Genomic DNA, 115,343 nt, shown 5'->3' with positions numbered 1-115,343 from the left:
TCTTTCTTTTGCAAGGGAAGGAATACCTTTTATTGAATGGATTGATAGGTGGAAACCTTATTAATTTCGTATATATAACTGTCCCTGTATGAAATTTGGTCTTTTTGTATCCCTTTTTTGACATAAAATTGGACGTTATTCTTGTGAGTATAAAGTATCTTTGTAAACGAAAAACCTATAATAATATCATGAACTTGAATAGACATTACGTACTACTATTGCTTATGGCAATCTTGATGATACCGTCACAAGATCTATTGGCAAAAAAGAAAAAACAAGTGAAAGAACCGACCGACCGTGAGTTATGGGCGGAAGTGTTGTATCGTATGGCTGAACCGGTACTTAGTAATATGAGTGAAGGTAAGCTGCAACAGAATATGTTGGTAGAGTTAAGTCCGACATGGGACGGAAGAAATAAAAAGGTTACTTATATGGAATGTTTCGGACGTTTGATGGCAGGACTGGCTCCCTGGATTTCATTGCCGGATGATGATACGACCGAAGGTATCCGGCGAAAACAACTGCGTGAATGGGCGCTCAAGAGTTATGCGCAGGCTGTCGACCCGGAAAGTCCCGATTATTTGTTGTGGAGAAAGGAAGGGCAAACCTTGGTGGATGCCGCTTATATCGCGGAAAGTTTCATAAGAGGATATGACGCTTTATGGGTTCCGTTGGACAGCGTGACGAAACAACGTTATATTACCGAGTTTACACAGCTTCGTCGGGTAGACCCGCCTTATACGAATTGGTTATTGTTCTCTGCTACCGTAGAAGCCTTTCTACGGAAAGCGGGTGCGCCAAGTGATACTTACCGCATAGCTTCGGCGCTGCGCAAAGTGGAAGAATGGTACGTCGGTGATGGCTGGTATTCGGATGGAAAGGACTTTGCTTTCGACTATTACAATAGCTTTGTATTGCATCCCATGTATATAGAACCATTGGAAATAATGACTAACGGCGGAAAGAATAAAGTCTGGAATATGCCGGACTGTGATTACAACCGTGCGGTAAAACGGATGCAACGTTTCGGAATGATTTTGGAACGGTTCATCTCTCCCGAAGGGACGCTTCCTGTTTTCGGTCGTTCTATTACCTATCGTACAGGAACTTTGCAGCCTTTGGCATTGCTGGCATGGAGAGAATGGTTACCCAAGGAATTGCCGAACGGACAAGTGCGTGCAGCCATGACAACTGTTATTAAGCGGATGTTTGGCGATGACCGTAATTTCAATGAGAAAGGATTCCTCACTTTAGGTTTCAATGGCAAGCAACCAAAGATATCCGACTGGTATACAAATAATGGTAGCTTATATATGGCATCACTTGCCTTCCTGCCACTCGGACTTCCGGCTGACCATCCCTTCTGGACATCTCCTGCCCAAGACTGGACAAGTAAAAAAGCCTGGGAAGGGAATGACTTCCCGAAAGACCATGCTTTTCATTAATAATGAATTAACCAACAAATATTGATATATGACTAAACTATTATTACTGTTTGTAGCTTGCATAGGCTTGCTTCCAATATCCGTACAGGCTCAGAAGAATATGGACTTTATCCCCGGAGAAGTGTGGAAAGATACCGATGGAAATCCGATTAACGCTCATGGTGGCGGACTTCTTTATCATGATGACACCTACTATTGGTATGGTGAATACAAAAAAGGAAAAACCATCTTGCCCGAATGGGCTACCTGGGAATGTTACCGTACGGATGTGACCGGAGTAGGTTGCTACTCTTCCAAAGACTTGCTAAACTGGAAATTTGAAGGCATTGTACTTCCGGCAGTAAAAGATGACCCGAATCACGACTTGCATCCGTCCAAAGTATTGGAACGTCCGAAAGTGGTTTATAATAAGAAAACGGGCAAGTTCGTAATGTGGGCGCATGTGGAAAGTGCCGATTACAGTAAGGCTTGTGCCGGAGTTGCCGTTGCCGATTCTCCTGTCGGGCCGTTCATCTATCAGGGAAGTTTCCGTCCTAACAATGCGATGAGCCGTGACCAGACTGTTTTTGTGGACGATGACGGTCGTGCTTATCAATTCTATTCTTCCGAGAACAATGAAACCATGTATATCAGCCTGCTGACTGATGACTATCTGAAACCAAGCGGACGTTTTACACGTAATTTCGTGAAAGAATCCCGTGAAGCGCCGGCTGTATTCAAATATAATGGTAAATATTATATGTTAAGTTCCGGTTGTACAGGTTGGGATCCGAATGTGGCTGAGATGGCAGTGGCTGATTCTATTATGGGGACGTGGAAAACTATCGGAGACCCATGTACCGGCCCGGATGCGGATAAGACATTTTATGCACAGAGTACGTATGTGCAACCGGTTGTCGGAAAGAAGGACGCATATATTGCCTTGTTCGACCGTTGGAAAAAGAAAGATTTGGAAGACTCCCGCTATGTATGGTTGCCTATATTGATAAAAGACGGAAAAATTACTATCCCCTGGCAGGAGAAATGGAATCTTTCCTTTTTCGATAAATAATAAAGAATACAAGCATGAAACGGATATTGCTACTACTTTGCGGGATTATGCTGGTTCCTGTGTTATGCTACTCCCAACATTTGGTTGAAGTGGGGAAGGGGTATAGCTGTACTTCGGTCAACACTGCGGTATTCCGTAATAATTCCCTGGTTACCCATGGAGATGAGCAGTACATCAGCTATTATGATGCTGACGGTTATCTGACACTGGGAAAACGTAAACTGGACTCCGGACAATGGACGCTGCATCGTACCCAATACCAGGGAAATGTGAAAGACGGCCATAATATCATCAGCATGATGGTGGACGGAGAAGGGTATGTGCACGTTTCTTTTGACCATCACGGTCATAAACTGAATTATTGTCGGGGCATTGCTCCCGGTTCTTTGGAGTTAGGAGATAAAATGCCGATGACCGGAGTGGATGAAGGAAATGTTACTTATCCCGAATTTTATCCTCTGGCGGGCGGAGATTTATTGTTTGCCTACCGTTCCGGTTCTTCCGGTCGTGGTAACCTGGTAATGAACCGTTACTCATTGAAAGAACAGAAGTGGACTCGTGTGCAGGATGTACTGATTGACGGAGAAAACAAACGAAACGCCTATTGGCAGTTATACGTTGATGAACAAGGGACTATCCATCTTTCATGGGTATGGCGTGAAACCTGGCATGTAGAGACAAATCACGATATTTGTTATGCCCGTTCGTTTGATAATGGAGTGACCTGGTACAAATCCAGTGGAGAGCAATATGAACTTCCGATTAAACTTTCGAATGCGGAATACGCTTGCCGTCTGCCGCAGAACTGCGAATTGATAAATCAAACGAGTATGAGTGCCGATGCGGGCGGGAATCCTTATATAGCTACGTATTGGAGAGAGCCCGACAGTGACGTACCGCAATATCGCATCGTATGGCATGATGGAAAAGTATGGCATCACCGTCAGGTAACCGACCGTAAAACACCTTTTAGCTTGAAAGGCGGCGGCACGAAGATGATTCCTATTGCCCGTCCGCGTATTGTCGTAGAGGGTGGAGAAGTTTTCTATATCTTCCGTGATGAAGAACGGGGAAGCCGTGTCTCAATGGCTCACGCCGTCGATGTCGGTATCGGCAAGTGGACGATAACGGATTTAATCGACTTTTCAGTAGATGCCTGGGAACCGTCACACGACACGGAACTTTGGAAGAAACAACGAAAACTGCATCTCTTTGTGCAGCATACCCGCCAAGGGGACGGCGAACGTACGGCAGAGATTGAACCTCAAATGGTGTATGTGTTGGAAATGGATATGAATACAAATAAATAAAGATATGAAGAATTTATACGTAACTCTTTTTTCGGCTTTTCTTCTGGGCGGTATGGTCTGCGCAAGTTGTGTGGACAAGAAAGCCGATTCTTCGGAAGAAGTGATAGAGATAATTCATAAGGTGAATGGGTATTGGCAGACGAATCATCCGGAACACGGTCGTTCTTTTTGGGACAACGCCGCCTATCATACCGGAAATATGGAAGCCTATTTCCTGACAAAGAAGCCGGAATATTTAGAGTATTCGAAAGGTTGGGCAGAACATAACGAATGGAAAGGTGCTAAATCGGATGATAAAACTTGTTGGAAGTATAGTTATGGCGAAAGTGACGACTATGTACTTTTCGGGGATTATCAGATTTGTTTCCAGACCTATGCTGATTTATACAATCTGGAACCGGATACACAGAAGATAGCCCGTGCCCGTGAAGTGATGGAATATCAGATGAGTACTCCTAACCATGATTATTGGTGGTGGGCGGATGGTTTGTATATGGTAATGCCTGTAATGACAAAGATGTATAATATCACGAAGAATCCGCTTTACCTGGAGAAACTGCACGAATATCTTGCTTACGCCGACAGTATCATGTATGATGAAGAAGCCGGACTTTACTATCGGGACGGTAAATACGTATACCCCAAGCACAAAAGTGTGAACGGTAAAAAAGATTTTTGGGCACGTGGAGACGGTTGGGTATTGGCAGGACTGGCAAAAGTGCTGAAGGATCTTCCTGAAACAGATAAATACCGTCAGGAATATATAGACCGTTTCTGTACTCTGGCTAAGTCTGTTGCTGCCTGTCAGCAACCGGAAGGCTACTGGACACGCAGTATGCTTGACCCGGAACATGCGCCGGGGCCGGAAACCAGTGGAACGGCTTTCTTTACGTATGGCCTGCAATGGGGCATAAATAACGGCTTCCTTGATTCAGATGAATATCAGCCGATAGTTGAAAAAGCATGGAAATATCTCTCAACGGTTGCTTTGCAACCCGATGGAAAGGTTGGCTATGTGCAACCGATTGGTGAGAAAGCGATACCGGGGCAGGTAGTAGACGCAAATTCTACGTCAAACTTTGGAGTCGGGGCCTTCCTGTTGGCAGCTTGCGAACGGGTACGTTATCTGGATAAATAATCCGTGCCTTAATTCAGCATCAAACTCATATAAGGATTTAGCTTCTTGAGTATTTTCTCTGTTAATTCACTTATGTTCGTTTGGATATGTGCACCGGGTAGCCGCTCGGCGCTATATCTGCATTTCCCGTCAGACAGATAGTAATAACCATTATTCACCGATAACTGCTTGTCTGATACTTCCAGTTGCATGTCATCTTCAGGAAAGGCGGACGCATAAATCTGCAATACTTCTTTAGCATTGATAATACGTGCCATCCCTAGTGAATGTTGAGGCAATTCTTTATCGGGTGGCAGTAATAGGATTATATGGTTACATCCGGTATATTGTTTAATGGCAAATAATAAACTGTACTCCGTATCCTTATCTTCTGCCAGAAGTTCATTAATAATGATACAGTTTTCTCTTTTATATATAATGGCTATTCCCCATATTTCATTAGCTTGTTTTGCAACGAATAAATTTCCCCCACTTATAGGTAAGTCTGCCATAATAACCTGGAAATCCTCTGCGGAATGTTGAATGCAACAAGGACGTTCGGACAACTTTTTATTCAAATATGAATAGACTTCATCTTGAGGTTTGGAAACGACATTGACAGCAATCTCTTTAGAAGGGATAAACTCTGGTAAAGTCATCTCCTTGACCGAATATTGAAAGACAGTGGCATATCCCATACGTTTGTAATAATCGAATAGCCAAGGCTCTGCCGGTATCAGTGTACTGAACTGTATCCCATTCCGTAGCATCCGGGCAAAAGACTGGGATAAGAGTTCGCGCATCACTCCCTTACTTCGAAAATCAGGATGTGTGCAGGCTCCTGAAATATACGAAGTCTGTACCATTTCCCCACAGAAAGTCATCGGATAAGGAAGCATCTGAAGCGCAGAGATTACCTCGTCACCACTTTGGATGGCAACGTTCACTTCGTTCTTATAGCGTAGCTTGAAGTACATTTCAACAAACTCTTCGCTATCTTCGAAGCACAATTTCCATAAGGCTTTTACTTGTTCCTTTATTATCATATTCGCTCGTCGGGAATTTACCATTTAACCATATCTAACGGATGAATTTTGAGACAAGCCATATATTTTTCAAGAATAGTCACCGGTTGATAGGACAGTTTGGCTTTTCGTAACCCCTCGATTCCTAAATCCTCTTCCCGATTGATATAAATATACTGTTCGGGAATCCGGTTTGCAAACTCATAGTTAATCATGGCATAAGCACCCTCGATGGAAGTGTCTGCCTTTTCTACATGTACGCCGAATGTCTCGTGATTGATAGGCATGCCAAAAGTGAATGCGACGATTTTTCCGTTCACATGGAGAATGCCACCAGTTAATCCGAGGGCTTCAAAGTTATGAAGGGCATAAATCAAGGCACGGCGTTCATTACCCGTTCCTTCTTGTTGGTCACAATTATTCACTTTGCACCATTCCGCTTCCAAATCCATACATTCCCGGATACGGTCGGGAGTAATCGGGGTATATTCATAATTCGGATATGTATTGCGGAATCGGTTGATATGATTTCTTTTTGCCTGGAATTTCTTTCCTTTTAAAGTTGAAAGGTCACTTCTTAGATAAATGTAATCTGCATAATCACGGTCTTCCGTGAAAGTAAATTGTTCGGGAAGGATAGCTTCGAGTTCGGCACGCATACAGCTGCATACTCCCAGCATGCAAAAGGGCTGGTTTTCTTGTCCGGCATCCTCTATCAACTCTTTCAATACGGCTTTTAAGTCACCGGTACCTACAGGCATCATATATGCCAGTTGTTCTCCTGCCCAGAATTTAAATACTAAAAAGTTGTCGATAACAGCGAACTTGGTATCATACAGGAATCTCCAACTACAAAGATTGGAGAATGACAGGTCACAGTTACGTCGCTCACTTTTCATTGTAAATGAGGTAATCGTGTCTTTATCTGCTAATGTGATATCTTTAAATGGAATCATAAAATTGCGTTTTGCGTTTAACTCTTATATAACGGAAAATCATGGGATTTTGTTTTATAAAACACCCAATAAACGAAGAATGGTAGGCGTCAATAATGCAGTGAATATTCCGTTCAGCGTTAATCCCAGGCTGGCATATGCTCCATATTTGCTGCTGACATCCATTGCCGTCGAGGTTCCGACAGCATGGGCGGCAGTTCCCATAGAAAGCCCTTGGGCGATAGGACTGCCTACGCGCATAATCTGCATCGTCTTAAAACCGCAGATAGCTCCCAATAATCCGACTGCCACTACAACCGCCGCAGTCAGTGACGGAATACCGCCGATGGCTTTCGTCACTTCCATCGCAATCGGGGTAGTCACCGATTTCGGGGCGAGAGACAGGATAACTTCTTGGGAAGCCCCCATAAATTTCGCAATCAGCACCACCGAAATGACTCCGACGATGCATCCTGCCAGTTGCGACAAGAGAATCGGTAATAACTGTTTCTTAATCATTTCCAACTGAAGATATAAAGGTACGCCTAAGGCAACCACAGCCGGACGTAGCCAGAATTCGATAAGATGTCCCCCTTTATTATAAGTCTCATAAGAGATACCGGTCATTTTAAGGAAGATAATAAGAACGGCGATAGTCAGTAATATCGGATTTAGCAACACTAACCCTGTTTTCTTCTGAAGCAACTTGGCAAAGAAGAAAACCCCGAAGGTGACGGCCAGCAGGAAGAAGTTATTTTCTAGGAAACTCATTTGTCTTTATCAGTTAAGTTGTTTTTTTCTTTACGGTGAAGTCTTTCCGGCAGATGGAAATCTGTCAGGTGCAGTTTGCGTGCCAGCTTGATTTGACGCGCCAGTCTGAACTTGCGGACAATTTGGTGAACCCATCCCGTGACAACCAGCACAAGGGCAGTACTAACAATCGTCGCTATTACTATCGGCCAGAATTCTGCTGCAATAACATCGAAGTATAGCATAAGTGCCACTCCGGGCGGAACGAAAAAGAAACCTAAGTTAGCTACCAGAAAGTCGGATAGTCCCTGCACCCAATGCAGTTTAATCCAACCTAATTTCAGAAAGAGGGTGAGCAGCAGCATACCGATGATGCTGGAGGGGAGCTTGATGCCTGTAAGATAAACTATCAATTCACCCAAAGCCAAACAGCCAAATAAAATGGCGCACTGACGTATCATATACTAATTACCTATTGATTTTGTTTGAAAACGCTGCAAAGGTATGAAAAATAGGAGTACAGTGTTAAATATTATAATATTTTAGACTTGGAACTAAAATATGGACGAAATTGTAATGTGGATATTGCAAAATTGAGTACTTTTGCACCGCAAATTACAAATCGTAAGTAGGTTTTATAATATTATTCAATATATCTTATGCTCAATTTAATCAACCAAATCGTTGAACGCGCGAAAGCAAACCGCCAACGTATTGTTCTTCCCGAAGGTACTGAAGAACGCACATTAAAAGCTGCCAATCAGATTTTGACAGACGAAGTTGCCGACCTTATTTTGTTAGGAAATCCGGCCGAAATTAATGAACTTGCTACAAAATGGGGATTGGGAAACATCGGTAAAGCTACTATCATTGACCCTGAAACTTCTCCGAAGCACGAAGAGTATGCACAGTTGCTATGTGAACTTCGCAAGAAGAAAGGAATGACTATCGAAGAAGCCCGCAAACTTACTAATGATCCTTTATTCTTTGGTTGTTTAATGATGAAGAGTGGTGACGCAGACGGTCAGTTGGCGGGTGCCCGTAACACTACCGGCAATGTATTGCGTCCTGCCTTGCAGATTATCAAGACAGCTCCGGGTATCACTTGTGTTTCGGGTGCTATGTTGCTGTTGACTCATGCCCCCGAATACGGAAAGAATGGAATTCTGGTAATGGGTGACGTAGCCGTAACTCCGGTTCCTGACGCTAACCAGTTGGCGCAGATTGCTGTTTGTACTGCTCAGACTGCAAAGGCTGTGGCCGGAATCGAGAATCCGAAAGTAGCTATGTTGAGTTTCTCAACGAAAGGTTCTGCCAAGCACGAAGTAGTAGACAAAGTGGTAGAAGCAACTAAGATTGCCAAGGAAATGGCTCCGACTCTCGATTTGGATGGTGAAATGCAGGCAGATGCCGCCCTTGTTCCTGAAGTGGGTGCAAGTAAAGCTCCGGGTTCTCCTGTAGCCGGACAGGCAAATGTATTGATTGTTCCGAGTCTGGAGGTTGGTAACATTTCTTATAAATTAGTTCAACGCTTGGGACACGCTGACGCTATTGGTCCGATTCTTCAAGGTATTGCTTGTCCGGTAAACGATTTGTCTCGCGGTTGCTCTATCGAAGATGTATATCGCATGATTGCTATCACAGCCAATCAGGCTATTGCTGCAAAAGCAAACAAATAAGTATCAGCTATAAAAGTTTCAAGTATTAAATCGAAAACGATATGAAAATTCTTGTATTGAACTGCGGAAGTTCATCTATCAAATATAAATTGTTCGATATGACCACTAAAGAGGTGATTGCTCAAGGTGGTATCGAAAAAATCGGCCTGAAAGGTTCATTCCTGAAACTGACTTTGCCGAACGGCGAAAAGAAAATCCTGGAAAAAGATATTCCAGAACATACAGTAGGTGTGGAATTTATCCTGAATACATTGATTAGCCCTGAATATGGCGCTATCAAGTCTTTGGATGAAATCAATGCGGTAGGTCACCGTATGGTACATGGCGGTGAACGTTTCAGCGAATCCGTATTGCTGAACAAGGAAGTATTGGAAGCTTTTGCAGCTTGCAATGACTTGGCTCCGCTTCACAATCCTGCCAACCTGAAAGGTGTGAATGCTGTTTCTGCTATTCTTCCTAATATTCCGCAGGTGGGCGTATTTGATACGGCTTTCCACCAGACAATGCCGGATTATGCATATATGTATGCTATTCCTTACGAATTGTATGAGAAATATGGTGTACGTCGTTACGGCTTCCACGGAACTTCTCATCGTTATGTTTCGAAGCGTGTATGTGAATTCCTGGGTGTTAATCCTGAAGGAAAGAAAATCATCACTTGCCACATCGGTAATGGCGGTTCTATCGCTGCTATCAAAGATGGTAAATGTATCGACACTACTATGGGCTTGACTCCGCTGGAAGGTTTGATGATGGGTACTCGTAGTGGTGACATTGACGCTGGTGCAGTAACATTCATCATGGAAAAAGAAGGTTTGAACACAACCGGCGTTTCCAACCTGTTGAACAAGAAGAGCGGTGTACTCGGTATCTCCGGTGTATCAAGCGATATGCGTGAACTGTTGGCTGCTTGTGCTGCCGGCAATGAAAAAGCTATCCTGGCTGAGAAGATGTACTACTACCGTATCAAGAAATACATCGGTGCTTATGCTGCTGCATTAGGTGGTGTGGATATCATCCTGTTTACAGGTGGTGTGGGTGAAAACCAAATGGAATGTCGTCGTGAAGTTTGTAAGGATATGGAATACATGGGCATCGAACTTGACAATGATGTGAATGCGAAGGTTCGTGGTGAAGAAGCTGTCATTTCTACTCCCGCTTCCAAAGTGAAAGTAGTAGTGATTCCGACAGACGAAGAGTTGTTGATTGCTTCGGATACAATGGACATTTTGAAGAAGTAATAGCTGATAACAGTTTATTTATATAAGCAGGGATGTACTGAAAGGTGCATCCCTTTTTTTATTTCAACTGTTATCTAATCGGATGTCTCTTCATTCGTTTTCATGGAACATCGTTATTACTATTATTGTTATTTGTTACTTACGGGTTTGTTTGTTCTTAAAAATACCTGTATGTTTATTGTGTAATTAAATTAAGTAATAGTAACATGTTAAAAGTAGTAGCATTTATGAAGCAGGTAGCTAAAGGGCTACAAATGGAGGGAAACTTTGGGACGGCTCATGTTTATCGCAGTAGTCTCAATGCCATTATTGCTTATTGTGGGGAAGGAGATTTTACTTTTGATAAAGTAACTCCGGGGTGGCTGAAAGGATTCGAGATATACCTTCGCAGCCGTGGTTGTAGTTGGAACACCGTTTCAACTTATTTGCGAACATTTCGTGCGGTTTATAACCGGGCGGTCGATCTTCGGAAGGCTCCTTATGTGCCTAATTTATTTCATTCGGTTTATACCGGTACACGTGCTGACCGTAAGCGGGCATTATGTGAGGAGGATATGAAAAAGGTATTTGCAAAATTGCAATCATCCATTTCAACTCCGGCTTTACGGTATGCACAAGAATTATTTACTTTGATGTTCTTGCTTCGTGGCCTGCCTTTTGTTGATCTTGCTTATTTGCGTAAAAGTGATTTGAACGACAATGTGATTACTTATCGTAGGCGTAAAACCGGGCGTTATTTATCAGTAACATTGACGCCTGAAGCGATGGTATTGGTGAAGAAATACATGAATCGTGATGTTTCTTCTCCCTATCTTTTCTCATTGTTGAAAAGTCGTGAGGGAACGAAGGAAGCATATCGTGAGTATCAGTTGGCATTGCGCACATTCAATCGTCAATTGATGTTGCTGGGAGAACTGTTGGGATTGGGGGATAAATTAAGCTCGTATACTGCCCGCCATACATGGGCCACAACAGCTTATTATTGTGAGATTCATCCGGGCATTATCTCAGAAGCGATGGGGCATTCATCCATTACAGTGACGGAAACCTATCTTAAACCTTTCCAGAATAAGAAAATAGATGAAGCAAATAAACAGGTGATTGATTTTATCAGGCATGCGGTGGTGAATGCAATTTGCTGAAAATAAGTCTGTTACTTTGTAGGTAACGGGAATAAATTCCGTTGCAAATATGAGCATATTTCTTAAAACAACCAAACGAAATCGCACATTTTTTCCAATAAAGCACTCAAAAGGAGAACCTGAACAAATAAAACGCGTGGATTCTTTGTATTAGGGCTTGTTAACCTCTAAATTTTGCATAAGATTTCCCTCCCCTCTACCTTTTTCTTGAAGTAGGGGTTAAAAAGTTTCATTGCATATTATATCGTTTTCCAATATTGACTACTCCAAAAGAGCAGGTACAAAGGTTTTCCCGTTACCTACAAAGTAACGGGCATGCCATTATTGAAACTTAGTGTTTAATAATATATTATTAATGTAATTTTTAAGTAGTTATGAAGAAAAAGTTTGTGAAAGTGATGCTTTTCGGAGCGTTAGCGCTTGCAGCAACTTCAACAGTCACGTCTTGTAAAGACTATGATGATGATGTTGCAAATTTGCAGGAGCAGATTGATAAGATTACGTCAACGAGCCCGGTAAGTGCAGAAGACATGAAAGCAGCTATCAGTTCAGCGAAAAGTGATTTGGAATCCCAACTGGCAACGCTGAAAAGCAATTTGGAAAATAAGGATGCACTGATTTCCGAATTGAATCAGAAGGTTGCTGATCTTGAAGAAAAACTGAAAAATACAGCTGATAAAGAGACTGTAAATCAGTTGACAAAAGACCTGACTGAAGCTAAGAATGATCTGGATGTATTACAAAAACTTCAGGCTTCGGACGTTGAAAAACTTCAGGGACAAATCGATGACCTTAGTGAGTTGGTTAATGCTCTGAATGATCTGAAGGATTCTTTCGTTACTAAGGAAGATTTAAATGATTATGTAAACAGCGAGGCTGTAAAGGGAATCATCAGTGACGAACTAAGAGATGCTCTTGCTGACAATGGCAAGATTGCTTCTGCTATCAATGACGCTATCAGAACTCAGGTATTGGTGAAATTTGGTAGTTTGGATGATGTTGCTGCTTTGGCTGGCGAAAACGGTACAGTTGCGAAAGTGATTACTGGCTTATATGACGCTATTAATAACGATAAGACAGGCGTTTTAGCTAGATTGGTCGAACTGGAAGAATATCAAAAGGCACTTGAAGATAAAGCTAAAGCTGAAGGCTTTGACAATATGGAAGCAGTTATTGCTGAAGTTGCTGATCTGAAAGCTAGCTTTAGCGGTATTTATGCTAGTGAAAGCTTTAAGAATGCTGTAAAGACTGAAGTTGAAGCTCAATTACTGGACGCTACAAGTAAACTTGGGCAATTGCAGCAGAAACTTGAAGATTTAGGTATCGCAATTCGTGGCATGATTCAAAGCGTGGTCTATATACCGCAAACGGTGGATGGCAGCATCGAATTCTCTTCATTGTATGCTAAAGAAAAAACAACGTCTGCAAAATATACCGTAGTTGCAATGAGCACCAGTGAGCAGGAATTGGAATTCCGTATTTCTCCGGCAAGTGCAGTAAAAGACTTGGAAGACTTTAACAAACTGTTTGTGATTGATGTAAATGCTGAAGAACGTCCTAACTGGACACGTGCTGCGGGAAGTGCTCCTTTTGTGGTAAAAGCGACTTCATACAATGCTGGTATTTTGAAAGTTTCTTTGAAAACAACAGATGCTGACAGCTATGCAGTTTCTTTGAATATTAAGAGTGCTGATAATAAACTAACTCCGACAGACATCAACTCAAACTACTTTGCTGTATTGCAGTCTAAATATTATCTGAAAGAAGCTTATTATGTAGCTAAGGACGCGGCTCAGGTTCAGCCTATTATTTTTGATAATGCTGCTTCAAATGCAAAATTTGCCGATCAAGCTGTACTGAAAGTAAAAGTCTCTTCTACTGAAGACGGTGCTGCTACTGAGAAGAATTTTGCAGATTTGAATCTTGAGAATATTTTCTCTACGGTGTATAAAGCAGTGCCTGCTGATTATTTTGCTGTAAATACAGAAGGTATAGTTAGCTTGAAGAGTGATAAAGTTGGTTTGGCAGATGCTATCGGTAAAAAAGCAACTGTTACAGTAGAAGTAAAATCTGATAAGGCTAGCTTTGCCAGCACATCCGGAACGAATCCTGCTAATTTAGGATCTGTTGAAGCTGTAAGAGATGTTCACGAAGCAACAGTATCGTTCGGTACAAAAACTGCAACTTGGAAATCAGGCGGTACTGAAATCGTAAATGCAGAATTCCCGGCTGCTACTATTTATACTCATAAGGATGTTAACATCACAGCAGATGCATATAAGAATCTGACAGTAGATAATAATTCTATTGATAAGACTAAATCGGTATACTTTGAAGTGGGTGCTGATAACGCATTATCAATTAAAGTACTGGAAGCTGCTACAGGAACTTATAAAGATATATCTGTAGTTCTGAAGTCTGAAACGCTGAATATTAAAGTGATGGTAGACGTAACTGTGAATGATCCGGCTATTGCAAATCTGATTACAGATAGCAAGATGTGGGCAGGTGGCAATAAAGACGGAAAAGTAGGATTTACTCCGACATTGCTTCCTAACTATGACACTCCGGAAGATATTACCGTAAGTTATGATCTGTCCAAACTGTTCACTAACTACAACGAAGTTTATGAAGCAATTTATGGCGATGGTACTCCTTCTGCTACAACAATTGCCGGAGCAAGTTTGGTAATTGAAGTTGCTGATGCTGATAAAATAGCTGGTATTACTTATGATAACTCAACTACTACACTGACATTCGATAAGAAAGCTTATACAGGAAAAACTAAAGATGGTAAGAAAGATGCTGTAATCAAGTTTACCGCTACTGTAAAACTTGGAACTCGTGTAGTTCAGGCATATTCAGCTACTGTAACTATTGATGATATCAGTGGTTCTTGGGTTGCTCCTGATGTAACTGAAATCACCTTAGATAATAAGGCTAAGACTTATCCTATTGCCAAAGGTTTTGTTTGGAATGACTTGAGAGGTGTTGCAATGTGGAAAGACGGTGCTGAGGTAAGTGGCGATACTGAAAACTATGGCTCCGGCGTTAAGCCTCTTGGTTTGTATGGATTGAAAGCTCCGGAATTCAGCTTCGTTACAGCTAATCCTTATCTGGATATCGATCCTGCAACTGGTGATGTGACATTTACAGACTACGGTAAATCTTACAATTTCGTAGAAGATGTAACGGTTGAAGTTGAAGTAACTGCAAAATCACAATGGGGTACTATTAACGGATATGCCGGAAATAATAAGATTAGATTGACTATCCCGAAAAGATAAACAGGAATTCGTAAGTCTCTCTTCTATGAAGGGGATAGACCTCGAATCTATAAGCTAAGGAGACTAGAGAAATTGCAAGTAATTGTTATAATGTAACCGTCTCCCTTATCTCAAACTGAAAGGGCGTTTTCATTATAAATTGAAGAATGCCCTTTCTTTTTATCAATAATAAACTTATTCATAATATAGAAATTCGTCTAAAAATACCCTTATTTCCCACTATTTTTAGAATAGGATTTCTTTTGGAGGTGGTGAAGGATGTCGCACTTGTGAAAGACCGATATCAGACATAACTCCGGTAGAGGGCGGCTTTCCCTTATTTTTGTATGCCGCCCTCTTTTTCTTTTCCTCCTTTTTTTTCTTTTCCTCCTTTTTTTTCTTTTAATTTGCATACGTAAATCAATAACCCTGTATGCGTTACTCCGTCATAATTCCCGTTTACAACCGTCCCGATGAAGTGGACGAATTATTGCAAAGCCTCACCACGCAACACTTTAAAGATTTTGAAGTCATTGTTGTAGAAGATGGTTCATCTGTTCCCTGTAAGGAAGTGGTAGATCGATATACTAATCGGTTGGATATAAAATACTTCTTTAAACCTAATTCCGGGCCGGGACAGAGCCGTAATTACGGGGCGGAGCGTAGCGAAGGAGAGTACCTTATTATATTAGACTCCGATGTGATTCTTCCCGAAGGCTATTTCGATGCGGTAGAGAAAGAGCTACTCGCATCCCCTGCGGATGCTTTCGGCGGCCCCGACCGTGCGCACGATTCCTTTACCGATATTCAGAAAGCGATAAACTACTCCATGACTTCCTTCTTCACTACAGGTGGTATCCGTGGCGGAAAGAAGAAGATGGATAAGTTCTATCCCCGTAGCTTCAATATGGGAGTGCGCCGGACGGTGTATGAAGCCTTGGGGGGATTCTCCAGGATGCGTTTCGGTGAAGACATTGATTTCAGTATCCGTATTTTTAAAGGCGGTTATACCTGTCGTCTTTTCCCTGACGCATGGGTGTATCACAAACGGCGGACTGATTTGAAGAAATTCTTCAAGCAGGTGCACAACTCCGGTATTGCCCGTATCAATCTTTACAAGAAATACCCTGATTCGCTGAAACTGGTACATCTGCTTCCGGCAGTCTTTACGTTAGGAGTAGCTGTTTTATTATTGGGAACACCGTTTTGCATGTTTAGTTTCACTCCCATTCTTCTTTATGCATTACTGGTCTGCATGGACTCGACGATTCAAAATAAGAGTTTGAGTATCGGCATCTATTCCATTGCTGCCGCATTTATTCAGCTTATCGGCTACGGTACAGGCTTTTGGCGTGCATGGTGGCAACGTTGTGTCAGAGGAAAAGATGAGTTTGAAGCATTTCAAAAGAACTTCTATAAGTAAACTCGTATGGTTCTGAATTGTGGCTTCATTGTTATAAACTAAAACACCTATATGGTTATAAATTAAATATTTAGAGTTTCCTGTAGTATCATTATAAGGAAACTCCCGTATCTCTACGAGGGAACGCCCGTTTCCCTACGGGGATACGGGCGTTTCTCTACGAGGATACTGTCGTTTCCTTATAGGGAAACGAACCTGCCATTTCATATTCTTTTCCATACCTTCTGTCATTAAATAAAATAACCCTACCTTTACACCCTCAAAACATAGAAAATGGAAAACAAACACAAGTTATCCATCAACCAATGGGCACTGGAAGACCGCCCACGGGAGAAAATGATGGAGAAGGGAGCAGCAGCATTGAGTGATGCCGAACTACTCGCTATATTAATAGGCTCCGGAAATACGGAAGAGAGTGCTGTCGAATTGACGAGACGCTTGCTCCTGTCTTGTGACAACAATCTCAATTCTTTGGCGAAATGGGAAGTCTGCGACTATTCCCGTTTTAAAGGCATGGGACCTGCAAAGAGCATTACGGTGATGGCCGCTTTGGAACTGGGAAAGCGGAGAAAGCTGCAAAATACTAAAGAGAGGCTCCGGATCACTTGCTCAAAAGATATCTACGACATTTTCCAACCTCTTATGTGCGACCTTGAACAGGAAGAATTTTGGGTTCTATTGCTCAATCAGGCTACGAAACTGATAGACAAAGTCCGCATAAGTACCGGTGGAATAGACGGGACATATACAGATGTACGTACAATCCTTCGGGAAGCACTCTTGCAGCGGGCTACACAGATAGCTGTAGTCCACAATCATCCCTCGGGGAATATTCGTCCCAGCCAACCGGACAAAACATTGACGGAACATATCCGCAAGGCTGCCGATACGATGAATATTCATCTGATAGACCATGTCATTGTTTGTGAAGACGGATTCTTCAGTTTTGCGGACGAGGGGTTGCTGTGAAAATACATTTTATACATTATAGAATAAATATTATTGGTGCATATGAAACGAATCTTTGTTAACTTGTTATTTTGGTGTTTGGTTCTTACAGCGTACGCTTATGAACCGGAATTCTCGACTGCCGGCTTTTTCCGACTGCCGGACACGGGACGTGAAGTGTATTCAATGAATCCCGCATGGCGTTTCCATAAAGGAAGTGCCGCAGATGCCGAAGCGAAAGAGTTTGATGACAAAAGTTGGCAGGTCGTCTCTTTGCCGGATGGCATCGAGTATCTTCCGACCGAAGCCAGTGGTTGTATCAACTATCAGGGAGAAGTTTGGTACCGGAAGCATTTTACCCCGTCAGATATCTTGAAAGGAAAGAAACTGTTTCTTCACTTTGAAGCTGTCATGGGGAAAAGTAAGATTTATGTGAACGGCAAACTGTTGGCAGAACATTTCGGCGGTTATCTTTCCATATCAGTAGATGTGACGGATGCCTTGAAGTGGGAAGAGGACAACGTGATAGCCGTATGGGCTGACAATAGCGACGATCCTGCTTATGCTCCGGGAAAGCCGCAGGATGTACTGGATTATACCTACTTCGGCGGGATTTATCGGGATTGTTGGCTGATTGCGCATAACCGTGTGTTTATCACCGACCCGAATTATGAAAATGAAATCGCCGGAGGCGGACTGTTTGTTTCTACAGATAATGTTTCGGAACAGTCGGCGGATGTTTTGCTGAAAGCACATATACGCAATGATAATATACAAGGCTTTACCGGAAATATCGCATATTCGTTAGTAGACCGTGACGGGAAGGAAGTTGCGTCGTCTGACGTGAAACTAAGTATTCGCAAAGGTGCCGCGATAAGCCGTAGCAGCAAGATAAAAGTGGAACAACCTCATTTGTGGACTCCTTCGTCGCCGTATCTGTATAATTTGTATATCCGTATTTATGATAAGAGTGGAAATATCGTAGACGGTTATCGTCGTCGTGTCGGTATCCGCAGCATTGAATTTAAGGGAAAAGACGGATTTTGGCTGAACGGCAAGCCTTATGGCAAGCCATTGATAGGAGCCAACCGCCATCAGGATTTTGCAGTAGTAGGAAATGCCGTAGCTAACAGTATTCACTGGCGTGATGCGAAGAAACTGAAAGATTCAGGATTGGAAGTGATTCGTAACGCGCATTGTCCGCAAGACCCTGCGTTTATGGATGCTTGTGATGAACTGGGCCTGTTTGTTATCGTGAATACTCCGGGATGGCAGTTCTGGAACGATGAACCGATTTTTGCAGAACGGGTTTATAAGGATATCCGTAATTTGGTTCGCCGTGACCGCAACCATCCTTGTGTATGGCTGTGGGAACCGATTCTGAACGAGACATGGTATCCGGCAGATTTCGCAGGTCGTGCGAAAGGAATCGTTGACGAGGAATATCCCTATCCGTCCTGCTATTCAGGATGTGATACACAAGCTAGGGGAGCGCAATATTTCCCCGTTCAGTTCTGCCATCCGATGGAAGTGTCGAAGCGTGACCCTAAAATCACTTACTTCACACGTGAATGGGGCGATAATGTGGATAACTGGAGTTCCCACAACTCTCCCAGCCGTACAGCCCGCAACTGGGGGGAGCAACCCATGTTGATACAGGCTGCGCATTATGCTTCCCCTTATTACGAATATACCTGTTATGATACCTTGTACAAGGAATCTCCGTGGCACGTAGGCGGTTGCCTGTGGCATTCGTTCGACCATCAGCGCGGTTATCATCCCGACCCTTTCTATGGGGGAGTGATGGACGTGTTCCGACAACCGAAATATTCTTATTATATGTTTAAGGCGCAACGTCCTGTTGAGGCTTCCGATGGCTTGGCGGAAAGTGGCCCGATGGTATATATTGCTCATGAGATGACACCGTTCTCTAGTAGGGACGTAACAGTCTATTCAAATTGTGACGAAGTGCGTCTGACGGTTAATAAAGGTGGAAAGGTATATACATATAAGAAAGATAAGGCACGGAAAGGAATGCCTTCACCGATTATCACTTTCCCGGGTGTATTCGATTTTATGACGGACAAGAAGTTGACCCGTGAGAAGCATGAGGAAGATGTTTATATGTTGGCGGAAGGGCTTATGGACGGTAAAGTCGTGGTTACTCACAAAGTACTGCCGGCTCGCCGTGCCGAACAAATTCGCTTGAGAGTAGATCACGAAGGTGTGAACTTACGCGCTGACGGTTCCGACTTTGTAACTGTTATAGCCGAAGTTACTGATAAGAACGGTAATGTGAAACATCTGAACAACTATTATATCAAGTTCTTTGTGGAAGGTGAAGGGCGTATTCTTGGGGATGCCGGTGTGATGGCGAATCCTGCTCCTGTGAAATGGGGGAGTGCTCCGGTACTGATTCAGTCTACCACAAAGCCGGGCAAGATTAAGGTCATGGCCAGTGTATTGTTCGAAGGTTCCCAAATGCCTGTAAGCGGAGAACTGGAATTTACCTCTTCCGCTCCGATGTATCCATTGATATTTGATGTTATGGAAGAGTGTTTAACCAAACAGATGGAGTCTTCTTCAGTAGACAAAAAGAATGACGCGGAATTGGAGTTGGAACGTTTGCGTCGTGAACAGAATGAACTGAAACTGAAAGAGGTGGAACGCCAACAGACAGACTTTGGCGAAAAGAGGAATTGATATTCCTTTTGAAACAATTTGCCGTTCCGGTACGTTTTTTAATTAACCGGAGATAGAGAGTAATGTAACATTCTTTAGGCACGGGATACGCATTCCGTGCCTATTTTTTTGTCTTTCGTATTTTATCTCTATCTTTGCGATACATAACAAATAAGAACGTATGGAAAAGTTTGAAATAGAAGAGAAGATTGTAGCCATGCTAAAGACGGTGTACGACCCGGAGATTCCGGTAAACGTATATGACCTCGGATTGATTTATAAGATTGATGTCTCTGATAATGGGGAAGTGGTGCTTGACATGACTCTGACAGCACCGAATTGTCCGGCTGCTGATTTTATCATGGAAGATATTCGTCAGAAAGTGGAATCAGTGGAAGGAGTGAACTCGGCTACCATTAACCTGGTGTTTGAACCGGAATGGGATAAGGATATGATGAGTGAGGAAGCGAAACTCGAACTGGGTTTCCTTTAATTATGAATGAACAGAATACACGCTGACAACTCATAACCCACTACTTATAACTAACAACTAGAAAACTCATGAAGAACGTTTATTTCCTTTCCGACGCGCATCTTGGCTCCCGTGCCATTGAACACGGACGTACTCAAGAAAGACGCTTGGTGAACTTCCTTGATAGTATAAAACACAAGGCTTCTGCTGTTTATCTGTTGGGAGATATGTTTGATTTCTGGTATGAATTCCGGTTGGTCGTCCCCAAAGGATATACCCGTTTCTTGGGAAAAATCTCCGAACTGACGGATATGGGAGTGGAAGTGCATTTCTTTATTGGCAACCATGATATATGGTGTGGGGATTATCTCACCAAAGAATGTGGTGTCATTATGCACCGTGAACCGCTGACTACCGAAATATACGGAAAAGAGTTCTATCTTGCTCATGGTGACGGACTGGGCGACCCGGACAAGAAGTTCAAACTGCTTCGTTCCATGTTTCACAGCAAAACATTACAAACGTTGTTTTCCGCTATTCATCCCCGTTGGAGCGTGGAACTTGGTTTGTCATGGGCGAAACGCAGCAGGCAGAAACGGGCTGACGGAAAGGAACCGGACTATATGGGAGAAAATCAGGAGCATCTGGTACTATATACAAAAGAGTATTTGAAAAGTCATCCTAATATAAACTTCTTTATTTACGGACATCGCCACATTGAACTTGATTTGATGCTAAGTGTCACTTCACGTGTGCTGATACTTGGAGACTGGATTAATTTCTTTTCTTATGCTGTATTCGACGGCGAGAATCTTTTTCTTGAAGAATATATAGAAGGAGAGACGCAGGTTTGAGGCGGATAGTTTCAAGGCATGAAACAACTAACTTGCTTAAAAGGACTGAAAAAGAACTCATGCTTGAAGAGAAAAATATCTACCGATAAGAAATAATTAAAGCAATAAATCCCTGCTCCAACATTGTGGAACAGGGATTTATTACATTATTATAGGTTGTTTTCTATGATAATTCTGATTACAACCGTTCAATCAATTGTTTACCGGAAAGTTGGTGTATAACTTGAAGCTATTTGCAGGTATAGCAACAGGCTGTTCAGAACTGTTAGTCACATTCAATGTTTCACCATTCAATTCATACCAATCTCCCGTGTTACCAAAGTACACACTTGTATTAATCTGTTCATTCTTGAAATTGCCTACTACAACCAGTTTCTTTGTAGTGGATTCCAATCTTAGATAACGACCTTTGTCCCAATCGGAAACACCGACTTTCCAGTCTTTGAATGCGTTGTCGCTGAATAAGTCAGGATTATCGTTGCGTAATTTCAGCAAAGTGCTATAAGTGTCATATAATCCTTTCCGATATTGGTCAGTAAGATAATCCCATTTCACAGGCTTGGCATCCGTATTCTTCTCAGTTCCCATTGTTCCATCGTACTTATACATTATGGAATAATCATATCCAAGTTCGCCAAACTGCCAAATCATTTTCGGCCCTGGAACAGTCAAGAAGAAGGCTGCATTTGTCTCTAGTTGTTTTATACGGATAGCAAGAGGTGCATCTTTAAGATTACCGAAAGCAGTTTGCTTGTATGCGACTCTTTCTTCATCATGGCTTTCCATGAAATTAACCCATCCCCCGGCAGGCATTCCGCTATTTCTCATGTATGAGAAATCTGATTTGCTTGATTCTCCCATTCCGGACTGGCAATAGCTTTCATTCATATTATGCCATAGTTTCATCCCCGCTTTGGCCAATTCTGACTCTTCATCTGTATTGCAGAAGTGTTCGAGTATCATTACTGCGTTAGGATTAGTCGTGTTGACTGTTTCATAATAATCCTTCAAGATAGCAATACGGGAATCATCCTTATTGCTTGCCGTTGATTCATTGCTCTTGTTTTGAGTAAATCCTTTGGTCAGGTCAAAACGGAAACCGTCAAACTTATACTCTTCCAACAAGAACTTCAAGTTGCGTTTTACGAATTCACGTACAAGCGGTGATTCGTGATTGAAGTCATGGAATACGCTGAATGGATGCGGAGCATCGACATTGAACCAAGGATTATTCTTGGCAGTCTTGCTTTCCTTCGAATTCCAATAAAGTTTCGCAAATGGATGACTTCCTGTAGCGTGGTTGTAGACAACATCCAACAATACTGCAATGCCTTGTTTATGACATTCATCAATGAATTGTTTATATTCCTCTTTCGTTCCATATGCCTTGTCCATTGCAAAATAATAACAAGGATTATAGCCCCAACTATTATTTCCATCGAACTCTTGTACCGGCATAAGTTCAATTGCATTCACTCCCAAGCTCTTGATGTAATCCAGATGCTTCGTAGCTTCTTTAATGGTACCGGTGGCAAGTTCGGAACCTGTTTGCGTGAAGTCGCGGAACAACAGTTCGTATATTACCATATTATCCGTATTCTTAATCTTGAAATCGGACACCTGCCAGTTGTAGGATGCCGGTTTTGTTTGGAATACGGAGACAATACCTGTTGTCTTTCCATTCGGATACTGTATGGCACTGGCCGGATAAACTCCCTGTTCTACAAGATATTTGTCGTTCGAGCCATCCAAAACCTTTTCACAATAGGGGTCGCCAATGCGGACGTTTCCGTCTTTTTCGCTGCCCATATAATATTGGAAGCCATACTCTTTGGTAGGATCGATGCCCGTAACGGTGTACCACCAGAAGTGTTTGTCATTATCACGCTTCATCTGATATTCCGTGCTAAGCTCCCAATCATTGAAGTCGCCAATCAGGCAAGCATAATCCTTATAATTGTTATCCGTATCCAAGTCGTATAGTGCGAAAGTCACGGATGTTCCGTCGGCGGATGGATGAATACCGGCTTCATTTACCGGACAGGCGGCTATCTCTACCGGAGCCGGCGTGAAAGTCTTGTCTCCTGTTACTGTGATAAAGAAGTCGCTGGTTTTCTTCTCGTCAGTCAGTGCCTCGTCATTGCGGAAGAGGATGCAGACATTTTGAATGTTTGCTGCATTTTCCGCGCCAAACCATTCGCGTACTGTCGGGGCAAGCGTAAAGTACCAAATGTTTTCCGCCACTTTCTCCGCCTTGTATTTATCTTCATTTACGCCCCATTCCGTAGGAACATACATCCAGTCATTGATGCCGATGTGAACATATACATCGCCTTCATAGCCGTACAAGTCGTCGCCGGCGGCTGCTTTATACCAGATTTTGCCTTGCTTGTCACCGTTGAATTTAGTTGGGTAATTATTGATTCCTTCTACCAATTCTTCAATAGACGGTTCATGATCCAGTTCGGGAAGTTCCGGCCCGGTGATTAACATCTCGTGGTTTTCGTCGGAACATGCTGCTATCGTGAACAGACAGAGCAGCATCCAGAATATATGTCTTATATCTTTTTTCATACTTATTCAATTTGAAGGTAGAGAGAACTATTGCTGCTTTTACGTTCAACAGTTCTCTCCATTTGTTATTTTATTATTCTTTGATGAGGACTAATCTACTGTTTAGATAGAATTTTATAGTGTAGTTACCCGATGCGTCCATCACAATATTATCGCTTGAGAAAGGAGTGGGTGCATCTAATGTTCCCCCGAAACTAATACCGGAATCCCAAGTGGAGTTGACACGAAGCTTAAATTCACCCGCTGTCATTTCCGTATTTACAGTCCAGCATTTTTCCGTTGCATCATAAGTCAGTTCTTTGCCGCTTTCCCATCCGCCTGCAGCTGTGCCTATTATGTCCATAGATGATATCTCGGTTGCAGAGACATACTTATCATCCAAATTGACTACCATGTAGTAAATGCCTTGGGGCAGTGATAAGTTTCCACCATCATTTGTCATACCCTCTTTTGTCGTGAAATAATCATAGCCATAATCAGTCCCACCATCATCTGAGGCATCCGGCCAATAGGGTTGTGCGGTAAACTTGAAGCCGCCGTTCAGTTCCGACATTCCCCAATGAGCTTTGTTTCCTTCCGGATTGAACAAAGTCGGTGCTTGTGAAGGCGCCCATCCCTGATGGTTTCCCGGTATCCATAAATAAGGTGCATCCGTTATCTTTTCAATCTTGTAGGTACCTTCCAGCATATTTATGGAGATTTTGACTGATTTATAATCCCCACCGGATATTTTTATTGGCTTCGCTGTTTCTGATAAGACAAGATTGCCTTCCAAGGCATCGTTATCAGCGTCCGCAGTACCTAGCGACTTGCCGGAGTTGGATTTAATCAGGAAATAGGCGTCTTGTGCTCCTGCTTTGTCCGTAATCACGGCAGGGACGGTTGTTATAAAGACCGGGTTGGCATAAGGATCACCGCTTGTATTGCCAAATGCCACATCCTGTTCCCAAGTCAGAGAGCCATTGATATAATAAGCACTTTCAATAACCGGGGCTTCGGGCGTTACTTTTAGTTCAAATTCTTCAGCCGGTGCTGCATATACTGTCTTGCCGGAAGCCACATAAGCAGTAAGCACAGCTTTCATGGTACGTTCTACCGGACGAATACCATATATTTGAGCTACGGCATCTTGCAAATCTTTCGTGATTACATGTCCGTCACTATTGACTGACAAAGTCACTTTATTATCCAACTTCATTTTATAGGATAAAGAGGCTTCTTCTTCAACGGCAGGAGCCGTAAATACGGCAACTGCTACGGATTCTTCCTCAACATCTCCCAGATTGATCGGGTCTACGCCTGTAGCCGTAAAAGTAATCTTGCCGGCGGCTTCTTCCTGTCCGTAAGACTGTGGAGAAGCTACCCCTTCATTAAAATCTTCGTTGCAGGCTGTCAGTGAGGCAGCCAGTAGCACGGTTATATATATTGATAATTTTTTCATATCTATCTGCATTTAAGATTAATCTATTTTGCTTTGAAGTAATAGCACTCGTCCAGTTCGTTGAACAGTACGGTATAATCGCCCGGTTTGCAACTGATTGTTGCGCCGTCGACAAATGAGCCGAACGGGAATACCTCTCCGCCCCAAGTCTTGTCGCCGGAAGTGAACTTGGCTTTGCAACTTGATGCGATTGTTATGTCGGCATACCATACATGTGAGTGTTCCATGATTACCTTGTTCAATTCAATAGTTTCCGAACCATAAGTCAATGTGATGGCATCATACTCTGTCGGCTGAGTCTCGAAAGTAGTTGCTTTCATTGTCAATTTATTCTCAATCGTATTCAGATGAAGTGTGTACCAGCCGGCTGCATTCACTTTAATATTTTGAGAATTCTTGTCATTTACCAAATTGGTGAAACCTTCGCTGTCTGCATTTCCCCATTGGTCGTCCCATGCGCCGGGAACAGCTACTACCTTAAATCCTTTATCTGCAGGAATATATCCTGTGTAAGTAAATTCTCCTTTACCCGTATTTGCGTCATACGCATATCCTTTCACCAGTGACATCGGGATATAGGCGCTACCTGCTGTCATCGTCGGATTTCCCCAGGGAACTTCTCCGATGAAATCACCCAGCAAATAATAAGTAGCGGGAACAGCGTCAGATATATCCATATAATAGGGGAGTACTTTCAGTTCTATCGAATTGGAATGTATAGGATAATCTCCATCTCCGATATGGGCGTACAAACGTACAAATACACTCATCGGCTCACCGTCATACTCATTCTCCGATGCCCATCCGGCAAGTTTTACGATAGCCTTATTCAATTCCTGAGCACTGGCATCCACTTTCGCTGATGTAGATGTAGAGGGTAATGTCAGATAAGAGGCATCTGCCGTTTCCGTTTCATCAGTCCATTTATCAGTTAAATCCGCTTGCACGGTATAAGTCACTACGGCAGGATAACCGTAATCCGGTTGCGTGCAAGTCAGTTCAATATTTTTGGACTGGTTCAGGTCATAGACGTTGGACATTGCGTTGGCAGGAGTGTTCAATACAAAAGTCGTAGGTTCCTGTATGGTAGGATTCGAGTCCCTGTCATCTTCGCAGGCAGTCAGCAAGGCTGCCGCTACTAATATGGACGTCAGTATATTTATTTTTTTCATATTACTCTGTTTATTTAAAAGTATAACTTCGGTCTGATTTTAATACTCGGGATTCTGCTCCAGATTCGTATTGGCATTGATATCATTGGCAGGAATAGGATAAATGTTACGGAATTCCTTGATTCCGGTACCTTGCTTTTCTCCACCTTTCCAATCCCAGTTGTAGTCGGAGTTACCACCGAAATTGCCAAAACGAACCAAGTCGATACGGCGGCGGCCTTCAAACCAGAACTCACGCGCCCATTCGTCACGGATATCCGTCAATGTATATGAAGCGGCTTCAGCGGCGTTTGCACGCTTGCGGATTTCATGCATGGCAGCTACTGTCTCCTGAGTCGAAACGCCATTATTCTCACGAAGACTGGCTTCTGCCACAATCAGATAGGCTTCCGCCATACGAAGTAAAGGAATATCCATGTCCGGATTGTCAGTATCGCTGGTCAAACCACCATCTGCACGGATATTAGAGAATTTGGCACACGCAAATCCGTCTGTAAAGCTCATGTTGTCTCCTGTCGACGTAGTTCTTTGTACTCCACACATCAAGGCACGGTCGTCTTTTGCAGCCACTACCATCTGGTCTTCCAATACGGAAGGGGCATCATTTACATTCGGAAAGAATTTGGCTACCATTGCCTGACGACAATGCGGGCCGCCCCATCCTTGTTTGCTTCCCCAAGGATTCATGCCTGTATCACTCTTGTGTGTACCTGCAATCAGGAACAACGAACCACCCCAACTCTTGGTTCGCACGCCGTCCTGCAGAATCGGGAGTATCACTTCCTGTCTTGCTTTGTTGACATTGCTGCCATCATTGTCGGCCATGAACAGGTGCTTATAGACAGGAGCCAGTTTGTAGCCGGAGCCAATTACTTTTTGGGCATATTCCTTGGCTTTTCCCCACTGGGGCGTACCGGTATAGACTTCTGCGTTGAGATACATACGCGCTAATAATAACCAGGCGGCAACACGGTCTACACGACCATAAGTCGTCTGAAGAGGCTGCGCTAATGTAGCGGTAGCGTCGTCGCCGATTTCCTTCAACTCTTCTTCAATCTTTGCGAAGAGAGCCGCACGTTGGATTTGTTGAGGCTTCTCTGTCGATACTTTATCGCAATACGGCGGATTGCCGAACATATCCATCAGGTAGTAGTTGTTCAGGGCACGGATAAAACGTACTTCTGCGCGTTGGCGCATGGTTTCATCATCAGTCAGTCCTTCCGTTTGTTCAAGGAAGTAGTTGCACAAAGTGATGTCGAATGTCAGACGGTAATAGAGCCCTGTTACGATTTCATTGGAAGAACTCCAACTGCAATCGGCGATAGTAGCGACACCGGCATCGTTCCATGAATTGACAATCGCTTCATCTGTCATCAATTGGTTGGCGCACCACGTCATACGGTAGAAAGAGGAAGTTCCTTCGTCGATGTCGTCCAGATCACCGCTTCCGTCAGGGCCTTTCTGTCCTGTCAGTCCGAGGGTTCCATATATCTTGTTAAAAACGCTCGCCTGATCGAATGTCATCACTATGTTCGGGTCGATAGGAGTGGCATCCAGATCACCGATACATGAAGTCACGCTGACTGCCAGCAATAGTGAGGCAGCCGATAGGATTGATTTTATATATCTGAATTTCATAATTGGTATTTTTAGTAGGTTTAGAAATTAAGGCTCAAACCGATTAACGTAGTCAGAGGACGTGGATAAATATTGTTGTCCAACCCGTTTTCTACTTCTGGATCAAGTCCTTTGTATTTGCTGATAGTGAATACGTTTTGTACGGCTGCATATACGCGTCCGCCAATCGGAGCGCCGAACAATTTTTTAAACGAGTATCCCAAAGTGATGTTGTCACATTTCATGAAAGAAGCATTCTGCACGAAGTAATCGGACAGCAAGGTGTTGTCGTTCTTGCTTTGGATATTGTTTGCCACTCCCATCAACGGGCGGTTGTTAAGTGCGCCGAATGAATAGATGGAAGTCGGGTTGCAGTCGGAGCCACCTGCTTCGACAGAGTTATACACATAATTGTTCAAACTGGCGCGCAGTGAGAAACTGAAATCCCATGACTTGTAAGAAAGGCGGGAAGTAAGTCCCATAAGTACGTCGGCTGTCGGCTTCTTGTAGAAATAGCGGTCGTCACCGTTGATTGTTCCGTCTCCGTTGCGGTCTACAAATTCGTTTTCAATGGGTCTTCCGTTTTCGTCATACACCTGTTGGTAAACATAGAATGAAGAAGCCGGATGTCCTACGGCGTGCGCCATTGCTTTCATGTCACGTCCGCCGCCGATGTTGTCTCCGGCAGCAACATAATAATTTTCGCTATCTCCGGTGGTTAATTTAGTGATTTCGTTCTTGTTGTAAGTGATATTGAAACCAAGATCCCATGTCCAGTCGGTAGTTACAACCGGCTTGGAATTGATAGAGAATTCCACACCGGAGTTTTCCAGTGAGCCGACATTGGACAATACCTTGTTTTTGAAATTCGTTCCTGCGGAAACGAATACGCTGTTCAGCAAATCGGTGGTCTTGCGATAGTAATAATCCACTGAACCGTTGATGCGGTTGTTCAGGAATCCGAAGTCTACACCTACATTGTAGGTGGTGGTCTTTTCCCATTTCAGATCCGGGTTGTATGCATTCGGACGGTAAGTGATTCCCTCTCCCAGGATAGGATAGTAAGCACCGTCCTTGTTTGTTTCATAAACAGCCAGATACGGATAGTCTCCCGAATTGATATTCTGCTGACCGGTGATACCATAACCCAGACGAAGCTTTAAGTCGGAAAGTACGTCAACGTCTTTCAGGAAAGCTTCTTCTTTCAATTTCCATCCCAAGGCAAAAGACGGGAACAATCCCCAGCGGTTGTCTTTGTGAAAACGGGAAGAACCATCCTGGCGTACGGTTGCCGTAAACAGGTAACGATCCAGCAGTGTGTAGTTGACACGACCGAAGAAAGATACCAGATAACTTTCCGTAGCCGAACCACTTGCGGTATTATTGTAGCGCTGACCTCTGTTCTCCACCACATTGTTTGACAGCGGATAGAGTCCCCAATATTCCTGATCGGACGTATCATGGAAGTGTTGCCATTCATAACCTGCCATTACGTCGAAACGATGTTTGTCGGTGAAATCCTTGCTGTATTGCAGGTAGGCATTCAAAGAGAGGTTATACTTGTCTTTTTCTTCCCAGCCGTAGCTGCCATAATAGTTGTTGGTGGAGGAATAGGGAGAGACATCCGTATATTGCTTACCCGTAGAGAGATCCATACCGCCGTTCACATGAGCGTGCAAGTCCGGCAAGAAATGAAACTTATAGTCCAGTTCCAGATTACCGATCAAAGATTTGGAGATGGCGCGGTCGTTCTTTTCTTCCAATAAGGCGACAGGGTTACCGGGGGCATTACCGTTGAAAGTACGTTTCCATGTGTCATCATTCAAAGAAGAAGCATCCGTATTCCATTGGAAAAATCCATCGAAATAGTATTGATGGTAAGGATCGTCGGAACGGACAGACTGTGTAGGGTCAAAACTGACAGCAGAACCTACCGCATTGCCGTCAGCATAACGGTTCTTGGCAATCATACCTTTCAGGTTGGCATTCACTTTCAGATGATCCTGAAAGAAAGAAGGAGCCAGGCTGACAGATGCCGTATAACGTTCAAACTTGGATGTTTTCAGGATTCCGTTCTGATTGGTATAACCGAAAGAGACGCGGTAAGGCATATTTTTCAATCCACCGGAAATGGTGAGATTATGGTCTGTACTTACGGCTGCGCGGAAGATTTCTTTCTGCCAGTCGGTATTGGCGTTTCCTAGTTTGCTGTAAGCTTCGCTGTCCTCTCCCCAGATGTCCTTGATGAAAGAACGGAATTGGTTGCCATCCATCACGTCAACGGTCGATTTTACATTACTGACAGACAGATTACCGTCATAAGAAATGGTGGGACGTGCACCTGCCTGACCTTTCTTTGTCGTAATGATGATGACACCGTTGGAAGCACGTGAACCGTAAATAGCGGTAGCCGAAGCATCTTTCAATACGGTAAAGCTTTCAATATCATTCGGATTGACCATAGAAAGCGGGTTGGACAAACCTTTCACCCCTTTATTGTCCATTGCCAGACCGTCAATTACAATCAGCGGGTCGTTTTCCGCAGTCAGCGAAGAACCGCCTCGGATACGGATCGTTGCGCCCGCACCCGGAGCGCCGCCTTTGCTGACGACACTCACACCGGCAATCTTACCGGTCATCATGTCCTGCGCATTGGTAATCAGACCTTTGTTCAGTTTATCAGGTTTGATGGCAGTAACCGAACCTGTCATGTCATTCTTCTTCACCGAACCGTAACCGATAACGACTACCGCATCCAGTACTTGAGAATCATCTTCTAATGTTACCATTACGGTAGGTGCGGCTTTCACTTCCGCAGTTTTATAGCCGACGAATGAAACGGAAAGAATGGCATCTTTCGGTACATTCAGCATAAAGTTACCGTCGAAATCTGTTATGGTTCCGTTGGTTGTACCTTTCACCAGTACGTTTGCACCGATGACAGGCTCACCCGTTGTGTCTTTCACATGCCCCTTGACAGCTATTTGCTGTGCAAATGCTCCAATGGAAAGGAAGAGTCCTACCAACAATACAAGCAGGGCTTTTAGTCTTAAGCTCTTTTTCATGTCTCTAATTTAAAGTTATTTTATCAAAATCAAATATTTCTCTCTAAAAAATACCTATTGAAAACTATATTCTCCCAATCTTATTCCCTTAATATTTCTTCAGTCCTTTTACTTCAGATTTATCCTTTACTTCCTTGATACTGATAGCATATCCGCCACCATTGACAGCACGCAGGTTCAGTTTGCTCTTGTTTGTGAGGATACCTTTTTTGATGGTATAGGCTTGCGGATTCTTTTCCCAGTCGGCATCTTTAGCGTCCGCGTAAACAGTGGCGACATATTGCTTGTCCGGAGTCAGGAAGTCGAACGTTAATTTGGAAGTATGACCGTTTTCACCTGCTGTGCAGCCTACATACCAGTCGTCAGTGCCTTTTGCCTTGCGGGCGATGGTGATATATTCACCCGGTTCTGCTTCCAGATACTTGGTTTCATCCCAGTCGAGCGCTACGTCTTTGATAAACTGGAAAGCGTCCATAAAGCGTTCGTAATTCTCCGGAATATCGGCTGCCATTTGCAGGGGGCTGTACATGGTCACGTACAATGCCAACTGACGGGCGATGGTAGAGCGTACCTGTGAATTGTTTGCAGGATTCATCTTGTTACAGTGAGTTTCGAAGATTCCCGGAGTGTAATCCATCGGGCCACCGACCAGACGGGTAAAAGGAAGGATGGTAGTATGATATACTTTGTTCCCGCCGAATGACTCATATTCAGTTCCACGTGCGGATTCGTTGCCGATCAGGTTAGGGTACGTGCGGCAGATACCAGTCGGGCGGGTTGCTTCGTGCGCATTTACCATGATTTTGTAGTCGGCCGCTTTCGTTACTGCATACAGATAGTGGTTGTTCATCCATTGTCCGTAGTGGTGTTCGCCGCGGGGAATGATATTGCCTACATAACCGCTCTTTACAGAATTATAACCATTGTCCACCATAAACTGGTAAGCCTTGTCCATATGACGTTCGTAGTTGCGGACAGATGCGGAAGTTTCGTGGTGCATCATCATCTTGATGCCTTTGCTTGCCGCATAACGATGAATCTCTTTCACATCGAAATCCGGATACGGAGTGACGAAGTCGAATACATAATCTTTGCTGTTGCCGAACCAGTCTTCCCAACCTTCGTTCCAACCTTCTACCAATACGGCGTCGAATCCGTTGGCTGCCGCGAAGTCAATATAACGTTTTACATTGGCAGTGTTGGCAGAATGCTTGCCGTTCGGTTTTGCTTTAGAGTAATCGGTTTCACCTAATTTTACGCTGGTCAATTCGTCGGTATAAGCCCAAGAACCTTTTCCGGTAATCATGTCCCACCAAACGCCGATGTATTTCACAGGTTTCACCCATGAAGCGGCATCCGCAATTTTGCAAGGCTCGTTCAGGTTCAGAGTGATGCGGGATGCAAGGATATTGCGGGCATCATCGCTGACAATCACGGTACGCCATGGAGTATGGCTAGGAGTCTGCATATATCCTTTGTCTCCTTTTGCGTCAGGAGTCAGCCAGGATTCGAATACCATATTCTTGTCGTCGAGGTTCAGGTGCATACAAGAGTAATCAATAAGGGCTGCTTCGTGAAGGTTGATATATAAACCATCATCTGTTTTCATCATCAGTGCAGTCTGTACGCCTGTTTGTGAGAAAGGAGTCTGTGAAGAGTTCGGGGTAATGGCTTCTTTCATCAAACCTCTGATTTCCGACAGGCGGGAGATGGTATAATCATATTCCTGAGTATCATAATCACCCGGTATCCAGTAAGCGATATGGTCGCCTGCCATCGCAAATTGGGAGTGTTCTTCTTTGATGATGAAATAGTTCAGGGATTTCTGCTGCGGGAATTCGTAGCGGAAGCCTAAACCGTCATTGAACAAACGGAAACGAATGAGGATGGAACGGTCATTCATTGGCTGATACAAGTTTACTGCCAGCTCATTATAATGATTGCGGATTTCTTTTTCTTCTCCCCATACCGGTTGCCAGGTTTCGTCGAATGTGGAAGTCTTAACGTCTTTCACTTCGAATCCGTTATAAAGATTCGTCTTTGAATCAAGCTTGGTCAGATCCCTGCGGTCTACCCAGTCGAAGTCTGTGCGGGTATTGTCTTCTTTCTTTAATTCCAGTCCCAAGGTACTGGGTTTGATAACCGTTTTTCCTTTATAAATCAAGTCGTACGTAGGAGCACCTTCCTTGTTAACTTGGAAGGTCAATACCAGATTTCCATCCGGTGAAGTCAGTTTCTGTTGTGCGTTCGCTATAAACGGGATACAGAGAATTGCGATAAGCAAAAGATTCTTTTTCATTTTATTTTTATGGTATTAAATTGTGAGCTAACTGATAATTTTATTCTTTTTGTTTCGGATATTGCAAATGTAGCGACCGTCTGGACTGAGTCTGTCAATTAGAATAAAAATACAAGTTAGTATGAAGTTTATTGTTTTGATTTATAGTTGAATAAGCATTCTGTGAATACGGATAAATATAAGTCGTAGTGAACATTTTTAGAAGGATAAAAGGTATATTCCGCGGCCCGGAAGTGTTAAATCCTTTCCTAACTCCATCTTTTTATCCTCTAATACATTGTATGCGGAAGAGCCGGGCAGTATTTCCTGATAAGAATTCAAGTCGATAGTCTGTTCCCGGTCTGTTCCGTTGAGGAAAACAACAACTGATTTGTCGCCTAGTTTTCTTTCGTATGCATATACGCCTTTATTCGGTGCGAAGTGTTTCAGTTTTCCTTTGGCTATGACTTCGTTTCCTTTTCTCCATTGGAGCAGCTTCTTCAAGTAAGAGAAAGCTTCATTCTGTTGCGGAGTGCGGTTTGCTGCCTCAAAGTAATTATGAGTATCGTTCTGCCAGCCGCCCGGGAAGTCACATCGAAGTAATCCGTCACCGTTTGCTTTATCGGCAGCCATTAAGATTTCAGTTCCGTAATATATCTGCGGAATGCCGCGTGTTGTCAGAAGGAATGCCAAGGCTTGTTTGTACCGGTTCAGGTTTTGGGTATCTGCTTCCGAACGGTAGAAACGGGAAGTGTCGTGATTATCAAGGAAAGTCAGCAGGTTCATCGGGTCGGCAAAGACGATGTCTTGTGACAGGTATTCATAAAGCCGGCATAGTCCGCCGTTCCAGTCGGTTGTTTCTTCGTCAAAGGCTTTGTTCATATGTTCCATCAATGGGAAGTCCATGACAGTGGGCAGGTAGGTATTTTTAGGATAGGTCAGTCTGCTGTCTTTCTGCCAGTAGGAGATAAGTACATTGCTGCCTAACCAGGTTTCGCCTACAATATTGAATTTGGGATATTCTTCGTTCACAGCCTTGCACCAATGAGCCATCATGTCAAAGTCTGCATAAGGGTGTGTATCCTGGCGGATTCCGTTAATACCGGCATACTCTATCCACCAGATACTGTTCTGAATCAGATAAGTAGCTACATGACGGTTTCGTTGGTTGAAATCCGGCATAGCCTGGCTGAACCAACCGTCAACAGCGATTTTCTTTTCATAATCAGACGCGTACGGGTCTAGTTGGGTAGCAGTCTTGAAGCTTGTCTGTACATAGTTTCCTTTGAAGTTGAACCAATCTTTGGAAGGCATATCCTTATATAGATAGTTTTCATCTCCACAGTGGTTGAAAATCATATCCATTACCACTTTCATTCCTTTGGCATGTGCCTGGTCTACAAGATTCCGGAATTCCTCGTTACTCCCGAAGCGGCGGTCTACCTGGTAATAATCAGTGATGGCGTAGCCGTGATAAGAACCTTCCTTCATATCATTCTCCTGAATCGGATTCAGCCATATGCTAGTCACTCCTAAATCTGCCATGTAATCCATATGCTTTTCTATTCCTTTGAAATCACCGCCATGGCGGGCAAAGGCATCGTTGCGGTCTACTCTCGCTTCCAACATTCCGGGAATTATGTCATTGGAAGGATCACCGTTTGCGAAACGATCCGGCATAATAAGATAAAGCACATCGCCGGAGTCGAATCCTTCCACTTCGGAAGCATCCGGCTTTCTTTGTTTGAGTTCGTAAGGAATGGCAGTTTGTTTTTTACCTTGTTTCAGGATAATATTGAATGTCTGCGGAGTTGCTTCCGACGTATTCAGATAGATAATGAGATAGTTCGGATTTTCTTGTTTAACTACCTCTTGCAGAGTGATGTCACGGGAAGAGATGCTGACTTCTGCAGACGCTATATCTTCACCGTATAGCAAAACTTGCAGTTCCGGGTTTTTCATTCCTGCCCACCAAAAAGTAGGGGCTACTTTTTTTATACTAATTGCGGCATATACAGGACTGCAACCGAATAGTAGTACAAGTAAGATTACAAATAGAAAATTCTTTTTCATGGTAACATAGATTTTAAATGTTTGCTCGGAGAACCGATGTTGCAAATGTAGGGGGATAGGATGCAGTATTTTGGGACTAGAATATAAATATAAATACCTCTGATGATTATTGTGTTGACAATGAGGATATTGACGGCTGACTGACTATAAGAAAATACAAGTAGGAATTAAAATTATTTTGACCGTATATTTCATAATCATTACTATATTCATTATATTTGTGACATCTTTAAAAAGTGACCTATGAGAAATATAACCTATATCTTCGCTTTTCTTTTAGTTTGCCCGATTTTGCTATTTGCAAAACAGACAGATAATGCGGCAGTTCTTAAAAGGCTGGATGATATTATAAATAAGAAAGAAACCTTTCAGATTCAGAAAGAGAAGGATATTGATGCTTTGAAAGTGCAACTTGCCCATTCGGTTACTCCTGCTGATAAATATAGGTTATATGGTTCGTTATTCGATGCCTATCTTCATTATCAGGCAGATTCTGCGCTTCATTATATAAATAGGAGACAGCAGATTCTTCCTCAACTGGAACGTCCGGAATTAGCAAACGAGATAATCATTGACCGCGCCACGGCATTGGGAGTGATGGGAATGTACATTGAAGCCATGGAAGAACTGGAGAAAATAAATCCGGCGAAGTTGGACGAACAAACATTGTTGTCCTATTATCAGACGTATCGTGCCTGCTATGGCTGGCTTGCAGACTATACCACCAATCGGGAAGAAAAGAAGAAATATCTGAAGAAGACTGATCTATACCGCGACTCCATCATAAGTATTATGCCGCCGGAAATAAACCGCACGATTGTATTGGCAGAACAATGCATCGTCACAGGCAAAGCTGATACGGCTTTGGTGATGCTTGGTGACGCGCTGAAAGATGCGGCCGACGAGCGTCAGAAAGTATATATATATTATACGATGTCCGAAGCGTATGGGATGAAAAAAGATACGGAACAAGAAGTCTATTATCTGATATTGACAGCTATTGCTGATTTGGAATCTTCTGTCAGGGAGTATGCTTCGTTGCAGAAGCTGGCGCACCTGATGTATGAATTGGGTGATGTAGACCGCGCTTACAAATATCTGAGCTGTTCGATGGAAGACGCCGTAGCTTGCAATGCCCGCCTGCGTTTTATTGAGGTGACCGAATTTTTTCCTATTATCGACAAGGCTTATAAACTGAAGGAAGAAAAAGAACGTGCGGTTTCACAGGCAATGCTTGTCAGCGTCAGTATGCTATCTTTCTTTCTTCTCATTGCCGTTTTCTATTTGTATCGCTGGATGAAGAAACTGTCTGCCATGCGGCGTGATTTAAGTTTGGCGAACAAACAAATGCAGGCAGTAAACAAAGAACTAGAACAAACGGGGAAAATTAAAGAAGTATATATCGCCCGTTATCTCGATAGATGTGTCAACTATCTGGATAAACTGGAAACTTATCGCCGTTCATTGGCAAAATTGGCTATGGCATCCCGTATCGAAGACCTGTTCAAAGCCATAAAGTCCGAGCAGTTCATCCGTGACGAACGGAATGAATTTTATAATGAGTTCGACAAGTCCTTCCTGAAACTGTTCCCTAATTTCATTACCGCTTTTAATGATTTGCTGGTAGAAGAGGGGCGCATATATCCGAAATCCGACGAACTGCTGACAACGGAACTCCGTATTTTTGCCCTTATTCGTCTGGGAGTGGTAGATAGTAACAAGATTGCCCATTTCTTGGGATATTCTCTGGCTACCATTTATAATTATCGTAGCCGGATGCGTAACAAGGCTGCCGGTGATAAGGACAGGTTTGAGCAAGATGTGATGAATTTGTAATATGGCATCCGGTTAATTTCTTCTTTTTTTTCCTATCTTTGTAGACGACTAATCTAATAATAAACTTACTAAAAAATGAAAAAGTTAATCTACACACTGTTCTTTGTCCTTATCTCCGTTGTTGCAAACGGTCAGGCAAAGTACGTATTCTATTTCATCGGGGATGGGATGGGAGTGAACCAAGTGAATGGTACGGAGATGTACCAGGCCGAACTTCAAAACGGACGTATTGGTGTCGAACCTTTGTTATTCACTCAATTCCCGGTTGCTACCATGGCAACTACTTTCTCTGCGACAAATTCAGTAACCGACTCTGCTGCCGCAGGCACTGCATTGGCTACGGGGCAGAAAACGTATAATCATGCTATTTCTGTAGGAGAAGATAAGAATGCGATTCAGACAGTAGCCGAAAAAGCGAAGAAAGCCGGCAAGAAAGTAGGTGTCACTACTTCTGTTAGTGTAGACCATGCCACTCCGGCCGCATTTTACGCACACCAACCGGACCGTGGTATGAATTATGAAATTGCCCTTGACTTACCAAAGGCTAATTTTGACTTCTATGCAGGCGGTGGTTTCCTGAAACCGAATACCTCTTTTGACAAGAAAGAGGCTCCGAGTATTTTCCCTATTTTTGAAGAAGCAGGATATACAGTGGCGCGTGGTTACAATGACTATAAAGCGAAAGCCGGCAAAGCTGACAAAATGATTCTTATCCAGGAAGAAGGAGCAAATCCGTCCTGCCTGCCTTATGCCATTGACCGCAAAGAGGGTGATTTGACATTGGCACAGATTACCGAAAGCGCTATCGACTTCCTGACGAAAGGCAAGAACAAAGGCTTCTTCCTGATGGTAGAGGGTGGAAAGATCGACTGGGCTTGCCATGCTAATGACGCCGCTACTGTGTTCAATGAAGTGAAAGATATGGACGATGCTGTTAAGGTAGCTTACGAATTCTATAAGAAGCACCCGAAAGAAACTTTAATTGTTGTCACTGCCGACCATGAAACAGGTGGTATCGTACTTGGTACAGGAAAGTATGCGTTGAACCTGAAAGCATTGCAATATCAGAAACATTCTGCTGATGGACTTTCACAACGTATCAGCGAATTGAGAAAATCAAAAGGCAATAAAGTGACTTGGGAAGACATGAAAACATTCCTTGGTGAGGAAATGGGCTTCTGGAAACAATTTCCTATCTCTTGGGAGCAGGAAAAGAAATTGCGTGATGAATTTGAAAAGTCATTCGTGAAAAATAAGGTAGTATTTGCAGAAAGCATGTACTCAAAAAGCGAACCGATGGCTGCACGTGCCAAAGAGGTGATGGATGAAATATCTATGGTCGGCTGGGTAAGCGGCGGACACTCTGCAGGTTTTGTTCCGGTATTCGCTATCGGAGCCGGTTCTCACTTGTTTGGTGAAAAGATAGACAATACTGAAATTCCGAAGAGAATTGCCAAAGCGGCAGGATACAAATAAGAATAGAACCGTATGTATATAAAAATAGCCGGAAGTCCAATGACTCCCGGCTATTTTTATATGTTCTTGTAAATTATGCTTTCACGCGTCCTACGTAAGAACCGTCGCGAGTATCAATTTCGATTGTTTCGCCTTCGCTGATGAACAACGGAACACGAACAGTTGCGCCTGATTCTACAGTGGCAGGTTTCAATGTGTTAGTAGCTGTATCACCTTTCAATCCTGGCTCTGTGTAAGTTACTTTCATCTGAACTTTAATTGGCATATCAGCGTAAAGTACAGTTTCTGTAGAAGCATCGGAAACTACATCCAATACCATACCTTCGAGCAGGAAGTCAACACCGTTAATCAAATCGTGAGCGATAGGGTGCTGGTCAAAAGTTTCCTGATTCATGAAGATATAATCTTCTCCCTCTTTATATAAGAATTGGTAGGGACGACGTTCAACACGTACATCTTCCAGTTTTTCACCGATGTTGAAACGACGTTCCAGAACGTATCCGCTAACTACATCTTTCAGTTTAGTACGCATGAAAGTGTTACCTTTACCTGGTTTTACATGCAGGAATTCAATACAGAAATAGAGCTTTCCGTCCATACGGATACAAGTTCCGTTTTTGATGTCTTGAGCATTAATCATACTGCTGTTTTTCTTTTTATATTATTGTAATTTAATTGTTTTCACGGGAAATCGAGTGCAAAAGTAATCTAAATCGGTAAAAAACACAAAAACTTTTGAGCAAAAATGAGTTATCTCTTGGTTAATTTAAAAAAAGTGCCTATTTTTGCAGCCCGATTACGTAGAATAATAACATAAAAACAAGATACAGTAATGAAAAGAACATTTCAACCCTCTAACAGAAAGAGAAAGAACAAACACGGTTTCCGTGAGAGAATGGCATCCGCTAACGGTCGTAGAGTGTTAGCAGCCCGCCGTGCAAAAGGCAGAAAGAAACTGACTGTTTCTGATGAGTACAACGGACAGAAGTGGTAATCAGTTGCCATCATGGAAACAAAAAAGGCGGAGACCAAATTCTCCGCCTTTTTTGTTTCCATGATTTTTTGAAAAATAGAATGTTAAAAGACTCCGTTGTTGGCACTCGTTTATTGTTTTTTGCTTTTCTTTGTAGCCGAATATAGAAAAACATAAGCAAACATATACGATGAAAGAATATATCCGGGACTTGAAAACCCGTATAATCATAATAAGGTTGTTGAAATCTATAGGAGTGGGGATTATAGTTGCAGCAATTCTGGCGATGATTAGTGTCCTTGCATCGTAAATGAGGACATTTTTCATCGCCTACTTTTCATAAATTCAACTATTTTGTCGTATCTTTGGCGCATATTAACAGCAATGCGTATGACTATTAAAGAATTCTTTTCTTTTAAAACAAATAAATTTTTCTGGTTGAATATTATCGCCATGATTGTGGTGGTGATAGTTATGGTATTCGGTGTGTTGAAATGGCTTGACATACATACGCATCATGGGGAAACTGTCATGGTGCCTGATGTGAAAGGTATGACGGTGGAAGAAGCCACAAAAATGTTCCGCAATTACGGGCTGGTATGTGTGATTTCCGACACCAAGTATGTCAAGGATGAGGCGGCAGGTATAATTCTTGAACTGAAGCCGGGAGTTGGAGAAAAAGTAAAAGAAGGCCGTACTGTCTACCTGACGGTCAATACATTGGATATTCCTTTGCGCGTCATTCCTGATGTCGCTGATAATAGTTCCCTTCGGCAGGCGGAAGCCAAGTTGCAGAGTGCCGGTTTCAAGCTGACTGAAATTCAGTTGATACATGGCGAGAAAGACTGGGTGTATGGTGTGAAGTATCAGGGACGCCAGTTGACAGCAGGAGAAAAAATACCTATGGGTGCTTCCCTGACGTTAATGGTAGGAGACGGAGCAGGCGATATGGCCGAAGAAGACTCCATAGATACCGATGCGGATACGGAAAAGCCTGTGGCATCGGAAACATCACCTGCTCAAGACGATAGTTGGTTTTAATTGATAAATAACAGAAACAGACTCACATGATAGAGGAAGAACTTCCGGACGGACTGGAAAATGACTTGGATGATATAGAACCTGTCGGTGACGAAGCCCAACTTTACGAACACTTCCGTGTGGTTGTAGACAAAGGTCAGGCGATGGTCAGAGTCGACAAATATCTGTTCGAACGTATTGTCAATGCTTCGCGCAACCGTATCCAAAAAGCTGCCGAAGACGGATTCGTTATGGCTAACGGCAAACCGGTGAAGAGTAGCTATAAAGTGAAGCCGTTGGACGTCATCACGGTGATGATGGATCGTCCGCGCTATGAAAATGAAATTATTCCTGAGGATATCCCCCTTACTATCGTTTATGAAGACCCGTACCTGATGGTTGTGAACAAACCTGCAGGACTGGTAGTGCATCCGGGACACGGGAATTACCACGGTACACTGGTCAATGCCCTTGCCTGGCACATGAAGGATAATCCCGATTATGACGCGAACGACCCGCATGTCGGACTTGTTCACCGGATTGACAAAGACACTTCGGGATTATTGGTGATTGCCAAAACACCGGACGCTAAAACAAATTTGGGACTTCAATTCTTTAATAAAACGACCAAACGCAAATATCGCGCTCTGGTATGGGGAATTGTAGAACAGAATGAAGGGACTATCATCGGTAATATCGCCCGCAATCCGAGAGACAGGATGCAAATGGCGGTGATGTCCGACCCGACGGTGGGCAAGCACGCCGTAACCCATTATCGCGTATTGGAACGGTTGGGATACGTCACTCTCGTGGAATGTATTCTGGAAACAGGGCGTACACATCAGATTCGTGTTCATATGAAACATATCGGCCATGTGCTGTTCAATGATGAACGCTATGGCGGCCATGAGATACTGAAAGGAACTCATTTCAGTAAATATAAACAGTTTGTAAATAATTGCTTTGACACTTGTCCCCGGCAGGCTTTGCATGCTATGACGTTGGGATTTGTGCATCCCGTCACAGGTGAAGAGATGCACTTTACTTCCGAACTTCCGGATGACATGACCCGGCTTATCGAGAAGTGGAGAGGCTATATCAGTAATAGAGAATTAGAATGAAACGCAACATTGCTATCGTAGCAGGGGGAGATACCTCTGAAATCGTAGTTTCCCTGCGTAGCGCACAGGGCATTTATTCCTTTATAGATAAGGAAAAGTATAATTTGTACATTGTGGAGATGGAAGGCCGTCGCTGGGAAGTACAATTGCCGGACGGAAAACGAATTCCGGTGGACAGAAATGATTTTAGTTTTACGAACGGAACGGAAAAGGTGGTGTTCGATTTTGCCTATATCACCATTCATGGCACACCGGGTGAGGATGGCCGCCTGCAAGGCTATTTCGACATGATGCGTATTCCGTATTCCTGCTGTGGGGTACTGGCTGCTGCCATTACTTACGATAAATTTGCCTGCAACCAGTATCTGAAAGCTTTTGGGGTGCGCATTGCCGAATCACTGCTGCTGCGCCGTGGACAATCGGTTTCCGATGAAGACGTGATCGAAAAAATAGGTTTGCCCTGCTTCATCAAGCCCAGTCTGGGCGGTTCGAGCTTCGGCGTTACGAAAGTAAAAACGAAAGAACAAATCCAACCTGCCATTGTTAAGGCTTTCGGAGAAGCGGAAGAAGTGCTTGTAGAAGCATTTATGGAAGGAACGGAGCTGACTTGCGGTTGCTATAAGACCAAAGAGAAATCGGTGGTATTCCCGCCTACGGAAGTGGTGACGCACAATGAGTTTTTTGATTACGATGCAAAATACAATGGTCAGGTAGATGAAATCACACCTGCGCGTATTTCGGACGAACTGACCGGACGTGTGCAGATGCTGACTTCGGCTATCTATGACATATTGGGTTGCTCCGGCATTATCCGTGTGGATTATATAGTGACTGCCGGTGAAAAGCTTAACCTTCTCGAAGTGAATACAACTCCGGGAATGACTGCTACCAGCTTTATACCCCAGCAAGTGCGTGCTGCCGGACTGGAGATAAAGGATGTGATGACCGATATTATTGAAAACAAATTTTAATCGCGTTATGGATTTGACAGAGTTTAATGATATTCGCCCTTATAATGATGAGGAGCTTCCTCAAATCTTTGAGGAACTGATTGCTGATCCGGCTTTTCAGAAAGCCGCCACAGGAGCTATACCGAACGTCCCATTCGAACTTCTGGCGCAGAAAATGCGTGCTTGTAAGACAAAACTGGATTTCCAGGAAGCATTCTGCTATGGCATTTTGTGGAAGATCGCTGCCGACCATACGGCCGGATTGACCCTTGACCACACTGCTATACCGGACAAGAGCAAAGCCTATACTTATATATCAAATCATAGGGATATTATCCTTGATTCGGGTTTCCTTTCCATTTTGCTGATCGACCAGGGAATGGATACCGTGGAAATTGCGATTGGGGATAATCTGCTGATTTATCCCTGGATTAAGAAACTGGTTCGTGTCAACAAATCCTTTATTGTGCAGCGGGGATTGACCATGCGGCAGATGCTTGAATCCTCGGCACGGATGTCACGTTATATGCATTACACCATTTCGCAGAAAAAACAGTCTATCTGGGTTGCGCAGCGTGAAGGGCGTGCGAAAGACTCCAATGACCGTACACAGGATAGTGTCCTGAAGATGCTGGCAATGGGTGGTGAAGGTGATTTGGTAGAGCGTCTGATGGAAATGAACATTGCTCCGCTTGCCATTTCATATGAATATGACCCTTGTGATTTTCTGAAAGCACAGGAATTTCAATTGAAAAGGGACGTAGAAGGATATAAGAAGACCACGCAGGACGATTTGATTAATATGCAGACTGGTCTGTTCGGATATAAGGGCAGAGTCCATTTCCAGGTTGCCCCCTGTCTGAATGATGAGTTGCAACGTCTGGATCGTTCATTGCCTAAACCGGAACTGTTTGCCCGTATTTCTTCTTGTCTCGACCGTAGAATCCATCGTAACTACCGTATTTATCCGGGTAATTATGTGGCTTACGATTTGCTGAACGGTACGACGAAGTTTGCGTCTAACTATACCGAAGAAGAGAAACGACAGTTTATAAACTATATTGAGCAACAATTGGGTAAGATAAATATTCCGAATAAGGATGAGGAGTTTTTGCGTGAGAAGTTGTTATTGATGTATTCCAATCCGTTAGTAAATCATTTAGCTGCCTGCCAATGAGAAGAAGTAAATTACATATAGTCTGGTTGTGGGGATTGCTATTCCTGATGACTGCTTGTGGAGATGACGACTATTATTATCCTTCGGTGCAACTGGAATTTGTTACAGTAGTGTCCGGTGAGGATGGTAGCATACAGACGCTTATCCCCGATAAAGGGGAGTCGTTGCCTGTATTGGAAGACCGTACAAAGTCTGCTATTTCTCCGAATACTTCCAGACGTGTAATGAGTAATTATGAACTGCTGACGGGCGGTGTCCGTATTTATTCTTTGCAGTCACTTGTGACGCCGGAGCCCAAGCCGGAAGATGATCCGGTTTATAAAGACGGCGTAAAGACTGATCCTGTAGAGATGGTCAGCATTTGGCTTGGACGGAATTATCTGAATATGATTCTGAATCTGAAAGTCAGCACCGGCAAGGGACATGTTTTCGGCATAGTGGAAGATATATCCGAACTGGAAACAAAAGGCATTGTAAATATGTTATTATATCATGATGCGAACAGTGATGCGGAGTATTACAACCGGCGTGCTTATATCTCTGTTCCTTTGGAGAAATACGTAGATGCGGAAAATCCTGACCGGGTGATAAAGATTAAGTTTAAATATTACAAGTACGGTGAGGACGGGACTGGCGAAGAGTCAGACAAATATTGTAATCCCGGATTTGACTATATCCCGGAACTGAATTGAAGAATTGAGTATATATGTTTAAAATGAATCAACTAATCGTGGGACTATTTTTATTTCTTTCTTCCCTCTTCTCCTGTCAGCAGAAAGGGGACTTTCAGTCAATGAATGTAGAGGATTTCGATACTCTTATTCAGAATGAGGATATACAGCGCCTGGATGTCCGCACATTGGCCGAATATTCGGAAGGGCATATCGCAAAAACGATTAATATCAATGTGATGGATGATTCTTTTGCTGCAATGGCAGACTCGTTATTGCAGAAAGACAGACCGGTGGCTGTATATTGCCGTAGTGGCAAACGAAGCAAGAAGGCTGCTGCTATTCTGGGCGCGAAAGGCTATAAGGTCTTTGACCTTGATAAGGGATTCAATTCCTGGCAGGAAGCAGGTAAAGAGACGGAACGTTAATTTGAACAGTAGTAATTATAGGATATCGGACACGGATTAGCCAACTTATAGATTATAATCCGGAAATGTAAAAAATAGTTGCCTGACCCGTGCCTGATAAATAAAAGATTGAATCATTCTTTCTTGTCAGATTTGAATTCTATCCCTATTGTATAATAATGTGGTATATCTTTTAGTATTTCCGCTTTCATTTCCGGGTCAATTTCTTTCTCTCCGCAGAATCGGATGATGTTATATTTCTTGTCCAACCAGGCTGAACCGTATAAAATCAGGGGAATTTTGAAATGTTCTTCTTCTCCCTCTTTTATAGTCTGAAATTTGAATGGGCGCGGATAATAAACGTAAGAATGATATTTCTCTACCGGCCGCAATTTTAAGGGCACACCGCCCCGCATGGCTCCAGGTACGTTAATGGTACAGACTGAAGTTGAATCATTGGACTTTCTAAGATACACTGCCAGTTCTTTTATTTCTTCCCATTCGTTTTTTCCTTCCGGAATATGTTTTATTTCCCGGAAAGCTTGCCGGTGTTCTTCCGGTACTACATTCAACGACTGGATATTGTTTCCAAGCCTGATGCTATGTGCTTGCTTGGGTGATTTTCCTTTTTCGTATTCGTCTACATAGACGTTGACTGAATATGTTTTGTTCAGGAACTCTTTCAAGTCGAAACGGAAAATATGAGTATCCATAGCTTCCAGTACATTGTAGATGTCTTCTAATTGCGGCTCTGATTTTATTACCTGAGGGCTTTTCTCCTGGGCATTTGCTATGCCTGCAAGAGACAGGCATAGCAAAATGGCTGTTAGTTTGTTTTTTCTCATGTGCATATGTTTTTTGTAATGCTAGATGCTTTCAAGCAATTTCTTCAGAACGACTGTTGCCGAGATTTCACGGTTTGCAGCTTCCGGAATTACGATTGATTGCGGACTTTCAATGACATCATCCGTGACAATCATATTTCTGCGAACCGGCAGGCAGTGCATGAAATAGGCATTGTTGGTAATAGCCATCTGGCGGTCGCTTACTGTCCATGCGCGATCTTTGCTCAATATCTGTCCGTAATTGTCACCTGCATAGGCAGCCCAGTTTTTGGCATATACAAAGTCGGCTCCTTCAAAAGCCTTCATCTGGTCATACTCTACCTTGGCATTTCCTACAAATTCGGGAGCCAGTTCGTATCCTTCAGGGTGGGTAATGACAAAATCATAATCGGTAGCGTTCATCCATTCCGCAAAAGAATTTGGAACGGCCTGCGGCAATGGACGGGGATGCGGTGCCCAGGTCATGACCACTTTCGGACGTGGAGTTTTCTTATACTCTTCAATTGTAATCAAGTCAGCGAAACTCTGTAGCGGATGGCGGGTTGCAGCCTCCATGGAGAATACCGGACGTCCCGAGTGTTGGATGAATTGATTCAGAATCGTTTCCTGATAGTCAAAATCACGATTCTCGAAACGGGCGAACGAACGTACTCCGATTATATCACAGTAGCATCCCATTACAGGGATAGCCTCTAATAAATGTTCCGGCTTGTCGCCATCCATGATAACGCCCCGTTCGGTCTCCAATTTCCAGGCGCCTTGGTTGATATCCAGCACCATAACGTTCATCCCCAGATTAAGCGCAGCTTTCTGTGTGCTGAGACGGGTGCGCAGGCTGGAATTGAAGAAGATCATCATTAATGTCTTATTCCTACCCAGTTCTACATATTTGAAGCGATCGTTCTTGATTTCAAATGCTTCTGCAAGGGCCGATTTTAAATCGCCGATGTCCTGTACACAAGTAAATTTCTTCATTTTATCTATCATTAATTCGTTATTGTCTTATGAATTCATTCTACCATCTTGTCTGTCCATCTCCTTCGATGATCCACTTGTAAGAAGTGATTTCTTCCAGTCCCATCGGGCCCCGTGCATGCAGTTTCTGCGTGCTGATACCTATTTCGGCTCCTAAGCCGAATTGTGCTCCGTCGGTGAAAGCGGTGGATACATTAGTATATACACAAGCGGCATCTACTATCTTTGTAAACAACGCCGCACGTTCCTTGTTTTCCGTGACGATACATTCGCTATGCTTCGAACTATTTTCCTGAATATGCCCCAAGGCATCTTCAAAGCTCTTCACAGTCTTGACGGCCATTTTGTAATCCAGAAACTCCGTTCCGAAACTTTCTGCCTTCGCATGCTGCAAGAGTTCGGCAGGATAGTGCCCTTCTAATGCCTGATAAGCCTGCTGATCCGCATAAATAATCACATGGCTGTCTTTCAATTTCTCGCAAAGCCCGGGAAGTTCAGCCAGCCTTTTCTCATGCACGATAGTACAGTCCAACGCATTACATACACTCACCCTGCGTGTCTTGGCATTATGGATAATATCTGCCCCCTTGCTTACGTCTCCAAACTCATCAAAGTAAGTATGGCAAATACCAGCCCCCGTTTCAATAACGGGAATCCTTGCATTTTCGCGTACAAAATTGATAAGCCCGCTACTTCCCCTGGGAATAATCAAATCAACATAGCCTACTGCATTTAGTAGCGCTGCCGTAGCTTCTCTGTCTGCCGGAAGCAGTTCTACAATATGGGGATTGACATTGAATCTTTTCAATACTTCATGAATCACACTGATAATAGCCCGATTGGAACAGTCAGCGTCACTTCCCCCTTTCAGCACGCAAGCATTCCCGCTCTTCAGGCAAAGAGAGAACACGTCGAAACTGACATTAGGGCGAGCTTCGTAAATAATCCCTATTACTCCGAAAGGTACGCTGATCTTTGTCAACTTCATCCCATTCGGGCGGACAGTCTCTTTCAGCACCCTACCCAAAGGAGAGGGGAGTGTAGCTACATTACGTGTATCCGCCGCAATACCTTTCAAACGCTCTTCCGTCAATTTCAACCGGTCGTACTTCGGATCATTTTTGTCCATTCGTGCGAGATCTTTTTCATTCTCTGTAAGAATGAAAGACGTTTCTGCAACCGCTGCGTCAGCCACTGCATTTAAAATCTGATTGATGGTATCATCATTCAGCAAGGCTAATTCCCGACTTGCTGCCTGCACGGCAGCAAAGGTTTCGTTTAAATCTGTAGTCATTTGCTCCTTTTTTGCATTAAATGGAAAGATAAACTATGCAAATATAGTGAATGATGTGAATAAAACTAGTTGAAAAACAAAATAAATGTTGGGCAGCTATTTATAATGCTCTCTTTTAAATCAGAGTTTAAAATAGAATTGGAGAATATTTATGTTTCCTTCTTTCTCTTACAATGTGATTACAAAGTGAATATTTGCTGTCACCTGTCACAACTTTGCGTTTAAACCTTTGATTGCGAGTGAGTAAGGACGTGACAGCAGCATGTGACAGCACGGTGACAGCAGAAGTGGTGTCACCATTTCTCTTCTTTTTTCTTTCTTCTCTTCCTTTTCTCTTTCTTGAAAGTCGCAATCTGCATAGCTTTATGTTTTTTAACCGTAGGGGATATTCGTTTCATGCCTTTAAACTGTTGGTTTCATGGGATGAAACTAGAGTTTCACATGCTTGAAACCAAAGTTTCATACGCTTGAAACTCTAGTTTCAATTACTTGAAACAATTGTTTCCTTCGCTTGAAACTCTAGTTTCTTCGGTGCGAAACTAAAGTTTCAGGCAAGGAAACTAACTTGAAACTTGCTTTTAAAAGAGGAAGAAGAGGTGACAACAGAAATGCTGTCACCGTGTTGTCACATGTTGCTGTCACATCATTACTTATTCACAATCAAAGGTTTAAATGTAAAGATGTGACAGGTGACAGCAAAATTCCACTTTTAAATTCTCTAGTAGAGTAGCTGAAATTATATTTCAACTCATTTCCGCACTGGCTTGATTCGCTGAAACTATTTGTATGAAAGGTTATTATTAGAAATTATCCCCTTGCCATGGAAGGTCTTGTCCGGGATCTTCTCCCATTTCTCCTTCTTCTATTTCGATTCCTATATTGCCTGGTGTTCCTATATGGTCAATATTGGTTAATGCAATGCTGTGTATATAGTTCCTTTTAAAAGTAATGGTACTGTTGATTATTTGTTTTTCATCCTCTTCCGGATTCTTTTTCCAATAGACTGTTACTTTAATGTTTTCGGTCAAGTGCTGGTTAACGCCGGTAGGTATGTTTGCTGTCAGATTTTTCATGCTGACCATTTTCAACTCTGATTCAACTGTTTTGTGAATATCTCCACTCGCATCCAAATAAATACTTGGTGCATCGTCCAATTGTATTCTGAGCTGTCCGCTTTCCAAACCTGTTTGTTTGAACTTGACTCCGAAAAAACGGCGATAGAGCATAATCGGATTTTCCATTCCGTCTGTAACGTTCAACTTGTCTATTAGTCCATGATAACGTTCGATGAATGGGCGGCCACACTTGTCTTGCCCTTCGCTCTTTGTTTGTATTTTAGGGTTTTCGATATTGTATAAGAATTTAACTCCGTCTACTTGTTCGGCAGTAAGGAACTTATTCAAGCATTCTCCTTTGATTTTTCCGTTGCGCTCTAAATCGAATGGAGCTGCAAAACCGCCATCTTCCATTCGTATGGAATCCTTTGCGTTGGCTATCATGGAGCAGGATATGCGATACGTATATCCGTCGATGACCCTTATTTTTAAATTTTCAGAGTTCTTGGCTTTGTCTAATTGAAATATTCCATAGGCATATGGCTTTGAAGTCGGATTTGCTCCCTCTTTAGGTGTCATGGATATGGCGATTCCTACTATTGTTTTACTTTCATCAATTACAGACGACTTTGTGGAACGTGACATCGGCAATTCGGTAATAAGGTAGTCTCCGTCTAGTTTTAAGTTAAGTTCCGAATAAGTAGTGGGCGGCTCTTGATACAGATTTTTCTCTTCAATACATGACTGTAAGGTGAAAGCTGTGAATAGGCAGCCTGTAATCATAAGATGTTTGATTTTCATATGAATGTTTTTTAGTAGTTGTTCAACTTTGATGTGATTGATTATTTCCCGATTTCCTGTTCTGCTTCTTCCATTTCGGCGTTCTCACCGAAAGAGATGGTGGCATCATTTATGTATTTGTCTATCTTGGTTATTTTGACTATGTTCTTTTTGTTTCTTTTCATCTTAAGACCTTGGTCAGCGTATATGGTATACCATTCTTCTTCGTCAGCCGGCCGGTAGGTGATGGTGAACCCGATTGTCTCATCATCCTTTAGCCTTGCTGTATAATAATCTGATATGTCGTACATTGAAATGATTCGTTCTTCCGATTTTGATGTTCTGTCGGGAGAGTATAATAGATATAGCGGTGAAATATCAGTTGCTGTGATTTTGATAGAATCACCGGGATTTAACTCATTTGTGGTGAATTGTACCGAGTAATAGGCACGTTTTAATGAGATGGAAACGGAAGTGTTGGTACCCGGGGATAAGAAATCCATCTGCTGGCTGCCGAAAAAGCGCTTAACGGTGGGATGAGTACTTGTACTATCCTGTTTCATTTGCATTTCACCTTTGTATATATGTTGGTAGAATGACTGATTGATATTTAGAGGGTTAATTGAAATCAATAAGTCATTGGTGATACGTCCGTCCATTCCTTTTGAGGGGGAGCATGAGAAAGGAAGACCATAAAGAGGAATGTCATTTTCCACTTTGCAGTATGGGGCGTCTTTATAATCTAAGAAACTGCAATCAAACCGGTAGGTATATCCTTCGATTAATCCTATTTCCACTCTGTAAGGATCGTCGAAAAGGCCGGATGCATAAGGCTGAAAAGAAGTCAGGCTTTTTCCTTTCCAAAATACGTTGACTGCATATAATCCACCGGGTAGGCTGGAAGCAACCGAACGTCCTAATGGCTGCTCGTCCACTTCAAGAAAAGGGGCGATGTCCAGACTTACATTAAACTCTTTGCCGACAGGAAATAGCAGAGTTGAGTCTACTGTGGTTTCATTCCTATCACCCTCGCAGGAGGTGGTTAAGAAGATGAATATAGTAAGTGCAAAATGCCAATGTTTTAATAGCATGAGGTTATATTGTTTGTTTCAGGGAACAAATATACTGCTATTAATAATTTATTGCAAATAAAGTGTTTCGTATTTCTATGGGCAGTTTGTTTTATATCGTTCGGTTGATACTCTTTTTATTCGATATACAAATAATCATAGTGCACCACCGGCTTCTTTCCGTGTTTGCCAATGGCCTCTTGTGCCTGCTTTGAATCACAGTTTACTTTTCCTACGCCTATCTGGTTTCCCTGAAAGTCCATGATGCGTACGATATCGTCTTTTTCAAATTCTCCTTCGATATGGGTGATTCCAATCGGAAGTATGCTGACAGCTTTCTCTGAGTTTAGTACTTCCGTGGCGCATTCATTGATATGAATTTCTCCTTTTGCAAATCCCTCACTATGTGCAATCCATTTTTTGACACTGGATACCGGTTCTTTAGAAGGGATGAAACGTGTACAAAGTGTATTTTGGGGACGTTGCAGCAAGTCTACCAGAATATTGTCACGTTTCCCGTTGGCGATGATGACTGTAATTCCTTCATCGGCTACTTTACGGGCGATATTTGTTTTTGTCAACATGCCACCCCGACCGAAACTGGACTTGGATGCCTGGATATAGTTGGATAAATCTTTGCCATGACCGATTTCCTGAATGACGGAAGAATTGGGATCGGCAGGAGAACCATTATAAATGCCGTCGATATTGCTTAAAATGATAAGTGCTTGCGCATCCATCATGGAAGCGATGAGTCCGGACAGCTCGTCATTGTCCGTGAACATCAGCTCACTGACAGAAATGGTATCGTTTTCATTGACAATAGGAATGACGTTATTTTCGAGCATCACCGTCATGCAGTTCTTTTGATTCAGATAATGGCGGCGGGTGCCGAAATTCTCTTTCGTTGTCAGCACCTGACCGACAGCGATGCCGTGTTCACGAAATAGTTCGTAGTAGCGATTGATTAGTTTTGCCTGTCCGACGGCAGAAAATAGCTGACGCTGGTCTACACTGTCAAGTTTCTTTTGCGGGTGTATTTCGCTGCGTCCGGAAGCGACGGCTCCCGAAGAAACCATAATAATTTCCACACCGGATTTATGTAATTCCGCTATTTGGTCAACAAGTGCCGACATGCGGGTTACATCCAGCGTTCCATCGCGGCGTGCCAATACATTGCTTCCTACTTTTACTGCGATTCGTGTAAATTCCTGTTTCATCTTTGCTAACGATTTGAAAGCACAAATATAGGACTTTTTGTCGATATGTAACCAAAACAGGCTGAAAAGAATATCAAAGAAGGCCTGGAACGAATTAGTCGCTATCTTTCTCGTCCCGGCTTCTGATAAGTTCGGTGGCTGCCTCGTATTCTTCTTCGGTGACAAGGATAGAAACGGCAGGAGCGATGTAGGGAGCTAGTGTTCCCATAATTCCGTCTTTGATGACGCAACGGATATTATTACTCTCTAATAACCCTTTGATGATTTCGGCTTCCCATGGAGAACCGGAGAATACTTCTATTGACTTGCTATAATCTTCTTCTTTCATGATTGTATGGTATTAGGGTTGTTTTCTACAAATATAACAAAAAAGAAAGACAAAAGGTTATTCTTCTCTTAAAATTTATTCAAGTGTGATGTGTTTCACACTAATTTGTCGGTTTAGGAATGTAGACGCTGATTCGGAGAATTTCTCTTCCGCCTCTGTGGTGTAAAACTGGCAATTTCCGTTCTTTGTGCACTTTGCGTCCATTTCCGGATGTCTTCTCAAATAATCCTTCAGGCTTTCCGCTACATATTCTCCTTGTGAGATTACGCTGATGTCATTGGCAATGTATTGTCGGATTTTAGGAAGAAGGAGAGGGAAGTGGGTGCATCCGAGAATGACGGTGTCTATTTGTGGATCTTTTGAGAGTAGCTGGTCTATATATTTGCGGATGAAGTAATCGGCTCCATCGTTTTGTGATTCATTGTTTTCAACTAATGACACCCACATCGGGCATGCCACTCCGCTTACCTGAATATCCGGGAACAGCTTATGTATTTCCAAAGGGTAAGATTCGGATTTGATGGTACCTGCTGTTGCCAGTACACCGATATGCCGGTTCTTACTAATATCTCCGATACATTCTACGGTGGGACGAATCACGCCGAGCACACGGCGTGCCGGGTCAATTTTGGGTAAATCATTCATCTGAATGCTGCGTAGTGCCTTGGCGGAAGCTGTGTTGCAGGCCAATATGACCAAATGACAGCCCATGTCGAATAGTTTGTTGACAGCTTGCCGGGTGAACTCGTACACGACTTCAAAAGAGCGTGTCCCGTAAGGAGCACGTGCATTGTCGCCCAAGTAGATATAGTCATATTCAGGCAATGCTTCTCTTATCTTGTCCAGGATAGTCAGGCCACCGTAGCCGGAGTCGAACACTCCGATAGGGCCAGGTATATGCGATAGATGTTGATTCATGACAAACAGGATTTATATACGCAAATGTACACCAAAAAAAGCGAAAGCGAAAGAAGTTTAAACTTCTTTCGCTTTCGCTTTTAGTATTTCTTTCTCTTGGCGAGAAATCTTATTTGATACCCAGATTTGCTTTAACCTTATTGGTCAAGTTAATGCTTAGTGACTCGTTAACGTAAGGAATCGGAGTTCTTGCAAGGTCGAAGATGTAAACTACACCTTCAGCGGCACCTACAGCTTTGATAGCATTGTCCAACTTCTGATAGATAGGAGCCATTGCGTCATTCTGGGCTTTCGCCATTTGCTGCTGTGCATCCTGTTGGAATTGTTCTTGTCTCTGCATCATATCCTGCAACTCTTTCTGTCTTCTTTCCGCGATATTGGCCGGAAGAGAATCCTTAGCGATAGCTTGCTGGAATTCCTGATATTTCTTATTGAATTCTTCCTGAGTTCTTTGAAGTTCGGCAGTGAGTTGTTTTTCCAATGTTTGGATGTCGTTTTGTGCCTTAGTAAATTCAGGCATCACAGTGATAATCTCCTGTGCATTAATATGACCGAATTTCAGGTTCTGTGCAAATACACCCATTGGGAGTGCAAGCAACATTACAAGTGCGATTTTTTTTAGCATAGTTCTATAATTTATTTGAATGTTTTTTTAGTTATTTCCAGTTGCAAATGTATGAAATTAATTTGAATATCCTAATCTTCTTAGGATTTCATCACTAATATCTATACGTGGATTTGCAAAAATTATACCTGCAGCAGAGGCTCTGTCGACTACCATGTCATATCCATGCTGTTGCGATACAGCTTTCACTGCTTCATAGATGTCATCCTGAATCGGCGAAATCAGCTTCTCTCTCATCTTGGCTAATTCGCCTTCAGGGCCGAAATATTTGCGTTTCAGTTCGGCCGCTTCTTTTTCTTTGGCTACGATTTCATCCTCTTTCTTTGTCTTTTGGGCAGCAGATAGAGTGGATAATTTTGTCTGGTAATCCTGGAACATCTTTTGTGCTTCCTTTGCCAGAGTTTCTACTTCACCCTGATATTTCTTCGTAGCTTCTTGCATTTGCTCATTGGCGCTTTGAGCAGCCGGAATATTCTTCATAATATATTCCGTATCGATCAGTGCAAATTTTTGTGCGTTTGCTGCCATTCCGACGGCAAACAACAACATGATTAATAGAACAGACTTTCTCATGACGTTTAGTTTTTTGTGATACATTAGAATTCTTGTCCTAAGATAAAGTGGAATTGACTTCCGCCATATTGTTTAGAACCAAATACTTTATCGAAACCGTAACCCCAGTCGATACCCATCATACCAATCATCGGCAAGAAGATACGAACACCGACACCGGCAGAACGTTTCAACTCGAACGGATTGAATTTCTTGATATCATGCCATGCGTTACCTGCTTCTAGGAAACCTAACACATAAATGTTAGTACTTGTTTCCAGCATCAACGGATATCTTAATTCGATACCGAGACGTGCATAAGCATAACCTTCGGAACCGTATGGGGTCAATGAGCTGTTTTCGTAACCACGCAGAGCAATACTTTCTGTAGCATAGGTTGAATAACCGGTCATACCGTCGCCACCTACATCGAATGTACCGAACGGTGATTTCTTGTATTCGTTATAGTGGCCCAGCAAACCGAACTCTGTGCGTGTCATCAATACAAGACACTTGGGATGAGCAACCGGATCCATCAACGGAGTATATGTTTTTCCTTTGAATTTCCATTTGTGGTACTCTACCCATCTGTGAAGTTTATTCATGTTGTCCTGGGTAATGCTACCGTCTGATCTGTAATATCCTTTATAGTCCTTGCCATCCATCAACGAATACGGTGGAGTGAACTGAACTGACAATGAGAAATCGGAACCCGTACGCGGGAAGATCGGATTGTCAATAGAGTTACGTGCCAAAGTCAATGAGATACTGAGGTCATTACATTTACCGTTGGTTACCGGGAAATATTGCCAGTCGCTCAAGTTATAGCGTTGATAAGCCAACTCTGCAGAGAGTGTGAAATAGTCATCCGGCCATTTCAGACGTTTACCCCAACCTGCTGAAAGTCCCCACATCTTGATTGATTTGTCAGGGTCATAATAGTTTTCGTAGTTGTTGTAGTTGCCATAGTTATACATACCATAGCCACCGTAACCGCTATACATACTATTGTAATAGTTGTTGAAGTAACTGGAGTTATAGTAACGGCTGCTAATATCAGTCTGTACAGAGAAGAATGCCGATAAAGAGAATGAATTCGGGCGTTTTCCTCCAAACCAGGGGTCGAAGAATGAAATACTATATGATTGGTAGTATTTGGCATTCGTCTGTCCGCTGATGGTCAATGTTTGTCCGTCACCTTGCGGCAGGATACCACGATAGTTTTCACCCGGATGCAGCAAGTTGGCAACAGAGAAGTTGGTGAACTTCAGACTCAATTTACCGATAATACCGGTTTGCCCCCAACCGGCAGAGAATTCCACCTGGTCGTTTGCTTTGGATGTCAACGGCAAGCCTATGTCAACAGTTCCGTTCATTGGATCCGGTTGAATGTCCGGTTGCAGTTTTTCAGGGTCAAAGTGTCCCATCTGCTGGATTTCACGTAAAGAACGCATCAGGTCTTCCTTGCTGAACAGTTGTCCCGGACGAATACGAAGCTCACGACGAACAACGTTCTCATACAAACGGTCGTTACCGCTGATGTTGATCTTGTTGATAGTAGCCTGACGACCTTCATAGATTCTCATTTCGAGGTCGATAGAGTCACCGACAATATTAACTTCCACAGGGTCGAGGTTGTAGAACAGGTAACCGTTGTTATAATATAAGTTACCGATAGCATCATCATCCGTTGAAGTACGTTCACCTAGTAACTTTTGGTTATATACATCTCCCTTCTTCATGCGAAGTAAATAGTTCAACTGTTCGGAAGGGTAAAGGGTGTTACCTACCCAGGTTACATTGCGGAGATAATATTTCTGTCCTTCGTCTATGTTCAGATATACATTAACTGTCTTTTCATCGTATTGTGCGATGCTGTCTTTTGCGATCATGGCATCACGGTATCCCAACTCATTATACTTGTCGATGATAAGTTGCTTGTCTGCTTCGTAGTTCTCAGGCACGAATTTCTTTGTGCGGAACAAGTTGCGAAGTTTGCCTTTCTCATTGGTTTTCTTCATTACCCGTTTCAGCTTGGAAGCTTTGATGGCGGAGTTACCAACGATTTCGATAGCGTGAACTTTGATTTTTTCCTTTTTATCAATGTCGATGTCGACAATGACCTGATTCTCACTGGAAGGATCGTCTTTCTGTGAAATGATGACTTCTGCATTCTTAAATCCTTTATCGTCGAAGTAACGTTTGATCAATGTCTTGGCGCGGTCTACGGTATTCGGGGTAATCTGCATACCTTTTACCATACCTAATTTGCCTTCCAAATCAGTACGTTCGGACTTCTTGACACCATGATAACGTACGTCAGAGATACGTGGACGCTGTGTCAGACTGATCTTTAACCAGATTTTGTTGCCTTCCACTTTCTCGGCTGTGATTTGTACGTTTGAGAACAAGCCATGACGCCAATAACGTTTGATTGCTCCGGTGATTTCGTCACCCGGCACAGTGATTGTTTGTCCTACCGATAGTCCTGATAGTCCAATCAATACATAGTCTTCGTAATTCTTCACGCCTTCGACCTTTATGTCCGCTATCTCATACTTTTTGGGTGTTCCGGAGTATAAGATGACAGGTTTCGAGTCTTCATCAGTATTGGCATTTTGCGCAATACCTGTTGTCGCAAAGCAACACAGGCAGATAAACGTTATGAATAGATAGGAAATACGATAATGCATTTATGTTATAATTTGATGTTTCGAGTTATGTTAGCTGATTTGTTCACTGGTTTTGCCGAAGCGGCGCTCCCGTTGCTGATATTCGTAAATGGCTTTGTAGAATTCTTCTTTGTCGAAGTCCGGCCAAAAGGTATCACAAAAATAGAGCTCCGAATAAGCACATTGCCATAGCAGGTAGTTGCTTAGTCGGATTTCTCCTCCCGTACGGATTAATAAATCAGGGTCGGGCATAAATTTTGTTTCCAGATGAGATGCGATGCATTCATCTGTTATTTGTTCGGGAGATAGTTCTCCCTTTTTAACCTGTGTCGCTATTTGGCGGACTGCTTCAGTTATTTCCCAACGGGAAGAGTAACTAAGAGCCAATACCAGGCACATACCTGTATTCCCTGCCGTATGTTCTATGCATGATGCCAAACTTTTCTGAACTTCATCCGGTAATTTCTTGAAATCACCAATAATCTTGAAGCGAATATCGTTTTTCATCAGTGTCTCTTCTTCAATAGAATCTAGCAATAGATTCATCAGAGCCGCTACTTCTTCTTGCGGTCGATTCCAGTTCTCGGTAGAGAAGGTGTATAAAGTCAGATACTTCACTCCCAAGCGGGCTGCGTCTTCGATAATTTTCTGTACCGTTTCTGCGCCTGCACGGTGACCGTAAGTACGTTCTTCCCCTCGTTGCTTTGCCCATCGTCCGTTGCCGTCCATGATGATGGCTACGTGTTGGGGTATCCGAGTTTTGTCTATTTGTTCTATATAGGACATCTTCTTATTTTAAACGTATACGTTTTATTATTGACCGGCATGTTCTGGATCCAAGTCAAACCATAGCTGATTCAGACGACCACTCCACACTTCAGAGCCATAAGGGTAACTGTGTGTCTTGGTAGCTCTCGTAGTGTCTTCTTCGTCTTCAACTTCTTCTTCAAAGCTAGCCTCGCCCTTACTGAAAAGGATAAAGATATTATTATTTTCAGTATCAATTACAGAGGAATAAGTTTTTCTTCCTCTAAATTCAGGCTTTTCGGTACTTGGCTTAAAATCGGATTCACTCCAATCCTGATAGGGGAAATCGAATTTCTTATTTGCTTTTTTCCATGCGATACCTGCCTTGGAAACATAAAATGATTCGAAGTCTTCTCCGAAGATATAGAATTGGTCATTATAATACATGATAGAGGGACTTGTCAATGCAGGACAACTTGTGTCTACATTGTTTGGTGGCAGGGGAGTCCATATATCTCCCATATAACCCCAAGGAACAATAGTTTTAGTCTCTCCAACAGTCGGTTGTTCTTTGTATTCGCCAATAAGCATTATTGCATCAACTTTGGTCGATGTTGCATAAGTCGTATAAGAAATATTGCCAATCGGAAAATCGTCGGGTACTGCTTGAAGTTCTTTTTCTGCCCGTGACTCGATCTTTTCTGTTGAATCAAAGACTTTTTTGCTATCAACAGTCTTGATATATGTTATTTTATGACTTAAGGGAGCAAGTAGCAGATTTACGTATTCATTATTGAATAAATTAGATTCTGTCCATGTTGTTCCATCAGTAGACTCATAAACTTTTCCATTCTCTATCGTTGATGTTGCGTATAGCTTTTTATCATATGATAATATTGAAGTTGGAAGCGTATTATTAAATACATCACCGTCCACTTCACTTGAAGACCAAGATTTAGGATTGTCTTTTTGTGCACGATATACCTTAAGTTTACCACCCACAATAGAATAAGTCAGGATTTCATCAGCTAAAATAACAGATTTCAGTTCTTTTACTTGATTATCAAGTTCTGCATCATTAATGTTTCCCCAATATTTCCATCTCAACGAGTCCGGATCATGTTTATGTACTCGTACAGTAATAGTGTATTCTTTGGTTTTGCTATCGTTCATTTCAGCAAGACCTTCTGTAGACCATACTTTAATTTTAATCGGATTCCTAAGGTCTATGGAGTCGCTAATGTTGATAATTGAATCTTCATTGGCTTTATTCTTCATTGTGATGACTCCGGAAGCTGTAGTCAATGTCTTGATTAGAATCTTATCAATAATAGTATCAGCATGAACGGGAAGAGAATCCTCGTTATAGATTTCACCTTTTTGTTGGTCAATAGTGAATTTATAAGTTATTCCATATCCAATTGTGTCAAGTGCAAATGCATGTATAGTCGCATCCGGGCTATATTCGATGTTATTATCGTCATCAAGACATGACGTTATAACAAATGACACCATGAAAAAACTCGCAATGAATGATAAAAACTTTATTCTCATTTGAAAGATTGTGTTTATTTACAAGTTGCAAAAATAGAAACATTTTTTCCGATAAAGAACAATACCGGCAAGTTTTATATAAAATTATAGATAATAATACTGATTTTATCGACGTAAAACTCCCTGAGCAGGACTATTTTAGCTACGTTTGATGAATGTAATGCCAAATCTGTCTTTCGAAGTGTTCTTCTGTCGAGTAACTAAATTTATCGCTTATTTCAGGTGCTTTAACACCGGAATATAGCCTGCAGGGGCACTTCTCGATAAATGCTTCATCCCATAAGCCGTTATCAATGAAAGATTGCAGCAACTGACTTCCGCCTTCGACCAACAATGATTGTATCTTACGCTGATATAGCTCTTCCATAATCTGTATCAGTGGGTTATGGCTGAAATCAATCGTGATGTAGGTGATGTTTCTTTCTTCAGAACGTTCCTTCTCTGTAAAGATTAATGTCGGAATATCTCCGTCGAATATTTGTAAATCGTTTGGAAGGGATAAGCTACGGTCTAAAACGATACGTATCGGATTATGTCCATACCAATTGCGTACTGTTAGCGACGGGTTATCCAGTAAGGCTGTCCGTCGGCCTACCATGATGGCATCGGCTTCTGCCCTTTTCTTATGTACTAACATAGACGAGAGAGGAGAGGAAAGTATCATCGGCTTTCCGTTAGTACGTTCTATATCAATGAAGTGGTCAGCCGATTCTGCCCATTTCAATGTAATGAAAGGACGATGAAGTGTGTTGAAAGTAATAAAGCGACGAATCAAATGCCGGCATTCTTTTTCCAATACGCCAACTATCACTTCTCGTCCGGCATCCCGTAGCTTCTGGATACCTCGTCCGGCTACCTTTGAAAAAGGGTCTTGGCAGCCAATGACAATCCGCGGAATCTGTTTCTCAATAATCAAATCGGCGCAAGGTGGAGTTTTTCCATAATGTGAGCAAGGCTCCAGACTTACATAGATCGTGGAGCGTTGCAATAAAGATTCATCTTTGACGGAACGGATGGCATTGACTTCGGCATGTGCCTCTCCGCAACGAATGTGGTAGCCTTCGCCGATAATACGCCCGTCGCATACGATAACAGCCCCTACCATCGGATTGGGAGCAACATTGCATAACCCGTTCGCGGCGAGCTCAATGCAGCGTCTCATGTATTTTTCTTCTTCCATTTTGGTGCTCTTCGCTATATTATTCTTACTTTTGCACTCCGAAATTGTAAATATATGAATCGTATCACTAATTACATCCGCCAGTCCTTGCAGGATATTTATCCGCCGGAAGAGGTCAAAGCTCTTACAATGTTGATCTGTTGCGACATGTTATGTTTGGATGCGCTTGATATTTACCTCGGCAAAGATATGATTTTATCCGAATGCAAAGAGCGTGAATTAGAAAACATTATATTCCGTTTACAGAAAAATGAGCCGATACAGTACATTCGTGGCTTTGCGGAGTTTGATGGAAGAAGATTCAAAGTGGCTCCCGGTGTGTTGATTCCACGTCCCGAGACGGTGGAACTGGTAGAACTAGTGGCTCGGGAGAATGCGAGTGCCCGCCGTTTATTAGATATAGGTACGGGAAGCGGATGCATTGCAATTTCTTTGGATAAGAAACTGCCGGAAGCGGAAGTGGAAGCTTGGGACATTTCGGAAGATGCGTTGGCAATTGCCCGTGAGAATAATAAGGAATTAGCGGCAGATGTCACGTTTCTGCAAAGAGATGTTTTATCAGATGATTGGAAGAAAGCGCCTTCTTTTGATGTAATAGTCAGTAACCCGCCTTATGTGACCGAAGCGGAAAAGAAGGATATGGATGCCAACGTGCTTGATTGGGAACCGGAGCTCGCTTTGTTTGTTCCTGATGATGACCCGTTGCGGTTTTATCGCAGAATCGCTGATTTAGGACGTGAATTACTTTTGCCGGATGGCAAACTTTATTTTGAAATAAACCAGGCTTATGGCCGGGAAACAGCACACATACTTGAAATGAACCAATATCATGATGTTCGTGTTATAAGAGACATATTTGGAAAAGAAAGAATAGTTACAGCTAACCGATGAGTGCACAATTAACAGATGAAGAGGCTTTGAATCGAGTAGCCTCTTATTGCTCCACTGCCGAGCATTGCCGGGCAGAAATAAATGAGAAGTTACAACGTTGGGGAATTGCCTATGATACCATTGCGCGTATTCTTGACCGACTGGAAGCGGAGAAGTTTATTGATGATGAACGTTTCTGCAGGGCTTTCGTGAAAGATAAGTTCCGTTTTTCCAAGTGGGGGAAGATGAAAATAGCCCAGGGACTTTATATGAAGCGGATTCCTTCTGATATAGCATGGCGTTATCTGAATGAGATTGATGATGACGAATATCTTTCCATTCTGCGTGATCTCCTGGCTTCCAAGCGGAAAAGTATTCATGCACAGGATGAGTATGAATTGAACGGAAAACTGATGCGGTTTGCCATGAGCCGTGGATTTGAACTGAAAGATATCAAGCGTTGTATTGACATTCCCGATGAAGAGGAACAGATTGACTGAAAAAATAAACGGATTCTTCTTTTTATTCTCGTTCAAATTCTGTACTTTTGCGGCAAATAATTAATAGTTAGTTTAGTTATGAAAAACTTAGAGAGACTATTTGCGGAGAAACTGTTGAAGATTAAGGCTATTAAGCTTCAACCCGCTAACCCTTTCACATGGGCTTCTGGATGGAAATCCCCCTTTTACTGTGATAACCGTAAAACTCTGTCCTATCCTTCTCTTCGTAATTTTGTGAAGATTGAAATTACACGTCTGATATTGGAACGATTCGGACAGGTGGATGCGATTGCAGGTGTGGCGACTGGTGCTATCCCGCAGGGAGCTTTGGTAGCTGATGCATTGAATTTACCGTTCGTGTATGTTCGTTCTACCCCGAAAGACCATGGATTGGAAAACCTGATTGAAGGTGAGCTTCGTCCGGGTATGAAAGTTGTTGTTGTAGAAGATTTGATTTCTACCGGTGGTAGTAGTTTGAAGGCTGTGGAGGCAATTCGTCGTGATGGTTGCGAAGTGATTGGTATGGTTGCGGCTTATACTTACGGATTCCCGGTTGCTGAAGAGGCATTCAAGAGTGCCAAAGTAACTTTGGTGACATTGACTAATTATGAAGCTGTGCTTGACGTGGCTCTTCGCACTGGTTATATCGAAGAAGAAGACATACAGACATTGAACGAATGGCGTAAAGACCCCGCTCATTGGGATGCTGGAAAATAAGGACTTTGTTTTAATCAGACATATTTGTAAAAAGAACTATTCGGACATGAATTGGCCGGGTTGTTCTTTTTTTGTTTTATACTAAAAGAAAATTATGAGTAATTTTGAAAGCAGTGTTAAGGTAATACCTTATAGCCAGGAACGCGTATATAGTAAACTTTCAGATTTGAGTAATCTGGAAGCAATCAAAGATCGTCTGCCGCAGGATAAGGTGCAGGATTTGAGTTTTGATTCGGATACATTGAGCTTTAGTGTTTCACCTATTGGGCAACTGACACTGCAAATTGTTGAACGTGAACCATCTAAATGTATAAAGTTGGCAACAACTAACTCTCCGATTCCTTTTAATATGTGGATTCAGTTGGTCGCAACGGGAGAAGAAGAATGTAAAGTGAAGGTAACTATTGGAATGGATATTAATCCGTTCATGAAAGCGATGGTGCAGAAGCCGCTTCAGGAAGGTCTGGAAAAGATGGTTGAAATGTTGGCGGTTATTAATTATTAAACCTTGCATTATTAAGGAAGCTTATGGCACAGAAACTTTGGGAGAAATCCGTACAGGTGAATAAAGATATCGAACGTTTCACGGTTGGTCGTGACCGCGAGATGGATCTTTATCTGGCTAAGCACGATGTGCTTGGTTCTATGGCTCACATTACGATGCTCGAAAGCATTGGCTTGTTGACAAAGGAAGAACTGGAACAGTTGCTGGCTGAATTGAAGAATATTTATGCTTCGGCTGAAAAGGGTGAATTTGTGATAGAAGACGGAGTGGAAGATGTACATTCTCAAGTGGAATTGATGTTAACCCGTCGTTTGGGAGATATAGGAAAGAAAATACATAGCGGCCGTTCGCGGAATGATCAGGTGTTACTGGACTTGAAACTTTTTACTCGTACACAAATTAAAGAAATAGCCGAAGCAGTTGAACAGCTCTTCCATGTGTTGGCTCGTCAGAGTGAGCGATATAAAAATGTATTGATGCCGGGGTATACCCATTTGCAGATTGCCATGCCCTCTTCTTTCGGATTATGGTTTGGTGCCTACGCCGAAAGTTTGGTAGATGATATGCTGTTTTTGCAGGCTGCATTCAAAATGTGCAACCGCAACCCGTTGGGATCTGCTGCCGGCTATGGTTCATCATTCCCGTTGAACCGTACGATGACGACAGAGTTACTCGGCTTCGATTCTATGAACTACAATGTAGTGTATGCGCAAATGGGACGCGGAAAACTGGAACGCAATGTTGCCTTTGCATTGGCTACGATTGCCGGCACAATTTCCAAACTTGCTTTCGATGCCTGTATGTTCAATAGTCAGAACTTTGGTTTTGTGAAGTTACCGGACGATTGTACTACGGGATCCAGTATTATGCCTCATAAGAAGAATCCGGATGTATTTGAACTCACACGTGCCAAGTGCAACAAACTGCAATCACTTCCTCAACAAATTATGATGATTGCCAATAATCTGCCTTCCGGTTATTTCCGTGATTTGCAGATTATCAAAGAAGTTTTCCTGCCGGCTTTTCAAGAACTGAAAGACTGCTTGCAGATGACAACCTACATCATGAATGAGATCAAAGTAAATGAGCATATTCTCGATGATGATAAATATCTGCTTATTTTTAGTGTGGAAGAGGTGAATCGTCTGGCGCGTGAAGGCATGCCTTTCCGTGATGCATATAAAAAGGTAGGTCTGGATATTGAAGCAGGTAAGTTCTCGCATGATAAAGAAGTTCATCACACCCATGAAGGAAGCATCGGCAACCTTTGCAATGCGGAGATTTCCGCTCTGATGCAACAAGTCGTTGATGGATTTAACTTCTGTGGAATGGAGAAGGCGGAAAAAACGTTGCTTGGAAGATAAAATAAACTTTCGAAGGATAGTTTTTAAAACTTTCCTTCGAAAAGATTTGGCAGAAACAAGTAAACTACTTATCTTTGCACCCGTTGAAAAAATGCGGAAATAGCTCAGTTGGTAGAGCATAACCTTGCCAAGGTTAGGGTCGCGAGTTCGAGTCTCGTTTTCCGCTCTTTCTTTGAAAGGATGCTCGAATGGTGGAATGGTAGACACGAAGGACTTAAAATCCTTTGGCCATTGCGGCTGTGCGGGTTCAAGTCCCGCTTCGAGTACGAGTATTCTTTAGAGGCTTTATGAATCATTGATTCATAGAGCCTTTTTTTTTTAATGGGTGTACTATGTACGTTTGATTTGTTTTCATAATAAGGTGCAATATTAGGTGTGCTTGGGAAAACATATCAAAATAAAGTTCTATTATTTTTTTATTGTGTTATTAATCTTTTATTTTGCTTTTAGATTATGACCTGATATTATACTAATACTCTTTGCCCCTTTATATTGGGATAATTGATTTTATTGTTAACACTGGAAATACTAGAGAGATGGAAAATGACGATAGGCAGATCGAATTAAAATTTCAGAAGTTTTTTACAGCTAACTTTCCTAAAGTGAAAAACTTTGCTCAGATGCTTCTTAAATCAGAAGCAGAGGCGGAAGATGTGGCTCAAGATGTTTTCTGTAAACTTTGGTTGCAGCCTGAAATATGGTTGGATACTGACAAGGACTTGGATAACTATCTTTTTATACTGACCAGGAATATTGTTTTGAATATCTTCAAACATCAACAAATAGAGCAGGAATATCAGGATGAAGTTGTCGAAAGGACTTTTCTTTATGAGTTGACTGAGAAAGAGGAGATTTTGAATAACGTATATTATAAGGAAATGCTGATGATTGTTCAGCTAACTCTGGAGAAAATGCCGAAGCGACGAAGGTTGATATTTAAACTTAGCCGTTTCAAGGGGCTAAGCCATAAGGAAATTGCTGATAAACTCGATGTCTCGATCCGTACAATAGAGCATCAGGTTTATCTGGCATTAATAGAATTAAAGAAGATACTTGTCTTATTTATTTTTTTCTCAAATATTTTTAAGTAGTCTGTGCGGAGTAGTTGTATTTAGTATATAAAGCCCAAAAAAGAAAGAAAAAGGTTTATGAAAAACTATATTCAACAACTCGTAGAATTATTCGGAAACAATGATTATTCGGCCGGTACGCGAACGAAAGTTCAACGATGGCTGGCTGACGAAGAGCATGTTGACGAAAAAAATGGAGCACTCCGTATGCTTTGGAAACAGGCAGGGGAACGGGGAGTTCCCAATGGAATGCAACAATCAATACGCCAAATGCAACAGAATATAGGAGTAAAGCCTGTTTCTCATAAGAATTATCAGCTATTTGTATGGAGAGCGGCGGCTATTCTTTTACTGGCTGTATCATCTGTTTCTGTTTATCTGATGTTGGAAAAAGAACGACCTGTAAAAGATTTGGTGGAGTGTTATATTCCAACGGCAGAGATTCATGAACTTACCTTGCCTGACGGCACGCATGTCATGCTGAATTCAAAAAGTACCTTATTATATCCGGAACAGTTCAGCGGAAAGACGAGGAGTGTATATTTGATAGGTGAAGCTAATTTTAAAGTGAAACCGGATAAGAAACATCCTTTTATTGTAAAAGCGAACGATTATCAAGTCACAGCCTTAGGGACAGAATTTAATGTAAATGCTTATCCGGAAAGTAATGAATTGGTCGCCACTTTGCTGGAAGGTAGTGTGAAAGTAGAATTCAACAACCTGATATCTAATGTTATTCTAAAGCCTAATGAACAATTGATATATAACAAGCATACAAAAGAACATAACCTGCGATTGCCGGAAATAGATGATGTGACAGCATGGCAACGTGGAGAATTGGTCTTTAGCAATATGCATCTGGAAGATATTTTCACAAGTTTGGAGCGTAAATTCCCTTACGCCTTTGTTTATAGTCTTCATAGTATGAAGAAGAATACCTATAGTTTCCGTTTCCAGAATCAAGCAAGTCTGGGAGAAATTATGGGGATTATATCACAGGTGGTAGGGGATGTAAACTATGTTATCAAAGGAAATAAATGCTATGTAACCAATAAAAAATAAACCTGTTGTAAAACCTATTTAAATTAGAAATACTATGTAAAAAAGTATCCGGAAGGAATGCCCGTTCCTTCCGGATGTGAAATCAAGTTCTCCTTAATATTAGCGTGTATTGACGCTATTCTGAATGATCCTAGAATAATAACCAATTAACTAATACTAAAGATGCTACAAATTTACGAAAAAATAGCAGAACAAATAGCTCAAAAGCGAGGCTTTCTCACTTTTTTAAGTCTTTTGTTACTAACATCTACCCTTGCTTTTGCTCAAAGTGGTAATAAAATTACTATTCAGCAGAAGAACATCACTGTGATTGATGCTTTGAAAACTGTGGAAAAACAGTCGAAAATGTCTATTAACTACAGTGACTCCGAATTGAAAGGAAAAGAAATAGCAAATCTTAATTTGCAAAATGTTGCTGTGCCGGCGGCACTTGATATAATCTTGAAAGGAACTGGTTTCGCCTATCAAATTCAAGGTAATTATATTATAATCACTGAAAAGAAACCTGCAGTTGCAACACAAACTATGAAGGATATCAAAGGAAAAGTTGTTGATGAGAGCGGTGAACCACTGATTGGAGTTAATATCTCAGTGGATGGCAATTCGACCGGTACAATCACCGATTTTGATGGAAACTTTGCAATAAAAGCTTCAGACAACTCTACTTTGAAAGTATCTTATATAGGATATGCTACTCAAATGGTAACTGTTTCCAAAAAAGATTTTTATCCGATTACCATGAAGCAGGATACGGAGGTGCTAGATGAGGTGGTTGTTACTGCATTGGGTATCAAACGTGCAGAAAAAGCTTTGTCCTATAATGTGCAACAAGTGAAAGGAGATGCCCTTACTACGGTGAAAGATGCCAACTTTGTTAATTCGCTGAATGGTAAGATTGCCGGTGTGACTATCAACAAGAGTTCTACTGGTGTGGGTGGGGCTGCGCGCGTGGTAATGCGTGGTGCTAAATCCATTGAAGGTAACAATAATGCCTTATATGTAGTAGATGGTATTCCTTTGTTTAATACAAATATGGGAAACACGGACAGCGGAATAATGGGTGAAGGGAAGGCCGGAACGGAAGGTATTGCCGATTTCAACCCCGAAGATATCGAAAGTCTTTCCGTATTGAGCGGACCGTCTGCGGCTGCTTTGTACGGTAGTAATGCTGCCAATGGTGTGATTCTGATTACTACCAAGAAAGGCAAAGAAGGGAAAATGCAACTCTCGTTCTCCTCTTCATCCGAATTTAGCAAAGCATACATGACGCCGGAATTTCAGAATACGTATGGTAACAAGAAGGAAATGTACGAAAGTTGGGGTGAAAAGTTGCTTATTCCCACAAGTTACGACCCCAAGAAGGATTTCTTTAACACCGGAACCAATTTTATCAACTCGGTCACATTGACCACTGGTACGAAAGCGAATCAGACTTTTGCTTCCATCTCTTCAACCAATTCGAAGGGTATCGTGCCGAACAATAAATATGAACGTCTGAACTTAACTTTCCGCAATACGGCGACTTTTTTTAACGACAAATTGCAACTCGACTTGGGAGCATCGTATGTGAAGCAAAAAGATAAGAACATGGTGTCGCAAGGACAATATTGGAATCCTGTGATGGCTGCTTACTTGTTCCCTCGAGGAGAAAATTTTGAAGAAATCAAAACCTTCGAACGTATGGACGAAAGCCGTAAACTTCCGGTACAATACTGGCCTGTGGCAGATCCGGTATATGCTTCACAGAATCCATATTGGACTGCTTACCGTAATGTGGCTACTAACGAGAAAAGTCGTTATATGTTCAACGTAGGGTTGACTTATAAGATTACCGACTGGCTGAATGCAGCGGCACGTTTCAGAATGGACGACACACACGTGCGTTTCGAACGCAAGATTTATGCATCTTCCGACCAAAAGTTTGCAGAAGGAACGAAAGGGCACTACGGATACAGCAACTATGAAGACCGCCAAGAATATGCTGATTTCATGTTGAATTTCAACAAGCATATTAATGATTTCAGCATCGCTGCCAATGCAGGTTGGAACTATTCCAACTATTGGGCGCTTGAAAGAGGCTATAAAGGAACCCTTCTTGGTGTGCCCAACAAATTTGCGGCGTCTAATATCGACCCCGTTAACGGGCGTATCTCGGAAGACGGTGGTGATAGCCGTGTGCGCAACCATGCTATTTTTGCTAATATTGAATTGGGTTGGCGAAGCATGCTTTACTTGACATTGACTGGGCGCAACGACTGGAACTCCCGTTTGGTAAATACCGATGAAGAATCGTTCTTCTATCCTTCTATCGGTCTGTCGGGTATTATTTCCGAGATGGCGAAACTTCCTGAGTTTATTTCTTATCTGAAAGTTCGTGGTTCATATACAGAAGTCGGCGCTCCTGTTTCCCGTTCGGGATTGACTCCGGGAACGGTGACTACTCCTATTGTCGGTGGTGCATTGAATCCTACTGGTATCTATCCGTTCACTGATTTCAAAGCCGAACGTACGAAGTCATACGAATTTGGATTAAGCTTGAAACTTTGGAACAAACTGAGTGCCGAAGTGACCTATTATCACTCAAATACATACAACCAAACGTTCTTGGGAAATTTGCCCGGATATACCGGATACAAGAAAATCTACTTGCAGGCAGGCGATGTTGAAAACCGTGGATGGGAAGCATCGCTGGGTTATTCCGACCAGTTCAAATGCGGATTGGGCATATCTTCTACGCTGACTTTCTCGCGCAACATCAACGAAATCAAAGAGATGGTGGAAAACTACCATACCAATTTAATGGAAGCACCGATTAATATTCCCGAAGTGTTGAAAGATAACGGTCGCGTCATCTTGAAAGAAGGCGGAAGCATTCACGACATCTATGCCAATACCTTCTTCAAGAAAGACCACCTTGGCTACGTCGAAGTGAAGAGTGACGGAACGTTCGGTATGGAAAGAGGCGAACCAGTCTACTTGGGCAGGACTTCTCCTGATTTCAATATGGGATGGAGCAATCTGTTGACCTACAAAGGTTTCGGACTCGGTTTCCAGATAAACGGACGCTTCGGCGGCGTGGTGACTTCTTCTACGGAAGCATTGCTCGACCGTTTCGGGGTGTCTAAGCGCTCGGCGGAAGCCCGCGAAGCTGGTGGCGCTTTGTTGAAAGGACAAGGCTTGGTGGATGCCAAGGCTTATTATCAGATGATTGGTACTGGCGGTTATGAAACTTCTGGTTACTATGTTTACAGTGCTACCAACATCCGTTTGCAAGAACTGACCTTGAGCTACACGATGCCCAATAAATGGTTTGGTAATGTTTTGCGGGATGTCACCATGTCGTTTATCGCCAACAACCCTTGGATGCTCTACTGCAAAGCGCCGTTTGACCCCGAACTGACGCCGTCCACCAGCACCTACGGTCAAGGAAATGACTACTTTATGCAACCGAGTGTTCGTAGCTTCGGTTTTGGTATTAAATTTAAATTATAATGACCTCCTTTATCATGAAAAAGATACATCAATATAAACTTTTGGCAGGAATATGCGTCATGTCGCTGTTCGCCTCATGCAATTTTGAAGAAATCAATACCAATCCCTTCGAGATGTCCGAAGGAGAGGGCGCGATGGACGGTTTTGAAGTAGGTGGTTTGGTGACAGCCATGCAGCGAACGGTGATTCCTGTCGGTACGCAAGCGGACGATACTGACGTGATTAATGCCTATCAGATTGCTTATCATCTGTCTGGTGACTGCTGGAGCGGCTTTTTTGGCGAAAACAATAGTAGCGGATGGAATTCGGGCAACAACAATACCACCTATTTCCTAATAGACAATTGGGTGAAAGAGACCTATACGCAATCGTATACCAACGTACTCGACCCGTGGAAGAAACTGAAGATGGCGGCAGAGAAGAACAATACGCCCGAAGTTTTCGCATTGGCTCAAATTCTGAAAATATCCGCTTGGCACAAAACACTTGAAAGTTTCGGACCGATGCCTTATTCTCATGCTGCGGATGCCAGCATGAATATACCGTTTGATGCGGAGAAGGATATATATGAAGCCATGTTCAATGATTTGACCGAAGCAATTGCCATTATGACCGAAAAGTCGGAGAATGGTGTAAATGTGATGGGAACTTACGATGCAGTGTATGCAGGTAACGCTACCAAGTGGGTGAAATATGCCAATTCTCTGATGCTTCGTTTGGCTATGCGTGTCCGTTTTGCCGATGAGCAATTGGCTAAGAAGTACGCTGTGCAGGCAGTGAAACACTCTGTCGGTGTGATGACTGCTAAAGATGATGCGGCTCAGATGAGCCAGGGAGCAGGTATGACCTTCCGCAATAATATTGAGTGGCTTGCCGGAAATTATAACGAAGCTCGCATGGGTTCGTCCATGTTCTCTTATCTTATGGGATATAAGGATCCTCGTCTGAGCGCCTATTTCTTGCCGGTGAGCGACAAGTGTAATTATGGAGTGGAAGCTTACGATGGAAACAAATACCAAGCCGTTCCTCCCGGACATACGCATGGACAGAACTCGGATTACGAATCGTTCTCCAAACCGAACATTCAGAGTGGTACTCCTACTTATTGGTTGCGTGCATCGGAAGTATACTTTCTACGTTCTGAAGCAGCTTTGGTATGGGGTGGCGAATTTGGCACTGCCGATGCACTGTATAAGCAGGGGATAGAAATGTCGTTCCAGGAGAATGGCGTCTCTGCTTCAGCAGATGATTATATGAATACAGGTTTGATTCCGACTGCCCATCAGGTCGGTGGATGGAATTACAATTATTCAGCTGCAGCGCCGTGCAATACGACCGTCAAATTCGAAGGTTCCAATGAAGAAAAGTTGGAAAAAATCATGATTCAGAAATGGATTGCTCTATTTCCAAATGGGCAGGAAGCTTGGACGGAGTGGAGGAGAACCGGCTATCCGAAGTTGAATCCTATCAAGACGTTGCGCGGGCAGTCGCAAGGTGCAACTATTGAAGGAGGTGTCCGTCGTATGATATATCCTACAAGCTTTTATCAAACGAAAGAAGGAGAGGATATCTATAGAGCAGCTTTGGAATTGTTAAAAGATCGCGCTGGCAATCCTGAGAATATAGATATGTCTTCTACCCGTTTGTGGTGGGATTGCAAGTGATAAACTATGAATTGTTATTTTTTATATAGATGAAACACATGAAATCATTAAGAAAATTATTATATATCGTTCCGATGTCGTGCATGGTTGCCACCTTCTCTTGCACGGATGTGGAAAATATAGAAATTGAGCATATCGGTGGTTACGCCACTATGAACAATGCGGAAAGTGAAGAATATTATGCCAATCTTCGTGCTTATAAGGCAACTGCTTGGAACTATGGTCGCCCTGTAGCTTTCGGATGGTTCTCCAATTGGTCTCCTGCTGGTACCTACCGAAGAGGTTATTTGAGTTCCATGCCCGACAGTATGGATATTGTGTCTATGTGGAGCGGTGCTCCCGGACCCAATGAGATTACTCCCGAGCAGAAAGCCGACAAGGAGTTCGTACAGAAAGTGAAAGGTACAAAGTTGCTTGAAGTAAGTCTGCTATCTTATATAGGTAAAGGAAAAACGCCTGCTTGGGTATATGCCGAAGCCGAGAAAAAGGCAGATGAAGAGGGTTGGACCGAGACGCAGTTGAATGCAGCCAAGAAGGAAGCCCGCTGGAAGTTTTGGGGATTTGAAGGAGAGTTTGAAAGTGAAAACCATTACGAATGTCTTGCGCGTTTTGCCAAGGCTCTTTGCGATTCGCTGGAGACAGGCGGATGGGACGGCTATGATGTCGATTGGGAAATTGGAAGTGGTGTGTTCGATATGGATGGAACGTTGAGTTCAAACAAACATCTGATTTATTTGGTTAAGGAGATGAATAAATACATTGGACCGAAGAGCGATCCGGAAGGTAAAGGACACAAATTGATTTGTATAGATGGTGGCATTTATAGTTTAACTAGAGAATTGGACGGATACGTGGATTATTGGATTACGCAGAGCTATGGAAGTGCCAGACCCAATATTGAAGGTTACGGTGTCGACCCCAAGACAATCATTACCACAGAGAACTTTGAATCGTATGCTGCCAGCGGCGGGCAATTGTTGCAGCAGGCTGCTCATATGCCGTCACAAAGTTACAAAGGCGGAGTTGGCGCTTATCGTTTCGATAACGACTATGATAATACGCCCGACTATAAATGGATGCGTCAGGCCATTCAGATAAACCAGCGTGTCTTCAATGAGTGGAAAGAAGCTCAGAATAAGAAAGAAGAAGAACCGCAAGAATAGTCACATTTGTAAATCAGTAAAAGCAAAGAATTATGAACAGACATATATTCAAATTTTGTGTAATAGGCATCACTGCATTGCTGCCGGTTGCTTGCAACGACAGTGAAAATGACTTGTTGGAACCTAAGGTATATTTTGAAAACAAAGAAAATACGTTTGCTATAGAAGATGATCACGAGACAATGACTTTCGATTTGGCTTCAAGGCTTTCTGCGATGACCGCTTCGCAGGTTGATGTGTCATATTCCATAGCCGAGCCGAGTGTGGTGGACGAGTATAATACGAAGAACGGGACGTCTTACGAAATGTTCGACCCATCTCAAGTGAAACTGAGCAGTGCAACTTCGGTCATTCCCGGCGGAAAGTTGTATGCAGATAAAGTAACGATGGAACTCACGGGGTTGGATGCGGTAGAAGAAGGAAAGTCGTTCATCCTTCCGGTGCGGGTTCGCTCTACTTCCGTATCGGCGCTTCCCGACACGAGTATTGCATTCTTCATTCTTTCCAAGCCGATAAAAATTCTGAATGTCGGTACATTCAACGGCAATTATGTGTCAGTAAGATTCCCGGCAGGCACTTATTTCACGTCGTTCACGTATGAGACGCTGATATATCTCAATTCAATCTCCAATAACAATACGGTGATGGGAACAGAAGGTGTCATGATTCTCCGCATTGGTGATGCTCCGGGAACCCCGAAGGATTATCTGGAGGTTGCAGGAAGACAGCACTACAATGTTTCGGAAGGTCTGAAAACGGGACGTTGGTATCACGTTGCGTTGACCTACGACCAGCCTTCGGGAAAAACCGGTTTGTATGTCAACGGTGCCAAGTGGGCAGAATCCGCTTGGGCTATTCCCGGTTTCGACCCCAACTCTGATGTAGGTTTCAATATTGGTATGCTTCCGGGCTTCCAGTGGGGAACACGTCCGTTGCGTGGTTACTTGAGTGAGACTCGTGTCTGGAGTGTGGCCCGTACGGAAAACCAATTAAAGCAGAATATGTTAGGTGTAGACCCCAATTCGGAAGGTTTGGCGTTGTACTACAAGTTTAACGGTACGGACGTTCAGCAGGGTGGAACTATTATGGATGCTACGGGGCGCATCAATGGTACGACCAACGGAATCCGTATCCATACATTGGCTACTCCGGTAGTTGTTGAATAATAGAAAGGAGTAAAACTACATTTTTTCTGGAAACCCTGCGAAGTGCGCTGAGAGGCATGTTCGCAGGGGTTCTCTTTCCCTCTTATTCCAATGCCGTTTTCTGTGTGGTGTAATTGGGGGGCGAATACTTATTTCTTTTAGATAAAAAGAAATAGAGAAGAGTTATTCGTGCGTAATTGTTAGTCGTTCTTCATGAACTGGTCAGGAAATCAATCGGTAAACAGGAAAGCCCCAGTATGGGCATAATCGATTCCAGAAGTTTAAAAACCTCTCACCATGTTGATACAGACAGGGGAATGGACGGCAATAAGAAAATCAAAGGACGGAAAGAGCATATTGTGGTGGATACCTTAGGACTTCCCATGGGCATTAAAGTACATGAAGTAAATCAAAACAGCTTCTTACGTGTATCATCCATATCCCCTCATTCTTTTGAAGTTTCATTCAAGGTCAGGAATACAGGGAAATATGATGGCGAAGAAGTCTCCCAACTTTATTTGAGAGATGAATACGCTTCGGTAGTGCAGCCGCTGAAACAGTTGAAATACTTCGAACGCTTTTATTTAAAGTGTGGAGAGGTTAAGGAAGTGAAGTTCGTTTTGTCTGAAAGTGATTTTACGATAATAGACCGGAATTTGAAAACGGTAGTGGAACCGGGGACTTTTCAGATAATAGTCGGGACGGCTTCGAATGATATTAGATTGCAGGCAAAAGTGGTGGTAAGATAAGATATCGGTATTCGATAGAAAAGACGTTGAAATCCTCGCCAGGCAACAGTGAGTATCTATTGTCTGACGGGGATTTTTCGTTTACCAAGGGGGAGTTTGTAGTTGACGACAAGCCTCTTTATTTCAGTTTAATGAATATCAGATATCCACCCTTTCCTGTGTTTTCCTGCCACCATATGCACCGGCAGCACAACATAATGCGGCTCCGATCAAAAGAGCAAAGAATGAAACCAAAGCAGACCGTGCAGCAGCATCTGTTGCCTTGTCGGCAGCCACAAGTGCCTTATGTTTGATCTCTTTCCATTCTTGTGCCGCCTTTTGCAGATTGGCTTCCAGCTTGTCTATCTGTTCTCCGGCTTCTGCACGTGCGTTATCTATCAGATTCATATACTGATTCACTGTCTTGTCCGCTTCTACTTTGGACATATTGGTGTTGTTGGCTATCGCTTTGGACAAATCGTTCCGGTCAATCTTTTGACTTAGATTCTCCGCACGCTGTTTCAAGCGATCCAGAAAACTGTTGATGGCTTCATCCGCTTCCTGAGGAGAGGCGACGATTTCCTTGACGGATTTACTTAAGTCATCTTTTACCTCTTCCAGTTGTTTGTTCAAATAGTCCGGCTGCAATTCCTTCACGTTGCTTTTGATTAGTGCGGTACGAATGTTTTGTGGAATGTTTTCTTCTTTTAAAGTACCGTTGAAATCAATCTTCCCGAACAAATCTTCTGCTTTCTCAGATAATGCGGAAACACCGTTTCCGACAATGCTTCCTGCTCCGGATAAGACGTTACCGGTAACAGATGAGACGGCTCCCAAAGCATTGGCGGTCATTTTTGCGGCTCCGACAGCCAGGAAGATTCCCAATATGGCAGCAACAATAAGGGTTGTTGCCCAAACAAGAAAACCATGTATCATTCCATCCATGCCCGCTAGTTTTCCTGCAACAAATCCGCCTGCTGCCATACTGACAATCAGTATGACGGCAGAACCGATGCCGACAGCAGTGCCGATGCCTGAAGCCGGATGTTCGGACAGAGGATCGAGCATGAATAGTCCGATACTTGAATTTAGAATAGATAGCAATACGGATATTGCCAGTACGGTCATTACACCACCGAAAACGCTGCCCCAGGATATCCTGTCCTTAAGGTCAGCCAAACTTAATTTTCTCATAATCGTAAGGTTTTTGAGTTAATATTGTATTCATACTTCAGAAAGAAAACAGCCCGGAAAGATTTTTTGTTTGGTAATTTTTGTGATGACATTTATGTGTTGTGTTAAAAAAAATAAATATCCTTCGAACCATATTTTTTCATGTACTGTTGTTTCAAATGAGAACGTAACTAGTGTTGAACCAGTATATTCAGTTGTATTATGGACTTACATTCAGGATTGCCCTATTGGGTCATTAAAAACTCGTTATTGGATTATTTTCATCCATTGAAAGATGATTACTCTACGGATATCGTAGTGGTTGGCTCCGGGATAACCGGTGCTTTGATGGTGCACGAATTGTGTAGTGCCGGTTTGAAATGTTGTGTCGTTGACAAGCGTAGCATTGCGACAGGAAGCTCTGCGGCGAGTACTGCTTTATTACAATATGAAATAGATGTTCCTCTTTGCTGTATGTCGGAAATGATTGGGGAGGATAATGCTGTATCCGCATACCGTGCGTGTCTACAGTCTATTTCCGACATTGAAAAGGTGTTGGAATCGACGGGGGTGGATGGCTGTTTTGAGAGGGTACCAAGTCTGTTCTATGCCAGCACTTCGAAAGATGAGCAACTTGTGAAGGAAGAATATGAGATGAGGAAAAAACATAATCTGCCTGTCCATCTGCTCGGGAAGGAAGAGATAAAGAAACGTTATAAGTTGGAGGCACCGGGCTGTGGATTGTTGAACGAGGTGTCGGCACAAATTGACGCTTATAGAGCAGCTACCGGTCTGTTGCTTTACCATATGAAGGAAGACGGGCTAAAAGTTTTTACGCATACGGGTGTAAAGGAATGTGTTGAGAAGCAGGGGGGATATGTCATAGAAACAGACGGAGGACATAAGATTAATTGTAAATATGTGATTGTGGCAGCCGGATTTGAAGCTGGAAAGTTCCTGCCGCAAGAGATTATGGATTTGACGTCAACTTATGCATTGGTGTCACATCCGGTGAATCCCGCTGAGCTTTGGCCTGAGCACTGTCTGATTTGGGAAACTGCCGATCCGTATTTATATATCCGGACTACCGGTGGCAATCGTATCATCATTGGCGGTGAAGATGAGAAGTTCTGCGATCCGGAACGCCGTGATGCCTTGCTTAGAAAGAAAACCCGCATATTGGAAAAGAAATTCAAGAAATTGTTTCCGGATATTCCTTTCAAAACTGAGATGGCATGGTGCGGCACGTTCAGTACCACAAAAGATGGTTTACCTTTTATCGGTACGTGGCCGGGCAAGGAGCGGATGTTCTTTGATTTGGGGTATGGCGGAAACGGCATAACTTTCAGTATGATTGGTGCACAGATTATATGTAGGCAAATACAGGGCATGGAGGATGAGCGCAGCAAAATCTTCGGCTATGAAAGGATTGAAAAATATTGGTGAATAAAAGAACGGTTTGTGGAAAAGAATTGCTCTTATTTTGAAAATATCTCTTTATTTTTGCATTAGCAAAACTATTAAGAGTGCATAAAATGGGCTTTTCATTCTTTAAACAAATTTTTTCGGGGAGAAAGCAAAAGACAGAAAAGATTGAACCGTCGGGACCATCCATGCAATTTGTATTGAACTATTCGGAAGGTCGTGAACAGACGTCACGAGTCTCCAAAGAAGAAATTCGGCGGGCGATCGAGAATCTGGATAAATACGGGGACGTATGGCTTAGTAACTGTCGTACTGTAATCACTCCTTACGGCAACTGTTCGGGGATATCGTGTATGGCTGTGCCGGATGGCAATCCGCAGGTTGCCGTATATTTTGCCATGACTGACGGGTTGATGAGGTATGTCTGTGGTGGATATAGATCGGATGATATTGTCCGGATGTTCTATAACTACTTCGAACGGCTTGAAATTCCGGAAATCAGTGATTGGGAGAAAGGGCATTACACTCCGGTGCCTCCTGACGATGAGCCGTATTATCTGTATGTGGACAACGAAGAATACAAATATATCACTTATGAAGATGTTTTAGCAGCTCTCGAGAATCTCGAAGCCGGTAAATGTGCTTCGCTGTTGTTGAGGACTCCCGGTTGCCAGAACGGTTATCTGGAAGTGAGAGGGACGAAAGACGATTATATCGTTGAGACAGGAGGGAATAATGAAGAAGGGGATTGGGTGGTGTTCATGACTCATGCCCCTTATATCGGGCGTGTCAGATACTGGCTTTACAATTATTACCATAAACGTGAATTTCCTCGGATGACGGATGAATGGGTGGACATAACGGAGGAAGTCGCCAACGATGAATAAAGGATAAATGACTTATCGAAAGAAAACGGATATACAATAATTTGTAACAATGAAACACAGTGAAACGGTAGCTGTTGCCATTGACAAAATATGGAAAAGCTACGACAAAGAACAAATGTGGGAAGGGTATGAACTTCTGCGTCAGGCAGCGGAAAAGGGAGATGCAGATGCTTGCTGCTATCTTGGACGGTGCCATTTGGGGGAGGAATTTGTCTGGTGCGGGGCGGAATTTCCCGTAGATGAGGAACTGGCGTCCCGGTTGATAAAGGAGAGTGTGCGTCTGGGTAGTGCCGATGGGGTATTGTGTGCCTTGCGTACCGGCAACTTGTCTCCCGCAGTTCGGAAAACGATGCCTTTCGCTTCGCTTGAGGAAGCTTTTACGGCGGTGCAGCAGCAGGCGCAGGAGGGAGATGCCTTTAGTCAGTATATGGTGGGAAACGTCCTGTTCTATGGCGATTATCTCGTTATTCGTGGCGACGAAGAAAGCCGCAAGTACAATTCTGGAGATGAATATTATGCTTTTGCTTATCCCATAGCGGCACAATACTATGAAAACTCGTTCGATAATGGTCTGCCTGCTGCATTCGGCAATTATCGTACGATTTATGAGTCCGGACTGGCGGATATTGATGAAGAGGTATACGAAAACTATCTGAAACAGCTTGCTGATACAGGTGATCCGCTTACTTGCAATGACTATGGCAAGTTGCTGGAAGATGAGTATGATGATGCGGAAGGAGCCTTCCATTATTATTCGATGGCAGTGGAGCGCGGAGATGTCCAGTCCGCCTATAATGTGGCTGTGTGTTACGGAACCGGTTATGGGGTTGATGAAGATTTGGATAAGGCCTTTGAGAATTATATGATAGCAGCGGAAGCAGGCAACGCAAAAGCACAGTTCCAGATAGGAAACTTTTATTTTGAAGGGCGTGGCAATATTGCACAGGATTATGCCAAGGCAGTTGTATGGTTGAATAAAGCGTATCAAAATATGGATGATGAGGACTCTTGGCAACCGGCAGCCGAGCTTGCCATCTGTTATCAAAATGGTCTTGGTACTTTTCAAGATGATGATGCCGCATTCGAATTCCTTTCCGAGATAGAAGAGAATGATATGCTTGGTGAGGTGTGGGAGCCTCTTGATGCCATGGTGCTGAACGCTCTCGGTGTTGCTTATGGATTCGGACGAGGGACAGAGCAGGATATACCGCAAGCGATAGAGTATTTCGATCGTGCTATAGAATATGATTCGGACGAGGCGAAACAGAACAAGGCTTGCTTTAAGAAAACACTTTTTGGTGGTTGGAAGATGAGATAGCGGTATTTTTATTTCTTATTTTGCCTAATTGGATTAGCTTCATTACTTATTCTTTTTGCGGAGCACTATAGTGGAACGCAAAGTACACTATAGTGGAACGAAATAAAAGTAACGAATGAAATAAGTCTGAATAGTGAATCAGTTATAAAAGAATGCCTATAGAAATCAATAAGAATAAAGGGCTATTAGATGCTTAGTCTACCTTATTATAAGGCCAGTATCTTTGAACTGTCACCTACAAATCAATATTATATAACTTCAACTTATTATATAAAGTTTTCCGGTCAATATCCAATAATTGCGCAGCTTTGCTCTTGTTGTTTCCGGTTTGGCGCAATGCTTCCAGAATATGTTCTTTTTCAGTCTCTTCATTGCGGAGTGCCATACTACTACTACTGGTGGGTACTGGAACTTCCAGCAATTCAGTTCCCAGTTCCAATAAAGTAATAAAACTTCCTTGTGCCAATAAAGTCGCTCTTTTGACGATGTTCTTCATCTGCCGTATATTTCCCGGCCAGTGATAACTCAGCAAAGCCTGTGACGCTTTTGTGTCAAAGCCGATCAGATGCTTGTCCAGTTCCTTGTTGGCCTGGTCGAGGAAGAAATTAGCGAAGAGCAGAATGTCCTCTTTCCGTTCTTTCAAGTCAGGCATCCGCAAAGTGAATTCATTAATACGGTGGTAAAGATCCTCGCGGAACGTTCCCTTTTCGATAGCTTGTTCCAGATTCTCGTTGGTAGCGGATACCAGTCGGATATCTACGGATATTTCCTGTGTAGAACCGACCGGACGTATCTTCCTTTCTTGCAGGGCACGAAGTAATTGAATCTGCACCTCATAACTAAGATTCCCGATTTCATCCAAAAAGATAGTGCCGCCGTTGGCTGCGACGAAAGCTCCGGTTTTGTCCGTCAGTGCACCCGTGAAAGAGCCTTTCACATGACCGAAAAACTCGGAAGCTGCCAGTTCCTTGGGGATAGAGCCGCAATCTACGGCAATAAACGGCTTGTCACTTCGTTTGCTGAGCTGATGGATACGATGCGCCACATATTCTTTTCCCGTTCCGCTGGAACCGTTTATTAGTACGGACATATTGGTCGGGGCCACCAATCCTACATAATTGTATAGTTGCTTGGCGGCATCACTTTCTCCTTCCAGATAAGAGTGGAGAGTTTCGGAAGTACCTTGTGATGAATGGGAAGTGCCTTTTTTAGGGTTGGAAGAGCTCCGGACTGTAGAATGAGTTGCCGCCGGACTACTTTCCGCCTGCAAAGCCTCGGATATTTTCTTCAGTAACTCTTCAGGATTCACAGGCTTGGCAATATAATCCCGTGCTCCGAGCTTCATCGCCAGTACGGCAGACTGAATATCCGCATACCCTGTCATGATAATCAGAGGAATATCCATTCCCCGTTCATTCATCCATTTCAACAAATCGATACCCTCGTAATCGGGTAGCCGTAAATCTGATAATACCAGGTCAACAGTCTGACTTTCGATATGCTTCCGGGCACGCGCAATATTACTCACTGACGACACCTCAAACCCTTTTTTGCCTAACCAGGTTTTGAGCATCATCCCAAAAGTTATATCATCTTCAACTATTAATATGGCTTTCATGATGTCAGGTTTTGATTCTTTTAAGTCACAAAGGTAAGATGATTTAGGCGAAAGTGGTATATTTGCAAACTTAAATTAAATAAAAGCGTTATGAAAAAGATTGTATTGATATTATTAACCATATCGTTTTGCGGGTTAACTTCCTGCAAAACCGGAACAAAAAAAGGAGGAGACATGGATAAAGAGACATTGGTAAAGATTGAAACAACTGCCGGAGACATCAAAGTGAAGTTGTACAATGAGACACCAAAGCATCGTGATAATTTTATCAAACTGGTGAAGGACGGAGTATATGAAGGGACATTGTTCCATCGTGTCATCAAGGATTTTATGATTCAGGCAGGCGACCCGGATTCAAAGAATGCGCCGAAAGGAAAAATGCTGGGTTCAGGAGATGTGGGTTATACCATTCCGGCAGAATTCGTATATCCGAAATATTTCCATAAGAAAGGCGCTTTGTCGGCAGCCCGTCAGGGAGACAATGTAAACCCAAAAAAAGAATCTTCCGGTTGTCAGTTCTATATCGTGACAGGTAAGGTCTACAATGATTCTACATTGCTCGGTATGGAAAGCCAGATGAATGAAAATAAAATCAACGTTATTTTCAACTCATTGGCACAGAAGCATATGAAAGAAATCTATAAGATGCGTAAGGAGAACGATGAAAACGGACTTTATGACTTACAGGAAAAACTGTTTGCCGAAGCTCAGGAAATGGCTGCTAAAGAACCGGAATTCCACTTCACTCCCGAACAGATTGAAGCATATACTACCGTAGGCGGTACTCCGCATCTGGACGACGAATATACTGTATTCGGCGAAGTGGTGGAAGGTATGGACATCGTGGATAAAATCCAGAAGGTCAAGACAGACCGTAGCGACCGTCCCGAAGAAGATGTGAAGATAATAAAAGCGACAATACTTGACTAAATGATATGAAAATCAACAGGCACATTCTTGACAATGGGTTGCGTCTGGTACATTCGCAGGACGAAAGTACGCAGATGGTGGCCCTTAATATATTATATAATGTGGGAGCTCGTGACGAACACCCCGAACATACCGGCTTTGCCCATCTGTTCGAACATCTGATGTTCGGCGGCTCGGTGAATATTCCCGATTATGATATGCCGCTTCAACTGGCGAGTGGCGAGAATAATGCCTGGACGAACAATGATATCACCAATTACTACCTCACTGTACCTCGTCAGAACGTGGAAACCGGCTTTTGGCTGGAATCCGACCGTATGTTGAGCCTTGATTTCAGCGAACGGAGTCTGGAAGTGCAGCGAGGTGTAGTCATGGAAGAATTCAAGCAGCGCTGTCTGAATCAGCCTTATGGAGACGTGGGACATCTTCTCCGTCCTCTGGCTTATCAGGCGCATCCCTATCAATGGCCTACCATCGGCAAAGACCTGTCGCACATTGCCAACGCGACACTGGAAGAGGTAAAAGCATTCTTCTTCCGCTTTTATGCCCCGAACAATGCGATTCTGTCCGTGACAGGTAATATCACTTTCGAAGAAGCGGTAGCGCTGACAGAAAAATGGTTCGGCCCTATTCCCCGTCGGGAAGTTCCCCGACGGAATCTTCCGCAGGAAGCGGAACAGACAGAAGAACGCCGGTTGACGGTAGAACGGAATGTTCCCCTCGACGCCTTATTCATGAGTTACCATATGTGCGACCATCGCCATCCGGATTATTATGCTTTTGATATACTGTCGGATATATTGAGCAACGGACGTTCCAGCCGTCTGAACCAGCGTCTCATCCAAGAGAAACAACTATTTTCGAGTATCGACGCTTATATCTCAGGCAGCGTAGACGCGGGATTGTTTCATATTGCCGGAAAACCATCTGCAGGCGTGACTCTGGAACAGGCCGAAGCCGCTGTCCGTGAAGAATTGGATTGCCTGCAACAGGAACTTGTCAGCGAACAGGAACTGGAAAAAGTAAAAAATAAATTTGAGTCTACCCAAATATTCGGTAACATCAATTATCTGAATGTAGCTACCAACCTTGCTTGGTTCGAGTTATTGGGACAGGCCGAAGACATGGAAAAAGAAGTAGACCGTTATCGCTCCGTCACTGCTGCGCAGTTGCAGACTGTAGCTCAATCGGCTTTCCGGAAAGAGAACGGGGTTGTACTCTATTATAAAAGTAAATGAGGATTTTTTATCAGGCACGGATTACGCGGATTTCACGGTTCTTAGAAATATGGTTGCATAAGACAACAACGTAATCCGTGCCTGATAAATCCTAATTTATAAAACAAAAATAATGAAGAGACTATTTGATATATACAGAGACCATTACAAAGCACTGATTTATCTCGGATTACCTATTGTCATCGGACAGATAGGCGTTATTATACTCGGATTTGCCGATACACTGATGATTGGGCATCATAGCACAATAGAACTGGGTGCGGCATCTTTCGTGAATAATGTGTTCAATCTGGCTATCATTTTCAGCACCGGATTTTCGTACGGACTGACGCCCATTGTGGGCGGTCTGTACGGTACCCGCCAATACGCCCCTGCCGGACAAGCCTTACGCAACAGTCTGCTGGCAAATCTGATGGTCGCACTTCTGCTGACTGTCTGCATGACTGTCCTTTTCCTGAACATAGAACGTCTCGGACAACCGGACGAGTTGATTCCTCTGATTAAACCTTATTATCTGGTTCTGCTTACTTCTCTGGTGTTTGTCATGCTTTTTAACGGGTTCAAACAATTTACGGACGGAATCACAGATACCAAAACCGCTATGTGGATACTGCTGGGCGGAAACGTCCTGAACATCATCGGCAACTATATCCTGATTTATGGGAAGCTCGGATTTCCCGAAATGGGCTTGTTGGGAGCGGGTATCAGCACCCTGTTTTCACGTATCGTGATGGTCATCGTGTTTATCATCATCTTTGTACGCAGCTCTCGTTTCGTTCGCTATAAGATAGGTTTTCTCCGCTTGGGATGGTCACGTGCCATCTTCGGGCGATTGAACGGACTCGGATGGCCGGTTGCTTTCCAGATGGGAATGGAGACAGCCTCTTTCAGCCTGAGCGCCATAATGATCGGCTGGCTGGGGACGATTGCTCTGGCTTCCCATCAAGTTATGCTGGCAATTTCCCAATTCACCTTTATGATGTATTACGGGATGGGTGCTGCCGTAGCCGTTCGTGTCAGTAACTTCAAAGGTCAGAATGATATAATCAATGTACGCCGTTCCGCCTATGCCGGTTTTCACCTGATGATGACATTGGGTGTCGTACTTTCTTTCATCGTCTTTCTTTGCAGGAATCACTTGGGAAGTTGGTTTACCGACAGTCCGGAAGTAGCCGCTATGGTTACTTCCCTTATATTTCCCTTCCTCGTCTATCAGTTTGGTGACGGATTGCAGATTACTTTTGCCAACGCTTTGCGTGGAATCTCGGATGTAAAGCTGATGATGGTCATCGCCTTTATCGCCTATTTTATCATCTCCCTTCCCGTAGGTTACTTCTGCGGCTTTATAATGGAATGGGGCGTGGTAGGTGTTTGGATGGCGTTCCCTTTCGGACTGACAAGTGCAGGATTAATGCTTTGGTGGCGGTTTCACCATATGACGAAACTTCCCGACTCCAAGCTCCGAACCTAATACTTAAAAACTTAATATTTAATACCCGATGGCTTCCTTCCGTTTCACAAAGTTAAAAATCACCGCCGGTTACACGTTGTTACTGGCAATACTTCTTTTTTCTTTGGTGTTTGTACATCGGGAGATGGAAACCTTGTCGGCTGCGGATGACCAGCAGAACCTGCGGACGGACAGCCTTCTGGCTCTTCTCCATGAGAAGGATCAGAATACAATTCAGATGTTACGGGTGTTGAGCGAAGCAAACGACAGCCTTCTTTCCGCTTCGGAAATCGAAGAAATCATATCCGAACAAGACTCTATCATTGTTCAGCAACGGGTGCAACATCGCGTCATAACCAAACGTGATTCTTTGATAACCACCCCTAAAAAGAAAGGTTTTTTCAAGCGGCTGTCGGAAGTATTTGTCCCTTCCAAACAGGACAGTGCCGTATTAGTCAACACATCACTGGAAATAGCCACAGATACCATTCTCGAACCGACTTCTTCAAAAGACTCCCTGCAACAGAAAATCCGCATGGCTACGGAAGAGAAACGGCTGCAACGCAGAAAAACAATCCGCCGCACCAGTACGAAGTACCAGCGGATGAATACTCAGTTGACAGCCCGGATGGATACCCTGATAAAACAATACGAGGAAGAGATGACCTTACGTGCCCGTCAGGATGCCGAACTCCAACAGGAAGTGCGAATGCGTTCGGCGCGTATCATTGCCGGCATTGCCATTGGTGCCGTATTGCTGTCCGCCTTTTTCCTGATATTGATTATGCGGGATATCTCCCGTAGCAACCGCTATCGCCGTGAACTTGAAATAGCCAACAGGCGGGCGGAAGACCTGCTCGTCGCCCGTGAGAAACTGATGCTTGCCATCACTCATGACTTTAAAGCGCCGCTGGGCTCTATCATGGGATATACCGAACTTCTGTCCCGACTGACTGAAGACGAACGCCAGCGTTTCTATCTCGACAATATGAAAAGTTCTTCGGAACATTTGTTGAAACTGGTAAGTGACTTGCTCGACTTCCATCGGCTCGACCTCAATAAAGCGGAAGTGAACCGTGTCACTTTTAACCCTTCCCAACTCTTTGATGAAATCTATGTCAGTTTCGAACCATTGACCGCTGCCAAAGGACTGACTTTGCAATGTCACGTAGCTTCGGAATTAAACGGAAAATATATCAGCGACCCTCTGCGACTCCGGCAAATCGTGAATAACCTTGTATCCAACGCCGTAAAATTCACACAGAAAGGCGAAATCACCCTCACGGCCACTTATGACTCCTCTAAATTGACAATAGCCATTGCAGACACCGGAAAAGGGATGGCAACAGAAGACCGTGAACGCATCTTCCAGGAATTTACACGTCTTTCCGGTGCGCAAGGAGAAGAAGGTTTCGGGCTCGGCTTGTCCATCGTGAAAAAACTGGTTACTTTGCTCGAAGGAAAAATCAGCGTAGAAAGCACACTGGGTGAGGGGAGTTGTTTCACCGTCGTTTTGCCGCTTTATCCGATTGGAGAATCCATCATGGAAAGTAAACCATCATCCGAAAGCGAAGCTATGGATATGGACGAAGGGGCGACTGTCGTTCCCTCGATGAAAGTAATCCGAGTCCTCTTGATTGACGATGATAAAATCCAGCTTAGTCTGACAGCCGCCATGTTGAAACAACACGGCATTGATGCGGTATGCTGCGAGCAACTCGAAGAGCTGATAGAACAACTCCGAACCTCAGTGTTCGACGTACTACTGACAGACATACAAATGCCGGCCATTAACGGCTTCGATTTAGTGAAACTGCTGCGTGCGTCTAACATACCGCAAGCAAAGACCATTCCTGTGATTGCCGTGACCGCCCGTAGCGAAATGGATAAAGCTGTCCTGCACGAACATGGCTTTGCCGGATGCCTGCATAAACCATTTACCGTGAAAGAACTACTGCTGACCGTCAACGAAGGACAGCTTTCGGCCGACGAAGCCCATATCACAGAAGACATGGGAAACACCGGAATAAACTTCTCCGCACTTACCGTCTATTCCGAAGATGATTCCGAAGCGGCCTACTCTATCATTCAGACCTTCATAGAAGAAACCAAAAAGAATATTGAACGGATGCAGCAAGCCCTGGCCGATAAAGAAACGGACGGAATAGCCGCCATGGCGCATAAGCTGCTCCCCCTTCTCACACTGATAGGTGCATCCGAAGCCATAACCCCTTTGAAATACCTGGAATCCTGTCGTGGAGAATCTTTCACGAGTGAGATAGGCGATGCAACGTCGACTACATTGTCAACAGTTTGTATGATAATCAGCGAGGCGGAAAGCTATTTGATGTCGATGAAAAACGACGATTAGGCAGAAATATTCTACTCCTTAGCCAGTCATTATATCTTTCTTGCCGTTATCCAAACCTTTTCTCAAAATAAATTGTTTACTTTGTGTCACCTTATTTACACTGGCACATTTTTACATGAAACGAAAATGGATACGATGGGTAAGCTGGATACTGCTTACTCCTATAATACTCTTTGTAATACTAATGGTATTGCTTTACATTCCGCCCGTACAGAATCTTTTGCGTCGGGAGGTAACTGCTTATGCATCAAAAGTAACCGGAATGCAGATTCAGGTGGAACGGATTGACCTTCGTTTTCCGCTCAATCTGTTGGTACGTGGCGTGGAAGTCATTCAGCAGCCGGACACACTCTTGTCTTTGGAAAGTCTGAATGTACGCGTGCAGGCATGGCCGCTCATCAAAGGAAAAGTCGAAGTAGACGAAGTGACCTTGAACCGGGTTGCCGTCAATTCTGCCAGTATGATAGAAGGAATGCAGATACAAGGAGTTTTAGGACACTTTTTCTTGCAAAGTCACGGCGTTGACCTATCCAATGAAATAGCAGTCATCAACCAGGCGGAACTCTCCGACACCCACGTGCAACTGCTGATGAACGACACCATGACTACTCCGAAAGATACTACAGCTTCCGCCCCCATAAACTGGAAAGTAGACCTTCATCAACTGAAACTGAAAAACGTATCGTTCAGTATGCAACTTCCTGCTGACTCCATGCGGATGGCGGCACATATCGGCGAAGCAGCTATTGACGATGCCCGGGCCGACTTGAAAAATCAGTTCTATGGTTTGAAGAAGTTCCTGCTATCGGGCACTTCCGCCAGCTACGACACCGGAGCCGCCAAGCCCGTCGATGGTTTCGACGCTTCCCATATTGCCGTTCGTGATGTCCGCATCGGTCTTGACTCCTTATTATATAAGGGTAGGGATATGAACGCCATCATTCGTGAATTTACCATGAACGAACGTTCCGGACTAAGCATCACCTCACTGACAGGCAGGGCATACTCCAACGATTCAATCATTAGCATTCCCGGCTTGAAACTGCAAACTCCTCATTCCGAAATAGATTTATCCGCTAATACTTATTGGGAACTTGTCAATATCCCGACTACAGGACGCCTTTCTGCCAATCTCAATGCCTATATTGGCAAAGAAGATGTTATGCTATTCACCGGAGAACTGCCGGATAGCTTCAAAGAAGCCTATCCTTTCCGTCCCCTTGTTATCCGCGCCGGTACGGACGGCAACCTGAAAGAAATGCAGATTTCCCGTTTTACGGTTGACCTTCCGGGCGCATTCTCTTTAGAAGGCGGCGGTATCCTCGAAAACCTGGCTGACAGCATCACCCGTTCGGGAACCATCGGGCTGAAGATGATTACTCAAAACCTGAACTTCCTGACTGCTTTGTCCGGTGAAGCTCCTAATGGAACGATTGTCATCCCCGACAGCATGAACATGGTTGCCCAGGTTGACATCAAAGGCCCTGAATACAAAGCAAAACTGCACCTGAAAGAAGGACAAGGAGCAATGGATGTGAACGCTGCGCTAAACACAGCTACCGAAGTCTACAAAGCCGACCTGAAAATTGACAACCTTCAACTCCATAACTTCCTGCCGAAAGACTCTATTTACGAACTCTCTCTCTCGGCAACTGCCGATGGACGCGGCTTGGATATTATGTCTTATCACTCTTACGCCAAACTGGATTTGACGTTAGACCAGCTTCACTATGCCCAATACCATCTCTCCAATGTTAATCTGACGGGAGCTTTGAAAGGTGCATTAGTGACAGCTAATCTGACAAGTGATAATGCTCTGTTGAAAATGACGACAGATGCCGAATACAACCTGGCACACAGCTATCCCGACGGAAAAGTAACGGTTGATGTTACCCAACTCGATTTACACGAACTGGGACTGATGCCCGAACCGATGAAGCGTCCGCTCGCTTTCAATCTTTCTGCCGAAGCCCGTCAGAACCGTGTCTTTGCGCACCTGATATCAGGCGATATGAAACTCAACCTGAGTGCCCGTTCCGGTGTTAATCCTTTGATTCGTCAGTCTACCCATTTCGTAGATGTATTGATGAAGCAGATAGAAGAAAAGGCCTTGAACCATGCCGAACTGCGCGAGGCATTGCCGACAGCCATTCTCTCTTTCTCCGCAGGAAAAGAGAATCCGCTGGCCTATTTCCTGGCTACCAGGAACATATCTTATCATGATGCTTCCATGAAATTCGGCACAGCCCCCGATTGGGGAATCAACGGTAAGGCTGCCATTCATGCATTGAAAATGGACACGTTACAACTGGATACCATCTTCTTCACCGTCAAACAAGATACCACGCTTATGAAGCTGCGTGCCGGAGTGATAAACGGGCCGAAGAACCCGCAATTCTCTTTCTCCACCACTCTGACAGGAGAAATCCGTGACCGTGACGCAGAATTACTGGTAGATTACAAAAACGGCAAAGGAGAAACAGGCGTATTATTGGGTGTCAACGCCCGTCCTCTTTTCGAAGGACAGGGCAGGGGGAATGGAATAGCTTTTACGCTGATTCCGGAAAATCCGATTGTCGCCTTCCAAAAGTTCCATTTCAACGAGAATCACAACTGGATATACCTGCATAAGAATATGCGTGTATATGCCAACGTGGATATGTGGGATGAGGAAGGAATGGGATTTCGAGTCCACTCTGTGCAAGGAGATACGGTATCTTTGCAGAATATAGACGTCGAAATACGCAGAATCCGCCTGCAAGAGATTACGAGCGTATTGCCTTATTTTCCCGAAATAACCGGATTGTTCTCATTGGAAGCTCATTATATACAGACAGAAAAGGATTTGCAACTCTCAGCTGAGGCGTCTATTAATGAATTGACCTATGAACGCCAACGTATCGGTGACGTTGCATTGGGCGCTACCTGGTTGCCCGGCGAACAGGGAAAACAATATCTGAATGCTTACCTGAATCATGACCAGGTGGAAGTACTGGTAGCGGATGGAAAACTACTTCCCACCCGGACGGGTAAAGACAGCCTGGAAGTGAATACGACACTGGAACATTTCCCGCTCCGGGTAGCCAATGTATTTATTCCCGACCAGATGGTCACCTTGTCCGGTGATATGGATGGTAATCTGAACATCACGGGCAGCACGGAGCAGCCTTTGATAAACGGCGAACTGATACTGGATAGCGTTGCCGTCCTTTCCCGCCAGTATGGTGCCCGTTTCATGTTTGACAATCGTCCTGTGCAGATAAAAAATAACCGGCTGTTATTTGATAAATTCGCTATCTACACTACATCGAAGAATCCGTTTACCATTGACGGCTATGTAGACTTCCGTGATATGAGCCGTCCGATGGCAAACCTGAATATGCTGGCACAGAACTATACGTTGCTGGATGCCAAACGCACCCGTGAAAGCCTGGTTTACGGTAAAGTATTCGCCGATTTCCGTGCAACGGTGAAAGGGCCTTTGGAGGGGCTTAATATGCGTGGAAACGTAAGCCTGTTGGGCAATACCGACGTCTCGTATGTCTTGACCGACTCACCATTAACCGTACAAGACCGCTTGGGAAGCCTTGTGACCTTCACCTCATTCAGTGACACCACGACCGTTGTCCGCCAGGAAGTGCCGACCGTCTCGTTAGGCGGACTGGATATGGCGATGATGGTGCATATCGACCCGTCCGTCCGGGTAAAAGTCGATTTGGACGCAAGCAATGACAACCGCATCGAATTGGAAGGCGGCGGTGACCTCTCCATGAAATACACTCCGCAAGGCGACCTGACCCTGACCGGACGTTACACCTTGAGTGGCGGCTTGATGAAATACGCCTTACCGGTGATTGCCGCGAAAGAATTTGCCATTGACAACGGCAGCTATGTGGAATGGACGGGAAATCCGATGGATCCGATGTTGAACTTCAAGGCGACCGACCGCATCCGTGCGTCCGTATCCGAAGGGGAGAACGGCGGAAGCCGCATGGTCAACTTCGACGTCTCCGTCGTAGTCAAGAACCGTTTGGATAATCTTTCGTTTGCATTCGATGTGTCAGCTCCCGAAGATGCGACCGTACAAAATGAACTGACTGCTATGGGTGCCGAAGAACGCGGTAAACAAGCACTATATATCATGGTAATGAAAACTTACCTCGGCACCGGGCCGATTGGCGGTGGCGGCGGTGGACTCGGTAAACTGAACATGGGTTCCGCCCTGACTTCCGTATTGAGCAGCCAGATTAACTCATTGATGGGTAACCTGAAGAATGCAAGTCTCTCTGTCGGTGTCGAAGACCATGATAACTCGGATACGGGTGGCAAGCGCACGGATTATAGTTTCCGTTATTCGCAACGTCTCTTCAACAACCGTTTCCAGATTGTGATTGGCGGGAAGGTATCAACAGGCGAGAATGCGGCGAACGATGCCGAATCCTTTATCGATAATATCTCTCTGGAATACCGTTTGGATAGGACAGGGACACGCTACGTCCGTCTGTTCTATGACAAGAACTACGAGAGTGTGCTCGAAGGCGAGATTACGGAAACCGGAGTCGGTCTGGTACTTCGCAAGAAACTGGATAAGCTCAGTGAACTGTTCATCTTTAAGAAAAAGAAGTAAGCATGAAAAGTATATATAGTAACATAGTAGTAATAAGTCTGATTGGTATCATCCTGTTTTCCGGCTGTTCAGTGACAAAGCATCTGCCCGAAGGGGAAGTGCTTTATACCGGTAGTAAAACTGTTGTAGAGAATAAATCGACTACACCGGTAGGTGTGACAGCTCTGACTGAAATTAATGCCGCTCTCGACAAAACTCCCAGTACGAAAATGTTCGGCGGATTTCTGCCCATCCCTTTCAAAATGTGGATGTACAACGATTTCGTGAAATACAAAAAAGGCTTCGGCAAGTGGATGTTCAACCGCTTTGCCGCCAACCCGCCTGTCTTTATCTCTACCGTCAATCCGGATGTCCGAATCAAAGTAACAACCAACCTGTTGCGTGATTATGGCTATTTCAACGGAAAAGTGACTTACCAAACACTGGTCGACAAGAAAGACAGTCTGAAAGCAAGTATCGTCTATACGGTAGATATGAAGAATCCCTACTTCATTGATACGGTTTATTATCAGCGTTTCACCCCTCAAACCCTACGGATTATGGAGCGCGGACGCCGGATGTCCTATATAAGTCCCGGCGAACAGTTCAGCGTGGTAGACTTGGACGAAGAACGTACCCGCATCAGCACGCTGCTGCGTAACCGCGGATATTTTTATTTCCGTCCCGACTATATGACATACCAGGCAGATACAACCTTGATTCCCGGCGGACATATCAGCCTGCGCTTGATTCCCGTTCCGGGATTACCCGCTGCTGCACAACGTCCCTATTATGTAGGCGATGCGTCTGTCTATCTGTTTGGAAAGAACGGCGAAGCTCCGAACGACAGTATGCTATACAAGAACCTTAGTATCCACTATTACAATAAATTACAGGTTCGTCCCAATATGCTCTACCGTTGGCTGAATTATCAGCAATTTGTGCGTAATGCCCAGATGCGCGCTTCCAACCGCACCCGCCTTTACAGCCAGTATCGTCAGGAGCAGGTACAGGAGAAACTTAGCCAACTGGGAATATTCAGCTATATGGACATACAATACGCTCCCAAAGATACGACAGCCCTCTGCGATACATTGGATATTACGATGCAGGCCACTTTCGCCAAACCGCTGGATGCCGAACTGGAACTTAATGTAGTAACCAAAAGTAACGACCAGACCGGTCCCGGTGCTTCATTCGGAGTCACCCGTAACAACGTATTCGGTGGTGGAGAAAGCTGGAACGTAAAACTGAAAGGTTCTTATGAATGGCAAACCGGTGGCGGAAACAAAAGTTCGTTAATGAACAGTTGGGAAATGGGGCTTTCCACATCTCTCACCTTCCCGAGAGTCGTATTCCCCCGCCTGGGTAAAATGGAATTTGACTTCCCGGCTACCACTACATTCCGCCTATACGTCGATCAGTTGAACCGTGCCAAGTATTACAAACTATTGTCATTCGGTGGAAACGCAACCTATGATTTCCAACCGACCCGCACAAGCCGTCATAGCATTACGCCTTTCAAACTGACGTTTAATGTCTTACAGCATCGTACGAAAGAATTCCAGGAAATAGCCGCTGCCAATCCTGCGCTATATATCAGCTTGGACAACCAATTTATCCCGGCCATGGAATACACATACACCTATGACAACGCTTCGGCACGCCGGGTAAAGAATCCTATTTGGTGGCAATCCACTGTTACTTCTGCCGGAAACTTGACATCTACCATCTACCGTGCTTTTGGCCGTCCGTACGATGAAGAAGGGAAAAAGCTCCTGGGTGCGCCGTTCTCCCAATTTATGAAATTCAACACCGAATTCCGCCATTTATGGAATATGGATAAGAATAATAAGATTGCTTCCCGCGTAGCACTGGGTGCTCTCTTCTCTTATGGTAATTCCACCATAGCCCCATATAGCGAACAATTCTACGTAGGTGGTGCCAACAGTATCCGTGCCTTCACGGTACGTAGCATCGGACCGGGTGGATACCATCCTGAAGAAAGCCGGTATTCCTATCTTGACCAGACAGGAACTTTCCGCTTCGAAGCGAATGTGGAATATCGTTTCCGCATCTTCAAGAGCATCTGGGGAGCCACCTTCCTTGATGCAGGAAACGTCTGGCTGATGCGTAAGGATGAGGCTCGCCCCAATTCGCAGCTCCGCCTGAAAACTTTCCCGAAACAGATCGCTTTGGGCACGGGGCTCGGTGTCCGCTACGACATGGATATCCTCGTCTTCCGTCTCGACTTCGGTATTCCTTTACATCTGCCGTATGACACGGAACGGAGCGGTTATTACAATGTCACCGGAGCTTTCTTCAAGAATCTGGGAATACATTTTGCTATCGGTTACCCCTTCTAGTGAATGATTTTTGTACGCTTTTAGTGAATAATGATTGATATTTGTCCTGTCGGTATCAACTATTTTTGTAAATTTGCACCGAAATCTGATGCCGTTGACATCACTAACCTTTTAATATTACACAATTTATGAAACCAACTTTATTCTTATTGGCAGCCGGTATGGGCAGCCGTTATGGAGGCTTGAAACAATTGGATGGTCTGGGCCCTAATGGCGAAACTATTATGGATTACTCTATCTATGATGCTATCAATGCCGGATTTGGCAAGCTTGTATTTGTAATCCGCAAAGATTTTGAACAAGATTTCCGTGATAAAATTATTTCCAAATACGAAGGCCACATTCCTTGCGAACTGGTATTCCAGTCTATCGACGATCTTCCCGAAGGCTTCACTTGCCCGGCAGACCGCACCAAACCTTGGGGTACTAACCATGCGGTGATGATGGGTGCCGATGTGATTAAAGAACCGTTTGCGGTAATCAACTGCGATGACTTCTACGGTCGTGACTCTTTCCAGGTAATGGGTAAATTCCTTTCCGCTCTTCCTGAAAATTCAAAGAACGTTTACTCAATGGTAGGTTTCCGTGTAGGAAATACATTAAGTGAGAGCGGTACAGTATCCCGTGGTATTTGTAGTACAGATGCTAAAGGTCTGTTGACTTCTGTCGTAGAACGTACAAAAATTCAACGTCTTGACGGCGAAGTGAAATACATTGACGACAACGGTGAATGGACTGCTACTCCCGACACTACTCCGGTAAGTATGAACTTCTGGGGCTTCACTCCTGATTACTTTGCATACAGCGAAGAGTTTTTCAAAACTTTCCTGAGTGACCCGAAGAACATGGAAAACCTGAAGAGCGAATTCTTCATCCCGTTGATGGTGGATAAATTGATTAATGACGGAACTGCGACAGTAGAAGTTCTTGATACTACCAGCAAATGGTTCGGTGTTACTTATCCGGAAGACCGTCAGAGCGTAGTAGACAAGATTCAGGCATTGGTAGATGCCGGTGAATATCCTGCCAAGTTGTTCTGATTAAGAAAATATTGAAATAAGGCGTAGGCTATGCAGTTTAATGCATATCTACGCCTTTTTTGTGTCCTTACTATTAAATTCCATCGTCTCGGAAGCAGCTAATTCCGTTTGGATGCGTTATCTTTGCAGTCCAAAATCTTATAAATCAGAGACAGAAGTGATTTCAGTAGAAGGATTATCAGTAGAATTTAATGCGACGCCGCTTTTTTCGGATGTCAGTTATGTCATTAATAAGAAAGACCGTATTGCGCTGGTCGGCAAGAATGGTGCGGGTAAATCCACCATGCTCAAGATATTGGCGGGCTTACAGTCGCCGACACATGGAGTCGTAGCTACTCCGAAAGATGTTACCATCGGATATTTGCCACAGGTCATGATTCTCTCCGACAACCGGACGGTGATGGGAGAGGCGGAACTGGCATTCGAACATATATTTGAACTTCAGGCGAAGCTGGAACGGATGAATCAGGAACTTGCCGAGCGGACAGACTATGATTCGGAAGAATATCACCAGTTGATAGACCGTTTCACCCACGAGAACGACCGTTACCTAATGATGGGCGGCACAAACTATCAGGCGGAAATTGAACGGACACTTCTCGGACTCGGCTTCAGCAGGGAAGATTTAGAACGCCCCACTTCGGAATTCTCCGGTGGATGGCGTATGCGTATCGAATTGGCAAAACTGCTGCTTCGTCGTCCGGATGTACTCCTGCTCGACGAGCCGACCAACCACCTTGATATTGAAAGTATCCAATGGTTGGAGAATTTCCTGGCAACCCGTGCCAATGCAGTTGTGTTAGTCAGCCATGACCGTGCTTTCCTTAATAATGTGACTACCCGTACGATTGAGATTACTTGTGGGCAGATTTATGACTATAAGGTGAAATATGACGAGTTTGTCGTTTTGCGCAAGGAACGTCGCGAACAGCAACTTCGTGCCTACGAAAACCAACAGAAACAGATACAGGACACGGAAGATTTTATCGAACGCTTCCGCTATAAGGCTACCAAAGCCGTGCAAGTGCAAAGCCGTATCAAGCAACTGGAAAAGATAGACCGCATCGAAGTGGACGAAGAAGACAACTCCGCATTGCGTTTGAAATTCCCGCCTGCCAGTCGTAGCGGAAACTATCCCGTTATCTGTGAAGACGTGCGCAAAGCCTATGGTGACCACGTCGTTTTCCATGACGTGAACCTCACCATCAACCGGGGCGAAAAAGTCGCATTTGTCGGTAAGAATGGTGAAGGTAAGTCTACTTTGGTAAAATGCATCATGGGAGAGATTGATTTTGACGGTAAGCTCACCATCGGTCACAATGTCCAAATCGGCTATTTCGCGCAGAACCAAGCCCAGATGTTGGACGAAAACCTGACGGTATTCGATACCATCGACCGTGTAGCTACAGGAGATATCCGTCTGAAGATACGGGATATACTGGGCGCTTTCATGTTCGGCGGCGAAGCCTCGGACAAAAAGGTGAAAGTCCTCTCCGGCGGTGAACGTACCCGACTGGCAATGATTAAGCTGCTTCTCGAACCTGTCAACTTCCTGATTCTCGACGAACCGACCAACCATTTGGATATGCGTTCAAAAGATGTATTGAAGGAAGCCATCCGCGAATTTGACGGAACAGTCATTCTTGTCAGCCACGACCGTGATTTTTTGGACGGGCTTGCGACTAAAGTATATGAGTTCGGTGGTGGAGTAGTGAAAGAACACCTTAGTGGCATCTATGAATTCTTGCAAAAGAAAAAGATAGACAGCCTGAACGAACTTCAGAAAGGAGCGTCATTATCGTCTTCTCCTACGGCTTCTGCCAAAGGGGCTGAACAGGATTCGGCGCAGCCTTCAGAGAACAAACTCTCTTATGAAGCGCAGAAGGAACTGAATAAGAAAGTGAAGAAACTCGAACGGCAGGTAGCGGATTGTGAAACCTCGATAGAAGAAACCGAGTCAGCGATTGCCATAGTTGAAGAGAAAATGGCAACTCCTGAAGGAGCTTCAGACATGAAACTGTATGAACAGCATCAGCAACTGAAACAGCAGTTAGATACCATCGTCGAAGAGTGGGAGCGTGTTTCGATGGAGCTGGAAGAGGTGAAAGGCTAGAACAAAACAACGGGTGTTAAACGTTATATATAATGAACCTGTAACTTTGACACCAAATAGCATGATAATTCTATAATTATTATATTGAATATGAAAGTAACCAAGTATTTACCAATTCTTGCCGTATGCCTTATGACAACAGGATGTAACAGTAAGAAAGAGGCCGTGCTGACGTCCGGTATCGACCTTGCTAATCTGGATACCACGGCTATGCCGGGTACAAGTTTTTATCAATACGCTTGTGGCGGTTGGGTGAAAGACCATCCGTTGACGGACGAGTACTCCCGTTTCGGAACATTCGACATGTTGCGTGAAAACAGCCGTGAACAACTGAAAGCCTTGATTGCCGAACTGGCTTCAAAGACAGACAACGCTCCGGGCAGCGCCGCTCAAAAAGTGGGTGACCTTTACAACATCGCAATGGACAGCGTGAAACTGAACCAGGAAGGTGTAGCTCCGATTAAAGTCGAACTGGAAGCTATCGACGCGCTCAAAGATAAGAAAGATATCTACGCATACATCGCCGAAAGCCAGAAGAAAGGCATCCGCCCTTACTTCACCATGTTCGTAAGCGCCGATGATATGAACAGCTCCATGAATATGGTGCAGACCTACCAGGGCGGTATCGGAATGGGACAACGCGACTATTACCTTGAAGATGACGAACAGACTAAAAATATCCGCAACAAATATCAGGAACACATCGCCAAGATGTTCCAGTTGGCAGGCTATGATGAAGCTACCGCACAAAAAGCGGTAAAAGCCGTGATGAACATCGAAACCCGCCTTGCCAAAGCAGCCCGTTCACAGGTAGAACTGCGTGACCCTCATGCCAACTACAACAAGATGGACATGGAAACGCTGAAAAAGAACTTCCCGACTTTCGATTGGGATACATATTTCACTATCTCCGGTTTGAAAGACCTCAAAGAAGTGAACATTGGTCAGCCTGCTGCCATGAAAGAAGTTGCCGATGTTATCAATACCGTACCATTGGAAGAACAGAAACTATATCTGCAATGGGGATTGATAGATGCCGCCGCTTCTTATCTGAGCGATGACTTCGAAGCTCAGAACTTCGACTTCTACAGCCGTACCATGTCCGGCAAAAAAGAAATGCAACCTCGTTGGAAACGTTCTGTAAGCACGGTAGACGGTGTGCTCGGCGAAGTAGTAGGACAGATGTACGTAGAAAAATACTTCCCCGCTGCTGCCAAAGAACGTATGGTCACACTGGTGAAGAACCTGCAAACTTCTTTGGGCGAACGCATCAAAGGACTGGAATGGATGAGCGAACCGACCAAAGAGAAAGCTTTGGAAAAACTGGCTACCTTCCATGTAAAAATCGGTTATCCGGACAAATGGAAAGATTATTCCGCACTGGAGATTAAAAACGATTCTTACTGGGCAAACATTGAACGTGCCAACCAATGGGATTACAATGAAATGATTGCCAAAGCCGGTAAGCCCGTCGACAAGGACGAATGGCTGATGACACCGCAGACTGTCAACGCATACTATAACCCGACTACGAACGAAATCTGCTTCCCCGCAGCCATCCTGCAACCGCCATTCTTTGATATGAATGCCGACGACGCCATGAACTACGGTGCTATCGGAGTCGTTATCGGACATGAAATGACCCACGGATTCGACGACCAGGGACGTCAATATGACAAAGACGGAAACCTGAAAGACTGGTGGACGGAAGAAGATGCCAAGAAGTTCGAAGAACGTGCCCAAGTGATGGTGAACTTCTTTGACAGTATTGAAGTTGCTCCGGGCGTACATGCCAACGGTGAACTGACTCTCGGTGAGAACATAGCCGACCATGGCGGTCTGCAAGTTTCCTACCAGGCTTTCAAGAACGCAACAGCGAACGCACCGCTCGAAACTGTTGACGGATTTACCCCCGAACAACGTTTCTTCCTTGCTTACGCTAATGTATGGGCGGGAAATATCCGTCCGGAAGAAATTCTCCGATTGACCAAACTCGACCCCCACTCATTGGGCAAATGGCGTGTAGACGGCGCGCTTCCTCAAATCGGAACATGGTACGAAGCATTCAACATTACCGAGCAAGACCCGATGTTCGTTCCTAAAGACAAACGAGTGTCTATTTGGTAATAGTTTTTGAATAGAAACCAGCTTTGCGAAGAAGCGTTGATTTTTCATATAGAAGAGTCAACGCTTTTTTTTATTAATTCACACCTTATTTATTACGTACGATGAACAATATTTCGTAACTTTGCGCATCAAATACTTAATAGGCAATTCAATGTCAGAATCTAAAAGAATAAAAACTGCACTGGTATCTGTATACCACAAAGAAGGTTTGGAAGAAATTATTACCAAACTTCATGAAGAAGGAGTAGAGTTTCTGTCAACAGGCGGAACTCGTCAGTTTATTGAATCATTGGGATATCCTTGTAAGGCGGTGGAAGATTTGACCACTTATCCTTCTATCCTCGGTGGTCGGGTAAAGACATTACATCCGAAAATCTTCGGAGGTATCCTTTGTCGCCGTGGACTGGAGCAGGATATGCAACAGATTGAGAAGTATGAAATCCCTGAAATAGATTTGGTAATTGTAGACTTGTATCCGTTTGAAGCTACCGTAGCTTCCGGCGCATCCGAAGCAGACATTATTGAAAAAATAGATATAGGCGGAATCTCATTGATTCGTGCCGCAGCCAAGAACTATAATGATGTTATCATCGTAGCTTCACAGGCTCAATACAAACCATTGCTGGATATGTTGATGGAACATGGCGCCACTTCTTCACTTGAAGAACGCCGTTGGATGGCAAAAGAAGCGTTTGCCGTTTCTTCCCACTATGATTCAGCTATCTTCAACTATTTCGATGCAGGCGAAGGCTCTGCCTTCCGTTGCTCGGTGAACAACCAAAAGCAACTCCGCTACGGTGAAAACCCGCATCAGAAGGGGTATTTCTATGGAAATCTGGAAGCTATGTTCGACCAGATTCACGGAAAGGAAATCTCTTACAACAACCTTCTCGACATCAACGCGGCCGTTGATCTGATCGACGAATTCGACGACCTCACTTTCGCTATCCTGAAGCACAACAATGCTTGCGGTCTGGCTTCACGCCCTACCGTATTGGATGCATGGAAAGACGCATTGGCAGGTGACCCTGTTTCTGCTTTCGGCGGCGTGCTGATTACCAACGGTGTTATCGACAAGGAAGCAGCCGAAGAAATCAACAAGATTTTCTTCGAAGTGATTATCGCACCGGATTATGACGTGGATGCACTCGAAATCCTGGGGCAGAAAAAGAACCGCATCATCCTCGTCCGTAAGGAAGCCAAATTGCCGAAGAAGCAATTCCGCGCCTTGCTGAACGGCGTATTGGTGCAGGATAAAGATACTAATATTGAAACGGTAGCCGACCTGAAAACCGTGACAGACAAAGCTCCTACTCCGGAAGAAGTAGAAGATATGTTGTTTGCCAACAAAATCGTGAAGAACAGCAAGTCCAATGCCATCGTGTTGGCGAAAGGCAAGCAACTTCTCGCAAGCGGTGTAGGACAGACTTCACGTGTAGACGCATTGAAACAAGCAATTGAAAAAGCTAAATCATTCGGTTTCGACCTGAATGGTGCAGTGATGGCTTCGGATGCCTTCTTCCCGTTCCCCGACTGTGTGGAAATTGCGGATAAGGAAGGTGTTACGGCTGTTATCCAACCGGGAGGTTCGGTAAAAGACGACCTGTCATTCGCTTATTGCAATGAGCACGGTATGGCGATGGTTACTACCGGTATCCGTCATTTTAAACACTAATAATAAGAATAAAGAATGGGATTGTTTTCTTTTACACAAGAAATTGCGATGGACTTGGGCACAGCCAATACCATCATCATCACGAACGGAAAAATCGTGGTGGATGAGCCTTCGGTTGTAGCCTTGGATCGTCGTACGGATAAGATGATTGCCGTTGGGGAAAAGGCGAAGTTGATGCATGAAAAGACCCACGAAAACATACGCACTATCCGTCCGTTGAGAGACGGTGTGATTGCCGACTTCTATGCTTGCGAGCAGATGATGCGCGGATTGATTAAACGGGTAAATACCCGTAACCACTTATTTTCACCTTCTCTTCGCATGGTGATCGGCGTTCCTTCGGGAAGTACGGAAGTCGAACTCCGTGCCGTTCGTGACTCGGCCGAGCATGCCGGCGGACGTGACGTCTACTTGATTTTCGAACCGATGGCTGCGGCAATCGGTATCGGTATCGACGTAGAAGCACCGGAAGGAAACATGATCGTCGATATAGGTGGCGGGTCTACGGAAATTGCCGTTATCTCCCTCGGAGGTATCGTTTCCAACAACTCTATCCGTGTTGCCGGTGACGACCTGACTGAAGATATCCGCGAATACATGAGCCGTCAGCATAATGTGAAAGTCAGCGAGCGTATGGCGGAACGTATCAAGATAAACGTAGGCGCTGCCTTGACCGAACTGGGCGAAGGTGCTCCCGAAGATTATATTGTTCACGGCCCGAACCGTATCACAGCCCTTCCGATGGAAGTACCCGTATGCTATCAGGAAGTAGCCCACTGTCTGGAGAAATCAATCTCGAAGATTGAAACGGCTATCTTGAGCGCGTTGGAATGTACTCCGCCCGAACTTTACGCTGACATCGTGCACAATGGTATCTACCTTTCCGGTGGTGGCGCACTGCTCCGTGGACTGGACAAGAGACTGACTGACAAGATTAATATTCCTTTCCACATTGCGGAAGATCCTTTGCACGCTGTTGCCAAAGGTACAGGAGTTGCGTTAAAGAATGTAGACCGTTTCTCCTTCTTAATGAGATAAATCAGGGATGAGGAATTTAATAAACTTCCTTCTGAAATACAATTACTGGTTCCTCTTTATCATATTAGAGGTAGCCAGTTTTGTTTTGTTATTTCGGTTCAACCGCTATCAGCAGAGTACTTATTTTACTTCTGCCAATACGGTTGTGGGGGCGGTTTATGAAGTTTCGGGAGGAATTACCTCTTATTTTCATCTGAAATCGGTCAATGAAGACTTGTTGGATCGTAATATGTTGCTTGAGCAGCAAATCACGAATCTGGAGAAAGCCTTGAAAGAGCGTCAGGTCGATTCGGTGACTGTCAACAGTATCCGTCAGATGCCGCAGAATGATTATCAACTGTTCAAGGCGCATGTGATAAAGAACAGCTTGACACTGCCTGATAACTACATAACCCTTGACAAAGGTTCTTCTTCCGGCATCCGCCCCGAGATGGGAGTGGTAGACGGCAACGGAATTGTAGGTATTGTGTACGAGACGTCTCCTTCTTATTCGGTCGTGATTTCCGTATTGAACAGCAAGTCCAATATAAGTTGTAAGATTATAGGCAGTGATTACTTCGGTTATCTGAAGTGGGAGCATGGAGATTCGCGCTATGCCTATCTGAAAGACCTGCCCCGTCACGCGGAATTTAATTTGGGAGATACCGTAGTGACCAGTGGCTTCTCAACCGTATTCCCGGAAGGTATTATGGTGGGTACGGTAGATGATATGTCCGACTCCAACGACGGGCTGTCTTACCTGTTGAAGATAAAACTGGCTACCGATTTCGGCAAGCTCGGTGATGTCCGTGTAGTAGCGCGCAACGGTCAGGAGGAACAGAAGAAACTTGAAAACAAGGCGACAAAAGAATGATTATCACCTATATACATAGAATCGGATGGTTTATCGGACTGGTACTTCTTCAGGTGCTTATCCTGAATAACGTACATATAGCGGGATACGCTACTCCCTTTCTCTATATTTACTTTATACTGAAGTTCAACTCCGGCACTTCGCGGAATGAACTGATGCTGTGGGCCTTCTTTTTCGGACTCACCATCGACGTGTTTGCCGATACTCCGGGGATGAATGCGGCTGCTACCGTGCTCCTCGCTTTCCTTCGTCCTTCCCTGCTGCGTCTGTTTACTCCCCGTGACAACCTGGATAGTTTCATTCCTTCTTTCAAGACGATGGGAATCACTCCTTTCCTTAAATATACTACTGCAAGTGTTTTTGTGCATAGTTTGGCATTACTCTCCATTGAGTTCTTCTCGTTTTCCGGCATTTGGCTGTTGCTGCTGCGGGTGTTACTTTGCACCATTCTGACTGTAACTTGTATTGTGGCTGTTGAAGGTATAAGGAAGTAAAGATGGCAAAAGATTATAGATTAGAGAAGCGCAAATTTGTTATCGGCGGCATTGCCCTGTCCATTGTTCTCATTTATCTGATACGGCTTTTCGTGTTGCAGATAACGACGGACGACTATAAAAAGAATGCCGACAGCAACGCTTTCCTGAATAAGATTCAATATCCCTCGCGCGGAGCTATCTACGACCGTACAGGCAAACTGCTGGTATTCAATCAGCCTGCCTATGACATTTCGATTGTTCCGAAAGAAGTGGAGAATCTGGACACGCTCGACCTGTGCCAGTCATTGAACATCACCCGTGCCCAATTCCTGAAGATAATGAGCGACATGAAAGACCGTCGCCGCAATCCGGGATATTCCCGTTATACCAACCAACTGTTTATGTCGCAGCTTTCGGCAGAAGAATGTGGCGTCTTTCAGGAAAAACTGTTCAAGTTCCGTGGCTTCTATATTCAGCGGCGTACCATCCGCCAATATTCTTACAATGCCGCCGCACATGCTTTGGGTGACATCGGAGAAGTTTCCGCCAAAGAAATGGAAGCGGATGAAGAAGGATACTATATCCGTGGTGACTATGTCGGAAAGTTGGGTGTGGAGAAATCATATGAAAAGTACCTGCGCGGAGAGAAAGGAATTGAAATCCTGCTCCGTGATGCGCATGGCCGTATTCAGGGGCATTATATGGATGGTGAATACGACCGTCCATCCGTCCCCGGCAAGAACCTGACACTAAGCCTGGACATTGATTTGCAGATGTTGGGTGAACGTTTGCTGAAGAATAAAATCGGAAGTATCGTAGCCATCGAACCCGAAACCGGAGAAATCCTCTGCCTGGTATCCTCGCCGAACTATGACCCGCATTTGATGATCGGCCGTCAACGGGGTAAGAACCACCTGATGTTGCAACGCGACAAGATGAAACCCTTGCTGAACCGTGCTTTGATGGGTGTCTATCCGCCGGGTTCTACCTTCAAGACAGCGCAAGGCTTGACTTTCCTGCAGGAAGGAATCATCACCGAGCAAAGCCCTACATTCCCTTGTTCACGTGGTTTTCATTACGGCAGACTGACGGTAGGTTGCCATGCTCACGGAGCACCGATTCCGTTGATACCTGCCATCGCTACATCGTGCAACTCCTACTTCTGTTGGGGGCTGTTCCGTATGTTCGGTGACCGCAAGTACGGTTCGCCGCAGAATGCCATCACCGTTTGGAAAGACCATATGGTTTCGCAAGGATTCGGCTACAAACTGGGAGTCGATTTGCCGGGTGAGAAACGCGGGTTAATCCCGAACGCGCAATTCTATGACAAAGCCTATCGCGGGCACTGGAACGGACTGACCGTAATCAGTATCTCCATCGGTCAGGGAGAAATCCTGTCCACCCCGCTTCAGATAGCAAACCTGGGAGCAACGATAGCCAATAGGGGATATTTCGTCACACCGCATATCGTGAAGGAAATCCAGGACAATCAGATAGACAGTCTCTACCGTACTCCCCGCTATACCACTATCGAAAAAAGACATTACGAGTCGGTGGTGGAAGGTATGCGTGCCGCCGCTACGGGTGGTACTTGCCGAATGCTTTCCATGATGGTTCCGGATTTGGAAGCCTGTGGAAAAACGGGTACGGCACAGAATCGCGGTCACGACCACTCGGTATTTATGGGCTTCGCGCCGATGAACAAACCGAAAATAGCTATCGCCGTCTATGTGGAGAACGGTGGATGGGGTGCTACATACGGAGTTCCTTTCGGGGCACTGATGATGGAGCAGTATTTGAAAGGCAAGCTCTCGCCGGAGAACGAGTTGAGAGCGGAAGAATTTAGTAACAGAGTGATATTGTATGGTAACGAGGAACGATAGTTTGTGGAAAACACTGGACTGGGTAACGATTTGCATTTACCTGCTCCTGATTGTCGGTGGATGGTTTAGCGTCTGCGGGGCGAGCTATGATTATGGCGAACGCGACTTCCTCGATTTCTCTACCCGTGCCGGCAAACAGTTCGTATGGATTATCTGTTCCTTCGGACTTGGATTTGTGCTGTTGATGTTGGAAGACCGTATGTATGATATGTTCGCGTACATTATATATATAGGGATGATTCTCTTGCTTATCGTCACTATCTTTATTGCGCCGGACACGAAAGGTTCCCGTTCCTGGCTCGTGATGGGCCCGGTCAGCCTGCAACCCGCCGAATTTGCCAAGTTTGCCACGGCCCTGGCGCTGGCCAAATATATGAACGCCTACTCATTCAGCATCAAGAAGGAAAAGTGTGCCTTGGTCTTGGGAGTGATAATCCTTCTCCCGATGTTATTGATTATCGGTCAGCGGGAGACAGGCTCTGCCTTGGTATATCTCGCCTTTTTCTTGGTTCTCTACCGGGAAGGAATGCCGGGAGTGGTGCTTTTTGCCGGAGTCTGTGCGGTAATCTACTTCGTAGTCGGCATCCGTTTCGACGAAGTGTTCATTGCCGACACACCCACACCATTGGGGGAATTTATCGTATTACTCTTGATTTTGTTATTCGCCGGCGGTATGGTATGGGTATATCGTAAGAAAGCCGTACCTACCCGCAACATCATTGGCGGAAGTCTGGGTGTATTATTAATCGCCTACTTAGTATCGGAATACTGGGTACATTTCAGCCTGGTTTGGGTGCAATGGGGGCTTTGTGCTGTCGTAGTAGGCTATCTGATATATTTGGCATTGAGCGAGCGTCAGCGCACCTACTTCTTAATCGCCTTGTTCACTATCGGCTCCATCGGATTCCTTTATTCCAGTAACTATGTCTTTGATAATGTACTTGAACCGCATCAGCAAATCCGTATCAAGGTGGTGCTGGGCTTGGAAGAAGACTTGACGGGAGCAGGATATAACGTGAACCAGTCCAAGATTGCCATTGGTTCCGGCGGACTGACGGGAAAAGGTTTCCTGAACGGCACGCAAACCAAATTGAAGTATGTACCCGAACAAGATACCGACTTCATCTTCTGTACAGTAGGAGAGGAGCAGGGATTTATCGGCTCGGCTGCTGTCCTGATAGCCTTCCTGATTCTGATTTTACGGTTGATATTCTTGTCCGAACGACAACCCTCTACTTTCGGGCGGGTATATGGATACTCTGTCGTCAGCATTTTCCTCTTCCATCTGTTTATTAATGTCGGTATGGTGTTGGGATTGACACCGGTTATCGGTATTCCATTGCCGTTCTTCAGTTACGGTGGGTCTTCCTTGTGGGGCTTTACGATATTGCTGTTTATTTTCCTGCGTTTGGATGCAGGGCGGGGCAGAAGGCTTTAAAAAGAGCTTCTAATTATCTATGTGTTGTTTTTCAACCCGTATTCCTACGTCATTCATTCCTTGCAGACTCTTGTCTTTCATCCCGTGCATTACCTTAATGGTATAATTACCCGGATGCAAAGTTCGCACGGATTTAACGAATGTCTCCGACTGATAAATGCTTCCCCATCCTTTTCCCGTCCATCTGCCGCTAGAATCTGCCAGGGTGATGGCGATAGTATCCGTATGCCACACTGTAGAATCCGGCATATTCTGACTGATAAATAAATGCAAGTCATGATACGGATAATCCGTCCTGTTGCGAACTTCCGCAAACAGCCGGAAAGTCGTGGGAATACTATCCGTGACAGGAATCTGAAAAGAGAGTGTATCACTCTTTCCCCACCCTTCATCGGGAAGGGATTGGTAAGAGTGATACATCGTATTCTCGTCGTTACAGGCTACTGCCATGCAGGCAGTGAGCAGACCAAATAAACTATTCCTGAGAAGGCTTTTCATTATGATTCTGCGGTTTCTCCTGATTTGGGTTTCTTTCCGGTCGTTCAGGTCTTTCTCTTTCCGGTCTTTCGGATCTTTCCGGTCTTTCCGGTTTGGGACGACGCTCCTGACCTTGCGGACGTTCCGGACGTTCCTGATTTTGCGGACGTTCTTGTCCTTGTGGGCGTTCCGGTCGTCTGTTGTCGTTATTCCGTCCCTGGTTCTGCCCTTGATTCTGTCCCCTGTTCCGGTTATTATTATTGTTTCTCGGTCGGTTTTCCCTTTCCCCTCTGTTTCCGTTTTCTGACGGTTGTGGACGGTTGTCATTCTCCCGTTGAGGTTGTTGCGGACGGTTTCCACCCTCTGCCTGTTGCTGCGGGCGGTTGTTATTGTTGCTATTTCCTTTTTTCTTCTTCTTGTTATTCCGGTTTCCGCCATCCTTATTATTCCGGTTGCGGTCGAAGCGGGTAAGGCTTTCCTGTTCCAATAAGTCTACCGGCTTCTTCGGTTCCGGCTTCTTCTCTTCTTCGACCAGACTGTCCGGCTTCATCCCTTTTCTATTCATGGAGATAATCTCAAAAGCACGTTTACCGCTAATCGTAACCAAATTAGCAGGGAAGCTCTTATCTGTAGAATAAGAAATCTGATTGCTCAGAATATCCGCCTTGAAGAAATAGAAAGTACCATCCTTCGTTTCCAATTCTATCTCCTTGGAAGGAAGGCGTTTTTGAGCTTCCACATAGCAGTCCACTTCATAGTTCAGGCAGCATTTCAGCTTCGCGCATTGTCCGGCAAGTTTCTGCGGATTCAGTGAAATGTCCTGATAACGGGCTGCGCTGGTAGATACCGATACGAAACTCGTCATCCATGTGGCACAGCAAAGCTCGCGTCCGCAAGGGCCGATACCGCCGATACGTCCCGCTTCCTGGCGTGCGCCAATCTGCTTCATCTCGATACGTACACGGAATGCCTCTGCCAATACCTTAATCAGTTGGCGGAAATCCACACGTTCGTCCGCGATATAATAGAAGATAGCCTTGTTGCCGTCTCCCTGATACTCCACATCTCCGATTTTCATGTTCAGGCTCAGATTCAAAGCAATCTGACGCGCACGAATCATCGTAGCATGTTCTTTACCTTTGGCTTCGTTGAATTTCTCCATATCCACCGGTTTGGCTTTCCGGTAGACACGCTTGACTTCCGTATCCGCCTTGAAGTTCGCTTTCTTCATTTGCAGCGGAACCAGTCTGCCTGTCAGCGTTACTACACCGATATCATGGCCCGGAGCAGCTTCAACGGCAACTATATCCCCCTTTTCCAGTTTGATTTTATTGCTGTTGCGGTAATATCCCTTCCGGGTATTCTTAAACTGCACCTCCACCATGTCACTCTCTTCCGCGTTGCCCGGTATGTCTGCCAGCCAATCGTAGGTGTTCAGTTTCTTATCTTGTCGGGAGCACCCTTTGCAGCAAAGGCCGCCGCTCCCATTATGAAGTTTATATTCCATAGTTTATATATTTATTATTGCTTCAACAGTACAATCATCTTCAGCGAGAAGTCGAAGAATACCATTTTGGCATTTACATTCTGTTCTATATGTAGTTGCGCTTCGCTCAGTTCGTCCATGATGCCCATCACATTCCGTTCGTTGACAAAAGGTGCAAAGCGGGTTGCAAAATTCTGTTCGTTGATAGTCATATACGTAAGGTCGCGCTGATGCAGGTTGAAGATGAAATTCTCCCGAATCATACGCTGGCAATATTCCAGAAGATTCTTCTGGCGTTCACGCCCCATGCCCGCCACTTGTTCGCTCCACATTTTCATCTCCCTGATCTTCCGTTGATAAGACAACCGCATCAGGCTGACAAATAATTCAAAGAACAACTGGTTCTCTTCATTCAGATGAATAGACTCGAGCGCCTTGATGAAATTTCCGTTTGCCAGGTGGGCGATGGAAACACTGTCGGCGGGCAAAATATTATATTTCGTCTGCAATACGCGGTTGATGCTTGTTTCGTCGATTTTCCGTACATTCATGCGTTGGGTACGGCTCAGGATAGTAGGCAGAATCATATCCGGCGCTTCCGATACCAACAGGAAAACCGTCTTTTCCGGTGGCTCTTCAAGCAATTTCAGTAGTTTATTGGCGCATACCGGATGCATTTTTTCCGGTAGCCACACAATCGTAATCTTAAATCCCCCTTCACTGGATTTCAGACTCAGTTTTTTCAGAATCTCATCACTCTCCTTGGCATAGATCAATGCCTGTGAGTTCTCGGCATCCATCTCACCCAACCAGTGATTAAGGTTAAAGTAAGGATGATTGATGACAAACGGCCGCCAGTCGGCAATATAATCATCGCATACTTCCTTCTTTCCCTTCGCGCTTTTCACGATAGGGAATACGAAATGTACGTCCGGATGCACCAGCTTATTGAATTTCACGCAGGACGGACACACACCGCAGGCATCAGTCCCGCCCCGGTTGGTGCAACTGATATAACGTGCATAAGCAATAGCCAGCGGCATTTTCCCGACCCCTTCCGGGCCGCAGATAAGCTGGGCATGTGGAATACGCCCCTCATTCACTTCCTGAATAAGCCGTTGCTTGATTTCTTCCTGTCCGATTACGTCTCTGAAAAACATATCAATAAATGATTTTGGCTACTTCTTTGATACTGTCTACTGCTCCGATAGAGTAGAAATGAATACTCGGCACTCCGTGAACCATCAGTTCCTTGCACTGGGCTACACACCATTCAATGCCTACTTGCTCGGCTTCCGCGTCGTTCTTGCATTTCAACGCTTCCTTCACCAAGTCTTCCGGCAAGTCCACCTTGAATGTCTTTGGAATCATGCTCAGTTGGGACAATTTTTTGAACGGCTTGATTCCCGGAATGATCGGTATATTGATACCTGCCGCCTTCGCCTGCTCTACAAATTCAAAATATTTCCTGTTATCGTAGAACAACTGTGTTACGGCATATTCCGCCCCGTTCTCCACTTTTTTCTTCAACCAGTAAAGGTCGGTCTCGATATTCGGAGCTTCTTCGTGCTTCTCCGGATAGCAGGCCACCCCGTAAGAGAACGGAGTACTGCTGACTTTCATTTCCGAACCGTCTACAAAGATGCCTTTATTGAAATTATTGATTTGTTCCTGCAATTCGATAGCGTGATGGTATCCGTCGCCTTCCGGTGTGAATACTGATTCGTGCTTCGCCTTGTCGCCACGCAACACCAGCAATTCCGTGATATTCAGAAATTGCAGGTCGAGCAACACATACTCCGTTTCCTCGCGTGTGAAACCGCTGCATAAAATATGTGGAACGACCGTGATATTGTATTTATTCTGAATGGCAGCGGCTACGGCAACCGTTCCCGGACGCCTTCTTAATCGGTTTCTCTGAAACAATCCGCCTCCGAGGTCTTTATAAACGTATTCGCTGCGGTGGGTGGTGATATTGATATATTTCGGGTCGAATTCCCGAAGCGTATCAATTGTCTGATATAACTTTTCTATTCCCGTTCCTTTCAGAGGTGGAAGGATCTCGAAAGAAAAAGCAGTTTTCTTGTTGCTATGTATTAAATCAATTACTTTCATTCTTTTTTGCTAATGTTCGTTATCTATGTCGGACTAAACGTGCATATTGGGACAAAAATACGAAAAAAGAAAGATTTCTTCTTGATTTACTCTAAAATAGTTTTGTTTTTATAGCACTATATAGATAAAAGAGGGAATATCCTCTTATAGGATACACCCTCTCTTACCTAATCATTATTATATTAGAATTTACTTTTCAAGGAACGATTTCTTCATCCGGGCAATGTCTGTCAGGTAATCTTGTAAATCCTGTTCATGTTCTTCCTCTTCGGCAAGAATATGTTTGGCGATGTCACAAGTCGTGAAATCTTTCCCGTTGGTAAAGTCGGCAATTTCCTGATAACGAAGGATTGCGCAGCGTTCTGAAGCGACGTTATCTTTCAGCAAACTGACAGAATCGAAGCCTTGCGGAGCGTCATATTTGCATCTTGCCAACTCGAACCATTGTTTTGGGTCAAGCACCGGAACTCCTTCCAGTTCGATGATACGGTCAGCGAGCAGTTGCGCATGTCTGCGCTCTTCTTCGGCATGTTCCTCAAATTCACCCTGTACATCGGCACGCATGGCACCTTCCACTACTAATGCACCTACCCAATATTGATAGTATGCCAACCATTCTTCAGCTAATGCTGCGTTCAACTGTGCGATCAAACTTTCTACATCTAGTTTTCCTTGTAGAATTTTTACACTTTCTCTAGCCATAATTTTTATGTTTAGGTTACTATGTTTAAGTTGCCTATGTAACAGACTGCGGTTGCTTTTGTTTCGTGATTGCGATAGTTTTAACAAAAAAAATCCCCTCATCTGCCATTCGTCCGTGCTGGCAAAGAGGGGATGTATGTCAATGCGGCATCAAACCTTTCTTCCTTTTCTGATCGGTGAGTTCTGTTTGGGCGGCTGCGTTTTCTTTTCTACTACTCTTGACTTTCCAACCCGAAGCCCGCTTCCTCCTTTTTTCTTCTTCTTTATCGTCGTCTCTAGCTTCACTTGCTCTCTGTCTATACCCTCAGTGGATGTGCTCAAGGGTTTGTCAGCTTTTGCTTTTTGGGCTTGTTTGGAGACAATATTGGCTTTGCGGTAATTCGTTTTTATGTCATACCCTTGCAAGGCTCTGTTTATCGCCTTGTTGCTATTGGCGGGTTTCCTGGCTTGAACTATATCTTTTGACTTGTTCAATAAGTCAAAAAGTTCTTCCAGTTCTCCGGGAGCCAAATCCCTATAGTTCCCTTGCCCCAGATTACCTAATTTGATGTTCATAATCTGGATGCGTTCCAGCTTGACCACTTCATAGTCAAAATACTCGCACATTCGGCGGATTTGACGGTTAAGTCCTTGAACCAAAGAAATCTGAAAGGTGTAAGGATTGATTTCTTTGATTTCGCAACGGCGGGTTACCCTGTCCAGAATGGGAACACCCTCTGCCATCTTGGTGAGAAACTCTTTGGTGATGGGTCTGTCTACTCTTACCAGATATTCCTTTTTATGATTGTTGCCCACGCGCAATATCTTGTTGACAATATCTCCATCGTTCGTAAGAAGGATTAAGCCCTGAGAGTCTTTATCCAGACGTCCGATAGGAAATATGCGTTGTTCGTGACTTATGTACTCGATAATATTGCTTCTGTCAGAAACATCTGTTGTGCTGACGACTCCTGCCGGTTTGTTAAATGCGATATACACGGGCTCAATCTCATTTTTTATAAGCTCTCCGCGTACTTCAACTTTTTGACCCGGCAATATGCGCATTCCGATAGTTGCACGTTTACCATTGATGGTTACATGCCCGTCTTTGATAAACTGGTCAGCCTCTCTTCGCGAGCAATAACCTGATCCACTGATGTATCTGTTCAGTCTATATTCCATTTATATTTTTATTTATGTATTTACGATAGTCCATCAAACATTGTATTTGCACTTATGTGTATGTGCCGACAGGATGTTCGTTTCATCATCTTAACCATCCTGTACTCTTAGTAGGGAATGCTTAATTAAATGTGGGAAATCTTCCTCAAGAAGAAAGCTCTTTTTAGAGCTTTAAAAATGTGGTCAGATAATACGGAGCAAATATAGCAATAGAAACAAAGAGAAGAAAGAATATTAGCAATTATAAATAAGAAATATAGAAGATATCGAATTTATTGAGCGAATTCAGCGCGCGCCCTCTATGCGAAAAAAGCAAAATCATTTCTCATATTCTCATGGAGAATAGTATTCGGTTGATAATTAGATGTATAGGCTATGAGAATTAAAATGTTTACATGCATTTCTCATAGTTTATAGCTGTAAAGTGCCTTCAAAGAAGGTATTTCTCATACTTTATTTCGCATTTCTCATGCTGTATATTATGCTTGACCTTGTTTCAGGATACTAATATGTATGGGTCAATATAGCCGTAGTTTGTATGTTGAGTAGGCAGATGGCGTGTCTTTCATAACAGACATTATTGTGTTTTCCTGCCTTCATTCGTATTATTCCACTCCAGTGAACAGGCCGGTGCACTCGAGTAGATAGACCTGTGCACTCTAGTGCACGAGCCTGTTTACTAGAGTACAACGATAGAGATGTCTTATTGAAAATCTATTGATTACAGTAGCATAATCTTTGACTGTCAGCTAGTTATAATGAAAATGAACGGTAGCTTTACTACAGTTCATTAAGCCTTGATGATCAGACTATGAGAATACTATTTTTGATGCATGAGAAATGCCGGTAATAGGATGAGAAATGCATTATTTTAAGCGTATTTTCTTGATAAAATCATGAGAAATACATGTAAATAATTTTATTCTCATAATATATGAGGTTGGTAATCAGATGAATATTCTTTCCTATGAGAATATGAGAAATGATTTTGTTTTTTTATTCTAGAAACGCGTGGGCATGCAATTGGTGTCGTTTTGCGGAAAAGAATCTTTTAACCTTGTTATGGGAAATAGTTCTCTTAAAAATATCTATCTTTGCATAACAGGTGTCTTTGTTATAAAAAGAATAGAATATGAGCAATAAAATTTATCCAATTGGTATTCAGAATTTTGAAAAGATTCGTAATGACGGTTATTTCTATATTGATAAAACGGCATTGATGTATCAAATGGTAAAAACCGGAAGCTATTACTTCCTGAGTCGTCCGCGGCGTTTCGGAAAGAGTTTACTCATCTCTACCTTAGAGGCTTACTTCCAAGGAAAAAAGGAACTGTTTGAAGGACTGGCAGTAGAGAAATTGGAAAAGGATTGGATAAAATATCCTATATTGCATCTGGATCTTAATATTGAGAAGTATGATACGCCGGAAAGTCTGGATAAAATATTGAATGATAACCTTGAATATTGGGAAAGCCAATATGGTACCCGTCCGTCCGAGACATCCTTTTCTCTGCGCTTTGCCGGTATCATTCAGCGTGCTTGCGAAAAGACGGGGCAACGTGTAGTTATTCTGGTAGATGAGTATGACAAACCTATGCTGCAAGCCATTGGTAATGAAGAGCTCCAAAAACAATTCCGAAATACCTTGAAGCCATTTTATGGAGCACTCAAAACGAAGGACGGTTGCATTAAGTTTGCCCTGCTTACCGGTGTAACAAAATTTGGCAAAATTAGTGTGTTCAGTGACTTGAACAATCTGGATGATATTTCAATGTGGAATGAGTATGTCGAAATTTGTGGTGTCAGTGAACGTGAAATCCACGAAAATCTGGAAGCAGAACTCCATGAATTTGCAGCAGCGCGAGGAATAACGTATGATGAACTCTGTGAGGAACTGAGAAAGTCTTATGACGGCTACCATTTTACACACAATTCTATAGGTATGTACAATCCGTTCAGCCTGCTTAATGCTTTCAAACGCAAGGAGTTCGGCAGTTATTGGTTTGAAACGGGCACGCCTACCTATCTGGTGAAATTACTTAAAAAACATCATTATGACCTGGAGCGGATGGCTCATGAAGAAACCGATGC

The 115,343-nt window shown here is 43.8% G+C and carries 87 protein-coding genes, 2 tRNA genes and 1 pseudogene (1 of these 90 running past the window's edge); 56 read left to right on the top strand and 34 right to left on the bottom strand.

What is annotated here, in order from left to right; all coding sequences use genetic code 11:
• The 5 genes and pseudogenes from BQ7997_RS12095 to BQ7997_RS12075 all read left to right on the top strand — a co-directional run.
• Positions 1–64 (top strand): annotated as a pseudogene (locus tag BQ7997_RS12095) (glycoside hydrolase family protein); its annotated part reaches 274 nt to the left of the window's first position; the annotation flags it as partial.
• Positions 65–188: 124 nt separating this feature from the next.
• A complete protein-coding gene (locus BQ7997_RS12090; protein WP_073346705.1) occupies positions 189–1,445 on the top strand; it encodes a DUF2264 domain-containing protein in 1,257 nt (418 codons plus the stop codon).
• A gap of 28 nt (positions 1,446–1,473) precedes the next feature.
• Positions 1,474–2,496: a glycoside hydrolase family 43 protein gene (locus tag BQ7997_RS12085; RefSeq protein WP_073346704.1), complete on the top strand. Its 1,023-nt coding sequence runs from the start codon at positions 1,474–1,476 to the stop codon at positions 2,494–2,496.
• 14 nt (positions 2,497–2,510) lie between these two features.
• Complete coding sequence (locus tag BQ7997_RS12080) at positions 2,511–3,806, top strand: alpha-l-rhamnosidase (protein WP_073346703.1); 1,296 nt, start codon at positions 2,511–2,513, stop codon at positions 3,804–3,806.
• Between the two features lie 4 nt (positions 3,807–3,810).
• Positions 3,811–4,944 (top strand): glycoside hydrolase family 88/105 protein, encoded by a 1,134-nt coding sequence (locus tag BQ7997_RS12075; protein WP_022139137.1) that lies wholly within the window; start codon positions 3,811–3,813, stop codon positions 4,942–4,944.
• Positions 4,945–4,952: 8 nt separating this feature from the next.
• Here BQ7997_RS12075 and BQ7997_RS12070 read toward each other — a convergent pair whose 3' ends face one another.
• The 4 genes from BQ7997_RS12070 to BQ7997_RS12055 are packed head-to-tail and all read right to left on the bottom strand — an operon-like array spanning position 4,953 to position 8,094.
• A complete protein-coding gene (locus tag BQ7997_RS12070; protein ID WP_073347382.1) occupies positions 4,953–5,969 on the bottom strand; it encodes a GNAT family N-acetyltransferase in 1,017 nt (338 codons plus the stop codon).
• A gap of 17 nt (positions 5,970–5,986) precedes the next feature.
• Positions 5,987–6,904 carry a DUF2156 domain-containing protein gene (locus BQ7997_RS12065; protein ID WP_073346702.1) on the bottom strand — a complete coding sequence of 306 codons (918 nt, stop codon included), beginning with the start codon at positions 6,902–6,904 and terminating at the stop codon, positions 5,987–5,989.
• Positions 6,905–6,958: 54 nt separating this feature from the next.
• Complete coding sequence (locus tag BQ7997_RS12060) at positions 6,959–7,654, bottom strand: LrgB family protein (protein WP_073346701.1); 696 nt, start codon at positions 7,652–7,654, stop codon at positions 6,959–6,961.
• Entirely contained in the window at positions 7,651–8,094 is a 444-nt protein-coding gene (locus BQ7997_RS12055; protein ID WP_022139133.1) for a CidA/LrgA family protein, read from the bottom strand. Before BQ7997_RS12055 ends, BQ7997_RS12060 begins: the two co-directional genes overlap by 4 nt.
• A gap of 198 nt (positions 8,095–8,292) precedes the next feature.
• Between BQ7997_RS12055 and pta the strand changes: the two genes are divergently transcribed.
• From pta to BQ7997_RS12010, 9 genes are all read left to right on the top strand, one after another.
• Complete coding sequence (gene pta / locus BQ7997_RS12050; protein WP_073346700.1) at positions 8,293–9,312, top strand: phosphate acetyltransferase; 1,020 nt, start codon at positions 8,293–8,295, stop codon at positions 9,310–9,312.
• 41 nt (positions 9,313–9,353) lie between these two features.
• Entirely contained in the window at positions 9,354–10,553 is a 1,200-nt protein-coding gene (locus tag BQ7997_RS12045; protein WP_073346699.1) for an acetate kinase, read from the top strand.
• A 206-nt stretch (positions 10,554–10,759) separates the two neighbouring features.
• Complete coding sequence (locus tag BQ7997_RS12040; RefSeq protein WP_073346698.1) at positions 10,760–11,695, top strand: tyrosine-type recombinase/integrase; 936 nt, start codon at positions 10,760–10,762, stop codon at positions 11,693–11,695.
• Between the two features lie 374 nt (positions 11,696–12,069).
• Positions 12,070–14,982, top strand: coding sequence for a coiled-coil domain-containing protein (locus tag BQ7997_RS12035; protein ID WP_073346697.1), 2,913 nt, complete (start codon positions 12,070–12,072; stop codon positions 14,980–14,982).
• Between the two features lie 412 nt (positions 14,983–15,394).
• A complete protein-coding gene (locus tag BQ7997_RS12030; RefSeq protein WP_073346695.1) occupies positions 15,395–16,384 on the top strand; it encodes a glycosyltransferase family 2 protein in 990 nt (329 codons plus the stop codon).
• A gap of 273 nt (positions 16,385–16,657) precedes the next feature.
• A complete protein-coding gene (gene radC, locus BQ7997_RS12025; RefSeq protein ID WP_073346693.1) occupies positions 16,658–17,353 on the top strand; it encodes a RadC family protein in 696 nt (231 codons plus the stop codon).
• A gap of 42 nt (positions 17,354–17,395) precedes the next feature.
• On the top strand, positions 17,396–20,035 hold the full coding sequence (locus BQ7997_RS12020) for a glycoside hydrolase family 2 protein (protein ID WP_073346691.1): 2,640 nt from the start codon (positions 17,396–17,398) through the stop codon (positions 20,033–20,035).
• A gap of 160 nt (positions 20,036–20,195) precedes the next feature.
• A complete protein-coding gene (locus tag BQ7997_RS12015) occupies positions 20,196–20,507 on the top strand; it encodes a metal-sulfur cluster assembly factor (protein WP_022139307.1) in 312 nt (103 codons plus the stop codon).
• A 68-nt stretch (positions 20,508–20,575) separates the two neighbouring features.
• Entirely contained in the window at positions 20,576–21,340 is a 765-nt protein-coding gene (locus BQ7997_RS12010; RefSeq protein ID WP_044654507.1) for a UDP-2,3-diacylglucosamine diphosphatase, read from the top strand.
• Positions 21,341–21,532: 192 nt separating this feature from the next.
• Here BQ7997_RS12010 and BQ7997_RS12005 read toward each other — a convergent pair whose 3' ends face one another.
• From BQ7997_RS12005 to BQ7997_RS11975, 7 genes are all read right to left on the bottom strand, one after another.
• Entirely contained in the window at positions 21,533–23,914 is a 2,382-nt protein-coding gene (locus BQ7997_RS12005; protein WP_073346689.1) for an alpha-amylase family glycosyl hydrolase, read from the bottom strand.
• A 73-nt stretch (positions 23,915–23,987) separates the two neighbouring features.
• Complete coding sequence (locus BQ7997_RS12000; RefSeq protein ID WP_235817285.1) at positions 23,988–25,355, bottom strand: Outer membrane protein SusF domain-containing protein; 1,368 nt, start codon at positions 25,353–25,355, stop codon at positions 23,988–23,990.
• A gap of 23 nt (positions 25,356–25,378) precedes the next feature.
• Positions 25,379–26,527 (bottom strand): SusE domain-containing protein, encoded by a 1,149-nt coding sequence (locus BQ7997_RS11995; RefSeq protein WP_022137375.1) that lies wholly within the window; start codon positions 26,525–26,527, stop codon positions 25,379–25,381.
• Between the two features lie 39 nt (positions 26,528–26,566).
• Complete coding sequence (locus BQ7997_RS11990) at positions 26,567–28,165, bottom strand: RagB/SusD family nutrient uptake outer membrane protein (protein WP_073346685.1); 1,599 nt, start codon at positions 28,163–28,165, stop codon at positions 26,567–26,569.
• Positions 28,166–28,185: 20 nt separating this feature from the next.
• Complete coding sequence (locus BQ7997_RS11985) at positions 28,186–31,209, bottom strand: SusC/RagA family TonB-linked outer membrane protein (RefSeq protein ID WP_073346683.1); 3,024 nt, start codon at positions 31,207–31,209, stop codon at positions 28,186–28,188.
• An 88-nt stretch (positions 31,210–31,297) separates the two neighbouring features.
• Complete coding sequence (locus tag BQ7997_RS11980; RefSeq protein ID WP_073346681.1) at positions 31,298–33,508, bottom strand: glycoside hydrolase family 97 protein; 2,211 nt, start codon at positions 33,506–33,508, stop codon at positions 31,298–31,300.
• A gap of 198 nt (positions 33,509–33,706) precedes the next feature.
• Positions 33,707–35,560 (bottom strand): glycoside hydrolase family 13 protein, encoded by a 1,854-nt coding sequence (locus BQ7997_RS11975; RefSeq protein WP_073346679.1) that lies wholly within the window; start codon positions 35,558–35,560, stop codon positions 33,707–33,709.
• A gap of 243 nt (positions 35,561–35,803) precedes the next feature.
• On the opposite strand from BQ7997_RS11975, the gene BQ7997_RS11970 reads away from it, so the two are divergent.
• Entirely contained in the window at positions 35,804–37,396 is a 1,593-nt protein-coding gene (locus BQ7997_RS11970) for a DUF6377 domain-containing protein (protein ID WP_073346677.1), read from the top strand.
• A 75-nt stretch (positions 37,397–37,471) separates the two neighbouring features.
• A complete protein-coding gene (locus tag BQ7997_RS11965) occupies positions 37,472–38,872 on the top strand; it encodes an alkaline phosphatase (RefSeq protein WP_022137369.1) in 1,401 nt (466 codons plus the stop codon).
• A 73-nt stretch (positions 38,873–38,945) separates the two neighbouring features.
• On the opposite strand, the gene efp is transcribed toward BQ7997_RS11965, so the two are convergent.
• On the bottom strand, positions 38,946–39,512 hold the full coding sequence (efp, locus tag BQ7997_RS11960) for an elongation factor P (protein WP_022137368.1): 567 nt from the start codon (positions 39,510–39,512) through the stop codon (positions 38,946–38,948).
• A gap of 192 nt (positions 39,513–39,704) precedes the next feature.
• Here efp and rpmH point away from each other — a divergent pair, with 192 nt between their 5' ends.
• The 7 genes from rpmH (at position 39,705) to BQ7997_RS11925 (ending at position 45,212) form a co-directional block, all read left to right on the top strand.
• A complete protein-coding gene (rpmH, locus tag BQ7997_RS11955) occupies positions 39,705–39,866 on the top strand; it encodes a 50S ribosomal protein L34 (protein ID WP_005678985.1) in 162 nt (53 codons plus the stop codon).
• Positions 39,867–40,235: 369 nt separating this feature from the next.
• Positions 40,236–40,886 (top strand): PASTA domain-containing protein, encoded by a 651-nt coding sequence (locus tag BQ7997_RS11950; RefSeq protein WP_073347381.1) that lies wholly within the window; start codon positions 40,236–40,238, stop codon positions 40,884–40,886.
• 26 nt (positions 40,887–40,912) lie between these two features.
• On the top strand, positions 40,913–41,986 hold the full coding sequence (locus tag BQ7997_RS11945) for an RluA family pseudouridine synthase (protein ID WP_097677796.1): 1,074 nt from the start codon (positions 40,913–40,915) through the stop codon (positions 41,984–41,986).
• On the top strand, positions 41,983–42,957 hold the full coding sequence (locus tag BQ7997_RS11940) for a D-alanine--D-alanine ligase (RefSeq protein WP_073346675.1): 975 nt from the start codon (positions 41,983–41,985) through the stop codon (positions 42,955–42,957). The genes BQ7997_RS11945 and BQ7997_RS11940 overlap by 4 nt, the downstream gene beginning before the upstream one ends.
• Before the next feature lie 7 nt (positions 42,958–42,964).
• The gene (locus BQ7997_RS11935) at positions 42,965–44,113 is read left to right on the top strand and encodes a 1-acyl-sn-glycerol-3-phosphate acyltransferase (protein ID WP_073346673.1); all 1,149 of its coding nucleotides are present in this window, start codon (positions 42,965–42,967) and stop codon (positions 44,111–44,113) included.
• Positions 44,110–44,805: a NigD1/NigD2 family lipoprotein gene (locus BQ7997_RS11930; RefSeq protein WP_073346671.1), complete on the top strand. Its 696-nt coding sequence runs from the start codon at positions 44,110–44,112 to the stop codon at positions 44,803–44,805. Before BQ7997_RS11935 ends, BQ7997_RS11930 begins: the two co-directional genes overlap by 4 nt.
• A gap of 14 nt (positions 44,806–44,819) precedes the next feature.
• A complete protein-coding gene (locus tag BQ7997_RS11925; RefSeq protein ID WP_083589223.1) occupies positions 44,820–45,212 on the top strand; it encodes a rhodanese-like domain-containing protein in 393 nt (130 codons plus the stop codon).
• A gap of 113 nt (positions 45,213–45,325) precedes the next feature.
• Here the strand turns inward: BQ7997_RS11925 and BQ7997_RS11920 are convergent, their stop codons facing one another.
• From BQ7997_RS11920 to ribD, 14 genes are all read right to left on the bottom strand, one after another.
• Complete coding sequence (locus tag BQ7997_RS11920; RefSeq protein WP_073347378.1) at positions 45,326–46,036, bottom strand: DUF5041 domain-containing protein; 711 nt, start codon at positions 46,034–46,036, stop codon at positions 45,326–45,328.
• 21 nt (positions 46,037–46,057) lie between these two features.
• Entirely contained in the window at positions 46,058–47,011 is a 954-nt protein-coding gene (locus BQ7997_RS11915) for a Rossmann-fold NAD(P)-binding domain-containing protein (protein WP_073347377.1), read from the bottom strand.
• A gap of 40 nt (positions 47,012–47,051) precedes the next feature.
• Entirely contained in the window at positions 47,052–48,305 is a 1,254-nt protein-coding gene (locus BQ7997_RS11910) for a glutamate-5-semialdehyde dehydrogenase (protein ID WP_073346669.1), read from the bottom strand.
• Positions 48,306–49,105: 800 nt separating this feature from the next.
• Positions 49,106–50,161, bottom strand: coding sequence for a hypothetical protein (locus tag BQ7997_RS11905; RefSeq protein WP_073346667.1), 1,056 nt, complete (start codon positions 50,159–50,161; stop codon positions 49,106–49,108).
• A gap of 41 nt (positions 50,162–50,202) precedes the next feature.
• A complete protein-coding gene (locus tag BQ7997_RS11900; protein ID WP_073346665.1) occupies positions 50,203–51,231 on the bottom strand; it encodes a hypothetical protein in 1,029 nt (342 codons plus the stop codon).
• A 116-nt stretch (positions 51,232–51,347) separates the two neighbouring features.
• The gene (gene proB / locus BQ7997_RS11895; RefSeq protein WP_022137616.1) at positions 51,348–52,430 is read right to left on the bottom strand and encodes a glutamate 5-kinase; all 1,083 of its coding nucleotides are present in this window, start codon (positions 52,428–52,430) and stop codon (positions 51,348–51,350) included.
• A 94-nt stretch (positions 52,431–52,524) separates the two neighbouring features.
• Positions 52,525–52,758, bottom strand: a complete 234-nt coding sequence (locus tag BQ7997_RS11890) for a DUF2007-related protein (protein ID WP_022137615.1) — start codon at positions 52,756–52,758, stop codon at positions 52,525–52,527.
• Between the two features lie 75 nt (positions 52,759–52,833).
• Positions 52,834–53,676, bottom strand: coding sequence for a glutamate racemase (gene murI / locus BQ7997_RS11885; RefSeq protein WP_073346663.1), 843 nt, complete (start codon positions 53,674–53,676; stop codon positions 52,834–52,836).
• A gap of 109 nt (positions 53,677–53,785) precedes the next feature.
• Positions 53,786–54,301 (bottom strand): OmpH/Skp family outer membrane protein, encoded by a 516-nt coding sequence (locus tag BQ7997_RS11880; protein WP_022137613.1) that lies wholly within the window; start codon positions 54,299–54,301, stop codon positions 53,786–53,788.
• Positions 54,302–54,358: 57 nt separating this feature from the next.
• On the bottom strand, positions 54,359–54,874 hold the full coding sequence (locus tag BQ7997_RS11875) for an OmpH/Skp family outer membrane protein (protein WP_073346660.1): 516 nt from the start codon (positions 54,872–54,874) through the stop codon (positions 54,359–54,361).
• Between the two features lie 23 nt (positions 54,875–54,897).
• Positions 54,898–57,546 (bottom strand): BamA/OMP85 family outer membrane protein, encoded by a 2,649-nt coding sequence (locus tag BQ7997_RS11870; RefSeq protein WP_073346658.1) that lies wholly within the window; start codon positions 57,544–57,546, stop codon positions 54,898–54,900.
• A 30-nt stretch (positions 57,547–57,576) separates the two neighbouring features.
• Entirely contained in the window at positions 57,577–58,311 is a 735-nt protein-coding gene (locus tag BQ7997_RS11865; RefSeq protein ID WP_022137610.1) for an isoprenyl transferase, read from the bottom strand.
• A 27-nt stretch (positions 58,312–58,338) separates the two neighbouring features.
• Positions 58,339–59,826 carry a BamI family beta-barrel-assembly machinery protein gene (locus BQ7997_RS11860; protein WP_073346656.1) on the bottom strand — a complete coding sequence of 496 codons (1,488 nt, stop codon included), beginning with the start codon at positions 59,824–59,826 and terminating at the stop codon, positions 58,339–58,341.
• 142 nt (positions 59,827–59,968) lie between these two features.
• On the bottom strand, positions 59,969–61,006 hold the full coding sequence (gene ribD, locus BQ7997_RS11855) for a bifunctional diaminohydroxyphosphoribosylaminopyrimidine deaminase/5-amino-6-(5-phosphoribosylamino)uracil reductase RibD (RefSeq protein ID WP_073346654.1): 1,038 nt from the start codon (positions 61,004–61,006) through the stop codon (positions 59,969–59,971).
• 54 nt (positions 61,007–61,060) lie between these two features.
• On the opposite strand from ribD, the gene prmC reads away from it, so the two are divergent.
• From prmC to BQ7997_RS11785, 14 genes are all read left to right on the top strand, one after another.
• Positions 61,061–61,897, top strand: a complete 837-nt coding sequence (prmC, locus tag BQ7997_RS11850; protein ID WP_022137607.1) for a peptide chain release factor N(5)-glutamine methyltransferase — start codon at positions 61,061–61,063, stop codon at positions 61,895–61,897.
• Positions 61,894–62,376 carry a regulatory protein RecX gene (locus BQ7997_RS11845; protein ID WP_073346652.1) on the top strand — a complete coding sequence of 161 codons (483 nt, stop codon included), beginning with the start codon at positions 61,894–61,896 and terminating at the stop codon, positions 62,374–62,376. Before prmC ends, BQ7997_RS11845 begins: the two co-directional genes overlap by 4 nt.
• 78 nt (positions 62,377–62,454) lie before the next feature.
• Positions 62,455–63,093: an orotate phosphoribosyltransferase gene (gene pyrE, locus BQ7997_RS11840; protein ID WP_044655089.1), complete on the top strand. Its 639-nt coding sequence runs from the start codon at positions 62,455–62,457 to the stop codon at positions 63,091–63,093.
• A 94-nt stretch (positions 63,094–63,187) separates the two neighbouring features.
• Positions 63,188–63,598 carry an SRPBCC family protein gene (locus BQ7997_RS11835; RefSeq protein ID WP_022137604.1) on the top strand — a complete coding sequence of 137 codons (411 nt, stop codon included), beginning with the start codon at positions 63,188–63,190 and terminating at the stop codon, positions 63,596–63,598.
• Between the two features lie 23 nt (positions 63,599–63,621).
• Positions 63,622–64,962, top strand: a complete 1,341-nt coding sequence (argH, locus tag BQ7997_RS11830) for an argininosuccinate lyase (protein ID WP_022137603.1) — start codon at positions 63,622–63,624, stop codon at positions 64,960–64,962.
• A gap of 93 nt (positions 64,963–65,055) precedes the next feature.
• A tRNA-Gly gene (locus tag BQ7997_RS11825) sits at positions 65,056–65,128 on the top strand.
• A 16-nt stretch (positions 65,129–65,144) separates the two neighbouring features.
• A tRNA-Leu gene (locus BQ7997_RS11820) sits at positions 65,145–65,228 on the top strand.
• Positions 65,229–65,498: 270 nt separating this feature from the next.
• Entirely contained in the window at positions 65,499–66,053 is a 555-nt protein-coding gene (locus BQ7997_RS11815; protein ID WP_073346650.1) for an RNA polymerase sigma-70 factor, read from the top strand.
• A gap of 57 nt (positions 66,054–66,110) precedes the next feature.
• Positions 66,111–67,094 (top strand): FecR family protein, encoded by a 984-nt coding sequence (locus BQ7997_RS11810; RefSeq protein ID WP_073346648.1) that lies wholly within the window; start codon positions 66,111–66,113, stop codon positions 67,092–67,094.
• Positions 67,095–67,256: 162 nt separating this feature from the next.
• Positions 67,257–70,586, top strand: coding sequence for a TonB-dependent receptor (locus BQ7997_RS11805; RefSeq protein ID WP_073346646.1), 3,330 nt, complete (start codon positions 67,257–67,259; stop codon positions 70,584–70,586).
• 14 nt (positions 70,587–70,600) lie between these two features.
• On the top strand, positions 70,601–72,250 hold the full coding sequence (locus BQ7997_RS11800) for a SusD/RagB family nutrient-binding outer membrane lipoprotein (RefSeq protein ID WP_073347376.1): 1,650 nt from the start codon (positions 70,601–70,603) through the stop codon (positions 72,248–72,250).
• A 38-nt stretch (positions 72,251–72,288) separates the two neighbouring features.
• Positions 72,289–73,413, top strand: a complete 1,125-nt coding sequence (locus BQ7997_RS11795) for a glycoside hydrolase family 18 (protein ID WP_073346644.1) — start codon at positions 72,289–72,291, stop codon at positions 73,411–73,413.
• Positions 73,414–73,445: 32 nt separating this feature from the next.
• Positions 73,446–74,579: a DUF1735 and LamG domain-containing protein gene (locus tag BQ7997_RS11790; RefSeq protein WP_073346641.1), complete on the top strand. Its 1,134-nt coding sequence runs from the start codon at positions 73,446–73,448 to the stop codon at positions 74,577–74,579.
• 236 nt (positions 74,580–74,815) lie between these two features.
• On the top strand, positions 74,816–75,307 hold the full coding sequence (locus BQ7997_RS11785; protein WP_410518161.1) for a fibronectin type III-like domain-contianing protein: 492 nt from the start codon (positions 74,816–74,818) through the stop codon (positions 75,305–75,307).
• Between the two features lie 138 nt (positions 75,308–75,445).
• On the opposite strand, the gene BQ7997_RS11780 is transcribed toward BQ7997_RS11785, so the two are convergent.
• Positions 75,446–76,480, bottom strand: coding sequence for a hypothetical protein (locus BQ7997_RS11780; RefSeq protein WP_073346639.1), 1,035 nt, complete (start codon positions 76,478–76,480; stop codon positions 75,446–75,448).
• A gap of 201 nt (positions 76,481–76,681) precedes the next feature.
• Here BQ7997_RS11780 and BQ7997_RS11775 point away from each other — a divergent pair, with 201 nt between their 5' ends.
• The 3 genes from BQ7997_RS11775 to BQ7997_RS11765 all read left to right on the top strand — a co-directional run bounded on the left by BQ7997_RS11775 (position 76,682) and on the right by BQ7997_RS11765 (position 80,089).
• Positions 76,682–77,905: an NAD(P)/FAD-dependent oxidoreductase gene (locus tag BQ7997_RS11775; protein ID WP_073346636.1), complete on the top strand. Its 1,224-nt coding sequence runs from the start codon at positions 76,682–76,684 to the stop codon at positions 77,903–77,905.
• 89 nt (positions 77,906–77,994) lie between these two features.
• Complete coding sequence (locus BQ7997_RS11770) at positions 77,995–78,771, top strand: histone H3/H4 domain-containing protein (RefSeq protein WP_073346635.1); 777 nt, start codon at positions 77,995–77,997, stop codon at positions 78,769–78,771.
• Between the two features lie 49 nt (positions 78,772–78,820).
• On the top strand, positions 78,821–80,089 hold the full coding sequence (locus tag BQ7997_RS11765; RefSeq protein WP_073346633.1) for a tetratricopeptide repeat protein: 1,269 nt from the start codon (positions 78,821–78,823) through the stop codon (positions 80,087–80,089).
• Positions 80,090–80,324: 235 nt separating this feature from the next.
• Here the strand turns inward: BQ7997_RS11765 and BQ7997_RS11760 are convergent, their stop codons facing one another.
• Positions 80,325–81,710: a sigma-54-dependent transcriptional regulator gene (locus BQ7997_RS11760; protein WP_073346631.1), complete on the bottom strand. Its 1,386-nt coding sequence runs from the start codon at positions 81,708–81,710 to the stop codon at positions 80,325–80,327.
• Between the two features lie 87 nt (positions 81,711–81,797).
• Here BQ7997_RS11760 and BQ7997_RS11755 point away from each other — a divergent pair, with 87 nt between their 5' ends.
• The 15 genes from BQ7997_RS11755 to rodA all read left to right on the top strand — a co-directional run bounded on the left by BQ7997_RS11755 (position 81,798) and on the right by rodA (position 107,311).
• Complete coding sequence (locus tag BQ7997_RS11755; protein ID WP_073346628.1) at positions 81,798–82,637, top strand: peptidylprolyl isomerase; 840 nt, start codon at positions 81,798–81,800, stop codon at positions 82,635–82,637.
• A gap of 5 nt (positions 82,638–82,642) precedes the next feature.
• Positions 82,643–83,875, top strand: coding sequence for a M16 family metallopeptidase (locus BQ7997_RS11750; protein ID WP_073346625.1), 1,233 nt, complete (start codon positions 82,643–82,645; stop codon positions 83,873–83,875).
• A 112-nt stretch (positions 83,876–83,987) separates the two neighbouring features.
• Positions 83,988–85,346, top strand: coding sequence for an MATE family efflux transporter (locus tag BQ7997_RS11745; RefSeq protein ID WP_073346623.1), 1,359 nt, complete (start codon positions 83,988–83,990; stop codon positions 85,344–85,346).
• Between the two features lie 28 nt (positions 85,347–85,374).
• Positions 85,375–87,696, top strand: coding sequence for an ATP-binding response regulator (locus BQ7997_RS11740; protein ID WP_073346620.1), 2,322 nt, complete (start codon positions 85,375–85,377; stop codon positions 87,694–87,696).
• A gap of 115 nt (positions 87,697–87,811) precedes the next feature.
• Complete coding sequence (locus BQ7997_RS11735) at positions 87,812–92,323, top strand: translocation/assembly module TamB domain-containing protein (protein ID WP_073346618.1); 4,512 nt, start codon at positions 87,812–87,814, stop codon at positions 92,321–92,323.
• Between the two features lie 2 nt (positions 92,324–92,325).
• Positions 92,326–94,668 (top strand): translocation and assembly module lipoprotein TamL, encoded by a 2,343-nt coding sequence (tamL, locus tag BQ7997_RS11730; RefSeq protein ID WP_022138785.1) that lies wholly within the window; start codon positions 92,326–92,328, stop codon positions 94,666–94,668.
• Between the two features lie 128 nt (positions 94,669–94,796).
• On the top strand, positions 94,797–95,708 hold the full coding sequence (locus tag BQ7997_RS11725) for a nucleotidyltransferase family protein (RefSeq protein WP_022138786.1): 912 nt from the start codon (positions 94,797–94,799) through the stop codon (positions 95,706–95,708).
• 157 nt (positions 95,709–95,865) lie between these two features.
• Positions 95,866–97,821 carry an ABC-F family ATP-binding cassette domain-containing protein gene (locus BQ7997_RS11720; RefSeq protein ID WP_073347375.1) on the top strand — a complete coding sequence of 652 codons (1,956 nt, stop codon included), beginning with the start codon at positions 95,866–95,868 and terminating at the stop codon, positions 97,819–97,821.
• Between the two features lie 90 nt (positions 97,822–97,911).
• Positions 97,912–99,948, top strand: coding sequence for a M13 family metallopeptidase (locus tag BQ7997_RS11715; RefSeq protein WP_073346615.1), 2,037 nt, complete (start codon positions 97,912–97,914; stop codon positions 99,946–99,948).
• Between the two features lie 151 nt (positions 99,949–100,099).
• On the top strand, positions 100,100–101,623 hold the full coding sequence (purH, locus tag BQ7997_RS11710; protein ID WP_044656293.1) for a bifunctional phosphoribosylaminoimidazolecarboxamide formyltransferase/IMP cyclohydrolase: 1,524 nt from the start codon (positions 100,100–100,102) through the stop codon (positions 101,621–101,623).
• Positions 101,624–101,638: 15 nt separating this feature from the next.
• Positions 101,639–102,661 carry a rod shape-determining protein gene (locus BQ7997_RS11705; protein WP_022138790.1) on the top strand — a complete coding sequence of 341 codons (1,023 nt, stop codon included), beginning with the start codon at positions 101,639–101,641 and terminating at the stop codon, positions 102,659–102,661.
• Between the two features lie 7 nt (positions 102,662–102,668).
• Complete coding sequence (mreC, locus tag BQ7997_RS11700; RefSeq protein WP_022138791.1) at positions 102,669–103,514, top strand: rod shape-determining protein MreC; 846 nt, start codon at positions 102,669–102,671, stop codon at positions 103,512–103,514.
• Positions 103,511–104,008 carry a rod shape-determining protein MreD gene (gene mreD / locus BQ7997_RS11695; protein WP_022138792.1) on the top strand — a complete coding sequence of 166 codons (498 nt, stop codon included), beginning with the start codon at positions 103,511–103,513 and terminating at the stop codon, positions 104,006–104,008. Before mreC ends, mreD begins: the two co-directional genes overlap by 4 nt.
• A 2-nt stretch (positions 104,009–104,010) precedes the next feature.
• On the top strand, positions 104,011–105,873 hold the full coding sequence (gene mrdA / locus BQ7997_RS11690; RefSeq protein WP_022138793.1) for a penicillin-binding protein 2: 1,863 nt from the start codon (positions 104,011–104,013) through the stop codon (positions 105,871–105,873).
• Positions 105,854–107,311: a rod shape-determining protein RodA gene (rodA, locus tag BQ7997_RS11685; RefSeq protein ID WP_073346613.1), complete on the top strand. Its 1,458-nt coding sequence runs from the start codon at positions 105,854–105,856 to the stop codon at positions 107,309–107,311. Before mrdA ends, rodA begins: the two co-directional genes overlap by 20 nt.
• Positions 107,312–107,320: 9 nt before the next feature.
• Here rodA and gldH read toward each other — a convergent pair whose 3' ends face one another.
• From gldH to rluF, 6 genes are all read right to left on the bottom strand, one after another.
• The gene (gldH, locus tag BQ7997_RS11680; RefSeq protein ID WP_073346610.1) at positions 107,321–107,809 is read right to left on the bottom strand and encodes a gliding motility lipoprotein GldH; all 489 of its coding nucleotides are present in this window, start codon (positions 107,807–107,809) and stop codon (positions 107,321–107,323) included.
• A complete protein-coding gene (locus BQ7997_RS11675) occupies positions 107,787–109,295 on the bottom strand; it encodes a PSP1 domain-containing protein (RefSeq protein WP_073346608.1) in 1,509 nt (502 codons plus the stop codon). Before BQ7997_RS11675 ends, gldH begins: the two co-directional genes overlap by 23 nt.
• Positions 109,296–109,309: 14 nt before the next feature.
• On the bottom strand, positions 109,310–110,434 hold the full coding sequence (locus tag BQ7997_RS11670) for a DNA polymerase III subunit (protein WP_073346605.1): 1,125 nt from the start codon (positions 110,432–110,434) through the stop codon (positions 109,310–109,312).
• 1 nt (position 110,435) lies between these two features.
• Positions 110,436–111,389, bottom strand: a complete 954-nt coding sequence (gene metF / locus BQ7997_RS11665) for a methylenetetrahydrofolate reductase [NAD(P)H] (RefSeq protein ID WP_073346601.1) — start codon at positions 111,387–111,389, stop codon at positions 110,436–110,438.
• A 189-nt stretch (positions 111,390–111,578) separates the two neighbouring features.
• Positions 111,579–112,091 (bottom strand): ferritin-like domain-containing protein, encoded by a 513-nt coding sequence (locus BQ7997_RS11660; protein WP_022137137.1) that lies wholly within the window; start codon positions 112,089–112,091, stop codon positions 111,579–111,581.
• 150 nt (positions 112,092–112,241) lie between these two features.
• Positions 112,242–113,252: a 23S rRNA pseudouridine(2604) synthase RluF gene (gene rluF, locus BQ7997_RS11655; protein WP_083589221.1), complete on the bottom strand. Its 1,011-nt coding sequence runs from the start codon at positions 113,250–113,252 to the stop codon at positions 112,242–112,244.
• Between the two features lie 1,132 nt (positions 113,253–114,384).
• On the opposite strand from rluF, the gene BQ7997_RS11650 reads away from it, so the two are divergent.
• The coding region (locus BQ7997_RS11650) for an ATP-binding protein (protein ID WP_159436760.1) at positions 114,385–115,343 on the top strand (959 nt) is incomplete at its 3' end.

It is taken from the genome of Bacteroides congonensis (genome assembly GCF_900130125.1).
Classification (GTDB): domain Bacteria; phylum Bacteroidota; class Bacteroidia; order Bacteroidales; family Bacteroidaceae; genus Bacteroides; species Bacteroides congonensis.
The sequence above is the reverse complement of the archived record's forward strand: the minus strand, read 5'-3'. Positions and strand labels throughout refer to the sequence as shown.

Bases quoted from the DNA above. Each gene is read 5' to 3' on its own strand.
- BQ7997_RS12090 (WP_073346705.1), top strand. From the start codon at position 189: ATGAACTTGAATAGACATTACGTACTACTATTGCTTATGGCAATCTTG.
- BQ7997_RS12085 (WP_073346704.1), top strand. From the start codon at position 1,474: ATGACTAAACTATTATTACTGTTTGTAGCTTGCATAGGCTTGCTTCCA.
- BQ7997_RS12080 (WP_073346703.1), top strand. From the start codon at position 2,511: ATGAAACGGATATTGCTACTACTTTGCGGGATTATGCTGGTTCCTGTG.
- BQ7997_RS12075 (WP_022139137.1), top strand. From the start codon at position 3,811: ATGAAGAATTTATACGTAACTCTTTTTTCGGCTTTTCTTCTGGGCGGT.
- BQ7997_RS12070 (WP_073347382.1), bottom strand. From the start codon at position 5,969: ATGATAATAAAGGAACAAGTAAAAGCCTTATGGAAATTGTGCTTCGAA.
- BQ7997_RS12065 (WP_073346702.1), bottom strand. From the start codon at position 6,904: ATGATTCCATTTAAAGATATCACATTAGCAGATAAAGACACGATTACC.
- BQ7997_RS12060 (WP_073346701.1), bottom strand. From the start codon at position 7,654: ATGAGTTTCCTAGAAAATAACTTCTTCCTGCTGGCCGTCACCTTCGGG.
- BQ7997_RS12055 (WP_022139133.1), bottom strand. From the start codon at position 8,094: ATGATACGTCAGTGCGCCATTTTATTTGGCTGTTTGGCTTTGGGTGAA.
- pta (WP_073346700.1), top strand. From the start codon at position 8,293: ATGCTCAATTTAATCAACCAAATCGTTGAACGCGCGAAAGCAAACCGC.
- BQ7997_RS12045 (WP_073346699.1), top strand. From the start codon at position 9,354: ATGAAAATTCTTGTATTGAACTGCGGAAGTTCATCTATCAAATATAAA.
- BQ7997_RS12040 (WP_073346698.1), top strand. From the start codon at position 10,760: ATGTTAAAAGTAGTAGCATTTATGAAGCAGGTAGCTAAAGGGCTACAA.
- BQ7997_RS12035 (WP_073346697.1), top strand. From the start codon at position 12,070: ATGAAGAAAAAGTTTGTGAAAGTGATGCTTTTCGGAGCGTTAGCGCTT.
- BQ7997_RS12030 (WP_073346695.1), top strand. From the start codon at position 15,395: ATGCGTTACTCCGTCATAATTCCCGTTTACAACCGTCCCGATGAAGTG.
- radC (WP_073346693.1), top strand. From the start codon at position 16,658: ATGGAAAACAAACACAAGTTATCCATCAACCAATGGGCACTGGAAGAC.
- BQ7997_RS12020 (WP_073346691.1), top strand. From the start codon at position 17,396: ATGAAACGAATCTTTGTTAACTTGTTATTTTGGTGTTTGGTTCTTACA.
- BQ7997_RS12015 (WP_022139307.1), top strand. From the start codon at position 20,196: ATGGAAAAGTTTGAAATAGAAGAGAAGATTGTAGCCATGCTAAAGACG.
- BQ7997_RS12010 (WP_044654507.1), top strand. From the start codon at position 20,576: ATGAAGAACGTTTATTTCCTTTCCGACGCGCATCTTGGCTCCCGTGCC.
- BQ7997_RS12005 (WP_073346689.1), bottom strand. From the start codon at position 23,914: ATGAAAAAAGATATAAGACATATATTCTGGATGCTGCTCTGTCTGTTC.
- BQ7997_RS12000 (WP_235817285.1), bottom strand. From the start codon at position 25,355: ATGAAAAAATTATCAATATATATAACCGTGCTACTGGCTGCCTCACTG.
- BQ7997_RS11995 (WP_022137375.1), bottom strand. From the start codon at position 26,527: ATGAAAAAAATAAATATACTGACGTCCATATTAGTAGCGGCAGCCTTG.
- BQ7997_RS11990 (WP_073346685.1), bottom strand. From the start codon at position 28,165: ATGAAATTCAGATATATAAAATCAATCCTATCGGCTGCCTCACTATTG.
- BQ7997_RS11985 (WP_073346683.1), bottom strand. From the start codon at position 31,209: ATGAAAAAGAGCTTAAGACTAAAAGCCCTGCTTGTATTGTTGGTAGGA.
- BQ7997_RS11980 (WP_073346681.1), bottom strand. From the start codon at position 33,508: ATGAAAAAGAATCTTTTGCTTATCGCAATTCTCTGTATCCCGTTTATA.
- BQ7997_RS11975 (WP_073346679.1), bottom strand. From the start codon at position 35,560: ATGAAAAAGAATTTTCTATTTGTAATCTTACTTGTACTACTATTCGGT.
- BQ7997_RS11970 (WP_073346677.1), top strand. From the start codon at position 35,804: ATGAGAAATATAACCTATATCTTCGCTTTTCTTTTAGTTTGCCCGATT.
- BQ7997_RS11965 (WP_022137369.1), top strand. From the start codon at position 37,472: ATGAAAAAGTTAATCTACACACTGTTCTTTGTCCTTATCTCCGTTGTT.
- efp (WP_022137368.1), bottom strand. From the start codon at position 39,512: ATGATTAATGCTCAAGACATCAAAAACGGAACTTGTATCCGTATGGAC.
- rpmH (WP_005678985.1), top strand. From the start codon at position 39,705: ATGAAAAGAACATTTCAACCCTCTAACAGAAAGAGAAAGAACAAACAC.
- BQ7997_RS11950 (WP_073347381.1), top strand. From the start codon at position 40,236: ATGACTATTAAAGAATTCTTTTCTTTTAAAACAAATAAATTTTTCTGG.
- BQ7997_RS11945 (WP_097677796.1), top strand. From the start codon at position 40,913: ATGATAGAGGAAGAACTTCCGGACGGACTGGAAAATGACTTGGATGAT.
- BQ7997_RS11940 (WP_073346675.1), top strand. From the start codon at position 41,983: ATGAAACGCAACATTGCTATCGTAGCAGGGGGAGATACCTCTGAAATC.
- BQ7997_RS11935 (WP_073346673.1), top strand. From the start codon at position 42,965: ATGGATTTGACAGAGTTTAATGATATTCGCCCTTATAATGATGAGGAG.
- BQ7997_RS11930 (WP_073346671.1), top strand. From the start codon at position 44,110: ATGAGAAGAAGTAAATTACATATAGTCTGGTTGTGGGGATTGCTATTC.
- BQ7997_RS11925 (WP_083589223.1), top strand. From the start codon at position 44,820: ATGTTTAAAATGAATCAACTAATCGTGGGACTATTTTTATTTCTTTCT.
- BQ7997_RS11920 (WP_073347378.1), bottom strand. From the start codon at position 46,036: ATGAGAAAAAACAAACTAACAGCCATTTTGCTATGCCTGTCTCTTGCA.
- BQ7997_RS11915 (WP_073347377.1), bottom strand. From the start codon at position 47,011: ATGAAGAAATTTACTTGTGTACAGGACATCGGCGATTTAAAATCGGCC.
- BQ7997_RS11910 (WP_073346669.1), bottom strand. From the start codon at position 48,305: ATGACTACAGATTTAAACGAAACCTTTGCTGCCGTGCAGGCAGCAAGT.
- BQ7997_RS11905 (WP_073346667.1), bottom strand. From the start codon at position 50,161: ATGAAAATCAAACATCTTATGATTACAGGCTGCCTATTCACAGCTTTC.
- BQ7997_RS11900 (WP_073346665.1), bottom strand. From the start codon at position 51,231: ATGCTATTAAAACATTGGCATTTTGCACTTACTATATTCATCTTCTTA.
- proB (WP_022137616.1), bottom strand. From the start codon at position 52,430: ATGAAACAGGAATTTACACGAATCGCAGTAAAAGTAGGAAGCAATGTA.
- BQ7997_RS11890 (WP_022137615.1), bottom strand. From the start codon at position 52,758: ATGAAAGAAGAAGATTATAGCAAGTCAATAGAAGTATTCTCCGGTTCT.
- murI (WP_073346663.1), bottom strand. From the start codon at position 53,676: ATGAATCAACATCTATCGCATATACCTGGCCCTATCGGAGTGTTCGAC.
- BQ7997_RS11880 (WP_022137613.1), bottom strand. From the start codon at position 54,301: ATGCTAAAAAAAATCGCACTTGTAATGTTGCTTGCACTCCCAATGGGT.
- BQ7997_RS11875 (WP_073346660.1), bottom strand. From the start codon at position 54,874: ATGAGAAAGTCTGTTCTATTAATCATGTTGTTGTTTGCCGTCGGAATG.
- BQ7997_RS11870 (WP_073346658.1), bottom strand. From the start codon at position 57,546: ATGCATTATCGTATTTCCTATCTATTCATAACGTTTATCTGCCTGTGT.
- BQ7997_RS11865 (WP_022137610.1), bottom strand. From the start codon at position 58,311: ATGTCCTATATAGAACAAATAGACAAAACTCGGATACCCCAACACGTA.
- BQ7997_RS11860 (WP_073346656.1), bottom strand. From the start codon at position 59,826: ATGAGAATAAAGTTTTTATCATTCATTGCGAGTTTTTTCATGGTGTCA.
- ribD (WP_073346654.1), bottom strand. From the start codon at position 61,006: ATGGAAGAAGAAAAATACATGAGACGCTGCATTGAGCTCGCCGCGAAC.
- prmC (WP_022137607.1), top strand. From the start codon at position 61,061: ATGAATCGTATCACTAATTACATCCGCCAGTCCTTGCAGGATATTTAT.
- BQ7997_RS11845 (WP_073346652.1), top strand. From the start codon at position 61,894: ATGAGTGCACAATTAACAGATGAAGAGGCTTTGAATCGAGTAGCCTCT.
- pyrE (WP_044655089.1), top strand. From the start codon at position 62,455: ATGAAAAACTTAGAGAGACTATTTGCGGAGAAACTGTTGAAGATTAAG.
- BQ7997_RS11835 (WP_022137604.1), top strand. From the start codon at position 63,188: ATGAGTAATTTTGAAAGCAGTGTTAAGGTAATACCTTATAGCCAGGAA.
- argH (WP_022137603.1), top strand. From the start codon at position 63,622: ATGGCACAGAAACTTTGGGAGAAATCCGTACAGGTGAATAAAGATATC.
- BQ7997_RS11815 (WP_073346650.1), top strand. From the start codon at position 65,499: ATGGAAAATGACGATAGGCAGATCGAATTAAAATTTCAGAAGTTTTTT.
- BQ7997_RS11810 (WP_073346648.1), top strand. From the start codon at position 66,111: ATGAAAAACTATATTCAACAACTCGTAGAATTATTCGGAAACAATGAT.
- BQ7997_RS11805 (WP_073346646.1), top strand. From the start codon at position 67,257: ATGCTACAAATTTACGAAAAAATAGCAGAACAAATAGCTCAAAAGCGA.
- BQ7997_RS11800 (WP_073347376.1), top strand. From the start codon at position 70,601: ATGAAAAAGATACATCAATATAAACTTTTGGCAGGAATATGCGTCATG.
- BQ7997_RS11795 (WP_073346644.1), top strand. From the start codon at position 72,289: ATGAAATCATTAAGAAAATTATTATATATCGTTCCGATGTCGTGCATG.
- BQ7997_RS11790 (WP_073346641.1), top strand. From the start codon at position 73,446: ATGAACAGACATATATTCAAATTTTGTGTAATAGGCATCACTGCATTG.
- BQ7997_RS11785 (WP_410518161.1), top strand. From the start codon at position 74,816: ATGGGCATAATCGATTCCAGAAGTTTAAAAACCTCTCACCATGTTGAT.
- BQ7997_RS11780 (WP_073346639.1), bottom strand. From the start codon at position 76,480: ATGAGAAAATTAAGTTTGGCTGACCTTAAGGACAGGATATCCTGGGGC.
- BQ7997_RS11775 (WP_073346636.1), top strand. From the start codon at position 76,682: ATGGACTTACATTCAGGATTGCCCTATTGGGTCATTAAAAACTCGTTA.
- BQ7997_RS11770 (WP_073346635.1), top strand. From the start codon at position 77,995: ATGGGCTTTTCATTCTTTAAACAAATTTTTTCGGGGAGAAAGCAAAAG.
- BQ7997_RS11765 (WP_073346633.1), top strand. From the start codon at position 78,821: ATGAAACACAGTGAAACGGTAGCTGTTGCCATTGACAAAATATGGAAA.
- BQ7997_RS11755 (WP_073346628.1), top strand. From the start codon at position 81,798: ATGAAAAAGATTGTATTGATATTATTAACCATATCGTTTTGCGGGTTA.
- BQ7997_RS11750 (WP_073346625.1), top strand. From the start codon at position 82,643: ATGAAAATCAACAGGCACATTCTTGACAATGGGTTGCGTCTGGTACAT.
- BQ7997_RS11745 (WP_073346623.1), top strand. From the start codon at position 83,988: ATGAAGAGACTATTTGATATATACAGAGACCATTACAAAGCACTGATT.
- BQ7997_RS11740 (WP_073346620.1), top strand. From the start codon at position 85,375: ATGGCTTCCTTCCGTTTCACAAAGTTAAAAATCACCGCCGGTTACACG.
- BQ7997_RS11735 (WP_073346618.1), top strand. From the start codon at position 87,812: ATGAAACGAAAATGGATACGATGGGTAAGCTGGATACTGCTTACTCCT.
- tamL (WP_022138785.1), top strand. From the start codon at position 92,326: ATGAAAAGTATATATAGTAACATAGTAGTAATAAGTCTGATTGGTATC.
- BQ7997_RS11725 (WP_022138786.1), top strand. From the start codon at position 94,797: ATGAAACCAACTTTATTCTTATTGGCAGCCGGTATGGGCAGCCGTTAT.
- BQ7997_RS11715 (WP_073346615.1), top strand. From the start codon at position 97,912: ATGAAAGTAACCAAGTATTTACCAATTCTTGCCGTATGCCTTATGACA.
- purH (WP_044656293.1), top strand. From the start codon at position 100,100: ATGTCAGAATCTAAAAGAATAAAAACTGCACTGGTATCTGTATACCAC.
- BQ7997_RS11705 (WP_022138790.1), top strand. From the start codon at position 101,639: ATGGGATTGTTTTCTTTTACACAAGAAATTGCGATGGACTTGGGCACA.
- mreC (WP_022138791.1), top strand. From the start codon at position 102,669: ATGAGGAATTTAATAAACTTCCTTCTGAAATACAATTACTGGTTCCTC.
- mreD (WP_022138792.1), top strand. From the start codon at position 103,511: ATGATTATCACCTATATACATAGAATCGGATGGTTTATCGGACTGGTA.
- mrdA (WP_022138793.1), top strand. From the start codon at position 104,011: ATGGCAAAAGATTATAGATTAGAGAAGCGCAAATTTGTTATCGGCGGC.
- rodA (WP_073346613.1), top strand. From the start codon at position 105,854: ATGGTAACGAGGAACGATAGTTTGTGGAAAACACTGGACTGGGTAACG.
- gldH (WP_073346610.1), bottom strand. From the start codon at position 107,809: ATGAAAAGCCTTCTCAGGAATAGTTTATTTGGTCTGCTCACTGCCTGC.
- BQ7997_RS11675 (WP_073346608.1), bottom strand. From the start codon at position 109,295: ATGGAATATAAACTTCATAATGGGAGCGGCGGCCTTTGCTGCAAAGGG.
- BQ7997_RS11670 (WP_073346605.1), bottom strand. From the start codon at position 110,434: ATGTTTTTCAGAGACGTAATCGGACAGGAAGAAATCAAGCAACGGCTT.
- metF (WP_073346601.1), bottom strand. From the start codon at position 111,389: ATGAAAGTAATTGATTTAATACATAGCAACAAGAAAACTGCTTTTTCT.
- BQ7997_RS11660 (WP_022137137.1), bottom strand. From the start codon at position 112,091: ATGGCTAGAGAAAGTGTAAAAATTCTACAAGGAAAACTAGATGTAGAA.
- rluF (WP_083589221.1), bottom strand. From the start codon at position 113,252: ATGGAATATAGACTGAACAGATACATCAGTGGATCAGGTTATTGCTCG.